A 115,343-nucleotide genomic window follows, 5' to 3' on the forward strand; every position below is an offset into this window, starting at 1 on the left:
GCTTTCATCGGCGCCGATAGTTCATGCCTCACAATTGCGGTCTTGTGCCTGTCGATACCATTTTCTTCTTTACAAATAACAGCAGAACTGCGAAATAAGCGTCCATCCACCAGCTCATACCCATGGTGACCAATTAAGTTCTCCCATGATCGTTTAAATCCAATCAGGCGGCTGTTCTCATAAAGCCCAGCATTCTCGCCTTCTTGTGTTAGGGAGATAAAATGTTCGTAATATTCACTACTCGGTAAAATCATGGTTTCTTTTCTATGTAGAATCGGTGGGTTTTCAGATTCTCCGTAGTCTGTGACTTTATGACTGAGTTTAGAAAGGTCGACGTTTAAACTCTGCTTTAAAGCAGGGTAAGAATCGGCATAGAAATCAGGGTAGTTCAGTAGGGATAGACGGAAATCTTTTTTGAATAGCTTTACGAGGTTCCAGTTGCTGTCATTTAAACTAACGGCTTTTGCGACAGCAGGGATGAATTGAGCGAGGACGTTTGGAAGAGCACTAAAGGCATCTCTATGAAGGTAAACTGCATCAGGCAGTTGTTTCCCCACTGTAATTTGTGCAACTAACTCTGCAAATAGTTCGCCGTTCATTCCTTGTCCTCTCTGATGTTTTTTCGATTATATGTCATCGAAGAAGGTCTGTGTGGCGTTACCTTTTGCACTTTTTGTATTGATGCGAACTCCATCGCTTCGAGTTTTTCGAATCAGTGCATATTTTGAATTATCAGATCCGATACTGATATGGATAGGTTTATCTTTACCATAGAAATACAGACGGTCGAACTCTAAGTTTTTACAGATAAATTGTGCCACTTCATCCATACGTTGCTCATAACCTTCAACATAAAAATCACACGCTGCACCATTACGTTTGCAAATACGATTACCACGTGAGTTGAGTTCCATTGATGCATGTTGGTCAATGTTGGGCGCCATATCACCTGGGCTATTTTTTAAAATCCACGTTAACAGAGAGTGGCTTGTATACCCGTAGGTTACCTGTATTTCTCCGAAAAATTGAGCGACAGGTTGCAACACGCTAGCGGCCAAAGATTGTAGTTCAATCTCAGAGCGTTCGTTCACAGCATTCGGTCCCGAATAAGAAGGGTGTCGAAATTGATACCAATCAACCACTTTTTCTCTCATATGCCACCCTTAATATCTTTCTTATTACTATATTTAACGAATGATAATCGCAAAATCAACTTTGATATTGGAGCCTATTTATGGTGTTCATTCTAGCCTTGATCTGCATTTTTGTACTGGGATATCTCGCTCAAACTACAGGGCTTTGCATGGTTAGAGGAGTAAAAGAAGCAGAGAAAGGATCGCCAATGTTTATTGTGGCGATTGTTTTCAGCGGTTCGCTAGTTTGGGTCTCCATGACAATTGGATGGATAGTTGAGGGCCGAACAATAGTTGATGCTTTTTGGCCTAGTTTATTTTCACTTGTCGGAGGCTTTTTATTTGGTCTAGGGGCGGCGATTAATAGTGGATGTGGAGTCTCAACAGTAAGTCGTTTAGCTCGAGGTGAGTTGGTTATGCTCGCAACGGTATTAGGGTGGTTTGTTGCATGGCTGTTTTTTGCGCCAGCTTTGCCTAATGAGCTTAAAGGTGGCGAGTTGGTAATATCCGACTTTTCAAGATATGTGTTCCTCAGTTTTCTAACTATCATCATTGTGGTCAGTTGTTGTTTTATGAATGCGACTAATCGAAGACTATGGATTTCAATGTTGGGTATAGGGTTGATGGCTGGTTGTGTTTTTTTGTATGAGCCACATTGGACACCAAGTGGATTATTAAAATCAATGGGGGGCTCATTATGGCAAGGACAACCAGAAGAGTGGCCCAGAATCGAACGTTTTATATTAGTAGCCTTACTTACGTTGGGAATGGTCAGTGCAGCTCTTGTTACTAAATCATTTGTGCTTAGGACTAGCTCTTTGACACGGATATGGAAGCACTTAATCGCAGGTGTACTTATGGGCTTAGGGGCAGTGATGGCTGGTGGAGGAAATGATACTCAGCTACTAGTCGCGATGCCGGTTCTCTCACTGGCCGGGCTATCAACGGTGGTATGTATAATCCTAGGCATTTACGTAGGAATTCTTCTCTTACGATCTAAGAATGCAAAGTCATAATAACTCCTTTTTCAAATGTTTGATTAATACCGTTATGCATGGGTAGTGTGAACAATACGATGAAGTCTGTGCTGCTTTAACTGATTGATATTTGGAACTGTTCCATCGCATATTGAGCTAGGCGCTGAGGTCATTTAGACCTTCATTAAGGGAAAGTTAAGCACTACATCTGGAAATCATCCAATAACCGAGGCATATCGTGAAGGCAGTATGTCTATAAGCATGACGTTCTGTTACAGCATACACACGCTGATACAGTTCCAGTTCGGAAGTAGAAATACCAACGCGTATTAAGTTAGGCGCTGAGGTCTTCTAGACATTCTTTAGGTGACAGATAAGCTTTACTCCTGCAACCATCCAATAACCCAAGTCATATCGTGAAGCAGACGATTACGTTCTGCGTAAGCATATGCAGTACTCTGAGATCAGTTCTAGGCCAGAAGTAGAAATACCAGAGAATATTAAGCTAGGCGCTGAAGTATTAAAGACGTTCTTTAGCTGACATATAAGCTTTACTCCAGCAACCATCCAATAACCCAAGTCATATCGTGAAGTAGACGATTACGTTCTGCGTAAGCATATGCAGCACTCAGAGATCAGTTCTAGTCCGGAAGTAGAAATACCAGAGCATATTAAGCTAGGTGTTGGCTTTAAAAATGTCGTAACAATAGGTCCTGAGTAAGAAGTTAGGGTGTTAATTTGATGAATCCCCATGTGTTAGTAAAATTAATTATCAATGAAATAGAACATCCTGAAACACCATGGAACAGCATGAATTAAAATTCACAAGTAGTTGATTTAGAATTGATTTTTCAGGGTTTACAATGTGCGAATTCATTTGGTATCGTAAATGAAAAAGCAGGATTTCATCATGAAACGTTATGTATCAAGCACAATGAAGGGTTTTAAAAAAAGTCAGCGTTCAATTCTGAGAAAGCACCATACAAGAGAGATAACAGATGATAAAAATGTCTACCCAATTTTCAGTTCTGGGAATGTATACACTTCAATAGAGCTGACTTTTTTTAATTGTGAAGCGGCAATGAAGAAAGCAAAACTAGGTGCAGGTAAGCGGCCTTGCAATATTAATTTTTCTAAGAATGCCGATGTGATCGTGGATAACGTTGTCGTACTTTCACGAGATCAAGTTATGGTTGTGCAGTCGGAATATCCATTTAGCTGGAAAGACAAAATCATCGAATGCTGTAAGGAACTCGCAAGCAGTATTAATAAGCATTTCGGGTTACTTTTGATGTCAATTGATTTTCATGTTGATGAAGGCTACTTCAGAGGTAAGGAATTTATTGAAAACTTCCATTTGCATATGACTTTTTTCAATTTTGATTTTGAAAAATTGGTGCATCCATTCCGTATGCTGGGCAAGAAAAAAATGCAAAAGCTTCAAGATATTACAGGAGAAGCTTTTGCTGCACTAGGTTTTGAACGTGGAATATCCAAGGAAATTACTGGCAGGGAGCACAAGGAGAAAGCCGAGTTCTTAGCTACTCGTGTAGAAGAATTAGAGGCTGAATGTAAACGAAAGCAGGTGGAAATGGAATTTCTTAACACTTCTTATAATGAAGCGTTGGAGCGGTTCAATACGTTGAGAGATAAAGTAAGCAAGATCGAAAGCAAGGTTATTCAAGTAGAAGAGGAGCTAGGAGAGAAATTTACTAAGAACTTAATGTTAGAGCTTGATTTGGAAAAAAAGAATAAAGAATTGAAGGTCAAAGAATCGAACTCGAAACAAGAGACTGAAAAAGTAAATCTACTTAGACTGCAACTAACGAAACTTAAAGGTGAGTTGAGCCAGGTACTAACCGATAGTGAGCAAGAGATCCGGGTACTAAATAACACTAAATCAGAGTTAATCGTTACCAATGAAAAACTAGTGCGTTGTGGTAATGAATTAACAATAGTTGAAGGTGATCTGTCAAAGTTGAGCGGTAAATTAGATGATGCAAGGCAATGTGCTAACCCTAGAGAGATAGCTTTAATGATCGAAATTGAACGTATGGATGGGGTAATTAGTGATTTGCATAATAAACTGTTCCGCTATGAGAGTTCGGTTAAATCTAAGCTAAACGAAGAGCCGGGGCTGGTGGGGCGCAACAAGGATAAGCCAAAAGAACCAGACGGTAATAAATAATACATTAGTCAGTTATTAATGTACCTTACTAGCTCTAGGATCAAGGACCTTGGGCTTGTAACTGAACAGTTACAGTCGGCACTACTTAACTCGATAGTACCCTGGAAGGAATAATACCTTATACGAGACTAAAAATGGGGTATTACCAAATTTAGCCATAAACTTGCTGGCAACTAAGAATGAATTCTGATCGGTTGCCTACCACTTTTGCTCCATAGTGTGCCAGAGCTAATTGAGCTTGTACTTGGTTGGTTTGTCACATGACTTAGTTTGAAAAACGCCGAATACGTGTAGCGTAGCTATCCCAAGGTAACCTCTAGTTTCTATGGGATAATGAGAAAAGGACAGTCTCCAGGAAACCCCCGTATTGTTTTCACTGACATTTGTTTCTGAACCAGTCTTATAAATATTGGCCTTCGCAGAACTCAATAATTTCGCCAAGAGGGCACTGTATTCAGGAGAGTACGTTACACACGTGTGTTCAAATTAATACTCAGACAGTCAAAAATCGCCACAGCCTAAACTACCTAGCGCATGACGTTACACATTTTGGGTGCAGCTGCTTCAAATTAGTGCTCCTGAGCCGTTTTGTGTTAACACAGAAACTCCTTTCAAAACACTTTTTGTCTGTTGCCAAAACAATCGAGTCTAGTGTTAAAATTTAGCTATTATTAACTGATTACGTTACGAAAAAAGAGGCTCGCCATTTTGAGAATTCTATACATCGACTTGCATGGGCTCTTGTATTCGTTTCAATATCTGCAGAAAGCCGAGTTACTTTCTTCTTTTCAGTCGCAAATGCCATTTCACACCAGAAATGCACTTTTAAATAGTGTTGCACATGACAGTGAAGGCGCAAAAAGGCTAGCAGAAGCGGCGTCAGAGGCTAGTCTTCTGCTATATCCAATCTGCGGCGGGTATACAAGGGACTTACTTGTTAAACACAATATTTTTGCTGAGTCTCAGCTCGCGCCATATATCGACTTAACACTGCGCATGAGACCAGATGATAACGATGCCGTTAGGCAATTGATTGTACATGCTTGTGCGCTTAATGCAGACCACTGGTACGTCTGTGGTGATATCACATGTGATGAGCGCTTCGAGAGCTTTCCAGGACGAACGCTAACAAGTAGATTTGAAGATGGTTTCAGTGACGAATTGATATCTAAAATTTTGGCTACTAAAGTTCTCTGACTCTATTCTGTCCCTAAACGAGTCAGTGTGTCTCTGCTGACTCGGATTTGCCCCATTCCTTCTTAGGGTAACTGCTCTTAATATCCCGTTCGATCCAAAATTGATTCAATATATCTAATGTATCATTATGTAATTATCTGGATATAGGGCTTTTATGTTTGGTTTCAGTCGTGCTAATAGTGTCATAACCATCACATTACCTACTCAGGATTTTGTCTTAATAGTGGTGACCTATGAGATCATAGCGATAGTTTTAGCTTTAGTATTTTATTTGAAAATAAATTAAGGGCAGCAACAATGACTTCTCACATTACAGTACGTTTAGCGTGGCATGACGATGGTTGGAATGGCCGAATATGTAAAGAACCACAAAAGAATATTCATTGTGTTGGCTGTCATTCTTACCCTGGCGAAATGATTCGAGAGCAGCGAGACATTGAGTGGGAAAAAAATGTTGCAGGGCAGAAATTTTCTAGTCTAGATAGAATTCCGGCTTGTATGTATAGCGGTAGCGCTTTTTCAGGTGATGTATCAAGAGCCTCTGCTGCACCTCCTTCTTTTTTTAATGATGACTCGAAACCTGTTGAATGGGATATGCCTGCGGCTACTGCTTGCACATGGCCCTATGATGTGATGTTCAATGGAGAGGGCATTAAAAAGAACGGTAAATATGATAATACACAACGTTTTATGCATGCCAAAGCGCACTTTGATAAAGTCGAGTGTGCTAAAAGTTTAGTCTTTTATTATGCGAACTATTCTAATCCATTTACCACTGAAGAAAAAAGTCAGTACGTTTTAGTGGGCATTTCGAGGGTTAAATCTATCGGCGAGCCTCGTTATTACCTCAATTGTTCCGAAGAAACGAAACAAAGATATCACAATGGTTATGTGTGGCAACGAGAAGTCACCAACAGCTATCCAGAGCAAGGCATAAGGCTACCTTATCATCTTTATAAAGATGATTTAGAAACTGCGAATAAGTTTGTTGTTGTACCTGAACAATCACAAGTGTGTAAGTATGGATCAAGGTTAGTTTCTGACGATGAAGCACTTGGTTTATTAGAGCAGTTTTTAAATTCATTGCGTGTTTTAAAAGATGATATTCAAGATACCAGTGAAAATTGGAAAGCAAGAATAATCTGGTTAGAAACACTGATATCTGAACTATGGGTAAGCCGTGGTTGTTACCCTGGTATGACAAGTGTTCTTGAGTATTTGAGTTTACACGATGTAATCGACCGATATAAAAACCTAGTACAGCAAGATAACGAGCAGGAGGCTTATCAATCTGTTTGTGACTTCTTAAGTGAAAACAGCAATAGTTTATGTGGCCAAGCTTATGATAATTTGGATGCAAGAGCAGCAAGACGCCATGCTTTACTCACTGCTGAAGGTGAGTCATTAGATTTCTTACTTACTGTTGTTGCACGACTTGCTATTACTAAAGATCAGATAAGCAACATATTAAGCGAAAAACGACAAAATTGGGGAATAACCGCTTCATTAGCGGAGTTAACAGCAAACCCATATATGTTAGCAGAGCAATACCAAGGTATCGATGAAAGCGACACTATAGGTTGGAGCCTAGTGGATAGGGCCATGGTGCCATCACCCGAGTTGCCGGTAAAACCATTATTTGAGCTGCAAGCAGAGCAAAGAATGAGATCGTTATTGCTAGAGACAATTCGCAGGAGTCAACCTCACGTATTTGTTAAAGCGGAGCAAGTGCTTGAACAAACTAATGTTAGGCTAGATTATCTACCCGAATGGAAGCGAGTTGAAGTTAAAAATAGCTATTTGAGTGTTGATAAAACTTTTTATCAGCAGGCGATTACCTATCGTGAAGAGGGCAAAGTCAGGTATCTATATGATCGCTTGTTAGCGGAAGATGAATCCTTACTGAGAGATACTTTTACAAACCTTTTAACACGCAATGAAATCAAGCTGAAAACACCTACCACTAAGCGTAATTGGATTGACCAACTTAAAGATGAATCGAGTGATCTGTTTAAAGAAGATCAATCACGTGAAAATTATATTGAAGCAATTGATTTACAAGCTGATGTTTGTATCGATGTTTTCACAAAACCGATTGCCATATTAGCAGGAGGAGCGGGGACAGGTAAAAGTACCGTTGCAACTGCTTATATTAATGGTGTAAAGCAAGCTGATGGTCAAGGTGCCGCTATTTGTGTTTTAGCGCCAACAGGTAAAGCTGCTGACAGATTAAGAATGGAGCTTCAGGACAAAGATATTACCAGTGGTGTTCATGTCTGCACTATTCACTCCCTTTTAGCGACGAACAATTGGTTAAACCCTAACATGACCACTAAGCGTGATGGTGGCCGAAGCATTGAAAGTTACAGCACCATTGTAATTGATGAATGTTCGATGATAGATACCACGTTATTTGCATCATTTGTGAGGGCGGTGAATTGGCATAGCGTAACAAGAATACTGTTAGTAGGTGATCCTGCTCAGTTGCCTCCTATTGGCTACGGTAAGGTTTATGCGGATTTTGTTTGTTACTTAACTGAAAACTACCCTAATAATATTGCTCACTTAACGGTTAACTTGCGACAAATGAATAATCGTGTGATGGATTTAGGCACTGGCATTCTAGATGTTGCTTCACTGTTTATTAATCAATCTGCTAAATCTAAAAACACCGCTTCATGTGATGTTAAGGAAGCTAAATTAGATCGCGATGAGTTATTAATAAAACTCCAAGATGGCGGAGAGGTGGCTAAAGATTTACATGTTGAATACTGGAATGAAAACCAACCGATATCAGAAAAACTGATTGATTTGGTTTCACAGAACTTTGGTAAAGAGAGTGAAGATGGGCAAGCGACATGGCAACGTGTCTTAAAAGATGATGTCGTCGCGTTTCAAATTCTATCACCTGTACGTGGTGAGGAATTTGGTACAGAAGCAATCAACTTAGCCTGTCAGAGTTTTAAGTCTGGTGATTGGGCTCAACGCGGTACGGTGGATGGGTTTCACGTATTTGATAAGGTGATTCAGGTTAGAAATAGAACTAAATCAGATCCCATCCGAGCCTGGGATTTTAATAAAAAAGAGCAAGTGGATTTACAAATATTCAATGGTGAGATTGGCACTTTACATCCTCAGCCAAAAGAGTTTAAAAGACTTAGCTGGTCCGCGTTTACTTTTAGAAAACTCTGCGCAACATTAGTTGGTAAAGACAAGATTAGTATTAATTACTTTGGGCGTGCTAAGGACTCCCCTGAAAGTAACTTAGAGCTTGCTTACGCTATATCGGTTCACAAATCTCAAGGCAGTGAGTTTAAGCACGTGTATTTTGTGATACCTAAAGGCGCAACTAACCGTCGATTAATGGAACTTATTTATACTGGTATTACACGCGCAAACCGCAAGTGTACCTTGCTTATTGAAGGAGATGTGTCCTCGCTAATTGATCATGCTCGCCCTGAAAAATCAGCACTTGAGGTGATAAATAGCTCCTTATTTGATTTTAATGCGGTACCGGATGAGTTACTTGAAGTGACTGGTTGGTATGAGTCAGGGAAAGTACATAAAGCTTTAATTGGTGAGATGCTTAGAAGTAAATCTGAAGTGATTGTTGCTGACCTTTTGTTTAAACACGACTTGCAACCTTATTATGAGAAGCCATTAAAAGGCAAAGATGGTAGTCAATATCTCCCTGACTTTACCATTCAATACCAAGGTGAAACCTATTACTGGGAGCATTTAGGGATGCTCGAAAAACCAGAGTATCTAGCCAAGTGGGAAAGTAAGAAGCAGTGGTATGTTGAAAATGGTTTTGCAGATCAACTTATAATTTCCCGTGATAGAAAAGGTGCCATTGACTCATCCGAAATAGACATGCTAATCAAAGAGAAAATTCTTGGATTTGATTTATCTGAAATGAAAAAATCATGGGATGAAATCATAGAATTATCAGATGAAGCAGTCATTATTGAGTTTGCGAAAAAAGCGATTGAAAAAGATTTAGCATTACCGGTTTGGGGTTATGAGATAAGTTTAAATGATGAAGTCGTAGGTGAGTTGGAGTTTGCTTGGTTAGATACAAAAGTTGCTATTTATACTGAGAATGGACTAAGCGAGGAAAATGCAGGTCAGCTTGAGAGTGAAGGTTGGCATACGCTTGATTTTAAAACGTTTAATGCCAAAAAGTTAGCTAACGTGATTTCTGCGATGATAGGTTAAATTTCTATGTAACGAATGAAATAAAATACTTCTTATAGCACATGAGGTTTTACACTGTGTACGGCATAGTGAGTTTGACCAAAGGTGATGAATGCACTGTGCCAGCTTTGTAGTGCAATACTTTGGATTATCGGTTTAATAAACGAGCAAACTCGCTGACACGTTTCTGTCGGATTCGATGCAAACAAAGAACAGCTTGTTGCTCTTCACTTTTTACCGAAACAAAGCGAGTTTTTGGTCTTGAAACCGCCTCGCAGATCGCTTCGCCGTCGTTCGCATTGTTCTTCTCATTTTGCCGGTATGGAATGAAAAACTTTGAAGCCATGATTTTAGGTGTGTGACCCAGATTTTTAAGTTCTCGAGACCAATGATGCGCCCCAGAGCATGCCTCCATCCCAATAGAACAAGGTGGAAGATTGGCAAATGTGTCTAAGAGTTTGTTTCTTCTAACTGTTTTGCGTAAGACGCACTTGCCATATGCATCTACGCCATGAATACTGAGTACATTCTTGGCAAGATCAACGCCAATGGTTTGAATAGTGGACATAGTAACCTCCAGTTTCTAAGCGTATTCATAGTTAACGATGGCACGCTGCGGCTCGTGTAGAGGGAGTCCATATCATTCGTTATATTTTTTTGGAGGCCTTATGGGGCAATCTGTACAACAAAGAAAGCAAAATAAAGATGACTGGTTTGACTCTGTAGTCCAGAATGCAATTCTTTTTTTAAATTCATCTTTCGAAAATCTGGAAGACTCTCCGCGAAGCTCAGTAATAGACCTCTACACGGCGATAGAGTTATTGTTTAAAGCTAGGCTTATGAAAGAGCATTGGGCTCTCATTATTACTCGTCCTGAAGACGCAAAAATCACTAGTTTCGAAAATGGTAATTTTCACTCGGTTTACTTAGAGCAATCTGAGAAAAGGTTAAAAAACATTTGTGGTGAGAAGTTTAAAAAAGAAGCTATGGATAACTTCAAAGCTTTAGGCGAGCATCGTAACCAAATTGTTCATTTTGCCCATACTGGCTTTGGTGAAAACAGAAAAACTGTGATATTTGAGCACTGGGCATCTTGGTATTATCTGTATGACTTAGTGACAAAACAGTGGTCCGAAACATTTGATAGTTATCTTAAGCACTTCGAAAGGTTTAATAAACGTATCTACCGAAACACTGACTTTTTGCAAGTGAAGTATGACGCTATAGATAAAGATATTGAGAATGAAAAAAAGAAAGGTACTGAAGTATTGACGTGTCCCTCGTGCCACTTTAATTCCGCAGTAGTGAAGAAAACAAACTATTGGGGTAAAGATTTTGAATGTCTCGTATGTGATGTAAAAGACGAAATACCGACAGAAATTAAAACGGCTATTCCCTGCGAGCATTGTAATAAGCCGGTTTCATATTTCTTATTACGTAGTAACGGGTGTAATCATTGTTCAGGTGAAATCTCAGAAAAATATGCGCTTGATGAATACGTAAAAGTTTATCACGGAGGTTATGAAGATGATGAAGATCTATACAACTGTTTACCAGTAGGGCATTGCCACAATTGTGAGTCGGAGACAGCGACTGTTGTGGTAATTGAAGGCGTTGAAGTGTGTGTTTCTTGTGGAGTACAAGGTTGGCGGATTATGCCTTGTGAGCATTGTTCAGAGTACGTGACAGGAGATAGAGATAGAATAGTGTATTTTGCTTGTCACTTATGTGAAGACGAAGTTCGAAAGGGAATTGAAGAGACTTTCGCCCAATTTGAAGCGGAATGTGGCGAATAAAATATAACAATAAATTTAAGAGTGATTCATAACGCTTGGTGCCCTCACTTCAAGGAAGTTTAGTGTTTATGGCACAATGCTCTAAGTAAGGTAGTGGCGTTGTTCATATCTTAATTTGGCGTTAGATTTTAAGTGGCAATAAATAGGATTGGAGTTGAAATTTGTTTCCTAAACATCATGATTTTAAGTTTTGTGCTAGCTATAAATTGGCAGACTCAATTAGGACTGTTGTGTTCGAGGACTATGGTGATTCACCTTTAGAAGTTGCCTCAGACTTTGATAATCAAGCACTGAAACCAGTTAAAAATAGCTTGTTACATGACTACATAGAGCACAACATAAATGAGTATTTCTATTTTTACTTGATGGATGCAGGTGGAGATGAGTACTCCAGTGAAGAGATAATACAGTGGTGTAACGAGTATGATTTAAAAGTCATGTCTCCTGAAGAGTACTACATGAGTACAGGTACACAGTGGGTAGCGGAAGAAACCGACTTATTCGAATATCATACAGAGTATTTACTTGATTTTGCTCGTGACAACTTAACACCAATGATCAAAATTGAAGTTTTTAATCTTTTGTTTTCAGATCGCTGCTTTTTAATAGAGTTCAATAAGAAAATCGCCCACGAAATAAAGGGGTTGATGTTAATCGATGAACCGGAACTTTTAAAAAAAGATGGTGTATTAAAAAGAAATACTTATTGGCCTAAGTGGTTAGAGCGTGCTCTATTTTGTCGAGAGAAAGGCTTATGTGCCATTTGCAAAACAGATCTCAGTTCTATGTATCACACGGCAGGAAAGTTATCTATAGATCACATGGTTCCTTTAAACTTAGGGGGTGTTAACGATGTGAGTAACCTTCAGCTTTTATGCCAGAAATGCAACTTGGAGAAGCTAGGGGATAAAATCATTACAACAAATTTACACCCGACCTATTGGTAAAAAAACTAACAAGGCGCTTAACATTGACCCTAAACGCGTGGCATCTTTGCTTCGCAAAAGTGTATGCCACGGTTTCGGGCACGTTAGCTTGGCGTTATGCATAGGAGAAAAAATGGAAGATTCGTGTAAGTGGGAATTCTTACTTAGTGGGGACTTAAGGTTAATCCGTTCCTTCTCTGAGCAAAGAACAAATGTATATTTTGATGTTTCTGGTGGTGTCGATCATTGGCATGATTGTATGAATGATGATTTTAGATTGTCGTCAATTTACTTTGATGAGGAAGAGTCCCCAGAAACGGTTTGGCAAGTCGGGTACGAGTTAACTTCCATATTTAATGGCATATGCTTAATCCTTGACTCTAACCATCAGCGACTAAAATTGGATGAACTACTTCACAATGGAGTATCGGTACTCAAACCTGAAAAGCAAATGCATATGGCGGTTCTCGGGCATCCTGACTCGTTGACTAACTATATGGTTAGTAGAGAGTTTGAAGCCGCTAAAAGTAAAGATATACGACTTTTTATGCTAAATCTTGCTACGGAAAGAGAAGACGTTTATCTACTATTAAAGTATTTTGACCTATACCATGACTGGGTTAATTACTACAAAATGTATGAAACGTTAGAGGCATTTTCTAAAATAACAGGAATAGAAATTAACGTAGATAATAAGCTACTCAAGGCCTTTAAAAACACCGCAAACAACTATCAGTTTTCAGGCATTCAGTCACGACATGGTTTCAAGAAAACCATAGCATCAAACAAAACTCCCTCAATGGATCTTGCTGAGGCCCATAAGTTCGTTGCTGATATAGCGATAGACTACCTAAATAAGGTTGCTAATCTAGTTGTTCATCATCCAGAGCAGAAACAATTCAGTTTACCTGAATAACGTGAGTCTATGCATAACAAGAGTTTAAGGTTTCAAGATACTTGTTCTAATAAATACCGAGCGCGTTAGACCTTAAACTCTAACGCGTTTCTGTCCAAAAACGTTTTTAAAATTGATTAATCTTTATTGTATTCATCGTAACTTGTTCACTTGTAATGCACCTGAAAAGTGATCGAACTTTAGGCTTCACATTTAGATAACTAGCGTTATAAAACCTTCTTTCAGATCAAACTCTATTGTCCTCCGTCAGCATGCTCCGTTTGAGACAACTTTCAAGCCGATCTTGCTTCTTTGCTGTGGCTAATTGCAGCAGTAAGTCCGCAGCGGTAATAAAGTGTGTTTTTTTATTCCTTTTAGTACTGCCAAACTACAAAGGCTTACTGCAAGGTGGCTCTTGCCAACCCCCAGTGACTTTGCCGCATCAGCAACACTGTAGCCTTGTTCCAGCACCATCAACACGGCTTCATCTTCAAATGCCTGCGGATAACTATTGTGTGTTTTCTTCAAACTCATAGATCTCTTAATTCATTAACATACGGTCTTAAAATTAAGTGTCCGATGGAACTAGACCAGAACACTAAGGGCTGGCGTTAAGAAATCGGATAATCATGATTATTCAAAAGGTAGGAGATAAGGTTGCTATCACAGCAACCAACCCACTAAAACCCCAAAAAGCTCGCCACCAGCAAAGTGCTCAAGCCTAGACGATGCGTTGTTGTTTCATGAACCTGAAAACGTATCAAAGTTAGACATCAATAAGCAAGCACACAGGCTACCTCAAGGATGAGGCGCAACCGCCTCATCTTAAAATTAAAAACCATAAAAACGACAAATATTACAACAACGATTTACATCACAAACACAAATTACACTGATATTAAAGTTCAATATTTTCATATTTTTAACAAAGGCGAGCTATTGCTCGATGGTGCTTTTGATACCAACTATGAAGGAGTTATGACCTTTGGTGAGTCTGTATCGGGGTGGAGAGTATATTAATGCAGATGCCTTTGAGTTTAGGCAGTATGAATGTCCTCAAATAAACACGGATGAGGAAATAGAGTATTTTTCAGAAATGGTACATTCAATGAAGCGTGTATGCACTGAGTTAAATGGTGCACCTTAAAAGGTTGTCTAAATCGAGATCGATCTTTAGACGAGATTCGCAGCATTGCGCTTAGCTACCTAATGAATGGATTAATAATCCATTCTTTCTTTTGGGTTTAGGTTAAGCACACTAACCATAAAATCACACAAAGCGGGCAGAAAAAAATGCTCACCAACCTAAGCTCAAGCATCTGAAAAATATAGCTTTACTCAGAGATTTCTAATGGTTACTATTTTAGATGTTAAAGTGAAAATTGAACACTATTATGAGAAATGTTAGAAAATTCACGATTGAAAAAATTGCACGTACATGGATACACGCAACGATAAAAAATGAGGTGAGATCAGCCACATCATCAAACAAATCATACCCCGCACGGCTGGTCAAAACTGATCTTCTTAGCGAATCTCTAATTGGTGAAGAGGTGTACTTGTACGTTGAGGATGTCTCTGTACGCAGCGATTTTGGTACAGATCTGATGTATATGGTCATTGGTGTTATCGATGATATCGATGAATACAATCGCCTTGCCAGTTTTATGCTGGATTATGCAATGTCTGACGCTAAGAGTGGAAAATTATCGACACCTGCTATGACTACAATTGTCGCCTCTTGCAGCAAGTATCCATGGTTACGCCTTGATGAAGTTGAGCTGGTAAGTAAATTCTACATCTCTAAGCCAGAATTCAACACCTTAACTAACATCGATAAATTGCTGTCCATTGAGCTGTGGAGTTTTTCTGAAATGGTCAAATGCAGGGGCTACGTTGAACAACTGAGCAAACTCTCAGACTCTAGAGTTCTACCCAATCAAAGGATTGACGAAACCATATCTATCGCTAGAGATCGAATTGGGCAATGCAAAGGGGCTAACTGCTACAGAAAAGATGATCATGATAGAGGTATAAAGCTTAGTTTAATATGCTAAGAACTTAACAAAATAGGCTTAACGCCTCATGTTTTGTAGTAACCTTAGCTATTAAGAAGCATCCTTTTACTGAACAGGGAGAGGGCATTAACTATCCCTCTCGATACTAAGACTCTATTGAAAATGTAATAGTTGGAAACCGCGACTCAATCTCATCAATAAAGCGCTGTATATGAACTAGGCTGTTGTTGTCGGTAGAAAAAAGCCACCAGCAACACTGGTGGCTTTAAAGCAAATCAATGAAGATAGGTTTGCTTTTTCTTTGATGATATTTGTTCAATAATCCACCCTGCGTCGAGCAGAGGGGCGCCCCGTCGGAAATGCAATAGAATATCAATCGCACGTTCAGATAAGTGATTAACATACCCTTCCGTTAAATGGCAATTGAGATGGGTCTCATGCTCCCAAATCTTGCTTCGGATTGATGGTAGGTATTCTCGGACCTCTTCCTCGGTTAATCGGTCGAAGCTTTCGAATGCAGTAATATCTAGGCAAATACTGGCGGTTTGAATCTCTATAGGTGTCACGTTCATCATATTCTCCAATAGCTAATTGCGTATATGTGGATCTTTCCACACTCGAGACTAGGATCACGGTTAACTAATGAAGAGCAATTTATACTCAAAGCAATGCAATCTAGTCTGGAAGTAAAAAATATGCCTTCCTATAGATTAATATTAGTAGGTAACTGCATATTCACAAATTAGTTTAACCTATAGGAGATTATAATTTGATTTTTAGGACTAAAGTGATTTGCCACTTATCTAGGATTATGGGTGAGAAGCGCTTAAAGATATCAATAGTCTCTAGGGACACTGGAATTAACCGAGGAACGATTACTAGACTTTATTACGATGAAGCTGAAAGAGTAGAGTTGGATGTGATCGGTAAGCTGTGTACCTATTTAGATGTCCCCATTGAGGAGCTCCTAGAAGTACAGACTTCTGATGAGGGTAATATTTAACTAGTCTACAAATTAGGCTTTATTGGGTATGACTGAGCTTTTGTTCTAGCCATTTATTTGGTTACAGTCGCTGCTGGCGATGTTCTTCAAGCCTATTATTCAAGACTTGCTCCCACAGTTTGAGCCCGTCCCGTTTCTCGTCTAAATACTCATAGCGGTCGTAGTGCTTACCGGATACATCGCTGATAGCGTGACCTTGAATTCTGTCACGAATCTCCTTGCTGATTTTGAATTGACCACCCAGTGTTTTAAATGTGCGTCTGAAGTCTCGACCGATGAAGTTCTCTATCTCTGTATTCCGTTTATAGGTCAATATAGCTTGAGCTAACGTATTACTGGGCATAGCTTCGGTTGGTTTGGTTTTTTTATGGAAAACAAAAGGACTATTAAATGCATTGTCTGCTTGGCATTCCTGAAGTATCCCCATCGCCGTTTCCGTGAGAGGAATTACGTGTGGCTGGTTTGTTTTAAAGACTTCAGCTCGAATCGTTAAGGTTCTATCTCTAAAGTTAATATCGCTCCATTTAGTATTCGCTAACTCGTAGGGGCGCTGTCCACCCAAGTAAAAGCAAAGTCTGATAAAACGTCGAGTAGAAGGCGCGAGTTTTAAGTCGTGGTAGCGGTTGTTCATGTCATAGAGAAGCTGAATAAGCTCTTCTATGCTGAGAAAACGATCTCCGGCTTTGTCTGCATAAGTTTGTTTAGGAATAGCAGAGATAGGATTGTACTTCAGAGAAAATTTCACATTTGAATTATTGCTGGCGGGATCGTTGTCGTTCTTTAATCCAAATTCAAAGGCGGCGTGCAAATAGGAACGAAGCTTATTACTTTTAGGGGCATAGCCTTCTTGGATAGGAATGCTGAGTGCTTCCATGAAATCACTGGGCTCAAACTCCTTCGCCCTACGTGTCTTATCTACATATGGGTAGATATTGCTGATGATTTTCTGCTTATCATCTTCATAGTTTCTTTTGCCACGTTTGCACTTGTCTAGTGTATATAGCTCGATTAATTGCTCGAATGAACCTGAACGCTGTAATTCTTGCGCTAAGTACTCTTGTTCTGACTCTTTTTCTTTCAAGTAATCAAGAGGATTTATACCTTGTGATAGTAATTCGCTATATGACTCAGCCGTTTTTCTAGCTCTAGCTAAAGTGACCCCTGGAAATCGCCCGATAGGAATAAAAACAGCTTTTGAATCTTTGAAGTAACGAAATTTGAAGGACTTTGCTCCGGTCGGTGCTACTTGAATACCTAAACGACCTTTTCCACGCTCAGCTGTTTTATCCCAGACGTAGTAGGGATTTTTCTTTGCTGGTAGGGCATTGATCTCTACAACTGTCAGCATCACTTATCTCCGGTATTGGTGGTTTAGTGAGAATTGCATGGTCACTTAATAATCGAATATTGGCGGTTTATAGTCAAGTAACTAGTCAAGTAAGGATGGAATAATATGGAATAGGGTGAAACATTATGAATCTTGACTTATGTCATGATGCTATCTATCTTGTTGTAATTGCGTTATAAATTCAGATTTTTATAGTTCGTGATGTTTCACTGTGTTCGCGACAATCATCTCTTCTAAGGATGTGGTCAGAGGTTCGAATCCTCTAGGGCGTGCCATATTCTAAAGGCCAGATAATTCAATGAATTATCTGGCCTTTTTCGTTTCTGATGCCAAAGATAAAGTAGTCAATTGATTACTACTAAATCAATTGAGTTTGACTGACATAGTAAGTAAATCTACCTCGCCTATATCTACAACGGCAAACCGTTTCCCCGACTATACTAAAGTCATCATAAATTGATGTGTTGGTGTACTCGTGAAAAGGTGCCTTGTCTTTATCAGCTTTCTGATGATTAGCGCTTGTAGCCCGCAGCGCTTGCATGAGGTATTTTCTCCCCTTATGAAGTACCTTAACGACAATAGTGATGGTGTTACGTTCAGATTAGAGGCTTCGAGAAACTATGCTTCATTTGATAAAAAGTTAGCGGATAAAAAATTCCATTTCTCTTTACCTAATCCGTTTCAGACCATCAATGCAATCGACGATGGATACCGTGTGTTTGCCAAAATGGGAGATGATCAAAATTTTCGTGGCATTATTCTTATCCGCAAGGATAGCGATATAAATACCCCCGCAGACTTAATAGGCAAGCCCGTTAGTTATCCTGCACCCACCGCGTTGGCCGCCACGATGATGCCTCAGCTTTATCTTCAACAAAATGGTGTCGAGGTGATGGAAGAGCTCGATAATCATTACGTTGGTTCACAAGAATCCTCCATTATGAACGTTTATCTAGGGACAACCGTCGCCGCTTCTACTTGGCCTCCACCGTGGAGAGCGCTGAGTAAGGAGCGTCCTGAACTCGCAGAAGAATTAACGGTGAAATGGAAAACAAAACCCTTGATTAATAATAGCTTTGTAGTGAGAACGGATATTCCCAAAGCAATGGTCGAGCGAGTTGCTGAGTTATTGGTTGGTTTGCATGAGGACAGTGAAGGACAAAAAATTTTACAGCGCATAGAGCTGTCAAAATTTGAGTTGGCGACGGACGAAACTTATCAAGTGATTCACGATTTTATAAAGACGTACGATAAGCAGGTTAAAAAGATAGAGCAATGAACATAGCTCTGAATGAAGGCAATAAGCATACTTGGTGGCAAACGGTATTTACCAAGACTGTATCTCGTCAGCTTTTCTGGGGGGTAGCGTTAACTCATGCCATTTTGATGACGATCTTTGTGATTGATTTAGTCGATAAGCAGCAGCAGTTTTTATACCAGCAAAGTAAAGAGCAATCTATTGCCTTAGTAAAAACGTTGGCGGCAAATGGGACATCATGGATCTTGGCAGACGATTACATCGGAATGGAGGAGGTGATTAACTCACAATCGCTTTTTCCAAACTTAAACTTTGCTCTATTTACAGATAACGACAATAAGGTGTTAGCTCATAGTCAAAGAGAGCATGTTGGTCTTTTCCTCGACGATGAAACAAGTGTAAGAATGTTAGAGGATTCACTCAGTACGCTCATTCTATTTGAGAGTAATAATCAGATAGATATTGCGACCGCTGTTTTTGTTAATGGAGAAAAAATCGGTTGGGCGAGAGTGAGTTTAAACCGAGAGCATATTGTTGATAACCTGCAAGTCATTAATAGGAATGGCTACTTTTATATGCTTTTAGCAGTTGCTGTAGGTAGTCTTTTTGCAATATTGCTGGCACGTGGTCTAACTAAAGCAATACGTGTTATGACTATTGCGGCAAATGAGGTTCGAGAAGGGGGTAGGGAGGTTGATTTTGATGTTCAACGCATTGATGAGCTTGGGGAGTTGGGTCAAGGGTTTAACGATACAGTCAAAGCTTTGGCTCAAAATGAAGCTGCGTTAAAGCGTCAGCAAGAAGGATTAGAAGAGACTGTTCGTGAGCGTACTTTAGAGCTGGAAGAGAGCAACTGTGAATTGTCTAACGCCAATGAACTTATTCTGGAAAACAACGAGCAAATCAAAGCGTCTTATAAAAAACTGAAAGAGATGCAGAAGCAGCTTGTTGAAACAGAAAAAATGTCTGCGCTTGCTTACCTTGTCAGGGGTATTGCACATGAAATGAATACGCCTTTGGGCATTGCTTATACGGCGAATACTTGTGTGGGGGATAAGATTGCCGAAATTGAAAACTATTTATCCTGTGATGAGGTATCAAAAGAACAGTTATTGGAGTACTTAGAAGAAGCAACGGAAGCGGTTCAATTTATTACTAAGAACATTGAACGCTCTACTTTACTCGTTGGGCGATTCAAGGAGTTAGATTCCCAGCAATATGATACCCAGCCTGAGCGATTAAACATGAAAGAGTATGTCGAAGCAGCTCAAATAAACCTCCACGTTGAAGAGCTAGAACCAGCTATAAATGTAAATGTCGATATTGCTTGTGAGCTCTTTGTGATGGGAAATGGAAAGCAACTTGAGCAGCTTTTTTATCATCTTTTTGAAAACTCAATTACTCATGCCTTCGATCAGGTAGACGACAGGAAGATCAATATCAGTGCTAATCACAAGGGAAGTAAAGTCGAGTTATTGTATCGGGACAATGGAAATGGAATGGCAGCAGAGCAAGTGGAGCAGGTATTTAATCCGTTTTATACCAGTAAGCTGGGTAAGGGCAGTAGTGGCTTAGGTATGAGTGTTGTCTATAACATAGTTAAATATGGCTTTAATGGTGAGATTACTTGCCACTCAAAACTTGGTACAGGTGTAGAGATTAAAGTAGTGTTTGATGTAAACAGCGATACTGAGCAATGAACATAGTAAATTGTGCAGGGTGTTTGTCCTAATTATGGGTAGGTCAATCTATTGATTATCGTATAGGCATCTCACTAATGTTTGAGGAGTACAATAGTCAATAGCGTGAATATAAGCATATGAAATGGTTTTTTACGTTTTGGTAACGATCTAAGTCATGGATTATTTATCGATAGGATATTAACGAAAACTAAGTCTGTTTTCTGTCAATCATTACGCTTTAGCGATTCATCTTGGGCTTGTATGGGTATATAATTTACTCGACCTAATAATTATATCATCACGAAGATAAAAATATAGCTACTGAGATATTAAGTTAAAGTGATTAAGAGAGTATGTACGTGAAGAAAATGGAAGCTCCACATGATATGAAAATAGGGGCTAGATTCAAAACAAATAGGCATGGCTATGTGACAGTAGTTGAGTATTATAATACGCATACTGTTATCGTAACGTTTGATAATACCGGAAATGTACGTTCAATCAGCGCTGCTAAATTACGAGTAGGGCAACTTACCGATCGCGATGTTGCACCAGAATCGATTATGGTTGGCGAACAGGTTGAATCAGTAAAGCATGGACTGTTAACGATTACGCAAGTGGAATCAGACAATATTGTTGTCCTTGTTAATCGTGAAAATGTAGAAATTCGCATGCTACTTCCTGCGGTGCAGAAAATGAAAGATAAAGTTGAAGATGAAGTCAGCGAATCAGTTATCACTCCGTTACCGACCTCTTTAAGCCAATTAACTAAAAGAAATAAAAAGACGAAGGATGTTAATAGCATGCTTAAAAAGATGCTTACAGACTACGGAAAGTAATAATCGTTAACCCTCTATCCGCTATTCATAAAACTCTCTCCGCTTAGATAGCTCCCCAAGGCGGTCTAATTCCCATTGTAAACAAAGTTTCATATTCTTGTTAAAAATCTAAGTTTGATCAAGATCTCAATCTGAAATTTACTCGTGATTTTAGGTGATCTTCATCACAATCCCATTCTGGGTTTGTGATTGAAGTCGCGTTTGATGGGTGGTGTTTCGCTTATTATGCTCTCACACAATAAGAGAATGAAATTTCTCAAACATTAAATCCAATTGAGACAAATATTATGAAAAAGATTCTTGTAGTTTGCGGTAACGGCCTTGGTACTTCACTAATGATGGAAATGGCAGTTAAAGAGGTGGCTAAAAAAATTGGCTTCGAAGCTGAGATTGATCATGAAGACTTATCATCAGCAGCATCAAGTACTGCGGATATTTGGGTAGCCGCAACAGACGTGGCTAACCAGTTAAAAGAATCAGGAAAAGAGAATATTATTAGCCTTAAGAATATCTTTGACAAGGCATCGATTGAAGAACAACTGAAATCTTTCATGTAGGGTTATAATTATGCAAAACTTTTTCGAGTTCATGCTTGGTTTATTAAAAGAGCCAGCAATTATGGTCGGCTTAATTGCGTTTATTGGATTGATTGCGCAGAAAGCAGATGTATCTACAATATTGAAAGGAACAATTAAAACCGTAATGGGTTTCCTTATATTAGGGTTTGGTGCGGGTGCTCTAGTTGGAGCACTAAATAACTTTTCAATTGTATTTTCTGAGGCGTTTGGGGTAAGTGGTGTTATTCCTAATAATGAGGCAATTGTCGCACTAGCCCAAGAAGCATTTGGCTATGAAATGGCCTTAATTATGTTCTTCGCGTTTATCGTTAATATTGTTTGGGCTCGTTTGACGCCACTAAAATATATTTTCTTAACTGGTCACCACACCATGTTTATGTCTATGCTGGTAGCCGTTATTTTATCTACATCAGGCATTACAGGCACCGCTCTCGTCGCCATTGGCTCAATCTTAGTTGGTACGCTAATGGTTGTGATGCCAGCTCTAGGCCAAAAGTACACTGAGAAAGTGATGGGTACCGACCAACTTGCTATCGGGCACTTCTCAACTCTTTCTTACATAGTTTCAGGTTTCGTTGGTAGTAAATTTGGCGACACGTCGAAAACAACGGAAGATATTCAAGTACCAAAGAGCTTAATGTTCTTGCGCGATACGCCAGTCGCGGTTGCAACTACAATGTCTATTTTCTTTATGCTTGCGTCTGTGATTGCGGGTGGGGAATTTGTAGAAACCGTTTCAAGTGGCCAGAACTGGGTCGTATTTACATTCATGCAGTCACTTATCTTTGCAGGTGGCGTTTATATCGTACTGCAAGGTGTAAAAATGTTGATTGCTGAAATTGTCCCTGCATTTAAGGGAATATCGGACAAACTGGTTCCTGGTGCTAAACCGGCGCTCGATTGCCCTATGGTATTCCCAGTTGCACCAAACGCGGTTCTAATCGGTTTCCTATGTTCTTTTGCCGCAGGTTTACTCGCAATGGCTGTTCAAGGCGCTCTTGGCTGGACCATCATTGTCGCAGGCGTTGTACCTCACTTCTTCGTAGGTGGAGCCGCAGGGGTTTACGGTAACGCTACTGGCGGCCTACGTGGCGCGGTGCTAGGTTCGTTTGCTCAAGGTCTGTGTATCTCTTTCTTACCAATGTTGCTACTTCCTGTACTTGGTGGTTTAGGGCTTGAAGCAACAACGTTTGCTGATTTTGACTTTGGTGTAGTTGGCTTAATTCTAGGGTGGATTGTTTCATGAGCCTATTTGATTTGATTGGTAACGAAGGTGTAGTTATCTATTCTGAGAAGGACTTAACGGTTGATGCCGCACTGGAAGTGACATGCTCTTCACTGCTTGCAAACAATAAGATTCAATCTAGTTACCTAGATGCAATCAAACAGAAGCACAAAGAGATTGGCGCTTACTATGTTCTAGCACCAAAGATTGCCATGCCTCATGCTCGCCCTGAAGATGGTGTAAATGAAGCTGCTCTGCAAGTAACGGTATTTAAAGAAGGGGTCGATTTAGAGTCGGAAGACAACGGTGATGTCTACCTCTCTATTACACTTGCTGCAATGGACTCTGACAGTCACATTAATACAATCATGGCGTTATCAGAATTATTCCAAAACGATGACGATATTGACGCCATCATCGCAGCAGATAACAAACAAGAGATCGTTGATATTCTCAAAAAATATTAGTCCCCCAATATTTTGTTCACCTTTCTCCTGAATAAGGCGATAGCTTAGGCTATCGCCTTTCTTGTTATCAAAAATAAGAGAATCTGTAGGCTTAAAATAATCCCTTCTTTTTGACTCTCTGAACATGCGCCAATCGTTCATTGAGATCAATCACGGGAAAGCTCTCTTCTTCTACTGTCTTTTTAAGGTTTTGAGTCTGACCTGAGCTTATCGATTTGGTTAATGAACTAATCAGTTGATGTTGGTCTGATGCCATTTTTTTTAGCTCAGTTAACTCTTTTGCCTGCGCGTTAACCATATCAATCAAATGATCATTTTGGCCTTTAGTCGCCATAATAATGTCTGAATCAATATTGCTGATGTTATCTACATTGCCCTTTGTAGATGATTCAGGGATGGAGGCGACGTGCTCACGGGTTAAGGCTGCTTCTTTCGCTACGCGATTACAGATCGTCGTCGCTAAAGTTTCAAATCGCTCCGCATTTAATGCGTCATGACTTTCTAGATCTTGATTTGAAAGATTATACCCGAGACCTTGTAACGTTTTTTCCAAAGTAAACCCTGTGATTTGCTGCTCTGTCAGTTGAGCACTTAAATGTTGAGACAACTCAGGGTTGAGCAAATGTAAAAACAAGCCACTTAAATATATGTTTTTATGAACGTTTTTAGCTTCATGTAGGGCGAGTCCACTATCTTCAATTGAATCAGAACATAGCTTTTTCTGTTTATCCGCAAGCTGATGGAGAACCTTACTTGCGTACAGATCTGCGGGGTTATTTAGCGGGTCGAGGTGTATTGAATAGCTTATTCGCTTTAGTCGATCAGACATTAACGACCTCTTTAACTGGCACGTCATGAGCTGAGAATTCTTGCTCTGTTAGTTCGTTTGTTGACAGTTCGTTAGTTGATAGTGAAACGGCTTCTCCATCTGCATGGTAAAGGCAAAGCTCGCGCGCAAGTGCTTCTTGTGGGTTATCGACTAAGATGACTTTATCACCCAAGGTGCCATACGCATCTTTGATTGCAGGGTAGATTAAGCTTGCGCCACCACCTACAAGATAAACCCGATTAGGGTTCTTAGAGAACTTCTTCGCTTCATGAGCCACCTGTTTACCAAGCTCTTCAATTTTGGTTTCAATTTTGCTAATGATAAGAGATATTTGGCTTTCATCGTTGACGACTTCACGCACAAAATCAAGATTATCTCTTTGTTTGATTAGCTCATTGGCTACCAGATAGCTTGAATCACTGTCAGCCGCGGCAAGGTATTTACGAGCAACATCGGTGACCATTGATACACCGATTTCATTGTTACCATAAATGGCCGACACATCATCAAATTCACCGACAATCACTCCCATATCAAGTGTAGTTCCGCCAATATCGATAACCAGTGAGCGGTTAAACTGACTGACAGATTGCATCAACAAAGTGGATAGAACAGCAGGTAGACTTTCTGGCATCACTTCGACATCGACAATATCAAAAAGCTCGCCCTTATTGAGCTCAATTTCACGCATAAGGTTGTCACGTTTACGAGCAATCTTATCTTCATTTTTTTGGCAATCTTCAGCGTCGTAATATTCTGTGATAGGTAGGGTGACAACCAGTTTTACAGGGCCGGGTTTGATGCCAGTTTGAAGTAGCGCATGATGAACAGAAAGAAGGTTCAAATCGTCATATTGATAGTCGACATGGGTAGTTTCTAGTGCTTTGTCAGACGTCATGTCGTAAGTGTATTTGGTGGCATTTATCGTGTAATTGAATACTTTTTTGTCTTTTCTTAATGCCGCACTTTTCCAACTTTTACGGAACGAGTTTGGTGAGATAACTGTGCGAATTTCACCATTTTCAATCCAGCTAATTTTTACATTGGTTGAGCCGTCATCAACAGCAAACTTTAAAGGGGTCATGAGGTTCCTACTTCTATTTTCAATAAGGATTTTTCAGCTTTAAAGGAGTAGATAAAAATCTTAAGGCAATGGCAAATCTATCAAGCAGCATTTGAAGAAGAACGACATAACATGCAAGTTTTCAATTTAATTTTTAAGTTACGGAGATGGGTGGTCGTAACGGCCTGCGGAATAAATGAGAGGAAGATTATAAATAGTAGAACTAATTTAGGCACTGTAATAAAAAGTTAATCTTAATGTGGTTGAGAAAGTTTCGGAAATTCATCATATTGTAATGACACTGTCACAGAAACTCGGAGCGTATATGGAACAACATCAAGAAATGATTCAACCTTCAAATTTCGGCGTCGTTAGCCGCACTTGCTTATTTTCACTTTTTTCAGTACTCACTATTCTTTTTGCTATTGGTTAGCAAGATAACACCGTCTAGAAATCAGATAAGGAGAAGCCTATTATGAATGCATTGTCATTATAGGTATCTTCTCTCTAAACCTAATTAATAAACGTATTTCCCTTTAGTTTTCAGATCTCATAGATGCCATTTGCGACGTTTGAGCTTGTTCGCGCTGCTTAGTCCATTCGTATATTTTCTGTTTAACGAGTAACTTATTAACCGGTTTCGTTAGAAAATCATCCATGCCAGCCGCTAAACATTTTTGCTTATCACTGACCATGGCATTTGCTGTCATCGCAAGTATGGCTATATCTTTATGATTCTCACCAGCGTCACCATCTCGAATGTGTTTTGTTGCCTCGTATCCATCCATTTCTGGCATCTGACAATCCATTAGAACTAGATCAATATCAGGGCGTTCTAATAAAATCTCTATCGCTTCTTTTCCGTGTTCAGCGATAGTCGCTTCGAGGTTAAATTGATGAAGTATTCCTTTGATGACGATTTGATTGACTCGGTTGTCTTCAACAATAAGTATTTGAAGATTTGGGTTAATCGGTAGGCTCTCTTCTTCTGCGGTCTCTAAACTAGAGAGGTAGTTGTGTGTAACTAGCGCATGATTTCGATCGAAGTTATCGGTCGCGATGACATTGAGTGCGTTGAACAGATCTGAAGTGGTCGCGGGTTTAGTAAAGTAGCCGGTAAAACCGCGTTCTCTATATTCATTTTGGTCGGCAACAGCATCCATTGAGGTCATCATGATCAACTTGATGGATTGATAATCGGGATGTGCTTTTAAAGCCTGACAAAGCTCGAGTCCATCTTTACCCGGCATTTGCATATCAAGAAATGCGATATCAAACATATTCCTGCTTGAACGCTTCGCTCCATGGCATCGATCGAGTGCTTGATCGTAACCATCTGCTTCTAAAACATGTGCTCCCCAATGTTGAAGCTGCTTTTTCAACACTTCACGGTTGATGGCGTTGTCGTCCACGACTAATATTGATAGCTGGCTTATATCCGCTTTTGGTAGCACTTGAGCTGAGCGTGAAGATTTACCGATAACAAGGTTAAAATCAAATCTGCTCCCTTTACCTATTTCACTGTGGGCGCACACGTTGCCCTCCATCAGAGTACATAATTTGCTCACAATCGCTAATCCAAGCCCAGTGCCGCCGTATTTTCGAGTCGTCGAGGCGTCTACTTGACTAAACTTATCAAATAGACTGGAAATTTGATCTTGAGGAATACCGATACCAGTATCCGAGATTGAACCATATAGACGCCATGTTGAGTCAGACTCTTCAACCAATTTTGCCTCAACAACAATCTCTCCTTCTTCTGTAAATTTGATGGCGTTGCCGAGCAGGTTAGCAAATACCTGCCTAACTCTTGTACTGTCGCCCATGACTAAACTTTCATTGACTTCAATGGTGTTTAAAATAATTTCAATACGGGGTTTATTTGCGTTAGCGGCCATTGATTCGCAAAAATCACCCAATAGGCGTCGTAAGTCAAAATGGTGTTCGTCGAGTTCAAGTTTGTCTGCTTCGATTTTGGAAAAGTCTAGAATATCGTTGATGAGGTGAAGAAGAGAAACAGCGCTTGTGTGAGCCAAATAGGCTTGATGGTGTTGCGTTGTACTGAGATCGTTATCAAGTAATAAATCCAGCATTCCGATAACTCCATTCATTGGTGTTCGGATCTCGTGACTCATCACAGCTAGGAATTCACTCTTGAGTTTTGCAGCTTGTTCAGCTTCATTTTTTGCTTTGATTAACGCGATTTCTGATCGTTTAAACTCGGTGATATCTTTAATAATACCTGAGAAAATAGTGCCTTTCTCAGTCTCAACTCTTGCGACAGATAAGGTTATTGGAAAAAGGTCACCGTTTTTTCTTTTTGCAATGAGCTCTCTTCCTGACATTCCTTTTTTATTTTTATAGTCAATAATTTTAGATTCACCCGTATGCATGTAGTGATTCATATAGCTTTGATGCTTCATAGCATGATCATCATCCATCAGCATATTAACGGGATGGTTTAACACGTCGCTCTCTTCGTAGCCAAACATGGCTTTAGCCGATTGATTGAATGTAAGCATTTTTCCTTGTCGATCGATGGTAATAATGCCGTCAGCAGCAGTATCGAGTATCGACGTTAATCGAGTACTCGTTTCCACTTCCTTTGCCATTATTTTTTCTTTTTCGGCTATCTCTTCATCAAGGCGGGACATTGATGTGGTGGTATTATCAAGTTGCTGAGCTAAGTCATTGATTGATTTTGCAATTAGGGATATTTCCGCACTACCTGAATTTGGTATTTTGTAACCTAGTCCTTCCCGAGTTAGCTTTTCTATGTGAGAGATCAAACGGGTAATCGGGTGGATGACGAGATAACGAATAGAGGCAAACATGGTCAATGCTAGGAAACAAGCACCTATCACCAGTATATAACTCATTCCGTCACGTATTGTTGTCATCTCCCTTAAGGCTTCTTTTCTATCAAATGAAATACTCAGAATGTAGGGGCTGTCATCCAGTGTGAGAATCTTTTCTGCTTCAAATATGTCAACCTCTTCAACCTCTTCTCCCACGATTAACGTATGGGTGTTAATTGTTCCACTTGTTAGTGAGATAGAGAGAATAGGGTAGTAAGCACTTTGAAGCCGCTCGATTGAGTTATTGAGTAAGTCGCGATAGCTGCTGTTCCAGTTAGTGGAGATGATAACCCAGCCGACTAAGACATTATGCTGTCTAATTGGGCTAGCGACCCATTGAGATATTTTCGGAGTGGGCTTAGTTGATTGTGATGTATCTTGTTGTTGAAGTGAGCCAAGAAATGGATCAGGGCCAGGCAAACTTATATACGAACGATCTTTCAGCAAGCTTTGAAAAACTTCATGTTGTTCGACATTTTCAAGCAGTAAGTCTTCGCCAAAAAATTTTTCTTTGGCGCTTGTTGAAGTAGAAGATGAAAACACGTAGCCATCATAATCGACGACTAACAGGTAGTTGATGTTGCTATAGGATTTAGCCGTATCATTTAGAGTTTGAGCAACGCCTCGGTTGATCCCTAAATCGAGCGCTTTTTTAATGTTTCTATTACGTGCTGTGATTTCTACGATAGATTGTAAGTTCTTATTATTCTTTTCAATGACATTGGTGACGAGTTCTAATGTTCCATTTAACTGGTTAAATGTATTCTTTTCCATTGCATTTTGAGATATTGAAAATGCGGTAAAGCCCATCCCCAGCATGACACAAAGTGTCAGGCCAACAACAATGATTGTGAGCTTTTGTATTAAATTCATGTGTTACTCGTTTTCATACCACTGGTATTTATCGGAACTGTTTTTATCTATTTCTAGCCCTAATAATGAAGCGCTCTGGCTATTGATTAAAAACGTTGGTTGTTCTTGTAGATCCGATTCGATGTGACTTGGTCTTGTTCCATTGAGTAGTATTTCAGCGGCTTTATGCCCGGACATTTTGCCTAAAACATAGAGGTCGGCTACAGGGCCAAAAGTCGAACCACTAAGAATGCCTGCTTTGTTTGAACTGAGAATAGGCACTTTGTTCTCCAGTGAAATTTTGATGAGTGCTGTTTCTCCACCATTTTGCAGTAGGGTATCTGTCGTGGTTATAAAAAGGTCAACTTGGCCGGCAACCTGATTAGCTTGCTCTGTGAGGTCGTTGATGTCTACCGCTTCAATATTCAGAGCCATGATGTTTTTTCGCTTGAGTAGGCGAATAAGGTTAGTGGTTTGGATATTAGAATTCGGTTCACCTTTTCTATGAAAAATAGCGACGGATTTGGTATTGGGTGCGAGTTCTGAAATTAACGCCACATAATGTTGAAGCGGAACGTAGTTACTGGTCCCAACCAAGTTGTTGGCTGAATATTCAAACGATTCAATTAATCCTGAATCAGCAGGGTAGGTAACAATGGAAAATACGATAGGTGTACTTTCAGGAAGAGTTTCTTTGATGATAACTGTACCAGGCGTTGTGAGTGAATAAACCAGATCAACGTTGCTCTCTTTGATCTTTTCGGCAGCTCGTTTTTGAATTGCTTTATCACTAGAAATAACCCCTTCTACGAATTCGACTTGGTTATCTATGTCTATGCCTTTTTCAGCAAGCCCATCTTTAAATCCTTGTACATTTTCAGGATAGCCTGTCCAAAGCGCCATGCCGATTTTATAGCGAGGTGAGTCGGCATTTACTGAGAGAGAAATAGTGCTCATGATGAGAGCTAAAAGGGCAAATTTCAGGGTTATAAACTTGTGGCACAGAGAAGAGCGCAAAAAATCCATTTTTCGATTGAAAAACATGGCCTAGCCTTATTATTTCTTAGTATTAATAGAGTGTAGACTCATTCATTTGAGTTGCCACTCTGTTCACCTATTTAACAGTAGCTTGGAGGCTAGTGTAGGTTTAACGAGATGTGATCGGGGTCTGTGACGCAATCAAATTTTATAAAAATATCAATAAGTGACATCTTGTCTAATCTATACACTATGTAAGATATTTGTTGAATTTAGGTAACAAAGATGAAGGCCAAAACACATATTCTAGTGGTTGACGATGATTTGGAGATTCGAGAATTACTTGATGAGTATCTGAATAAGTCAGGATTTAGTGTTTCCACGGTTGAAGATGGTGAAAGCTTACATACCTATATCGATCAAAAGGACTTCCCTGATTTGATTTTATTGGATGTCATGCTGCCGGGAGATGATGGTTTTAGTTTGTGCCAACAGCTACGTAAAATCTCGACGGTTCCGATTATTATGCTGACAGCGGTATCTGATGAAACAGATCAAATTATTGGATTAGAAATCGGCGCAGATGACTACATAGCCAAGCCGTTTAATCCAAGGCAGTTGATTGCTCGAATTAAGGCGGTTCTCAGAAGAGTTCACATTAACGAACCTGTTCAAGAAGGGGTGTCTAAAGCGATAGTGTTTGGTGATTGGGTATTGGATACCTTGGCTCACCGCATTGAAAACGGTGAAACCAATCAATCTCACGACTTATCGGGCAGTGACTTTTCATTATTGATGCTCTTTCTCAGTAGACCTAATGAAGTTTTGGACCGAGATACGATTTCAATTGCTACGAAAGGAAGGGAATCACTGCCTTTTGAGAGGGGAATCGATGTTCAATTAAGCCGCTTGAGAAATCGATTAGGTGACAGTGCAAAGTTTCCACATTACATAAAAACCATGCGTGGTAATGGGTACATATTGGCCGTGCCTGTTACTTATGAGAACTAACAGTCATGAGAGCCAATTATTCATGAATGCTAACGACTCATAAGATCGAGTAATAACATCCCACCAAAGTAAATACTAAACAAAACGAGAGTGAATTATGGGCTTAGAGCTACGTTTAAAACCAAACTCTTTGGTGGCGCGAACGTTATTGCTGACTCTACTTGCAGTGGTTATTGCGCAAGGGATTGCTACGTCAATTTGGTATGTGGAGTCGAAACAAAAAGAAATAGAGGGGATACATTCCGCCTCTTCGAGCATGGCTACTATGTTTGCTTCGACGGTGACCTTTTTCCAGTCTCTTCCTGTCAATTATCGGCACATCGTCCTTGATCAAATTCGAAATATGGGCGGGACACGTTTTTTTGTTTCGTTCAACAAAGAGAAACTGTTGGTTGAGCCAATTCCTGATACTCGATTGAAAGTTACCTCCGTCAATGCGGTTACTGAAGTGCTAGAGCAGAAGCTTAATAAGGTGTCATCGGTCTCGGTTGATTTTTCTAAGCCCGAGCATTTAAGGCTTTTGAAAAATGATATTTACTTGAGTGATCTTCCTAAGTCGTGGGCACACCATACCTTAACGTTAGGCAATATTGCCCCACCGATTTTGGTTGTTCAGATAGAGTTAGCCACTAACGAATGGCTTTATATCGCAGCACTTCTTCCTGCCCCATATGTCACCTTAGATGACACTATTTTAGGTCGAGAACAGGTCATTTTCTTAGTGCTGTCGACCATGCTGTTACTTTTGTTGACTTATCTGTTAGTGAAGAGACAGGTGAAACCTTTAAAGCGCCTCGCGAAAGCTGCGAATGAGATGAGCATGGATATCGACCAACCGCCACTTAGAGAAGAGGGCGCGAGTGAATTAGTGACGGCAACACGTGCTTTTAACCGCATGCAGAGTCGAATTCGGCATTATGTTTCAGATCGAGAGCATCTATTTTCTTCGATTTCACACGACTTGAAAACACCAATTACTCGGTTACGTTTACGAGCAGAGCTATTAGAGAGTGATGTAAAAAGAGGTAAGTTTAATAAAGACTTGGATGAATTAGAGATCATGGTAAAAGGTGCATTACAGTGTGTTCGAGATACAGACCTTCATGAAAATAACGCTCAAATTGATATCGCAGAAGTCATTCAGTCTGTCATTGAGTCGCATAATCAATATGAAGAGAAGGTTAAGTTTTACCCAATTGAACTTGTACCAATAGTGGCTAAGCCATTAGCGATCAAGAGGGTTATAACTAATATTATTGATAATGCAGTAAAGTATGGTGAGCGGGCTGAGGTTGTCACTACTCAGACCCAAGAGTGGATTAAAATCACCGTAACAGATCATGGACAAGGCATACCCAAATCGAAACTTGAAGCGGTATTTGAACCCTATTTTCGTATAGCAACAGATTCAGAAGGGCATGGTCTTGGGTTAGGAATATGTCGAAATATACTGCATGGGCATGGTGGAGATCTCATTATTAACAATACTGAAAATCGCGGATTAAAGGCTCAAATCTATATACCGCGAGGCCTTGAAGCTTAATGTAACGTAGTTGTTACATTGCGGTTACGGTTTGTTTCAGAACTATGGAAATACTTGGATAGACTCAATGGTGTTCGAGCATGAACGCTCGATGGTTTGTTTAGTTAAGCAAGGTGTTTAGCTAAGTAACGCTCTTCATGGAGCGTCGTCTAATCCAATACATGGAAGATAATAATGAAAATTAATAAAACCCTACTTACCTTATCGCTTTTATCTGCTGCCTCATTTACTCATGCTGGTGAAGTTGAAGTACTTCACTGGTGGACTGCGGGCGGAGAAGCAAAATCGGCTGCTGTTCTAAAAGAGATGCTTGAAGAGCAAGGCCATAACTGGAAAGATTTTGCGGTTGCTGGTGGCGGCGGTGAAAGTGCCATGACTGTATTAAAAACACGTGCAGTATCGGGAAACCCACCATCGGCAGCACAAATTAAAGGTCATGATATTCAGGAGTGGGGTGGTTTAGGCTTCTTAACGACTTTGGAAAAAACAGCTCAAAAAGAGCAGTGGGATTCGATTCTTCCATCTGTTGTCACCAATGTGATGAAGTGGGATGGGGAATACGTAGCTGTTCCTGTGAATGTTCACCGTGTTAACTGGCTATGGGCAAACCCTGAAGTTTTAGAAAAATCAGGCGTATCAGTTCCAACAACTTTAGATGAGTTCTTTGCTGCCGCTGAGAAAATTAAAGCAGCGGGTTATATTCCTCTTGCGCATGGTGGTCAGCCTTGGCAAGACGCCACAGTATTTGAAGCGGTCGCTTTGGAAGTACTGGGTAGCGAAGATTACAACAAGGCATTTGTTGAGCTAGATATGGATGTTCTGTCTGGTGATAAAATGACTCAAGTGTTCACTAAGTTCCAGAAAATCCGTGACTACATCGATTCAAACTCGCCGGGCCGTGATTGGAACGTAGCGACCTCAATGGTTATCAATGGTGAAGCGGCGATGCAAATCATGGGTGATTGGGCGAAAGGTGAGTTTACAGCGGCAGGTAAAGTGCCGGGTAAAGATTACATCTGTGCACCAGCACCAGGTACAAGCGGTCAGTTTACCTTCAATATCGATAGCTTCGCATTTTTTGAGCTAGGTGATAGCGCGAATCAAAAAGCGCAACAAGACTTAGCGAAAACGATTCTAACCAAAGACTTCCAAGAAGTATTCAACCTAAATAAAGGCTCGATTCCTGTTCGTTTAGATATGGATATGTCTAAGTTTGACCAATGTGCATTAGATTCAATGTCTACATTTAAAGCAAGTGCAGATACAGGCGACCTAGTGCCTAGTATGGCGCATGGTCTATCGACGACGAGTTATGCACAGGGTGCAATCTACGATGTTGTTACTAACTTCTTCAATGACCCGAAAGCAGATCCTAAAGAAGCAGCTGGCAAACTGGCTAAAGCAGTGAAAGCAGCGATCTAACGTTTATCTTCCTTACCTCAGTGATGACTAGGTATAGGTAAAGACCCCCAAGTATGGATAGGTTGTAGTGACCTATTCATACTTTCACCAAAGCAAGTTCAGTTGGCATTATTTGTCCCTATTTGAGCTCAACTCGCTTTGGTCGGTTATATAACAAGGAAACGTTATGGAGCATGTTTTGACTCAGTCAAAGAAAAAGCCAGCAGTAAAGCAAAGCTTTGCCGATAGGCTACAAAACTGGCTACCAAAGATTGTACTTGCCCCAACTATGCTCATGACCGTGGTGTGCATATATGGCTACATTTTTTGGACCGCAACTCTCTCTTTCACTAATTCTCGATTCTTACCCAGCTTCAACTTTGTTGGTTGGACACAATATGAAAAGCTATTAGAGAACGACCGTTGGATTACATCCATTACTAACTTAGGCCTCTTCGGCGGCCTGTTTATGTTGGTTGCGATCTTACTTGGTGTCGGTCTAGCCATATTTTTGGATCAGAATATTCGTAACGAAGGTGCAATTCGTACTATCTACCTTTATCCGATGGCACTGTCGTTCATCGTTACAGGTACGGCGTGGAAATGGATTCTGAACCCAGGTCTAGGTATCGAAAAAATGATGCACGATTGGGGATTCACCGGATTTCAATTTGATTGGCTCGTGAATTCGGAAATGTCTGTCTACACCTTAGTTATTGCTGCGGTTTGGCAATCGTCTGGGTTTGTAATGGCTATGTTTTTAGCGGGTTTACGTGGCATCGATTCATCTATTATTAAAGCCGCACAGATTGATGGCGCTGGGCTACCAGCGATCTACTTAAAGATTGTTCTTCCTTGCCTTCGTCCGGTATTTTTCAGTGCAATTATCATTACTTCACACATTGCGATAAAGAGCTTTGACTTGGTTACCGCGATGACAGCTGGTGGTCCGGGTTACTCTTCTGATTTACCTGCTCTGTTTATGTACGCACACTCATTTACACGTGGTCAAATTGGGTTAGGTGCTGCAAGTGCAATGATGATGCTTGCGGGAATACTTGCGATTTTAGTGCCTTATCTCTACTCCGAACTTAGGGAGAAAAAATCATGAGTAGTCAGCTAAATATGGGTCGATTGTTTATCTATTCGACACTGATTTTCTTCTGTTTGGTTTACCTAATGCCACTGTTTGTCATGGTGATTACATCATTTAAAACCTTGCCTGATATTAAAGCAGGTAACTTGATGAGTTTACCAAAGGAGTGGGTATTTGACGCATGGTATAAAGCGTGGGACAGCGCTTGTACTGGGGTGAAGTGTGAAGGTGTGAAAGGGTATTTTTGGAACTCTTTCCAAATGGTTATTCCAGCCGTTGCCATTTCAACATTGCTGGGCGCTTTTAACGGTTACGTTGTGACCAAATGGCAGTTCAGAGGATCAAATCTGTTTTTTAGCCTGTTACTGTTTGGGTGCTTTATTCCCTTTCAAGTGGTGTTACTGCCAATGGCGGCAGTACTTGGTAAGTTGGGCTTAGCCAATACCAATACAGGGCTAGTTTTCGTTCATGTGGTTTATGGCATGGCTTTCACAACCCTATTTTTCCGTAACTTTTATTTAGGTATACCGGATGAATTAGTCAAAGCGGCAAAACTGGATGGCGCAGGTTTCTTTACCATTTTCTTTAAAATTTTATTACCTCTTTCTACGCCAATAATCATGGTGACGGTGATCTGGCAGTTTACGGCAATTTGGAACGATTTCTTATTTGGGGTGGTTTATTCCGGCTCAGAAACTCAACCCATTACCGTTGCATTAAATAATTTGGTTAACACCAGTACAGGTATTAAAGAGTACAACGTTGATATGGCAGCGGCCATTATTGCGGCTCTTCCAACCTTAGTGGTTTATGTCTTAGCAGGAAAATACTTTGTTCGCGGCCTAACGGCAGGATCGGTAAAAGGATAATTATTATGGCGACACTAGAACTTAAACAGATCCGTAAAACGTACCCAAAAGCGGACCAGGAAACCTTAAAAGGGATCGACATTAGTATCGATTCAGGTGAATTTTTGATTTTGGTTGGCCCTTCGGGCTGCGGTAAATCAACATTAATGAATACCATTGCAGGGCTTGAAGGGATCAATGCGGGTGAAATCGTGATTGATGGCACCGATGTAGCGAGTGTAGAGCCAAAAGATCGCGATATCGCCATGGTTTTTCAGTCTTACGCTTTGTACCCAAATATGACGGTAAGAGGGAATATTGCATTTGGATTGAAGATTAGAAAAATGCCGCAAGTGAAAATCGATGCAGAAGTAAATCGAGTGGCTGAGATGCTGAAAATTAATGACTTGCTCGACCGAAAGCCTTCTCAACTTTCAGGTGGGCAACGTCAGCGTGTTGCAATGGGGCGAGCACTCGCGCGTCGACCAAAACTGTTTCTATTTGATGAACCGTTATCAAACCTAGATGCGAAACTTCGTGTTGAAATGCGCCATCAAATCAAACGATTACATCAAAAACTGAATACAACCATTGTATACGTTACTCATGATCAAATCGAAGCGATGACACTGGCTGACCGAATAGCCGTAATGAAAGACGGAGAGCTGCAACAGTTAGGCACACCAAAAGAGATCTACAACAAACCGAGTAATATGTTTGTGGCTGGCTTTATGGGGTCTCCTTCGATGAACTTCATTAAAACGGTGGTTGATCTTGATGCTGATGATAAACCAGTGATTCGCGTGACGGGTTCAAATAACCAAGAACATCACATTAAACTGCCGAAATCGATGCGAGAGCAAGATGGAAAGGAGGTTGTGATTGGACTAAGGCCCGAGCATATTAGCGACTCTCCAGCGGAAGACACTACCGCGTCAACGAAACTAGACCTAAAACTGGAGGTACTTGAGCCGACAGGGCCCGATACTATCGCGATGATCAAAGTTAATGATCAAGAGATAGCGTGTCGTCTTTCACCTGAGCTTGAAGTGACGGTAGGTCAGACTGCGCCACTGCACTTTGATTTGTCAAAGGCGGTGTTCTTTGATGCACAAACAGAGAATAGAATTGAATTCTAACCAATAATCTTCATTTCATTGCCAGTTGATCAGGCTGATTTTCTGGCGACCTTTCTGAAGTGCACCTTCAATTTGGGTTATGGTTTATTCCTCAATAAGCCATAGCCAAATATTCGGGGGAGTGTTCAAGTCATTTTATACTTGAATGGAGGTGCACTTTTTTTATTCAGTATCCTTGCTGAGCATGCATTCATTAATCTCTTCACATCATCGATGACCAAATAATCCTAATGATAAAACTGTAGATAGTGCTATTACTATATAGTGCGTATGAAAAATAGTACGTATGAAAGATCAGTAGAAATGAAACATCAGTACAAATGAAAAAAGAGTGCGCAGGTAAAAGAGTACATAGGTAAAACAGCGCGCTGGTAAAAAAACACACGGTTCAAATTTAGCGGGGCTAAGAGTGGAGCTTCGTTATTCGTAGATATTGTATTTAACAACAAAAAGTCACAAGGAGGGAAGGTGGTTATATTGCCAATCTTGGGACATTATTATGAGCTTGAAGATGAAGTTTGAACTTGATGGTTAAGTTTAATAATTGAGGAATAGCTTGGACTTGAAGAAAAAACACATTGTTTGCCAAGAGATGACAACTAGTTTGAAAAAAACGACTGTAGAACAAATTATTAATTATCAAAACTAGGTGAAAGCTGATACTCCTTCCCAGCTTTCGCCTTTTTTGTTTTCAAACAGCTTTTTTATATCCAAAGCCCTCATTTATCAAACGTCTCTTATGACAATGCGATGCTCATTTATCTCAATATAGCCTAAGGTCAACAGACCCCAATCAGTTGTGTGTCATTATTCGCCGATACCATGAATTTGAATGGGTCATTTTCCGCTCATTTGACTCCTGGTTTATTTGCTATTAGCACCGTTTTTTAACATCCCCTTCTCCTGAACCTATACATATCGGTAATTGTAACAAAATATCAACACTTGGCGTGGTACTTGCTCTATAGGAACTATCAGCCCATAGACGGCGCTGTTTATAACCAAGGAGAATAATAATGTTTAAACCTCTTACTCTACTGTCTGTATCTGTTCTGGCGATGACAAGTTTTAATGCTGCTGCGAATTGTGACCCAGGCGAACTCGTGATTAAGTTCAGTCACGTAACCAATACAGACAAGCACCCGAAAGGGATTGCTGCTTCACTGCTAGAAGAGCGTGTAAACACGGAAATGGATGGTAAGGCTTGCATGCAGGTGTTCCCAAACTCGACGCTGTATGATGATAATAAAGTGTTAGAAGCGATGCTAAATGGTGACGTTCAACTCGCTGCTCCATCACTGTCTAAGTTTGAAAAATTCACTAAAAAATTCCGTATCTTTGATTTGCCATTTCTATTTGAAGACGTAGAAGCGGTTGATCGTTTCCAGAACTCTGAATCTGGTGACAAGCTTAAAAATGCTATGCAGCGTCGTGGTCTTCAAGGGCTAGCATTTTGGCATAATGGTATGAAACAGATGTCTGCGAACAAACCGCTGATGGTTCCTCAGGATGCGGAAGGTCTTAAGTTCCGTGTACAAGCGTCTGACGTATTGGTTGCTCAGTTTGAACAGTTAGGTGCGAACCCACAAAAAATGTCTTTTAAAGAGGTTTACGGTGGCCTACAAACTAAAGTTATTGATGGTCAAGAGAACACTTGGTCAAATATCTATGGGAAGAAATTCTTTGAAGTACAAGATGGTGTAACCGAAACAAATCACGGTATTTTGGATTACCTTGTTGTTACGTCAAATGACTTTTGGAAAGGGTTACCTGATGATGTTCGTGATCAACTAGGTACGATTATTCAAGAAGTGACGGCTACGCGTAATGCGAAATCTTCTGAAGTTAACTTAGCGAATAAGAACAATATAATCGAAGCTGGTGGCGAAGTTCGCACGTTGACGGATACTCAGCGTCAAGAGTGGGTGACTGCCTTGAAACCTGTTTGGAATAAGTTCGAAAAAGATATTGGTTCAGATCTAATTGAAGCGGCTCTAGCTTCTAATAATTAGATTCAAGCGTCCGCAAATTTTTGCGGACGCTTTTTTAATGTCGCTATTTAGCGGCAAGTGAATGTCCTCATCTCATGGAACAGACCTTATCTCATGGAACAGACAACATTTGAAAAAATCGGCAAAGTGACCGATATCATTGAAGAGTCTTTGATTGCCTTCTTTTTAGGTTCGATGACTTTAATCACCTTTGCCAATGTCGTTTTTCGATATGTCTTTAACGGCAATATATTGTGGGCTTTAGAGCTTACGGTATTTCTTTTTGCTTGGATGGTTTTAGTCGGCGCATCCTATGGTGTTAAAAAACATTTTCATATTGGGGTGGATGTCATCATCAATATGGCACCTGATAAGTTAAGAAAGGCCTATGCGTTATTCGCAGTTGCCTGCTGTCTTACTTTCTCAGTTCTATTACTCATCGGCTCTTGGAATTATTGGTACCCATTCATCAGTGAAAGAGCTTGGTATGAAACTGACGATATTCCAATGCCGGAGATCTTACAGTTTTTATCTGATTGGTTAAATGAAGGGGAACGATACGAAAAATTACCCCGTTTCATTCCTTACATGGCTCTCCCTATCGGAATGGCACTGCTAACGTTCAGATTCATGCAGATTGCTTATCAAATCCTAACTGGAAAGTTAGATCGTATGATTGCAGGACACGAAGCTGAAGAAGAACTCGAAGCATTAAAAGCAGATGTGTTGGCGGGCAGTGATGAGGATGCTATGTCACCTTTAGGGTCAGCTTCGCGCGAAAAATCGGATTCAGATGTGAAATCAAACGGCAAGGAAGATTAGAAAATGGCCATGTTATTTCTATTTTTAATGGTAATTGCGTTCATGTTGGTCGGAGTACCCATCGCGATTTCTTTAGGTCTATCGAGCGTCCTATTTTTGTTAATGCACTCAGATGCATCACTCGCATCCGTCGCTCAAACACTGTTTAATGCGTTTGCTGGACATTACACATTACTTGCTATCCCATTCTTCATACTTGCGTCGAGCTTTATGTCTACGGGCGGTGTGGCTAAACGAATTATCCGCTTTGCTATCGCAATGGTCGGCTGGTTTCGTGGTGGGCTTGCAATGGCTTCGGTTGTTGCTTGTATGATGTTTGCAGCGTTATCGGGCTCTTCCCCTGCAACGGTTGTCGCTATTGGTAGTATCGTGATAGCTGGTATGGTTAAAAATGGCTATACCAAAGAGTTTGCTGCTGGTGTTATTTGTAATGCGGGAACGCTTGGGATTTTGATACCACCATCGATTGTTATGGTGGTATATGCCGCGGCGACCGATGTCTCTGTTGGTCGAATGTTCCTTGGTGGTGTTATCCCGGGTCTACTGGCTGGTGTTATGTTGATGATTGCCATTTACATTACTGCTCGGATTAAGAAAATACCGGCTCAACCATTTGTAGGGTGGGGTGAAACCTTCAGCGCTGCAAAAGATGCAAGCTGGGGTTTGCTACTGATTGTCATTATTCTTGGTGGTATCTACGGAGGTATTTTTACACCGACTGAAGCTGCTGCGGTTGCCGCTGTGTATGCGTTCTTCATTGCAAACTTCATCTATAAAGATATGGGGCCGTTTGCGGACAAGAACAACACTAAGCCAACGCTAGTCAAAGTGTTTGAAACGTTTGTTCATAAAGATACGAAGCATACCCTGTTTGAAGCGGGTAAGTTGACCATCATGTTGCTGTTTATCATAGCGAATGCACTGATATTGAAGCATGTATTAACTGAAGAACGTATTCCACAGATGATTACAGAATCAATGTTATCTGCTGGGCTTGGACCGATTGCCTTCTTGATTGTTGTGAACGTCCTATTGTTGATTGGTGGGCAATTCATGGAGCCATCTGGGCTACTGATTATCGTCGCGCCGCTCGTTTTTCCAATTGCTATTGCATTGGGTATTGATCCAATTCACTTGGGCATCATGATGGTGGTGAATATGGAGATAGGGATGATCACGCCGCCGGTGGGATTAAACCTATTTGTGACCGCAGGGGTTGCAAAAATGTCGATGATGAATGTGGTGAAAGCCGCACTACCGTGGGTAGGCGTCATGTTCTTGTTCTTGATCATCGTAACGTATGTGCCGTGGGTATCGACATGGTTACCAACTACCCTCATGGGGCCAGAGATCATTACCAAGTAGAAGGAGGGGTCTAGGTGCACAGAAGTTTATTATTTATATCTATATGCACCTAGATAGCCATTCTTAAATATTGTTACAGCTGTAATAGTTCGCTTTAACAAATTGCGGTGTCCAGTCAATTGAGAATGTTGTCGTGGTGCCTTTTGTAATTAGCCCATAGGTATCAACTGTTGAGATGTTCATAGAAGGAGAGAACTTCTCAATGGTGGTTACTTCGATGTAATTAGCATCGTACTTGCTTGAAGTGTTCGAAAATTTTTCTGCATTAACCACATATTGGTCATACTCTAGCTGAGATTGGTCTTCAAACAGGCCAGCTCTCGGTTTAGGCGTTTTAAAGTATTGAGTCTCGTGGACCATCTCACAATCAAGTTTGTCATCAGGAGAGAACTGGCTGTAAGTAACCTGATTTCCCTCTGGTGTTAGGTAAACATTTTGATCCATTGAGGCGCATGCTGATAGTAGAATCGCTGAGCCTAATATGGCTGTTATTTGTGTGATTTTCATTTCGATACTCTATGTTTAATAACTGCTGTTATGGGGGTAAGGTATTTCAGAGCATGAATATACCAGTTATTTTTATAGCCCCAATAAGTCATTTGGAATATCGATTATTCCTTGTATTGATGAGTTCTTACATTTCACCTCAAGGTTTGTACCATTTTTTAACTAGCTGGCAACGCAGTGCTTTGCCGTAACGTGTCTTTTTTATGAGTGATTAGGAAGATGTTGGTTTTATGGTGTCCTATAGTTACCTGTAGAAGTACATAATCACCAAGAGGTGGGAATATGGAAATGCATCAGCATTCAATCTCGGACTTATTTGAGCAATTGGGGCTTGGAAGTTCAAGTGATGAGATTGAATCATTTATTGCGGCTCACAATGGAATGACTGCGGGGCAAGTTATACACGAAGCGACGTTCTGGTCTAAGTCCCAAGCTGATTTTTTGAAAGTTGCTGTTGAGGAAGACGCAGATTGGGCTGAGGTTGTTGGTCAGCTTGATGCTTTGTTGCACCATTAGCCTTTATTAGGTCGATTATTATAATTGAAAAGCACGGTCAGTTGACGGTGCTTTTCCTTGAATTATATATTTTTTCAAATTAGTTGTCTTTGTACTCTTCCTTAACGAGCTGATAACGCTGCATTTTGTCATAGAGTGTCTTTCTTGGTAGCTCCAGTAGTGCCATCGTCTCTTTGATACTGCCATTTGTTTGCATTAAGGTTTGTTCTATCACCCCCTTCTCAAACTCATTCACTTGTTGTGTAAGAGAAGAGATTTGACTGATTTTAACGACCTCTTCACCTAGTTGCCCAAGTTGTCCTAATAAAACAAATCTCTCAGCGGCATTTCTTAGCTCTCTAACATTCCCCGGCCAATCATGACTAAGGATTTTTGCTAACTCAACGTTAGGCAGAGATGTTGCAGCTTTACCGTAGCGAGAAGCAGCAACTAAAAGAAAGTGGTGGAATAGGGTTGGAATATCTTCCTTGCGCTCTCTCAGAGGGGGTAAATCGAGTGTAACGACATTCAATCGGTAATAGAGATCTTCGCGAAACGAACCTTTCCTTGCCGCTTGTTTCAGATCGACTTTAGTGGCCGCAATAACACGAATATTCAATGCATGAAGCTTATTAGATCCAACGCGTTCGAATTGCCTCTCTTGTAATACTCTCAGAAGCTTTATTTGAGCTTGCATCGGCATTGATTCAATCTCATCAAGAAATAGGGTGCCATTTTGAGCGTGTTCTAACTTACCCACTCGATGACTATCGGCACCGGTAAACGCGCCTTTCTCATGCCCATACAATTCACTTTCAATGAGGTTCTCTGGAACAGCACCGCAATTTATTGCAACAAAGTTCTCTTCCCTTCGATCGCTTTGCTCATGTAAAGAGCGGGCTATCAATTCTTTTCCTGTCCCTGTTTCACCAAAGAGCAAAATATCGGCTTGAGTGTTTGCTACGTGACTGATGGTTTCTCTGAGCCTTTTTATTGCAGGCGTGTCGCCAATGACCCTTGGACCAAGAGTTTGGCTTGCTTTAAGCGTTCGTTTTAAGTCTTCGTTTTCTAATGTGAGATTACGTTTATCAATGGCTCTGTTTACTGTCTCGATAAGTCTCCCTGGTGAGAATGGTTTTTCAATAAAGTCGTAAGCCCCATTTTGTATTGCAGTCACGGCCATTGAGATATCACCATGACCAGTAATGAGTATCACGGGAACATCAGAATGCTGCTTTAGAATCGTCGACAGTAGGTTTTCACCAGAGATACCCGGCAAGCAAATGTCGCTAATGATGACTTTTGGCGCGCCGTCTGATTTTATGGCGAGCAAAGCATCTTCAGCTGATGCGAAAAATCGAGCATCGATCTCTTCTAGCTCAAAACTTTGCTCTATGGCGATACGAATATCGAGTTCGTCATCGATAAAATACACGTCACTCATATGAGTTCCTTACGTTTGACATTGTCTATATGGATATATCGGGAAGAGGAATCGTTATTGTGAAGCATGCCCCGCCTAGATTCGATTCGCAGTAGCTTAGATTACCTCCCATGGCTTCAATGATTTGGTGAGAAATAGACAGGCCAAGACCAAGACCATTCTTCTTAGTGGTATAAAAGGGTTCAAAGAGTTTTTGAGCCTGCTGCGCTTTAATGCCCAGTCCGTTGTCATCGATACTTATCGTCAGGCACTCTTCGTTTACATTAGTGCTCATGGTAATCGCCTTATTCGCGATACCTTCTAATGCTTGAATAGCATTGGTTAATAAGTTGACGATCACCTGCTCTAACTGAATATGGTTGATGACGACTTTGGGTAACTCAGGCGATGATTCGTTTGAAAAGTGAATCAAGTTTGATTTTATTTGAGGCGCCATCAACTCAATTGAGGCTTCAATAACAGGGCGAATTGACACCAGTGATTGCTCATTTTGATCACTCTTACGAGCAAATGAACGTAACTGGTCACTTATCTTGGCCATTCGCTCTGTTAGCGCTGATATCCGAAACAGGTTGTCATCGACTCTTTCTAGTTTTTGTTTGCTTAAAAAGCGTCGGCCATTATCAGCAAAGCTTCGTATAGCCGCGAGTGGATTATTTAGTTCGTGACTAATGCTAGCGGACATTTGCCCTAAAACGGCTAACTTAGCGGCTTGAATAAGCTCTTCTTGAGTGTGTCTAAGCACTTTTTCTGTTTTTACTCTTTCAGCGATTTCTGCGTGCAATTCAGCGGTTCGATTCATAACTTGAAATTCAAGCTTCTGCTTCGCTTCGCTTTGAAGCTGTTCAAGCTGGCGGTGTTTAAGACGTCGATTATGAATCAATAAAATGGCGAGGTAGATAACACTAAAAACCAAACCTAGAATGAGAATGAACGCAATGGAATTCCAGAATAAATTAGTTTGAGGCGTTAGGACTCGGATAGTGAGAGGCAGCTGAGGAAGAGGTCTTGATGAGTACAAATAATTGCCGAGGAAGCCGTTTTTATGCGGGCTGACTAGTTTCCCATGCCCAAGGGTTAGGCTATTTTTAAAACCCAAAGAGCGGATGTTGGTATCGAGATATTGCTGACTGTTTTTAATTCGATTACGCTGTGAATCGCTCAATGTAGTTAAGCTCTTAAACAGCCACTCTGGTTGATTTGACATGAAAACAACGTTATCGCTGTCTGTGACAATAAAGAAATTATCTTTACCACTCCAACTCTCTTCTATAAGCGATAAGTCCATCTTTACTACCGTAACACCAATGACTTCGGCTGCAACGGTAATAGGGTATGAGTAGTAATAACCTCTTAGACCAGACGTTGACCCTAATGCAAAGTATTGACTTGTCTCGCCCTCCATCGCTTCTTGAAAATAGGGACGCCATGCGAAATTGCGGCCGATAAACGATCTTGAAATATTCCAGTTACTCGAGGCGATGGTTGTACCATTGTTGTCCAGAAGGTAAGTGTCAGCGGCTTGAATGACAGAATTTACCTGTTCCAAATAACGGTTGGTGATTTCTATCTGCGCGCTGTTATTAGGTGCGAGTAGCGCATCTTGCAGTTCTTGGTCTTTGGACAGTAGTTGAGGAATATGATTGTACTTATCGAGTTTTGACGAAATGTACTCAGAAAAGCGGTCAAGCTGTGCTTGATGCGCAATGTAAATATCTTGTTGCTGTATATCCCAGACGAGTTTTACACCTATTGATGCGCATAAAGCAAAAACAGTGATAAAACTAATGTTAATGTGCCTAATTCTCAACGCGTTAATCCTTTTCCGCTGTATCGATAGAGTAATTGCAGATAAAACGACTGACTCAAAAAGATATCGAATATGAGCGATAAAACCGGAGCAAGATCTCTTTTTGAATTTTTTGCTAAAAAATTATTGAGACTCTCTTGAAAACCTCTTCATAGACCCCACTTTATTCAGAGATGGATTTCCAATGGTGGAAATTAAAGCAGTCAGTCAAGAAATTAGACTTATGCATCATCCTACGATGGTGAACGCCTCGACAGTGTGGCTATTGCCCGTTAGAATGCTGCGTCTAAAATTTTGTCCTGAGACTAATAGGAGATACCTTCGCTTGTGTTTTCGAATGTGCCGATAGTTTTTAATGGTTGCAGTCGTTGGTTATGGCAATAAGAAGATATCACTGATTAGTCCAATGCTAGAAAACTCTAGTGTTGATGCTCAATTTAATTAAGTACGGTTAATTGCCGTGAAAGATGCAGCCACTTATAGACTATCTATGTAGTTGGCTCACCTGCTCAGATTTCTGAGCCATTTTTGAGGTTTAAAAATAATGGAAGTTACTGTTGAAACGCTAGAAGGCCTAGAGCGCCGTCTAAATATTACTGTTCCTGCTGCGAACATCGAAGATGCTGTTACAGCTGAACTACGTAACATCGCTAAAAATCGTCGTTTCGATGGTTTCCGTAAAGGCAAAGTGCCTATGAAAATGGTAGCGAAAATGTACGGTCAAGCAGTACGTCAAGATGTACTTGGTGAAGTGATGCAGCGTCACTTTATCGAAGCTATCGTTAAAGAGAAAACAAACCCAGCAGGCGCACCAACATTTGCTCCAGTAGAAAACAAAGCAGGTTCTGACCTGGTTTTCACTGCAACTTTTGAAGTTTACCCAGAAGTAGAGCTTAAAGGCCTAGATAGCATCACTGTTGAAAAACCAGCAGTTGAAGTTAACGACAGCGACGTAGAAGAGATGATCGATACTCTACGTAAGCAACAAGCAACTTGGGCTGAAGTAGATGCAGCAGCTGAAGAAGGTTCTCGTGCAACAATCGACTTCGTTGGTTCTATCGACGGTGAAGAGTTTGAAGGCGGTAAAGCTGAAAACTTCCCTCTAGAAATGGGCGCAGGTCGTATGATTCCTGGTTTTGAAGACGGTATCACTGGTAAAACAGCAGGTATGGAATTTGAAATCGACGTAAACTTCCCAGAAGATTACCACGCAGAAAACCTAAAAGGTAAAGCGGCTAAGTTTGCTATCAAAGTAAACAAAGTTGAAGCACGTGAACTACCAGAAATCAACGACGAGTTCGTTTCTAAGTTCGGCGTAGCTGAAGGTGGCGTTGACGCTCTTAAGACTGAAGTTCGCAAGAATATGGAACGTGAGCTTAAGCAAGCTGTTAAAAACCGCATCAAAGAGCAAGCAATTGACGGCCTTGTTGAGCAAAACGACATCGACGTACCAGTTGCACTTATTGACCAAGAGATCGTTACTCTACGTCAACAAGCTGCTCAACGCTTTGGTGGTAACCCTGAAGCAGCTGAACAGCTTCCACGTGAATTGTTCGAAGAACAAGCTAAGCGTCGCGTAGTTGTTGGTCTTCTTCTTGGTGAAGTAATCAAGACTGAAGAGCTAAAAGCTGACGATGAGAAAGTTAAAGCAATCATCCAAGAGATGGCAACTGCTTACGAAGATCCATCTGAAGTAGTTTCTTACTACGAGCAGAACGAGCAAATGATGAACAACATGCGTAACGTAGCTCTAGAAGAGCAAGCGATCGACGCAATCATCTCTAAAGCTCAGGTTACTGAAAAAGAAGTTGGCTTTAACGAGCTAATGAACCAGCAGCAACCAGCTCAGTAAGCATAATGTAGCGTAGGTGGTTGACTTTACGTGAACTATTCTGCTAACAATGGTCCGTATGATACTTGTCATTCGGACCATTTATTTTAGGGACATAATAATATGAGCTTACAAGAACAAAATGCAATGTCACCGATTCTAAACGCTTTAGTACCAATGGTTGTTGAACAAACTTCCCGTGGCGAGCGCTCTTACGATATATATTCTCGCTTATTAAAAGAACGTATTATCTTTTTGACTGGTCAAGTTGAAGATCAAATGGCAAACCTTGTGGTTGCTCAACTTCTGTTCCTTGAATCAGAAAATCCAGATAAAGATATTTTCCTATACATCAACTCGCCAGGCGGCAGTGTTACAGCAGGTATGTCTATTTACGACACGATGCAGTACATCAAGCCAAACGTGAGTACCGTATGTATGGGGCAGGCATGTTCTATGGGCGCATTCCTACTTGCTGGTGGTGCACCAGGCAAGCGTCACGTATTACCAAACTCTCGCGTTATGATTCATCAGCCATTAGGCGGCTTCCAAGGCCAGGCTTCTGATATTCAAATTCACGCGCAAGAAATTCTAACAATTAAGCAAAAACTGAATAAACTACTTGCAGACCATACTGGCCAACCGCTAGAAGTGGTTGAAGGTGACACTGATCGTGATAACTTCATGTCAGCAGATCAAGCAGTAGAATACGGCTTAGTTGATTCAGTATTAACTCGAAATGCTGAGTGATTTAATACAAATTGTTTCACGCATTTCGAATAGATTTGATATACACTCAAACATAAAGAGTAAAGGCTAAGAGGTTAGCGAATGACAGACAAAAGCAAAGAGAGTGGTAGCAGTAAACTGCTTTACTGTTCTTTCTGTGGCAAAAGCCAGCACGAAGTTCGCAAGCTAATCGCAGGCCCTTCCGTTTACATCTGTGATGAATGTGTCGATTTATGTAATGACATTATTCGTGAAGAGATCAAGGACGTTCTTCCTAAGAAGCAATCTGAAGCGTTACCGACGCCAAAAGAGATTCGTGAACACCTTGATGACTATGTAATTGGCCAAGATTACGCGAAAAAAGTGCTAGCAGTAGCGGTATATAACCACTACAAGCGTTTACGCAACGGCGATACAACGAGTGAAGGTGTTGAACTAGGTAAGAGTAATATTCTACTTATCGGCCCAACGGGCAGTGGTAAAACACTATTAGCAGAAACTTTAGCTCGTTTCTTAGATGTGCCGTTTACAATGGCTGATGCGACAACCCTAACCGAAGCTGGTTATGTGGGCGAAGATGTAGAAAACATCATCCAAAAGCTTCTGCAAAAATGTGACTACGATGTTGCAAAAGCAGAGCGTGGAATTGTTTACATCGATGAAATTGATAAAATTTCTCGCAAAGCTGAAAACCCATCGATTACACGAGATGTATCAGGTGAAGGTGTACAGCAAGCATTACTTAAGTTGGTTGAAGGTACAGTAGCTTCAGTACCGCCTCAAGGTGGTCGTAAGCACCCACAACAAGAATTCCTACAAGTTGATACTTCAAAAATCCTATTTATCTGTGGCGGCGCATTTTCTGGCCTAGATAAAGTGATTGAGCAGCGAGTTGACACCGGTAGTGGTATTGGTTTTGGTGCAGACGTTCGTTCGAAAGACGAAACACGAACCGTTGGTGAGCTATTCAAGAAAGTTGAACCTGAAGATCTCGTGAAGTATGGTTTGATTCCAGAATTCATTGGTCGACTTCCTGTTACCACAACATTGACTGAATTAGACGAAGAAGCACTGATTCAAATTCTATGTGAACCGAAAAATGCATTAACTAAGCAGTACAGTGCATTGTTTGATTTAGAAAACGTAGAGTTAGAATTTAGAGAAGATGCACTGCGAGCTATTGCTAAAAAAGCGATGAATCGTAAGACGGGCGCTCGTGGTCTACGTTCTATTTTAGAAGGTGTTCTTCTAGAGACAATGTATGAACTACCATCGGTAAGTGATGTTAGTAAAGTTGTTATCGACGAAACCGTTATTAATGGCGAATCTGAACCATTACTGATTTACAGTAATACAGATAACCAAGCGGCTGGCGCAGATTAAGTCAACTTGAGTAGGCATTTGTTTTAAAAGGAGGTAATCAATTACCTCCTTTTTTATTTCTGTTATTGAATCCAAATTATTAGCCCCCATATACTCATAATCAGTCATACGTTTAATATGAAAGCGGAAGAGAGAATAATATGAACTTGGAACGTTCCGAGCGTATCGAGATCCCCGTCCTACCTCTACGTGATGTAGTGGTTTACCCTCATATGGTTATTCCTTTATTTGTTGGCCGTGAAAAATCAATCAGCTGCTTAGAAGCGGCGATGGACAACAATAAACAAGTACTGTTAGTTGCACAAAAACAAGCAGATACAGATGAGCCAGAACAAGAAGACTTGTTTACAGTTGGTACTGTTGCGACGATTTTGCAGCTATTGAAGCTACCAGACGGTACGGTTAAGGTTCTTGTTGAAGGTCAGCAGCGAGCGAAAATTACTGAATTTAAAGAAAATGAGTTTTTCTTAGCGGATGCAGAATTTCTAACAACGCCTGAGCTGGATGAAAAAGAGCAAGAAGTTGTAGTACGTAGTGCTATTAATCAATTTGAAGGCTTCATTAAGCTCAATAAAAAAATCCCACCAGAAGTATTAACATCTTTAAATGGCATCGAAGAAGCGGCACGTTTAGCCGACACTATTGCTGCGCATATGCCACTTAAGTTAGATGACAAACAACAAGTTCTTGAGTTATTAGATGTTATTCAACGTCTAGAGTTCTTAATGGGGCAAATGGAATCAGAAATCGACATTCTTCAAGTCGAGAAACGTATCCGTGGCCGCGTTAAAAAGCAGATGGAAAAATCTCAGCGCGAATACTATTTGAATGAGCAGATGAAAGCGATTCAAAAAGAGCTGGGTGAAACAGAAGACGGCGTAGATGAATTCGAAGTTCTAAAGCAGAAAATCGAAGATTCTAAGATGCCGCAAGAAGCCAAAGAAAAAACAGAACAAGAGCTGCAAAAGCTTAAGATGATGTCTCCGATGTCTGCTGAAGCAACTGTGGTTCGTAGCTATATTGATTGGATGGTTGGCGTTCCTTGGGCTAAGCGTTCTAAAGTGAAAAAGAACCTAGCAAAAGCAGAAGAAACACTGAACGAAGACCACTATGGTTTAGAGCGCGTTAAAGAACGTATTTTAGAGTACCTCGCCGTTCAAAACCGCATCAACAAACTGAAAGGTCCAATCCTATGTTTGGTAGGCCCTCCAGGTGTTGGTAAAACCTCATTAGGCCGCTCAATCGCAGCTGCAACAGGTCGAAAATACACTCGTATGGCACTGGGTGGCGTGCGTGACGAAGCGGAGATCCGCGGTCACCGTCGTACTTATATCGGCTCATTGCCAGGTAAACTAATCCAGAAGATGTCAAAAGTGGGCGTTAAAAACCCGTTGTTCCTTTTGGATGAAATCGACAAAATGTCATCGGACATGCGTGGTGATCCTTCGTCAGCATTGCTCGAAGTATTGGACCCAGAGCAGAACAACGCATTTAACGATCATTACCTAGAAGTTGATTACGATCTTTCAGATGTAATGTTTGTTGCTACATCGAACTCGATGAACATTCCTGGTCCACTTTTAGACCGTATGGAAGTGATTCGTCTTTCGGGTTACACCGAAGATGAAAAGCTGAACATTGCTAAGAGTCACTTACTTGATAAGCAAGTACAGCGTAACGGATTAAAGCCTCACGAGATCACGATCGAAGATTCGGCAATTATCGGCATTATTCGTTACTACACGAGAGAAGCTGGTGTTCGTAGTCTAGAGCGTGAAATTTCAAAGATTTGTCGTAAAGCCGTGAAGAATATTCTGCTGGATAAAGAGCTGAAATCTGTCGTAGTCAATATGGATAATCTTAAAGATTACCTAGGTGTTCAGCGCTGTGATTTTGGTAAAGCTGACGATAGTAATCGAGTGGGCCAAGTAACCGGTCTAGCATGGACAGAAGTTGGTGGTGATCTTCTAACTATCGAAACTGAATCGATGCCAGGTAAAGGGAAATTAGCTCAAACCGGCTCGCTAGGCGATGTCATGCAAGAATCTATTCAAGCAGCGATGACGGTTGTTAGAGCACGTGCTGAGAAATTAGGTATTAACTCCGATTTCTATGAAAAGCGTGATATTCACGTGCACGTTCCTGAAGGTGCGACACCTAAAGATGGCCCAAGTGCTGGTATTGCAATGTGCACTGCGTTAGTTTCAAGCTTGACAGGAAACCCTGTAAAAGCTGAAGTTGCGATGACGGGTGAGATTACCCTTCGTGGTGAAGTATTACCTATTGGTGGCCTAAAAGAGAAGCTGCTTGCAGCCCATCGTGGTGGCATAACTACAGTATTGATTCCTAAAGATAATGAACGTGATTTGGAAGAAATTCCGGACAACGTAATCGCTGATCTGAAGGTGATTCCGGTTCAATGGATCGATGAAGTTCTTAAAGTTGCACTTGAGCGTGACCCGTCTGGGGTCGAAATTAACGCCTAAAAGAGTGATGTGTAGCAAAAATAAGTAAAAGATTACGCTGATTAGCCTAAAAATGCTTGTCAGCGTTTTTTTTGGACGCTAACTTACCAACTAAGGCTTAAGCCAGTTGTATCAAGGCTTGGGCTAAATTCAAAAACGTAAATGGAACGATAGCTACCTACACAATAATAACAGGTAGCACAAAGGGGAATCACAGTGAATAAGACACAACTAGTAGAACAGATTGCAGAGAACGCTGACCTTTCTAAAGCATCAGCTGGCCGTGCATTAGATGCATTTATTGAAGCAGTAGGTGGTACATTGCAGTCTGGCGATCAGGTTGCTTTAGTAGGCTTTGGTACATTCAGTGTACGTACTCGTGCTGCACGTACAGGCCGTAACCCTAAAACGGGTGAAGAGATTCAAATTGCAGAAGCAAAAGTACCAGCATTCAAAGCTGGTAAAGCACTTAAAGACGCTTGTAACTAAGCATCGAACAAGTCTTTTGTAAAGTTAGCTTCTGTAAAAACAAGTACTGGCTTTATAGACCATGATATTTATGCGCATCCTACTGATGCGCATTTCTTTTTCTGGTATCATCACGCAAATAATTTTTTATGTCGAAGTTTGATGCTTCGTCTTCAGAGAGCAATTAAATTATGATGGAACGGTTTCGCGAAGGCGTGAATGGCCCTTTTGTTAAAATAGTCCTTGGACTTATCATCCTTTCATTTGTTTTTGCTGGTGTAGGTAGCTATATCATCGGTGGAAACGCAAACTCGGCGGCTACTGTTGGCAGTGCTGAAATCAGTCGTGGTGATTTCGAACAAGCTTACCAAAACGAACGCAATCGCATGCAATCTCAACTAGGCGATTACTTCGCTAGCATGCTTGCTGACCCTACTTATGTAGAGTCGTTTCGTAAATCTGTCTTAGACAGAATGGTTAATGATTTATTATTAGAGCAACACGCTGAGTCTCTAGGACTACGTGTGAGTGATGCTCAAATCAGAACAATGATTTTAGAAATGCCACAATTTCTGAATAATGGTCAATTTGATCAAGAGATTTATCAAGCAGCGCTTCGTCGTGCCGGTTTCTCGGCCGAGAGTTTTGCTCTTTATCTACGTCGTGATCTCATTCGCAACCAATTACTAACTGCATTACAAAACAGCGATTTTTCTCTTGACGGTGAAGTTAAAGCGCAAAGTGAACTTATCATGCAAAGTCGTGAAGTTCGTACTGTAACGTTACCAGTGGCTGAAATGGCGAACTCTATTGAGTTGAGTGATGCAGAGATTGAAACTTTCTACAACGAAAACTCTGTGCGCTACACGCGTCCAGAACAAGTGAAAGTAGGTTATATCGAGCTGTCTGCTGAACAACTTAAGCAAACCATTCAGGTTTCTGATCAAGATATCGAACAGTACTATCAAGATAACCTTGATAAGTACTCGACAGAAGAACAGCGTCGAGTTAGCCATATCCTAGTTCAGGGTGATGCAGAGGTTGCAGATAATATCTTAGCTGAGCTTAACTCAGGTGCAGATTTCGCGGAACTTGCTCAAAAACAATCACAAGACTTTGGCAGTGCTGAAGAGGGTGGTTCATTAGGTTGGATCGAACGTGATGTAATGGACCCTACATTTGAAGATGCTGCTTTCGCTTTAACTGAAATCGGTGATATCTCAGGTGTTGTAAAATCGAACTTTGGTTACCACATCATTAAACTTGATGAATTAAAGGATTCGATTGCTCAACCGTTCAACGAAGTTAAAGAAGAGATTGCATCGGAACTTGCGGATCAAAAAGCTGTTGATGAATTTTACGAGCTTCAAAGCGAACTTGAGAAAATTGCATTTGAGTATCCAGATTCTCTAGACGACGCAGCAGGCGCAATCGACCAGCCAATCCAAGCAACTGATTTTATCTCAGCTCAAGACGCGCCAGAAGTGTTGCGCTCTCAAGCGGTTATGCAAGCAATTTTAAGTCCTGAAGTTAAAGAAGACGGCTTGAACTCTGAAGTAATTGAAGTCGCTCCAGAGCATATCATTGTGGTTCGTGTTGACGACCTTCGTGATGAGGCTGTACTGCCACTTTCTGAAGTGTCAGAGCAAGTAAATTCTGCGCTTAAGCAAGTTAAAGGCGAACAGCTTGCAATCGAGCTGGCTGAAACAGTACTTGAGTCGTTATCAAACGGTGATGAGGCTGTCTTAGCGGAACATGATTTACAATTTGGTGAGACAGAAAATATTGATCGCCGTGCTCCATTAGCCGAAACTGTCTTTGCTATGGCGAAGCCAACTGAAGGCCAGTCTGTTTACGGGCAAGCTAAGGACTTTGAAGGCAATATCGTTATAGTGGCACTGGATAAAGTTGAAGTGAACGTGGACACTCAGTTTGTTTCGCAAGTTGACGCTCAACTAACCCAGCTAAATAATCAGCAAGACCTTTCTGGTATTCTAAGTATCTTGAGAGCAAATACTGAAATTGATTACTACATAGTTAATCAATAATCTTATGATTCAATGAATCGTGAACAATTAAATGATTAAAATGTAATTGATATTTATATTAAAACGGGTCGCTTATGCGGCCCGTTTTGTTATCTGAAATATTCACGCGTAATGCAAAATTAGATGGGTAGGCTAACGACTTTAAACCAACAGTGAGATGACCTATATGTTAATCAAATCCATTATTTTAAGCCTAATGTTGTTTATTTTACCCAGCACACATTCATTTGCCGCAGACTCATCCAAATATGAGGGCATTGAAATTACCGTTAATATCAATCAAGCGACTGCGGAAGAGTTAGCTGCGCTACTCACAGGCATAGGTATTAAAAAAGCTCAAGCAATCGTTGATTACCGAGAAGAGCTTGGAAAGTTTGAAACAGCAGAAGACCTAGTCAATGTCAAAGGTATTGGTGAGTCTATATTGGAGAAAAATAGAACTAGAATCCTACTGTAAAATACTTCTTCGCTTGTCTGATCAGGCAAGCGTCCAATTTTTATTCTATTTTATCTGTTTCTTTACGAAAACCTGAATCGAAACTAGCACCGAACTCTCATTCGCATTATAATTTTTCGCCGACAAAGCTAACACTAGACTTTTAGCGATCAACTTACGTGGAGTGAAACATGGCACTTGAAACACCAGTGATTACTGTAGATGGACCAAGTGGTGCCGGAAAAGGTACCCTTTGTATGCTATTGGCCGAAAAATTAGGTTATCAACTTCTCGACTCTGGTGCTATTTATCGAGTCCTCGCGTTAGCTGCAATTCATCATGGTTTAGATACTGAGTCGGAAGATGTTTTGGTTCCCCTTGCAACTCATTTGGATGTGCAATTTATCGCCGAAGGTGATTTAGTCAAAGTCATTTTGGAAGGTGAGGACGTATCACACGAGCTGCGTAAAGAAGAGACAGGAATGGCAGCGTCAAAAGTGGCTGCATTACCCCGAGTAAGAGAAGCATTATTGCGCCGCCAGAGAGCGTTTTCTGATGGTAACGGACTCGTTGCTGACGGGCGAGATATGGGTACCGTCGTTTTCCCCCAAGCCACAGCCAAAATTTTTCTGGATGCCAGCGCTGATGAGAGGGCGAATAGACGCCTTAAACAGTTGCAAGATAAAGGTTTAGATGTTAAATTTGGCGACCTTTTGAGCGAGATTCAAGAGCGTGACGATCGCGATCGCAACCGTGCTGTTGCTCCTTTACGTCCTGCTGTTGATGCGCTATTGCTGGATTCGACCTCGATGAATATCGATGAAGTCGTCGAAACAGCCATGAAGTTTATAGAATCTAAATTGGCTGAGTAGTCTATACTCAGTCAACTGAGAACGTCGGTCGCAAGGATGATGACTGGCGAATTTATCAACCCCATGCGGTAGGATACCCATGGACGTTTAATTAATTGAAGATTAAATAATGACTGAATCTTTTGCTCAACTCTTTGAAGAGTTTCTATCTGAAACTGAATTTAAACAAGGCAGTATCGTTAAGGGTACTGTAGTAGCTATCGAGAACGGTTACGTTCTTGTTGACGCTGGTCTTAAGTCTGAATCTGCTATCCCTGCTGAACAATTCAAGAACGCTGCTGGCGAACTTGAAGTTGAAGTTGGTGCTGAAGTAGACGTAGCTCTAGACGCTGTTGAAGATGGTTTCGGTGAAACTCAACTTTCTCGCGAGAAAGCGAAGCGTCACGAAGCTTGGATCGTTCTTGAGAAAGCTTACGAAGAAGCTGAAACTGTTGTTGGTATCATCAACGGTAAAGTTAAAGGCGGTTTCACTGTTGAACTAAACGGTATCCGTGCTTTCCTTCCTGGTTCTCTTGTAGACGTGCGTCCTATCCGTGACACTGCTCACCTAGAAAACAAAGAGCTAGAGTTCAAAGTTATTAAACTTGACCAGAAGCGTAACAACGTAGTTGTGTCTCGCCGTGCTGTTATCGAATCTGAAAACAGTGTTGAGCGTGATGAGCTTCTTGAAACTCTACAAGAAGGCAGCGAAGTTAAAGGTATCGTTAAGAACCTTACTGACTACGGTGCATTCGTTGATCTTGGCGGTGTTGACGGTCTACTACATATCACTGATATGGCGTGGAAACGTGTTAAGCACCCATCAGAGATCGTTAACGTAGGTGACGAGATCCAAGTTAAAGTTCTTAAGTTTGACCGTGAGCGTACTCGCGTATCACTAGGTCTTAAGCAACTTGGCGAAGATCCATGGGTAGCAATCGCTAAGCGTTACCCAGAAGGTCACAAGCTTTCTGGTCGTGTTACTAACCTAACTGACTACGGCTGCTTCGTTGAAATCGAAGAAGGCGTTGAAGGTCTAGTACACGTTTCTGAAATGGATTGGACTAACAAGAACATCCACCCTTCTAAAGTTGTTAATGTTGGCGACGAAGTTGAGGTTATGGTTCTTGAGATTGACGAAGAACGTCGTCGTATCTCTCTAGGTCTGAAACAGTGTAAAGCTAACCCTTGGCAGTCATTCGCTGAAGCGCAAGCTAAAGGCGATAAAGTTACTGGTAAGATCAAGTCTATTACTGACTTTGGTATCTTCATCGGTCTTGACGGCGGCATCGACGGTCTAGTACACCTATCTGACATTTCTTGGAACGCAACTGGCGAAGACGCTGTTCGCGAATACAAGAAAGGCGACGAAATCTCTGCAGTAGTTCTTGCAGTAGATGCAGAGCGTGAGCGTATTTCTCTTGGCGTTAAGCAAATGGAAAATGACCCGTTCAATGCATACGTTGCTGATAACAAGAAAGGTACTCTTGTAAACGGTAAAGTAACTGCAGTTGACGCTAAAGGCGCTACTGTTGAGCTTGAAGAAGGCGTAGAAGGTTACATCCGCGCTTCTGAAGTTTCACGCGACCGTATCGAAGATGCATCTCTAATCCTAAGCGTTGGTGACAGCGTTGAAACTAAGTTCACTGGTGTAGACCGTAAGAACCGCGTAATCAACCTATCTATCAAAGCTAAAGATGAAGCTGAAGAGCAAGAAGCAATGGCTTCACTGAACAAGTCTGAAGACGGCGGGTTCGGTAATGCTATGGCTGACGCATTTAAAGCTGCGAAAGGCGAATAATAGCTTCTCGTAAGAGAATATTAGCTATATAGCTAAGAAAGGAGCCGAAAGGCTCCTTTTTTTTTTGCTTAATTTCTCGATAGGTCTATAATTTCTAAAAAGAAAAGCGAACGAGGAAAACTATGACTAAGTCTGAACTGATTGAAAGACTCTGTTCTGAGCAAACACATTTGTCTGCAAAAGAAATAGAAGATGCTGTAAAAGATATATTAGAACATATGGCAACTACTCTAGAGAGTGGTGACAGAATAGAGATCCGTGGTTTTGGCAGCTTCTCGTTGCACTTTAGAGAGCCACGTGTTGGACGTAATCCTAAGACTGGTGATAAGGTTGAATTAGAGGGTAAATATGTGCCTCATTTCAAGCCAGGCAAAGAATTACGCGAACGCGTTAACTTATCTTAATTAGTTAATTATAAGATTGTTAAGAAACGGCTAACTGTAATGTTAGCCGTTTTTTTATCATTAGAATGTTCATAATAGCCATGGTTTGTGAGGTGATTTTCCTGCATAATCGTACCTGCTATCAATATCAGGGTAACGGATTATGAAAATTATAAAAATCATTGTAGTACTTGCTCTTTTCCTTATTGCACTTGCTTTAGGATCTCAAAACCAAGCTGTTGTTACTTTTAACTACTTGCTTGCGCAAGGAGACTTTCACCTTTCAACCTTGCTTGGTGTCGTTTTTGTTGCTGGCTTCTCTTTAGCTTGGGTCATATTTGGTAGTCTTCATTTTAAATCTCAGCTTCAAGTTCGTAAGTTAAATAAAAAGTTGAAAAAAACGACTGCTGAAAAAATGCCAATCCAACCAAAAGTATAGATGCGGTAGACTTTCCTAAATGTTAGAAATTCTCTTCTTGTTATTACCAATTGCTGCTGCCTATGGGTGGTATATGGGTAATCGTAGTGCTCAACAAGATAAACAGAAACATTCTAATCAAATGTCTCGTCAATATGTGACAGGTTTGAACCTGCTCTTGTCTGATCAGTCAGACAAAGCCGTCGATCACTTTATTGAATTGCTTCAAGTTGACGACAACACAATAGATACGCACCTAGCTCTTGGTAACCTATTTCGTTCTAGAGGAGAGGTTGATCGTGCTATTCGGATTCACCAAAATCTAATCTCTCGCTCTGGTTTAACTATCGATCAGAAAAACATTGCACTCCAACAGCTTGCCAAAGATTACATGGCTTCAGGATTCTTAGATCGAGCAGAGAAAATATTTGAACAACTTATTGAAGAGCCAGATCACAGAGAAGGCGCACTGCAACAGTTAGTCGCGATTTACCAGCAAACACGAGAGTGGGCCAAGGCGATTCATTTGGCTGGACTGTTAGTTAAACTCGGTAAACCTCGGATTAGAAGCTCAATTGCTCATTTTTGGTGTGAGCTCGCCATCCAAGAGAAGCAAGATGGCAATATTAATAAATCTATTCAGTATTACCAACGCGCATTAAGTGAAGATCCTAAGTGCGTTCGTGCAAGTATATTGTTGGGTAAGCAATTCTTAGAGTCAGAGGACTATCAGCAAACGATTGAGCACCTAGAAAACGTACTTGATCAAGACAGTGATTTTGTAGGAGAAGTCCTACCTATATTAGCTGATTGCTACTACCACCTTGGTAATGAGAGTGGTCTTGTTGAATTTTTGAGGCGTTGTATTTCCAAGAAAACAGGCGTATCTGCCGAGTTAATGCTGGCTCATCTTGTTGCTCAGCATGAGGGTACCGGTGAGGCACAGAATTTACTTACTCGCCAGCTAGTTAAGAACCCAACAATGAAGGGCTTTTACCGTTTGATGGATTATCATTTAGCGAACGCTGAAGAAGGCCCGGCTAAAAACAGCTTAAGTACACTTCAAAAGCTCGTTGGTGAGCAGCTTAAACTCAAGCCACATTATCGCTGCCGGAAATGTGGTTTCTCTACGCACTCAATGTATTGGCATTGTCCATCCTGTAAGGGGTGGGGCGTTATTAAGCCGATTAGAGGCTTAGACGGCGAATAGTTAGCTTTTTAAGTAATACTTTTAGTAAGAACCAGAACCAGTTGATAAGAACAATTTTAATACTTAGGAGATAAAATGAACGACCAAAAAGTGATCGTTGCTCTAGATTATGACAAGCAAGCAGATGCTCTAGCATTTGTGGATAGAATTGACCCAACATCTTGTCGTCTTAAAGTTGGCAAAGAAATGTTCACTTTGTTTGGACCAGACTTCGTTCGAGAACTCCATAAACGCGGTTTTTCAGTATTCCTCGATCTAAAGTTTCATGATATTCCAAATACTTGCTCGAAGGCTGTTAGAGCTGCCGCTGAACTTGGTGTTTGGATGGTCAACGTCCACGCTAGCGGCGGTGAACGAATGATGACCGCTTCACGAGAAATTCTAGAACCGTATGGAAAAGATCGCCCGATGCTTATCGGTGTTACTGTGCTAACGAGCATGGAACAAAGTGACTTGGCGGGTATTGGTTTGAATCTAGCACCCCAAGAACAAGTTATTCGTTTAGCAACACTAACGAAAAACTCAGGTCTTGATGGCGTTGTCTGCTCTGCACAAGAGGCTTCGATGTTAAAAGGTGAATTAGGACGCGAGTTTAAGCTTGTAACTCCTGGTATCCGTCCTGTAGGAGCATCTGTAGGCGATCAGAAGCGTATCATGACTCCGGTTGACGCTATTCAAGCGGGTTCTGACTATCTTGTCATTGGGCGACCAATCACTCAAGCAACGGATCCGGCGTCTGTGTTGAGCGAAATCAATAAGACACTTGTTTAAATTATATGTGAGCAAGTGTTTATATGTAAAAAAGGTCAGCTTGTGCTGACCTTTTTTGTATCTGGTGACTTATTTAAACAAGTTTGGCTATCTAATGAGGGCATCCACTGTGAAATTTGAAGTCGTCGTCTTTGCGAGTAATCAATTCAGCTTCAATTTTACCAAAATATTGAATTCTGTCTGTTATATCTTTCCCCGCAATGTTGGCAGCAAGTGTTAAATAATCTTGGTAGTGGCGAGCTTCTGAACGAAGTAGAGATACGTAAAATCGTTCCATCTCTTTATCTAAATGAGGTGCTAGTAATGCAAATCGTTCACATGAACGAGCTTCAATGTATGCACCAATAATTAATTTATCAACGAGTGCCTGAGGTTCGTAAGTGGCTACGTTTGTCAGCATTCCTTTTGCATAACGACCTGCAGGTATAGGACGATGAGCTATTTCTCTTTCTTCCATTATTTCTAATACTTGATAAAAGTGATGAAGTTCTTCTTTGATTAAGAGTACCATCTTATCGATCAAATCTTGATTGTATGGCGAGTTATCCTTTGCTGTCAGGTTTTTGGTTATCTGACTTTTCCCTTTCAAGCTTTGTGTCGATCCTTGCTTTCGATATGCAAACTCTTCAAATGGTTTGAACCAATCTAATAGTAGCTGAGCGCTAGGTTGGTCTACGGCATACTTTCGAAGAAGATACATCGCAGATTGACCTGCTTTTAATTCACAGAGCAGGTGATCAATTAAGATGATGTCTAGATTATCAGGGCGCTTGGCTTGCTCAATCCATTCTGGAGGCGTTGAACAGTGTAGAAAGTCAAGAATAGGGGCAAGTAAGGTTTGGTTATCCATAGTTCTCTATTAATTGTGTATCGCTAAAAATAAAAAAGGCCGCAACAAGCGGCCTTAGGGCAGAAATTATTGTTACCATTTTTTCTTTTGACCAAACAGTGCGTCCATATCGTCTTCTTTTTCTTTTTCTTCGATCTGTTGTAAATCTTCCGCACTTTTGTTTTGGCGCTTTTGCTCTAACTCATCAAACATAGTTTGCAGCTTGTTACGAGCTTGATTCGAGTAATCATCATTTTTCGAGCTAAGGGCATCAATGCCTTTTCTCAATAATTGAATTGCTGTGCCGGGCTGACCGCGAACAATAGCATCGTTGGCACGCTTAATAACATTTTCAATATTGATACGAACTTGAATAGATTCTAGTCTCGCATTTTCAGCGACATAAGCTTGAGTTTCGAAACGGCCTTTATTGTGCTCAGTGCGAATAGTATCTCGAAGTCTTTTAACTAGTTTAAGCATTACAATCGCTTGCTTATCGCTGCTCGGAACTTTAAATGTCGTGCTATCACCACCTTGATAATTGTCGCGAAGTTGAGTGATCTGCTGCTTCATATTCTCAAGGCGTTGCGCTAATTGTTTATTCTTTGGGTCTAGCTCATGCATATTATTTAGAGCATCAAGGATACGAGTATTAAGGCAGACAAGCAGCTCTTTACTAAAAGGCATATGGTGAGCGTTACCGATAAGATCTTCAGTAGCATCGATAACGGCGATATACCGGGCTGACTCTTGTTTCTTTGCCGTCTCTACCTTTACTTTGTATTGCAGCATGATGTTATAACCAAGCACCAACACTAATAAGACGGCTACTAGAGCGATAATTAATCCAATATTCATAAATTCCATATCTTTGTGTTAGATGGTTAGCGTTTTAGGATACACGATCCGAATAAGTTACGGCACCTATATATCAACACTTTTATTATTACTGTTTGTCATTTGATTATTAACCAAAAGTTTGAATTAGCACAGTAATATGAGGGTTAGCTTGCAAAATTACCGTTTGTTCTGAGTGACAAATGAACGAACTGAACGCATGCTCCCAATTTCTCTACCAATTGTAGCTCAATAGCGTTATAACTAATAATTATAAACTATTAGTGCCTACTAGACCGTCGGCAAGGATTTCGAGGTCATATAATGAAACTACAGCAGCTAAAATATATAGTTGAAGTTGTAAACCATAACCTAAACGTATCTGCAACAGCAGAAAGCTTGTATACCTCTCAACCCGGCATTAGTAAGCAAGTTCGTTTACTCGAAGATGAATTGGGTATTGAAATATTCGAACGTAGTGGAAAGCACTTAACTCAGGTGACTCCAGCTGGCATCGATATCATTCGTATATCTCAAGAAATCCTTTCTCGCGTTGAAAGTATTAAGGCGGTTGCCGGAGAGCATACTCATCCGGAAAAAGGCACGCTCAATATATCGACCACTCATACACAAGCTCGTTACGCACTCCCTGATGTGATTAAAGGTTTTACGTCACGATATCCTAAAGTTTCGCTGCACATGCATCAAGGAACGCCGAGTCAGATGTCTGAGGCTATAGCTAAAGGTACGGCTAACTTTGCTATCGCGACCGAAGCGCTTCATCTTTATCAAGATGCGATTATGTTGCCGTGTTATCACTGGAATCGTTCAATTGTTGTGACAAAAGATCATCCATTGGCAAACAAAAAAGACGTCACTATCCATGATTTAGCCAGTTATTCACTTGTAACGTATGTATTTGGTTTTACTGGACGTTCGGAGTTAGACACTGCGTTTAATAAAGAGGGGCTAACACCACGAGTTGTCTTTACCGCCACGGATGCTGATGTGATCAAGACTTATGTACGGATGGGGATTGGTGTTGGTGTTATCGCGAGCATGGCCATTGACAAGGAAACAGATGGCGATTTAGTGGCGATCGATGCAAGCCACATCTTTGAGGCAAGTACTACGAGTATCGGTTTCCGCCGAGGCACATTCCTACGTACATATATGTACGATTTTATGGAGAGATTCGCTCCTCATTTGACTCGCCCTGTAGTCGAGCGCGCGACATCATTAAAATCGAATGCAGAAATCGAGGAAATGTTTAGAGATATTGAACTTCCAGTCCGTTAAACCTTCCTAAAATTATGACTTCCTCTTACACTACGCTGATATGGGGGAAGTCATGCAAAATACCTTTAAAAAACTCGATCAGTTTATGCTGGATAATCAGGTGCTTTGGCGTTTTGAGCCTTTTCACGATAGTATAAACCCATCTAATCCTTGGAATGAACCCCATCCAGGGTTATCGGCCTGGTTAGAATCATTAGATCAGGGTGATATTGAACAGTTCAAATCTGATTCGCTTAGTTTATCTCAACATATTCAGCGCTTTTGTCCTGAACTTGCAGAGATTAACACCCTTATTCAGTTACCTTTTCAAGACGCTCAACCTTTGGCGTTTGACTCTCACCTGTTTAACGGCATCCCCGGGCGAAAATTAGAACAGATTACCTCAATGGGCGAGCTTTCTGTTGAGCTGCATCGGGGTGAGGAGTGGTTAGAGTGGTGCTCAGGCAAAGGATACTTAGGTCGAATTCTAGCGGCTAGCACAAAGCAGCAAGTCACAAGCTTTGAGTTTCAACATTCACTATGTGAAGCAGGCCAAAGTCAAGCTGAAGCTCTTGAGCTTCCAATGACTTTTATTCAAGGTGATGCGTTAATCGATGAACCTTTAGCCTGTATGCATGACAAGCAGCACGCGGTGGCGCTTCACGCTTGTGGTGATTTACATGTGAATCTGCTTTATAAGGCGACACAGAAATTCTTACCAGCAATGACCATTTCTCCTTGCTGTTATCATTTAATTGAATCTGATCAATATCAGCCTATGTCACTATTAGCCCAATCTTCAAAATTGGTACTGTCTAAGCAAGAGCTACGAATACCCTTGCAGGAAACAGTGACAGGCGGCGAACGTGTTAAGCGTCATCGTTTTCAAGAAATGTCGTATCGGCTTGGGTTTGATCTCATGTTGCGAGAACTTGGCATTTCAAAAGAGTACATCGCCATTCCAAGCATTAAAAAGTCTCAGCTAGCGCTAGGGTTTGAATCGTTCTGCATCTGGGCCGCTAATAAAAAGAGCTTGAATCTTCCATCCGTCAACTTTACTGAGTATCACAATAAAGGGATTGCGCGTTTTTGGCAGATGGAACGTATCAGTCTGATTCAGCAATTGTTTCGACGCCCACTGGAGTTATGGCTTGTTCTCGACAAAGCGTTATATCTGCAACAACAAGGCTACAACGTATCACTCTCTCAGTTTTGTTCAAGAGAAGTCACGCCTCGAAATATATTGCTCCACGCTTATCGTGACTAATTTGTCTTTATGTCTCTTTTTTGTTGCCTTATTGTTAAAGGCTACTTCCTTTTTTTTTAAGTAACTGGTACTAATATTGTGTGTGTATATTAAATGCACAACTACAATAATAACCAAACACAACACTCACTACTAAGTTGCTTAAATCAAGGAGTTAAGATGAAGGCACATAAAATTCTAGCCACAGCTATCATTGCCGGCGCAGCATTACTCTCATCGACCAGTCTTATGGCTAAAACAGCCAAGGTCGCAGTATCACAGATTGTTGAACACCCTGCTTTGGATGCGACTCGACAAGGATTACTTGATGGCCTTAAAGCACAAGGTTATGAAGAAGGACAAAATTTAGAGTTTGACTATAAGACCGCTCAGGGAAACCCCGCTATTGCCGTTCAAATAGCCCGTCAATTTATCGGTGAAAATCCGGATGTATTAGTTGGCATTGCAACACCTACGGCTCAAGCATTGGTTGCCGCTACTCGTAAGATTCCGGTTGTATTCACCGCGGTCACAGACCCTGTTGGCGCAAAATTAGTTAAGCAGCTTGAACAGCCAGGAAAGAACGTCACTGGGCTTTCTGATTTATCACCGGTTAGCCAACATGTTGAGCTAATCAAAGAGCTATTACCTGATGCTAAATCGATTGGTGTTGTTTATAACCCAGGCGAAGCCAATGCAGTAACACTAGTTGAGCTATTAAAAGAAAGCGCCAAAGCTCAAGGCTTTAAAGTCATTGAGGCGACGGCATTAAAAAGTGCTGATGTTATGTCAGCGACTCAAGCCATCGCAGCTAAGTCTGATGTTATCTATGCCCCGACAGATAATACCGTTGCAAGTGCAATTGAAGGTATGATTACCGCGGCGAACCAAGCGAATACACCAGTATTAGGCGGAGCTACTTCTTATGTAGATAAGGGTGCTATCGCGAGTCTTGGTTTTGATTACTATCAAGTTGGATATCAAACAGCCGATTATGTTGTTGCTATTTTGGAAGGGAAAAAACCTGGCGATTTAGATGTGAAAGTCGCTAAAGGTTCAGATTTGGTTGTGAACTCTGGTGCAGCGAAAAAGCTTGGCGTTACGATACCTCAGGCCATTCTTGACCGCGCAACAAGCGTAAAATAAGTCAGTATTGAGCCAGTAATTGGATTACTGGCTTTCTAGCAGAAAGGGAGTTGTTATGTCTGCTTTTGCGTTTTTTGGTGCTCTAGAAATAGGGCTCTTATATGGTCTTGTGGCTTTAGGGGTATACCTTACCTTTAGAGTACTAGACTTCCCCGATCTTAGTGTTGATGGCAGTTTCCCTATGGGGGCAGCCGTCGCCGCGACAGCAATAGTCGCAGGCGTTAATCCTTGGCTTGCAACTGGAATGGCAATTTTAGCTGGTGCAACAACAGGGTGGGTCACTGCTTTTCTTGCTGTACGCTGCGGTATCCTTCATTTACTAGCATCAATTCTTACCATGATCGCGGCGTTTTCTATCAATATTCGCATTATGGGTCGCCCAAATATGTCACTACTTGGTGAAGATACAATTCTTACACCATTTGAATCCTTGGGTGATGCAATGTACATCCGACCAATTGCAGTAGGGGTCTTAGTCCTTATCTCAGCATGGGGTGTGGTTCGGTTACTCAATAGTGACTTTGGATTAGGCTTACGAGCGACAGGTGTTAACTCTCGAATGGTATCAGCACAAGGTGGTAGCACATCGTTCTATACCTATTTTGGCTTGGCACTATCAAACGGATTCGTAGGGTTTGCAGGGGCGTTATTTGCACAAACGAATAGTTTTGCAGATGTTACCTCGGGTGTCGGTACTATTGTCGTTGGTTTAGCCGCTGTCATATTGGGACAAACTCTTATTCCTGGGCGTAAAATTTGGGTAGCAGTTACCGCCGTTATTGTTGGCTCTGTATTGTATCGTTTAGCGGTCGCATTCGCGTTAAGTAGTGGTATGTTCGGGCTACAAGCATCAGATTTGAATTTAGTCACAGCTGTTCTCGTCGCTGTTGCGCTTATTGCGCCCAAAATAAAAGGGAACATGAAGGCAAAAAAGTCCGTTAGACCTGCTAAGAGCCTTGTGATTGAGCAAGGTATTTCAAAGCAGGTAAAAGAATCAGGAGACGCGGTATGATTCGCTTAGAAGATATTGAAGTAACATTTAACCCTGGAACAATATTAGAAAACCAAGCATTAAGAAGCGTGTGCTTAGAAGTTCCAGAGCACCAATTCTTAACGGTGATTGGTTCTAACGGAGCTGGGAAGTCAACGTTACTTGGTGCTGTTACAGGTGAAACCCCTATGATCGGCGGAAGCGTTATCATCGATGATCTCGATGTTACACGACTCACGGTTGATCAAAGAGCGGAGCAATGTGCTCGCGTATTCCAAGATCCTCTTGCGGGAACATGTGCAGATCTGACGATCGAAGAGAACATGGCGTTAGCTTACATGCGCGGTAAAAGACGAGGTTGGAGTTTATCCCTCTCTTCAAAAAGACGTCAGCTGTTTCAAGAGCGAATTAGTATTCTTGGTCTTGGGTTAGAGGATCGCTTAAGTGATAATATTGGATTATTATCTGGCGGTCAGAGACAAGCTGTGAGTCTTGTGATGGCGACGCTATCAGATAGTAAGCTCCTTTTATTAGATGAGCATACTGCTGCGCTTGACCCGAGGATGGCCGCATTTGTCATTGATTTAACCAAAACTATTGTACATGAGTTTAATCTAACGGTGATGATGGTCACTCACTCAATGAAGGACGCTCTCGCTTGCGGTGATAGAACCGTAATGTTGCATCAAGGCGAAATTGTATTAGATGTCTCTGGTGAGCAGCGTGCTAATATGAAAGTACCAGACTTACTTGAGATGTTCTCTAAAGTACGTGGTGAAGAGCTCGCTGATGATAGCTTGCTATTAAACTAGTTAGTCTTTGAATTGAGTTGTTATCGATATTTAATGACTTGTTCTTTGGCGCTTTGCACCGTAATAGATACCCACCCATAAGTCATGCATGAGGTGGGTTTATTTTTTGAATGCAGTTATTAGGTAGTTGTTATTAATGAAGTTACAACGGCGATTTAGCCTCCGATTTGTCTTTCTTATACCACTATTAGTGTCAGTGGTACTGAGTAGTGTGGTGGTGAAAAGTCATTATGATCTCGTTAACCGTAGTATTTTGTTAGAATATGAGCGATTAAAAGAGTCCTTTTGGCGTTCGTCAAAAATTATTGCAGCACTTGATTACAGTTTTACCAACTATTATCGACATGGCGGTAAGCTATTTGTTGAACATAGCACCTTACTTGAAGATGGATTATGTAAAATTTGGCCTATCGAATCTGCATTAAGAACTAAAGGTAAATCAATCAGTATCTCAGCTGTCGATATTGACTATATGCTTGTTGGTAGCGAAGATCTTTGTGACTCCACTAGTGACGTTTACCAAAGAGCCTCTAGCCAAGTCTCCTTGGCGCCTATTCTCTCGTTTATGCATGATCTAGATAGTTATCTGATTGGTATCCATTACTCTGATAAAGAGGGATATATTGTCTCTTCGCCAGATACCATGGCGCAAGATGTAACGACAGAGTTTTTAGATACGATGAAGGTTAGACCCTACTGGAGAGAAACAGCGCAAAATCGAGGTGAAATAACAATTTCTGGTCCTATAAACTCAATCATACTTGGTAAAGAGGTGATGAGTATGACGGTTCCTGTCCATAGTGGTGATGAGTATGAAGGGCTGATTTCACTCGATATCGATATAGATTTTTTATTAAACAGTAGGGGAGAGTTAAGTAGCCCAATTCGTATTATCAACAGAGATCGAGATAGTGTATCTGACTCTGCTTATTGGGTTAGAGAGTTAGTCTTTGAAGGGGTTGTTTTTAACCACTTAATTTTTTATGACTTTGACTTAAATGAAGAGATCAAACGGTTCTTTAGTCAAGAGAAGTACAGTCTACTTATTATTCTACTGGTCTATATATTTTCGGTCTTAGTTCTTTTTTACGTCAATACGAACGCTGAGAGAAGTCATTTCAGAGACTTGGCAGCTAGAGACCCTATGACGGGGCTATTAAATCGACGAGGCTTTGAGGCTTTTCTAGCTCGCACATCGCACCAGCATACATTTGCCTTAGCGGTGTTTGATATCGATAATTTCAAATCAATAAACGATACCTATGGCCATGATGTAGGGGATGATGTTATCTGTCATATCTCTGAACAGCTTGAAAAAAATATTAGAAGTGATGATGCGGTTGCACGCTTTGGTGGTGAAGAGTTCGTGGTTTACTTGAAAGGCTACGATGAAAAGCAGTTAGTTCAAATATTAGAGCGAGTTAGAGTGGCGATCAGTGAAAAATCGACGGAAGTTATAGAGCAAGGCTTTACCGTTTCAGGTGGCGCAGAGATCATGATCCCGACGTTCAATCTTGATTTCAATCAGTTGTTTAAATTGGCTGATGAAAAACTCTATCAAGCAAAAACGTCAGGTAAAAATAAGCTTATCTATTAAACTAAGAGATTGATTCTAAACACTTGGCTTGGTACAGCTTAATATGCTCAACAATCGGCTCTGCTGTCTTGAAGGTTCGAATTTCACGGAATAAATCGTTGGCTTGAGGATATTGCTGTTTTAGGTAGGCAAACCACTGCTTGACTCGATTCGGGTAGTACATTCCCTTATCGCCTTCCATTTCATATCGTGAATAAGCCAGTAGAAGATCAACCACCTCAGCCCAAGGAAGTGGTTTATGGTTATGTTTGACTACATTACCGAGATTTGGCACGTTAAAAGCCCCGCGACAAACCATTAAAGAATCAATGCCTGTTGTTTCAATGCATTTTTGCCCATCTTCGTGATTCCAAATCTCACCGTTTGCTATCAAAGGGATAGAAGAACTCTTACGAATCTGATTAATGTAGTCCCATTTAATCTCACTCGCTTTATAGCCACCTGATTTCGTTCTAGCATGGACCGTTAATTCATCAGCTCCTGCTTTTTCAATCGCTTCTACAATACTGAAACAATCGTCTGGGTTCTCCCAACCTAAGCGGATTTTGGCTGATACGGGGATATCACTTGGTACAGCTTCACGGCATGCTTGGACTACATCATGTATTAGTTCAGGGTGCTGCAATAAAGCTGCGCCACCTCGGCTTTTATTTACTAAGCGAGCAGGGCATCCAAAGTTCAGGTCAATGCCTTTGGCACCAAGTTTTGCAGCTTGAATAGCATTTTTTGCCATCCATTTAGGGTGTTGACCAAGCAACTGGATATGAACTGGAACACCCGACTTAGTCTGTGATCCTGTTTTTAGCTCAGGGCAAAGCTTGTGAAAGACATGTTCAGGGAGCTCTTGTTCACTGACTCGCACAAATTCTGTGACACAAAGATCGTAATCATTGATATCAGTCAGAATTTCTCGCATTAAGTGGTCTAGAACGCCCTCCATAGGGCCAAGAATAACTCGCATAAAAAACGCCTCACATTTAGGAGGCGAAATTGTAGGGTTTTCGTTAGATATTGTCACTAACCATTATGACTTGTTTGACGCTTATGGTGTCGTGCTCGGGTTCTCTTCGGTGGTACGCATCTCTCCGGTTATCGGTTCATAGTAAAGGATGGGTAATTGCTCCGTTGAAGAGTAACTTGTAGTGTAATAGTAGTAGCACTCATTGCTGCCTGTATACCAACTGACTATATCGGTATGAGAAGGTAGAACATATCCCGTGCTCATTTGAGATCGAATGGTAAGGTCTGTATCGATCAACGCATCCCAAAGAGCAACACAATCGCTACCTCGTATACCCGTTGCATCTTCATAAGGAGGTTGATCCACAGAGATAGGGTAACCAACCAGTGAAGGGTAGATATCACCTTGACCATAATCGACAGTTTCTGTCGGAGCTGGTTCGCCCTCGACTAGCCATTTCGAATGATAAAAATGTGCAGCCGCTTGAAAGTCTGCGAAAGCGGTGTCCGCTCGTGCAATATGTGCATCTCGCTGATAGGACAAAAACCTAGGGGCAGCAGTGACAGCAAGAATACCTAGGATAACGATGACGACAACTAACTCGATGAGTGTAAATGCTTTGAGTTTTTTCACTATAAATGTCAGCCTAATTAGTCAAATCTGTATGTAACGAAATGTTTCTATGGAATGATGCGCCAAATTTGTTATTTTTAAAAGTTAAATAAGTTGCTGTGCGGTTTAAAGGTAGAGTTGGGAGCTCTCCGATAGAGAAGTGTGTTGGTAAGGTTTCAAGGAAAGTGAATATTAGACCTGTTTAGGGTTATAATACGTTCCTAAATTGATAAATCTGAATCGTGCAATGACATACCAACTAGTAACACTTAATGACATCGCTTGTAGTGAATCTACATTGTTTATTGAAGGCGCAATTTTAGCGTCTAACTTTGCTACAAAACCGTTGCAGCCTGAATCTTGGCTTTTTGAGGCACTAGGTGAACAAGCTAATGATTTACAACCTATTATCGTTGAACAAATTCATAAGCAATATAATCGTCTAAAGCGAAGTGAATACCAACTCAGTGAGTTGCTAGCACAGGATGATTGGCAGGATAATTTGGCCGACGTTGCGGAAGGGTTTATGAGAGTATGGCCTACGATTGAAGAGCAATGGCAGCAAGCCCAAGTTGGTGAAGGTTCTTTACGCATGCTTCAAGCTCTGCTCACCACCTTTATGTTAGCTATAGATGAAAATCAGACCCAAGAGCAGATGAAAGAAGCTGGCATTGAAACGCCGCCAAGCTTAGCTGATTTGATCGAACAACTTGATGTCATGGTCACTGAAGTTGCTCTAGCAGCAGATGAAGTGATGAATGGTGCACAGAGTCAAAGTGTAAATCCTTTTAAAGAAATTGGTCGCAATGATCTATGTCCTTGTGAAAGTGGACAAAAATTCAAGCAGTGCTGCGGAAAATAATTTGAATTTTTTGTCCCCCTCAGCGTCCTACTTTTGACGCGTTATGGTCAATACCATTAATATTTTGTGTTAATGGTAGATAAGCGGTGGAGTTTTCCCTTTTTACCGCCATATTTTACTTATCTATCTACAGATACCTATATTTCTAATGACTCTAGGTGTCTACTGGAGCTTTATCGATGAAAAAAATACTTATCTTATTGTTTATGAGTTTTTCTGTTCTTGCCTCACCTAAAGAAGAACTGAGTGCCCGTTTAGCTTTGAACGATGGATTTAGCGCAGACTTTAGTCAACAAATTGTTAGCCCTGACGGCGACATTGTTATGGAAGGTCAAGGTAGAGTTGAGATAGCGAGGCCAAGCAAATTCCGTTGGGAGACAACATACCCTGACGAAAATTCGTTAATCTCTGACGGTGAGACGCTTTGGTATTACAGCCCTTTTATCGAACAAGTGAGCTTATATTGGCAAGAGCAGGCTGTTGAGCAAACGCCTTTTGTACTGCTCACTCGAAATGTTGAAAGTGATTGGAACAACTACAGTGTTTCTCAGCAAGATGATCGCTTTACCCTAACACCGACAGCGGTTGATTCAACCCAAGGTCAATTTCAAATCGATATCAACACGAAAGGCATTGTGAAGGGCTTTAACGTCATTGAGCAAGATGGACAGAGAGGCTTATTTAGCTTTAGCAATGTGAAATTAGATCTTCCTGCTACAGAACGATTTACGTTTGTTGTTCCAGAAGGTGTAGAGGTTGATGATCAAAGGAACTAGCCATGAGTAACTTGAGCCTAGATTTTTCTGGTGATGAGGATTTTCGCCCGTTAGCTGCTCGTATGAGACCTGAAACCATTGAACAGTATATTGGGCAGCAGCACATCCTTGGCCCTGGAAAACCGCTTCGTCGCGCTCTCGAGGCAGGGCATATACACTCGATGATTCTCTGGGGGCCTCCTGGTACAGGAAAAACGACGTTAGCTGAAGTAGCCGCAAATTACGCGGATGCAGAAGTTGAACGTATTTCAGCGGTAACGTCCGGTATTAAAGATATCCGAGCTGCAGTTGAAAAGGCGAGAGAAAATCAGCAAGTCGGTAAAAGAACCATCTTATTTGTCGATGAGGTTCACCGCTTTAATAAATCTCAGCAAGATGCATTTTTGCCGCATATTGAAGATGGAACGGTAACGTTTATCGGTGCAACGACAGAGAACCCGTCGTTTGAACTGAACAATGCACTGTTGTCACGTGCGCGCGTATATAAGCTTACTTCGCTATCCAATAATGAGATTTTACAAGCGGTTCAACAAGCATTAGATGATAGCCCTAGAGGGCTTGGTGAGATCAAAGCGCAGTTCCACGACAATGTGTTAGACCGACTGGCAGAGCTGGTTAATGGTGACGCTCGAATGTCGCTAAACTATCTTGAACTGTTGTTCGATATGGCAGAAGAAGAGAAGGGTATTAAACAAGTTACCTTGCCGTTGCTGGCGGAAGTAGCTGGCGAAAAAGTCTCTCGCTTTGATAACAAAGGTGACATTTGGTACGACCTTATTTCCGCAGTTCATAAATCTATTCGCGGGTCTAACCCTGACGGTGCACTATATTGGTCTGCTCGGATGATTTCAGCTGGGTGTGACCCTCTGTATATCGCCAGACGTTTACTTGCAATCGCTTCTGAAGATATTGGTAATGCAGACCCTAGAGCAATGCAAATAGCGATTGCTGCATGGGATTGTTTTACTCGTGTTGGTCCAGCCGAAGGTGAAAGGGCGTTAGCCCAAGCGATTGTCTATCTAGCGTGTGCACCAAAGAGTAATGCTGTTTATACGGCGTGGAAGAAAGCACTGTCTGATGCTCAAGAGTATCCGGAATATGAAGTGCCACATCATTTGCGAAATGCGCCTACAAGCTTAATGAAAGATATGGGGTACGGAGCTGAGTATCGTTACGCTCATGATGAGCAAGGTGCTTATGCTGCCGGTGAGGTGTATCTACCTCCGGAAATGAGTCATATACGTTACTACCAACCGAAAAATCGTGGCTTGGAGACAAAAATTGGCGAAAAGTTAGATTACTTGGCTAATTTAGACGCAAATAGCCCACAAAAGCGCTATGAAAAGTGACCATTTTTGGATACATTTGTTCGATTAAAATTTCTTTACGTATCACTCTTTTAATAAGAGCCATTTTGATGCGTTTTTCACAACTATAAGGCATAGGATTAGCAATGCTGGATTCTAAATTACTTCGCACTGAGCTGGATGAAACAGCTGCAAAATTAGCACGTCGCGGTTTTAAACTTGACGTAGAAACAATCGGTCAACTTGAAGAGCAACGTAAATCCATTCAAGTAGAAGTTGAAAATTTACAATCCACGCGTAATTCCATCTCCAAACAAATCGGCCAAAAAATGGCGAGCGGAGATAAAGAAGGCGCTGAAGAGATCAAAAAACAGATTGGTTCTTTAGGCAGCGATCTTGAAGCTAAAAAAGCAGAGCTGGTTGTTGTTCAAAATCAACTTGAAGAGATTACATTGTCGGTTCCTAACCTTCCTGATGATGAAGTTCCAAATGGTAAAGATGAGAGCGAAAACGTTGAAATTTCACGTTGGGGCGAACCAAAATCTTACGATTTTGAAGTCAAAGATCATGTGGACCTTGGTGAGCTAAGTGGTGGGCTAGATTTCGCTAGTGCGACTAAGATTACCGGTGCTCGTTTTATCGTAATGAAAGGAAAATTTGCTCGCCTACACCGCGCAATCGCTCAGTTCATGCTTGATCTACACACTGACGATCATGATTACACTGAGATGTACGTACCGTACCTTGTTAACGCAGATAGTTTATTTGGTACAGGTCAGCTACCTAAATTTGGTAAAGATCTTTTCCATACAGAACCATTAGTAGAGAAAGTGAGTGATGAAGAGCCGCGTAAGCTTTCGTTAATTCCAACAGCAGAAGTACCAGTAACAAATATGGTTCGTGACACTATCACTGATGAAGCTGATCTTCCTCTTAAGATGACAGCTCATACACCATGTTTCCGTTCTGAAGCGGGTTCATACGGTCGTGATACTCGTGGTCTTATTCGTATGCACCAATTTGACAAAGTTGAACTTGTGCAAATTACTAAACCTGAAGATTCAATGAATGCGCTTGAAGAGTTAACGGGTCACGCTGAGAAAGTGCTTCAATTACTAGAGCTTCCTTACCGTAAAGTGATTCTTTGTACTGGCGACATGGGCTTTGGCTCTAGCAAAACTTATGACTTAGAAGTTTGGGTCCCAGCACAAAAGACTTATCGTGAAATCTCTTCTTGTTCGAACATGGGTGATTTCCAAGCTCGTCGTATGCAAGCCCGTTTCCGTCGTAAAGGTGAGAAGAAGCCTGAGCTTGTTCATACATTGAATGGCTCTGGTTTGGCTGTAGGTCGTACTATGGTTGCGATTCTTGAAAATAAACAAGAAGCAGACGGCCGTATCGCAATCCCGACAGTGCTACAGAAATACATGGGTGGCGTAACTCACATCGGTTAAGACTGATGTGTAGTAATACGACATTTGGTAATAGATAGTAAAAAGCCGACCACTACTCATAGTGATCGGCTTTTTTAGTTCAAATGATCGAGTTTATTGAGGTCGATTAGCTACAGCATTTTTTAAACTTCTTTCCGCTTCCACATGGGCAAGGGTCGTTTCGTCCGATTTTTGCAGTTGAGAGTACTTCTTCTTGCTCTACCATGACCCCATCGATGTAGTACCAAAGGTCGTCATGTTTGAGAAAACGGGATTTTTCTTGCATGCAGTACTGTTGACCTTCGTCGTTGAAGTAGGCCTTAAATGAAACAAACCCTTCATTTTCATCCTTACCGTCTTGTGTGTTAATCACCTCGAGCTTGCACCAGTCAGAGTGTATCGACTCTGTAATCGCTGCTCTAGACTCTTCAGCGAGGCAACTAGAGTGATAAGTTGCGATAACAAAATCTACCAGTTTTAGAACGTGTGCACTATAACGGGCACGCATTAGCTGTTCGGGACGTTTCGCTAGCGAATGATTTTGATGGATGGGTTTACAACATGTTTGATAACTCAACGAGCTATCACAAGGGCAAACAGACATATTAGATTCCAGAAGGCGTAATGAGCCGCTATTTTAGAGGTGACAGAAAGTGAAGTAAATCACTACAGCGAACTCGCTTTAGATGAGTACTTTTACATTTAAAAAATAGTGAACAATGTCAGCTTGCAGAGAGAAGATCAGCGGTCCATTTTACGGATTCATCATAGCTTTTTGTGATGGCATCGTTAGTCAGGTTTAATTGACCAGATAGAACAGTAACATTGTCCCAATCTGCTTTTTCGTATGCTTTCACTAGAGCTAATGTCTGCCCTAGTACACCGGACTCATGACTTAAGGCTTCCTTCACTTCTTCTTCGATTGGCATTTCACTGACAAGGTCTTCAAGGGGTTGATCGAGTAGACTGTCAAGAAGTGAAAACATCCCAGTAAGGAAAGCGTTCCCTTCACTAATATTAGTTTGATGTTGAGTATAAATAAGCTCACAAAAACGGGCTCTTTGAACCGACAGTCCGTAAAGATAATCAGGCTTGGACTCTTGTGTTGAGGCGATTGCAACTAACGAGATAAACTTCCTTAACTTTTCCGCTCCTAGGTAAACAAGCGCTTGCTTAAAGGATCCAATCTTAGTGCTGACCGTCGATGAAGAATTTACAAATGTCAGAAGCTTATAGGAGAGAGTGAGATCAGTGCTCACTAACTCTTCTATCGATTTGTAATCAATATCCTCTTTTGCCACTTCCTTACAGAGCTGAATCAGGGTCATGAAAGAGGGCTCAAGCGCCTTTCTTTGGATTATCTCAGGCTTACTAAAGAAATACCCTTGGAAATAATCAAATCCTGCGTCTTTTGCTTCCTGAAATTCTTTGTGTGTTTCTACTTTTTCAGCTAGGAATTCAATTTTTCCTTTTGGGATTTTTTGAATAAATTGTTTTGATTTCTCAATAGAGATAACTCGAATATCAAACTTGATGATGGAAACATAAGGAAGAAACTGCTTCCACTCTTTGCTGGGAACAAAATCATCGAGTGCGATTTTGTAGCCTTGTTTGGCCATCTCTTTAACCGCTTCTAACAGTTCAGAACTTGGTTGGCAGTCCTCCAGTATCTCCACAACGAGATTGTCTGCAGGAAACAATGAAGGAACTCGATTGATGAGACTCTGATACGGGAAGTTAACAAATCCTAGATTATCTCCCAGCGTCGAATAATGCGTAGATAAGAAATGATCCGACAATAAGCGGCTAGTGGCTAGGTCGGGATCAATTTCTGGAAAGCTATTATTAAGCCCATCTCTAAACAGTAATTCATAACCAATGGTCTTTTTCTCACGATCCAAGATTGGTTGACGAGCGATATAGGAATATTTCAAATTATTCTCTTGATTTGCATGTTTTTACAAAAATAGCAAATGAAACATATATATAGCACACGCTTCATTCATCTCAGCTGATTTGGCTATTGAAACGATTTTGTTTTTAAATCAAACCCATTTTCATCATAGACCAAAATTGAACCTTGGGTATACCAGTCACCCAATACAATACGAATGCCTTCACCGGATGACACGTTCAGCCTATGAATATTTGGTCTGTGCGTGTGGCCGTGGATCATGAGGTCGACACTGTACTTATCCATAACAGAAATCACTTCGTCTGGAGTGACATCCATTATATCTAGAGACTTAGTCTGCTTCTCTTCTTTTATGTCAGATTGAACCTTAGAAACAATTTTTCTTTTTAAGAAAAATGGAATACGGTTGAATACCCATTGAAGCCAAGGCTGATGGACTTTTTTACGGTATTCTAGGTATTTTACATCCAAGGTGCATAGAGTATCACCATGTAAAATAACTGCTTTACGTCCATACAGGTCGATTACGGTTTCATCGTCAAGAAGAGTCATTCCCGTTTGTTTAGCAAATCGCTTCCCAATCAGAAAATCACGATTACCTTGCGTGAAATAGCACTCGATACCTAAATCTGTTAGTCGTTTGAACTCTTGCTGAACCTGAATGGAAAAGTCAGAGTTATCATTGTCGCCAATCCAAAACTCAAACAAATCACCTAATACATAAAGAGTTTTTGCATGAATGGCTTCATTTCTCATGAAGTCGAGGAAGCATTGAGTAATGTCGGGACGAGAAGGGGATAAGTGTAGGTCTGAAATAAATAATGTAGTCATAATAAAAAAGGAGAGTACGAACCGTACCCTCCTAACTCTGTTACTCTTCGATTGTAGTACCAGTAATCAGTACTTCTTCTAGAGGTACGTCTTGGTGCATACCCATAGTGCCAGTGCTAACTTCTTTGATCTTGTTAACAACGTCCATACCTTCAACAACTTCTGCAAATACACAGTAACCCCAACCGTCCATGCTTTCAGAGCGGTGGTCTAGGAAGTTGTTGTTGTTTACGTTGATGAAAAACTGAGAGCTTGCTGAATGTGGTTCCATCGTACGAGCCATTGCCAATGTACCTACTTTGTTGCTTAGGCCATTGTTTGCTTCGTTTTTGATCGTTGCACGAGAAGGCTTTTCACGTAAGCCAGACTCCATGCCACCACCTTGAACCATGAAACCATCGATTACACGGTGGAATAGTGTGTTGTCGTAGAAACCATCACGACAGTACTGTAAAAAGTTTGCACACGTTTCTGGTGCTTTTTCTTCATTTAGTTGGACTTTAACGTCGCCGAAATTAGTATGAAGAGTGATCATGATTATACCTTTGCTCATGTTTTTTGACATTAGGTCGAGATTCTATATCAAGTCCGATCATTTTAATACGCGGATTATCATAGAAACGGCTAATGAATTCACGTTTATCATGAGATTTTGGTCGTCGTGGGATTACCTAAAAAGCTATGACTTGATATACTGAGTCACTATTTTATTTCACCTAATATTAGATAGAGATCATGTTAAAGATATATAACACACTCACGAGACAGAAAGAGGAATTCAAACCAATCAATGCCGGAAAGATAGGCATGTATGTCTGTGGGGTAACCATATACGATCTCTGTCATATTGGTCATGGTCGTACTTTTGTCTCTTTCGATGTGGTTTCACGTTACTTACGTTACTTAGGCTTTGATCTTAACTTCGTTCGTAACATTACCGACATCGACGATAAGATCATTAAGCGAGCAGCAGAAAACGGCGAGTCATGTGATTCTTTGACTGAGCGTTTAATCGCTGAAATGCACGAAGATTTTGATGCATTGAATATGAAGCGTCCAGATGTTGAACCACGTGCGACAGAGTACATCCAAGAGATTATTGAATTAGTTGAAAAGCTGATTGAACGTGGCTTTGCTTATGTTGCTAGTAATGGCGATGTGATGTTTGAAGTTAAAAAGTATGACGAATACGGCCGCCTTTCTGGTCAAGATCTTGAACAGTTACAAGCGGGCTCTCGCGTGACTATTGAAGAAGCCAGTGTAAAACGTAGCAGTATGGACTTTGTACTTTGGAAAATGTCGAAGCCGGGTGAACCAACATGGGAATCACCTTGGGGTCCTGGCCGTCCTGGTTGGCACATTGAATGTTCCGCGATGAACTCTTCTATTCTTGGTAACCACTTTGATATTCATGGTGGTGGTTCAGATTTACAATTCCCACACCATGAAAATGAAATTGCACAATCTTGCTGCGCACATGGCACTCAGTATGTGAATACTTGGATGCACAGCGGCATGGTGATGGTTGATAGAGAAAAGATGTCAAAGTCACTGGGTAACTTCTTTACTATTCGTGATGTGCTGACTCACTACGACGCAGAGACAGTTCGCTACTTCTTGATGTCAGGCCACTATCGCAGTCAGCTTAACTATAGCGAAGAGAACTTAAACCAAGCTCGCGCTTCATTAGAGCGACTATATACCTCTCTTAGAGGCCTAGACTTATCTGTTCCTGCTGCTGGTGGCGAACAGTACATTTCTCGATTCTCTGAAGCGATGAATGATGATTTCAATACGCCTGAAGCTTATTCAGTCCTGTTTGAAATGGCGCGTGATATTAACCGTATCAAAGCGGACAACATTCAAAAAGCGAGCGAGCTTGGCAGCCTAATGCGTGAACTTGCCGATGTTATCGGTATTTTGCATCAAGAGCCGGAAGCTTTTCTAAAGGGTGATTCAGCCGATAACGATGAAGTGGCTGAGATTGAAGCAATGATAAAGCTGCGTAATGACTCTAGAGCTTCAAAAGACTGGGCTAACGCAGACGTTGCAAGAGACAGGCTCAATGAAATGGGCATCGTTCTTGAAGACGGTGCAGATGGCACTACTTGGCGTCGTAAGTAATTGAAGAAAGGGCTAATTTATTAGTCCTTTCTTATTTGAATCTCTTTTTATATTTTCGATTTACACATTAGCACTGTAGGTACTTTCTGTGGCACAAATGTACTTCTATTACTCAGCAATGAATGCGGGTAAATCAACAACACTTTTACAATCATCGTTTAACTATCAAGAGCGTGGAATGACACCGGTTATTTTTACCGCTGCTCTAGATGACCGTTATGGTATTGGTAAGGTGAGTTCACGTATCGGTCTTCAATCGGAAGCTCAGCTTTTTAGACGTGAAACAAATCTTTATGAAGAAATCTCACACCTTAACGAGATTGAAAAGCGTCACTGCATTTTAGTCGATGAATGCCAGTTCTTATCAAAGGAACAAGTGTATCAACTCACTGAAGTTGTCGATAAATTGAATATACCGGTGCTTTGCTACGGTTTAAGAACCGACTTTCTAGGTGAGTTGTTTGAAGGTAGTCAATATCTTCTATCTTGGGCTGACAAGCTTGTAGAGCTTAAAACGATTTGTCACTGTGGCCGTAAAGCGAACATGGTGATCAGAACCGATGAAGCAGGTAACGCGATAGCCGAGGGTGATCAGGTCGCGATTGGTGGCAATGATCGCTACGTTTCAGCTTGCCGTCGTCACTACAAAGAAGCACTAGGCAAGTAATAAACAGCAGACAACAAAAAGCGGAGCATAGTGCTCCGCTTTTTGTTGTATTCGATTAATTCAGATTGCGCTAGGCAGTCAGAGATTAACGAGCACGGAAGACGATACGGCCTTTAGATAGGTCGTATGGAGTCATCTCTACAGTTACTTTGTCACCAGTAAGAATACGAATGTAGTTCTTACGCATTTTACCAGAGATGTGAGCTGTAACTACGTGACCGTTTTCTAGCTCAACACGGAACATTGTGTTTGGAAGAGTATCAAGGACAGTGCCTTGCATCTCAATTACGTCTTCTTTAGCCATTTAATCCTCTTTAGAAATTTGGCAATCTTAACGGGTCATACTCGCCGCTAAAATGGGAATTATGTAAAGTTGGAGCGTATTCTACCCTTGCCAACGTTGATTTACTAGCCTTTGATGACGATGAAACCGGACTTTATAGTTCATTGCTGCACATTCATCTATCTGGTAACCCAAGTAGAGCCACTGTTTGCCTTGTTCAAGGCAGTATTCTAGCTGACAGAGAACACCGAGCGTTCCTAGTGAAATAGTTACATCAGGGTCAAAAAACGTATAAAAAGCACTCGCACTATTGCTCATAACATCAGTAACGGCGATGGCAACCAGTTTATCTTCCAGATAGATATGTAAGAACTTGGTGTTTAACCATGCGCAATTTGAGAATTTTGCAAACTCCTCACACTTAGGTGGAAACATACTGCCTTTCTGATGACGAGTGTTTATGTAGTGGGAGTAAAGCTCAAACCAACTTTGATCCATCTCTTCTTTTAATTCCCAACGATAATTGTTCGCCTTATTTTTAAGGCGTCGTTGGCTCTTAGAAAGAACAAACTCTGGAACAGATACACGTAATGCATTACAAGATTGGCAGCTATCACAGTGCGGTTTATAGATGGTGTCACCACTACGGCGAAACCCATTCGCTAGTAATACCTCATAACTTGAAGGTGAGTGCATTTGTGTATCAAGCGCCACTGCCACTCGTTCGTCTCTATCTTCAAGATAACTACAGGGGTGGCTATCGGTTAAGCCGATTCTGATCTGTTGAATATCAGAGCTCATTTATGTTCCTCTAACGGAGATGCTAACCATTGGGCACTAAAGCAATTCATATTGACTTGTTGGTGTTTTAATAATAGCAATGATTCTAAAAATTCGTCACGTGGTAGTTCGCTCGCACCTAATGAGGCTAGGTGAGCATTCATCACTTGGCAGTCTATCAATTGACCACCATGCTTTTGAAAATGATGACAAAAATACCAAAGCGCAATTTTTGACGCATTATCTTTTAGGCTAAACATCGACTCACCACAAAATAATGTGCCGACCTGTATTCCATAGAGACCACCAACAAGGTGCTCTTCTTGCCAAACCTCCACAGAGTGGCAGTGACCTTGTTTTGCTAACTCAATATAAGCATTTTGCATCTCGTCATTGAGCCATGTCTCCTCAGCAGGGCGAACTTGACCACACAACCGTATAACCTGTTCAGTAGCGCGATTGATACTGACGCGATACTGCTGTTTTTTTTGAAACTTTTTGAGACTCTTTGATGGCGCGTAGGTCAACGGTTCAAATACTGCTCTTGGTGCAGGGCTCCACCATAGAATAGGTTCTCCCGGACCATACCAAGGGAAAATACCGTGCTGGTAGGCTGAATAAATTCGCTCCGCCGAGAGATCACCACCAAAAGCGAGTAATCCATTAGGCTCTGGCATCGCTTCATAAGGTGAGGGGAAATCGAATTTAGTTAGGGATAACTCGGTTAAATAGATAGCCATAAAGAGTGTTGAATATTGAAAGCAAGAGTGTTTATTAATGGTATTCACTTTTCCACCATTTGTCAGTATATGTTGGAACTTAAGCGGTATTTTCAATGTCAATAGGTTGACGAACAAAAGGTAAATTCAGAGCGTAAAATTTTTCTAACGATTCATGGATTAGCTCTGGAGTTCACTCAATATTTTAGTTAGTCTGCAAGTACGAAAAATTTTCATCACTGCTTAGCTCAAGGAAGTACCGCGGTGATACCGAGGATATGAAATTTTAATGGAAAGCCTTACGTTACAACCCATAGAAAAAGTAAATGGCGTCGTGAACTTGCCTGGTTCAAAAAGCGTCTCTAATCGTGCGTTACTACTAGCGGCTCTTGCTAAAGGTACGACACGTTTAACCAACTTGCTTGATAGTGATGATATTCGTCACATGCTAAATGCCCTGACTCAACTGGGTGTGAATTATAAATTGTCGCAAGATAAGACAGTATGTGAAGTGGTTGGTCTTGGTGAAGCGTTTAACGTAGAGCAGGCACAAGAGCTCTTCTTAGGCAATGCAGGAACGGCAATGCGTCCACTAGCGGCTGCTTTGTGTCTAGGTTCGGGTGAATTCGTATTGACGGGTGAGCCTCGTATGAAAGAGCGTCCAATTGGACATCTGGTTAACGCATTGCGCGAAGCAGGTGCGAAGATTGAATATCTTGAGAATGAAGATTACCCACCTCTGAAAATTACCGCTACAGGTCTTGAGTCGGGCACCGTTTCTATTGATGGGTCGATCTCTAGCCAGTTCCTAACGGCATTTTTAATGTCGGCGCCGTTAGCAAAAGGTGATATCACCATCAACATTGAAGGTGAGTTAGTCTCCAAACCTTACATTGATATCACACTTCATATCATGAAACAGTTTGGTGTCGACGTTGTAAACAATGACTATCAATCGTTTGTTGTTAAAACTGGTCAATCATATGTTGCACCTGGAGATTTTCTTGTTGAAGGTGATGCATCTTCTGCCTCATACTTCCTTGCCGCTGCTGCCATTAAAGGTGGTGAAATCAAAGTGACAGGAATAGGGAAAAATAGTATCCAAGGTGATGTTCAGTTTGCTGATGCACTTGAAAAAATGGGTGCAGAAATCGAATGGGGAGATGATTACGTTATCTCACGTTGCGGCGAACTGAATGCCATTGATATGGATTACAACCACATTCCTGATGCGGCGATGACCATTGCTACAACGGCGTTATTTGCTAAAGGTACAACGGCAATTCGAAACGTATACAATTGGCGCGTAAAAGAGACGGATCGTCTAGCGGCGATGGCGACCGAATTGCGTAAAGTGGGTGCTGAAGTTGAAGAAGGTGAGGATTACATTATCATCAAGCCAGCAGCAGAGCTAAAACATGCTGCAATTGATACCTACGACGATCACCGTATGGCGATGTGTTTTTCTCTAGTCGCATTGAGTGATACTGCGGTAACAATCAATGACCCTAAATGTACGTCAAAAACATTCCCTGGTTATTTCGAAAAACTGTCTGAATTGAGCGTTTAGACCAAACACCTATCGTACTGTGACGAAGAAAAGCTTGCCATATGGCAAGCTTTTTTAATCTTCAATCGTAAACTCTTTCGATAGTTGGTGAGCCAAATATTTGAACATATTAAATACGGCGGTCGTATTTTGGGTTGGCAATCCATTGGCATCCAGAAAGTAATCACCTTTGAATATTAAGACTTCGTCTTTTTCTTCTACAGATGTCGCTCTCATTCCTTCAATGTAGTCTTCATGCTCTTGAATGATTTGATTAGCAATTAGTAAAAGGTCGAACTTGGCGATAGGTTTTTTTTCACTCATAGAAAATCTTCATTTTTCACTAAATCGAAATTTTGCCTTAGTTTATGTCAGAAAAATGGAAATACAATCAGAAATGTGAAATCAGATTTTGTGATTTACGACTAAGTTTTATGTGAAGTACTAGAAACACAACGACTTGGACGTTTAGTATGTGCCAACTTATTGAGGCGTGATTCATTTCTTTCTTCGACACTTTATCGGTGAATTTGCTGAATTGTCGACCAATTGAATTTATTTTTTTAAAAAAGATATTGATCTTCTTGTAATCTCGCTCAATAGTAAAAAAAGAACAAGCATTTAAGTATGTCATGCGATAAATTTTCGCGCAGCGATTAAGGACATTTGAGTCAATATGGGTAAATCACTCGTTATAGTGGAATCACCAGCCAAGGCAAAAACTATTAATAAGTACCTTGGTAAAGATTTCATCGTTAAATCTAGCGTCGGTCATGTCCGTGATCTTCCGACTGCTGGTCAAAGCACCGGCAAAAAAGCTGCAGCTATTTCTACTAAAGGGATGAGTGTTGAAGAGAAAGCACGCATCAAGAAAGAGAAAGACCGCAAAGCTCTCATTAAAAAAATGGGCATCAACCCGTTTAAAGATTGGGAAGCAAACTACCAAGTCCTTCCCGGTAAAGAGAAGGTTGTAGCTGAACTACAAAAACTGGCTAAAGACGCAGATTATGTCTATCTCGCAACCGATTTGGATCGCGAGGGAGAAGCTATCGCATGGCACCTTCGTGAGATCATCGGTGGCGATGAAGAGCGATATAAGCGAGTTGTATTTAACGAAATCACTAAAAATGCAATCCAACAGGCATTTGAAACACCTGGTGAGTTGAATATGGATGGTGTCAATGCTCAACAAGCACGTCGTTTTATGGATCGCGTTGTTGGGTTTATGGTGTCACCACTACTTTGGAAAAAAGTAGCACGTGGTTTGTCGGCTGGCCGTGTACAGTCAGTAGCTGTGAAATTACTTGTTGAGCGTGAGCGTGAAATTAAAGCGTTTATTCCAGAAGAGTTCTGGGATATCCATGCTGATACGCTGACCAGTACAGAAACAAATTTCCGTTTACAAGTAGCTCAAAAAAATGGCGTGGCGTTTAAGCCGACCAATGAGCAAGAAACTCAAGCTGCGGTTAGCGTATTAGAAAACGCCGCTTACGAAGTATGTAAACGTGAAGATAGACCAACATCAAGCAAACCTTCAGCGCCATATATCACGTCGACACTGCAGCAAGCTGCGAGTACACGCCTAGGTTATGGTGTGAAAAAGACCATGATGCTCGCTCAAAGGCTCTATGAGGGTGGTTACATCACTTATATGCGTACTGACTCAACTAACTTGAGTTCAGAGGCTGTAGAGACGGTTAGAGAGTTTATCAACAGCGAATATGGTGAGAGCTACCTTCCTGCGAAACCGTTAGTGTACGGAAGCAAAGAAGGGGCTCAAGAGGCTCACGAAGCGATTCGTCCGTCTAGCGTTGAAGTGAAAACAGAAGATTTGCAAGGAATGGAGCCAGACGCTCAGAAAGTTTACACTCTGATCTGGAATCAATTTGTTGCGTGTCAAATGACCAAAGCCAAATACGATTCAACCACAGTAAGTGTTAAAGCTGATGAGTATACGCTGAAAGCGAAGGGCCGAATTCTAAAGTTTGACGGTTGGACACGCGTTCAGCGTCCCCTTGGTAAAAATGAAGATCAAATTCTACCTGCTGTTCAGGTAGGCGATACACTGAAGCTTGAAACTCTAGACCCTAAGCAGCACTTTACCAAGCCGCCAGCACGATTTACGGAAGCTGCATTGGTTAAAGAGCTTGAGAAGCGTGGTATTGGTCGTCCTTCAACGTATGCGTCTATTATTTCAACGATTCAAGATCGTGGTTATGTGAAAGTAGATCAGCGCCGTTTTTATGCTGAGAAAATGGGTGAAATCGTTACCGATCGTCTAGACAACAGTTTTGATGATTTAATGAACTTCGACTTCACAGCAAGAATGGAAGCTAAGCTTGACCAAGTAGCAGAAGGTCATACTGATTGGAAAGGCGTATTAGATAACTTCTTTACTGACTTTACCGGTGATCTAGAGAAAGCCGACCTTGATGAGTTAGAAGGCGGAATGAAGCCAAACAATATCGTTGAAACTGATATTGAATGTCCGACTTGTTCACGCACTATGGGTATCCGTACCGCTTCAACAGGCGTATTCTTAGGCTGTTCTGGTTACGCGTTATCCCCTAAAGAGCGTTGCAAAACAACAATCAACTTAGGTGATGAAGATGGCGTCATCAATGTTTTAGAAGAAGACGTTGAGACTGAAGCGCTTCGTGCTAAAAAACGTTGCCCTATCTGCGAAACCGCGATGGATGCGTATCTTATCGATGAAAAGCGTAAGATGCATGTGTGTGGTAACAACCCTAACTGTGATGGCTATGTTGTCGAGTTTGGTGAGTTTAAAGTCAAAGGCTATGACGGCCCGCTGGTAGAGTGTGATAAATGTTCTGCAGATATGGTGCTTAAAAACGGTCGCTTTGGCAAATACATGGACTGCACAAGCGAGACATGTAAGAACACGCGTAAGATCTTACGAAATGGCGAAGTTGCACCGCCGAAGGAAGACCCGGTTCATTTACCTGAATTACCCTGTGAAAACTCAGACGCGTACTTCGTGTTACGAGACGGTGCTTCTGGTCTGTTTATGGCCGCGAGTAACTTTCCTAAATCTCGTGAAACAAGAGCGCCATTAGTGTCTGAATTGGCTCGATTCAAAGAGAGACTGTCGCCGAAGTTCACTTATTTAGCCGACGCTCCAACGGAAGATCCGGATGGTAGGCCAACGGTTGTTCGCTTTAGCCGTAAGTCGAAAGAGAACTATGTTCGCTCTGAAATAGACGGCAAACCGTCAGGTTGGACCGGTCTTTATATTGATGGCAAATGGGAAATTACCGATAAGCGGAAAAAGCCCAAGAAAACTGAAACGAAGAAATAAAGGAAAAGCAGCTCATTGAGCTGCTTTTTTTGTTCCAGAATAGAGACAAAGGACGAGAGCTTTGCGCTATTTAATGATATTCCGCAAGATGGTTGTAACATAATGTGTCTACGATTGTTGAGTGACAATTTTACTACAGTCTAGCTATCCAAGTTTTAGTTCTGGTTTCTAAGTGAAGCCAGTGCCGAAACGAAGTAGTTACACATATTCATTATCAGCTAATTATTATTCACGAAAATTAACATTTTTTGCCTCAATAGCGTACATAGTAAATGTTATAACAATTGTGATATTCACTCGATTACTAAGTGTTTTGTCAGTTATAACTCAGTTGGCGCAAGGGCTGGTCGTACCTTAATGGCTTGTTTTATAATTGTTGCTAACTTGTTTTTGTGCTCGAAATATATGTGAGCTAGGCAAGACTGTCAGAATGTAGTTTGCGATTAGCTAACGTAATTGCATATTTAAAATTGTAATTATTTGGGAAGCAGTTAACGTATATGCGCCTGTTTGTGCAAATTGTGCGATAGACACATGCTTTACATAGGTTATGGACAATAGCGTCGCCCCCAATACTAATAAAAATGGCGCGAAAAAATAAATAATATAATAAATATGGAGAAAAAAATGGCTGGTGTTTTAGGAATGATTCTTGCGGGAGGCGAAGGTTCTCGCCTTAGACCTCTCACTGAATCTCGCAGTAAGCCTGCGGTTCCTTTTGGTGGAAGCTATCGATTAATCGATTTTGCACTGAATAACTTTGTAAATGCAGACTTGATGCGTATCTACGTATTGACTCAATTCAAATCCCAATCTCTGTTCCACCACATGAAAAAAGGTTGGAACATTAGCGGAATTACAGATCGTTTCATCGATCCGATTCCAGCTCAAATGAGAACAGGTAAACGATGGTACGAAGGTACTGCAGATGCGATCTACCAAAACCTTAGGTTTATTGAGCTTGCTGAACCAGAACATGTATGTATTTTTGGTTCGGATCATATATATAAAATGGACATTAAGCAGATGCTTGATTTCCACAAAGAAAAAGAAGCAGCACTGACTGTTTCTGCACTCCGTATGCCACTAGCTGAAGCGTCACAGTTTGGTGTTATCGAAGTTGATATTGAAGGTCGTATGGTTGGCTTTGAAGAGAAACCAACGAACCCTAAAGCTATCCCAGGTGACCCAGAGAATGCGCTAGTTTCTATGGGTAATTACATCTTTGAAGCAAACAGCCTTTACGCTGAGCTTATCGAAGATGCAGATAAAGAAGACTCTTCGCACGATTTCGGTAACGACATCATTCCAAATATGTACCCACGTGGTGACGTATTTGTTTATGACTTCAGCACCAACAAAATCACAGGCGAAAAAGAAGAAGTATATTGGCGTGATGTAGGTACGATTGATGCGTACTGGCAAGCTCATATGGACTTATTGAAGAAAGATGCTCCTTTCTCTCTATACAACCGTAAGTGGCCTCTACATACGTTCTATCCAGCACTTCCACCAGCAACGTTTACCGATTCAGACAACGGTCGAGTTCAGATCATCGATAGCTTGGTTTGTAATGGTAGCTACGTACGCGGTTCAAGAATTGAAAAATCGGTACTTGGGTTTAGAAGTAACATTGCATCAGCGTGTGACATTAGCGAAAGTATCTTGCTAGGTGACGTTAAGATCGGTGAAGGCTGTGTATTACGTCGCGTTATTGTTGATAAGAATGCAGATATCGCTCCGGGCACTCAAATTGGTGTGAACTTGCAAGAAGATAAGAAGCGCTATCACGTTTCAGAAGATGGTGTTGTAGTCATTGGAAAGAGTGCAAAAATTGGCTACTAAAAAACTTTCAATCTTATTTGTTGCTTCTGAAGTTGAAGGATTGATCAAAAGTGGTGGCTTAGCGGATGTTGCTAAGGCACTGCCCGAATCCTTGTTAAATTTGAAACAAGATGTTCGTCTCGCCATTCCTGCTTATAGTCAGATACCTGATATTGAAAAAGCAGAAGTGTTGCTTGATACTCAGCTAGAAACGTCACCGCATACTCAGTATCAAGTGGTTCAAACTGAAGTTGCAGGCGTACCTGTTTATGCTATTCGTTGTGAGAAATATTTTTCTCGCAACGAAATGTATGCAGAAAACAATCAAGCTTATGCTGATAACGCTGAACGTTTCGCATTTTTTAGTGCGGCGAGTTTAGATATGTTACCTAAACTTGGTTTTCAGCCAGACATTATTCATGCAAACGACTGGCATACAGGTCTTGTACCTTATTTTCTTAAGGTTCGTCACCAGTCTGATTCTTTTTATAGCTCGATGCGCAGCGTTATATCTATTCATAATGCCGTATTTAAAGGTGTATTTAGCTATGATGAATTGCAGGCAGTGCCGGAGTTTGGTACTAGGCATGTTCCAGAAGCCGCAGTGAGTGAAACACATATTACGATGCTTAAGGCAGGCGTAATGTGTGCTGATAAAATAAATGCAGTGAGTCCTACCTACGCAGAAGAGCTAAAAACTGAGCTCGGTAGCCATGGTATGGCGCATGAATTTAATCTACGTAAAGACGATTTAGTCGGCATCCTCAATGGTTGTGATTACTCATCTTGGAATCCTGAAACTGATGCTTATTTGCCTAAAAAATACCGTGCAACAAAGCAGAGTATGATTCGTGGTAAAAAAGCGACTCGTCAGGCTCTTCAAGAAGAAGTGGGGTTACCAGTCAAAGATGTTGCTGTCTACGGTATGGTTTGTCGCTTAACGCAACAAAAAGGTGTTCATTATTTGTTGCCTATTTTGCATGAGTTCTTGAAGCATGATGTACAGCTTGTGATTGTGGGTACCGGTGACCCTATACTCGCAAGTAAGCTTAAAGATATCGCTGCACAATTCGGTGATAAGTTTGCATTTGTTGAAGCTTATAATAATAAGCTTGCCCATTGGGTAGAAGCGGGTTCTGATTTCTTTTTAATGCCGTCAGAGTTCGAGCCTTGTGGTCTAAATCAAATCTATAGTATGGCTTATGGTACGCTTCCTATTGTTCGTGGTGTTGGCGGGCTTAAAGACAGTGTAACAGATTATGATGATGAGCCTGATAAGGGGACTGGTTTTGTCTTTACTAAGCCAACTCCAGAAGCATTGTTGATCACGTTACTTCGCACTTTACTGCTTTATGCACAAAATACCGCAGAAATTCGTAGATTGCAGCTCGATGCAATGAAGCAGAATTTCTGTTGGGAAAAAGCAGCGAAACATTACTTAGAGATGTACCGTAGCACTCGATAGTCTGCGCGAATACTTAGTTTTATTTGCTATCAGAAAGCGCCTTAGGGCGCTTTTTTTGTGGTCAGATCTGCAGCAATCTTCGCATAAATATGGTTGTTTAGGCCCAATCTTGTTACTAATTATAGCTTAGGGCGACAGCTGGTCTACCATTTCACGTACCTTTAGCGGTCGAAGAATAGTAATTGCATGGTAATGTGGTAGTCTTCTACGCTCAGGATAATAATTATTTCACTTAGGTTTTATTGAATAATGTCACAAACTTTACTTTTCCATAAGACATATGAACACCCTACGAGTAACGAGTGGGTTGTTTTTGTGCATGGTGCGGGAGGGAGCTCGTCGATATGGTTCAAACAAATCAAAGCTTATAAAGAACACTTCAATATTCTGTTGCTTGATCTGCGTGGCCACGGTAAATCCAATCACTTCATCAAAGATATTATTTCTAACCGCTACACATTTAAAGAAGTAACCTTAGATATCTTAAAAGTACTGGATCATGTGAAAATTCGTTCGGCACATTTTGTCGGAATGTCTTTAGGCACCATTATTGTTCAGAATATTGCAGAAATTGCTTCAGAACGTGTTCATAGCATGGTGTTAGGCGGAGCGGTAACTCGTCTCAACACGCGATCGCAAATACTAATTAAACTTGGTGACTTAAGTAAGCACATTATCCCTTACATGTGGCTATATCGCCTATTTGCTTATGTCGTTATGCCACAGCGTAATCAAAAAGAGTCGCGACATATGTTTGTGCGCGAAGCTAAAAAATTGTGCCAAAAAGAGTTTAAACGTTGGTTTATTCTAACGGCGGAAGTTAACCCATTAATGAGATACTTTAAGCATAGAGCAATGCCAATTCCTACTCTGTATCTAATGGGCGAGCAAGACTATATGTTTATTCAACCTGCAAAAGAGATGGTAGCGGCGCACCATGACAGTCAGCTTCTTGAAATTCCTGATTGTGGACATGTATGTAATGTCGAACGCCCTGAAGAGTTTAATCGTCACTCTATCGAGTTTATTAAAAACTGTAGTCGTTAAAGTTTAAGGCTCTTCAAATAATACACAGGCTTGCATTTTGCAGGCCTGTATTCGTTTAGATGTACTTTCACATTCACTCTTTTTCATTCACTCGGTTTAGGTCGATCGATGAGTCTATGCTTCATTGTGTTTTTTTACAGAAGAGCCCTTTAATAGACCCATGACTTTTTTAGTGATGATAGGAAAAAGACCAAGTAGGACAAAGGATAAAATAACGGGGAGTGAAACAATACCGGATAAGCTTTCAATCTTCGCAAGTTGGGTACCAGCGTTAAGATACACTGCCGTGCCCGGTAGCATGCCCAATTGACTTACAAGATAAAATCGAGCGGCTGAGATAGGCGTTAAGCCCATCAGCAAATTGATTAGAAAGAAGGGTACGACTGGAATAAGCCTTAATGTAAATAGATAGAAAGCCCCATCTTTTTTAACACCTTCATTAATTGTTGAGAGCTTATCTCCAAATTTGTTTTGTACCCATTCTTTAAGTAGAAAGCGACTGCTAAGAAATGCAAGAGTCGCCCCAATCGTGCTGGCGAAAGATACAAGCAAAAGACTGGTCCAAAAACCAAATAACGCAGCGCCTAGTAGTGTCACAACAGCTGCGCCAGGTATAGATAATGCGGTAACAACAATATAAATCCCAAAGTAACTTAATGCAGCAACTAAGAAATTAGACTCAATGAATTGTGCTAGAGACTCTTGTTGTGCTTTTGCATTATCTAACGTTAGTAGCTGCCCATAATTAAGAGTAAGGAAGATAATGACGCCGATGAGTAAGAGGCCGAGGAAAAGTTTTTTGTTCATAAATATAGAGCCGATGAGTTTTGGGTGTGCCTATTAAGAACAGCATTAAGACGTAAAAATTTCAATAACAACGAACAATTATCGGATTTAGAAACAGAAGGCAATAAAAAAGCCAACGTATTGACGTTGGCTTTAGCTGAGTAATCCGATTTAAAAGTGGGATTACCTTAATCGACCTGAAAGTTCATCTCTTCGGTTTTGAGGTACGACAGACCAGTGAGTGCCTTTAATCGCTCCCTCTAGTGCCCACAACAGCTCTAATCCCACATCTGAAGCATGTGATTGCTGAATGGCTTTATAAGCCTCTACAGCGCCTCTCTGTTCTAAAGTTGTAACCGAATCAATGCCCGCTTTCTTGAGCATTCTTTCGGTTGCAAGCCTCAGGTTTGGCAGATCCTTAAGACGGTCTGGCTTTGCTGCTGCTTGGCTCTCTTTCTCTTTCTTAGCAATATCGAGTGAATTTTTTGCTTCTGATAGAGTGGATGTCGGATTCGCTAACCAGTCATTAGGCAAAGCATAATACTTTGTAACGACGGGGTGACCGCGTTTTTTATAGACGTACGGTTCATAGCCTTGTTGTTTGAATTTTTTGACTGTATTGCTATCGGCTCTTATATGAAGCTTATCGTTTACAACAAGTGCAAACATTGTCTCTTCGATAAAAATGCCGAAGCCGCCAAACATTGAACGAGACTTTACTCGTCCAAGCTGTTCAAACAGCCTCATTGAGTCTTTTAGTACTGGTTTATCCATGCTGTATGTTCTCGGTGTATGTAAAATACGCCACCAAATCAGGTCCGAGAGATTAGCAAAACATGCAGAAACTGTGTCATTCGTAAGTAAACTTGTGTTTGCATTGTTTGCCATCGGCAACCCCGCTACCTATCAAAAACTCTGTTAAGACAGAAGATCTGGTTTAGGCCGGAGGCTTTGCGTCCCACTTTTTCAAATGGTTTGCCCTGTGCGTGACTTCTATTAAAGACGACCAATTAGGAATGAACTTCACATTTGGATTCTATTACTGTGATGTTTATTCAATAAATTTGTCTCAATAATGAGTCTAAACTATATCACAAAATACGCAAGTTTCGATAAATGACATAACTATTATTTAGTTAGATCGCGAACTGTATTACGTTCTACGATCTCTGGATGCATTTCGAACACACGTTTTTCATGATCTTTGTCTTTAATTCGCTCAAGTAAGATCTCAAAAGCATTTTTACCCACACGTCGTTTAGGTTGGTGAACAGTTGTGAGAGGAGGAGAGAAATACTCAGCCAATTCAATATTGTCGTAACCGATCACTGAAATGTCATTTGGTACATTGACGCCTTTTTGCCCTAGACGACTAATAAGGCCTAAAGCCATCGTATCGTTGAAACAAAAAACGGCAGTAGGCTTGTTATCCATAGCGACAATTTTGTCAGCGGCTAATACGGCTGTATCGCACTCAAAGTTACCTTCTAGAATCCAATCTTCATCGATTTTAAGGTTGGCTTCGGTTAAAGCGCGTTTAAATCCTGCGATACGTTCTTGGCAAGCTGCTTTTTCAAAATGGCCACTTAGGCATGCAATATCGGTATGACCTTTATCAATGAGGTATTTCGTCGCTAAATAACCGCCTTCTTCTGAATTATCGATGATCTTATCGGCTTGAGACGTTTCAGGGCCCCAATCCATAACAACCTTAGGGATGTCAGCATGACGATCAAGCATCTCTCGAAGTTCTTCAGTTAAATCTGAACACATCACTAAAATACCATCGACACGTTTTTCAGCTAGCATGCGAATATAGTCGCGTTGTTTCTCGTATATTCCACCAGTGTTACACAAGATAAGCGTATAGCCTTGACGGTAACAGTAGCTCTCAACACCATCGATCACTTCAGAAAAGAACAAATTGGTTGATTGCGTGACGAGCATACCGATGGTGCGTGTGGTATTGCACTTTAAACTACGAGCAACGGCACTTGGTGCGTAGTTTAATTCGTCTACTGCTTTATTTACTTTTTCTTGGGTGGTTTCAGCCACAAATCGAGTCTTATTTATAACGTGAGATACGGTGGTTGTTGATACGCCGGCTAAGCGAGCAACATCTTTAATTGTGGCCATAATTCCTGTCCTATTAAGTGGCGAAGTAAATAATTTGCGCTTATAAACGGGTTACATCTACAAATCGCTTGTATCTACAAACAAATCAAGTGTCCAAGTGCCTAAAACACAAAAACCGCCTGTAATAGCGGTTTATTATTCAATATAATTGTCATTATCGGTGCTAATTTTAGACGTCATACGTAGTACAAGCAACGAAAACAGACTACTTTGACGTGATCTAAAACCACAATTAGACAATATCATGGCAATTTTTTGAAACTTTGTTACTTTCTGAAGCAGATTGTTTATTCGCCAACCAAATAACGACAATCAAGCTCTAAGAAAGCGCACAATAACTCAGAAACTGATGCGTAGAAGCCGAACTCATCGAGCTTCTGACACTTCTCATTGAACTGCGGTGTCCATGTAAGAATATGTGTGCTGATAAACTGTTCTTGCTCTGCAAGTGCTTCGTCTAAATGCTTTTCTTGTTCTAACTCGTTCGAACGAATAATAAGATTACCTAAGAAATCGAGTTCAACGGCCAGATGGTCAGCAGGTTCATTAAGAGTTTCGTCAACAGTTACACCATGCTGTGCCATTAGCTCTGCCACTTCTTTTGCAGGGACGTCATTGAGAAGGCCCGATTTACCAATGTACATCGACGCATAAGGCAGCGCAGAGTCTTTGTCTGACTTTAAAAAAAGGTCACAGAAGTCAGCAGACAATTCAAGTTGTGCGTCTTCACGGTCGAGCAATCGGTTGAGTGCGTCTACGAGTCTATCGATTGAAGGCTTTAATGTTTCATTTTCACCTAACCCAGTAAGAAACGAACGGATCTGAGGGGTTTGATATTGTGCTAAATCTTGAACCGTCAGTTCTTTTGCGAACAAGCTTGATAGCCACCAATAGATCTCAGCACGTTTTTCGTTAAATGTTTTTATTTCTTGCATGTCGGTCTGCCTTTACAAAAATTCTTCTTTTAGTTTAACGAATAAAAGTGAATAGCGGTAACTACGACTGTGATAAAAATTGAGTAAATATTTAGATTTGTTAACAGAATGGCTAGGTTGTTTTGAATCAATAAACACTCATTAATTGTTCATTTCATTCTTGTAGAGCTAGAATTGTGAGTAATTATGAATAGAATGATATGAGTTTAATCATTCCAACTAATAAACAAGTGGTATAAATGACTTATCATGTACTGGTCGTTGAAGACGACGCGGTAACACGTAGCAAGCTCGTTGGTTACTTCCAAAACGAAGGCTATGCAGTTAGCGAAGCTGAAAATGGCGAAGAAATGCGTGAAGTATTACAAAAAAAGCCCATTGATTTAGTCATGCTTGATATTAACTTGCCAGGCTCTGATGGTCTTATGTTGACACGGGAGCTTCGTGGACAGTCAGATATAGGCATCATCCTTGTGACTGGGCGTACAGACAATATAGACAAGATTGTTGGCTTGGAGATGGGCGCAGATGATTATGTGACCAAGCCTTTCGAATTACGAGAGCTGTTGGTTCGTGTAAAGAATCTTCTATGGCGAATCTCAACAGCTAAAAACGCAACGTCGGTTGCCGTTAAGAAAAACGAAGACGAAAAAGTGATTCACTTTAGCGAGTGGACATTTGATATCCAACGTCGTGCGCTTAGCCGAGAGGGAGTCCCGGTCAAATTGACTAAGGCTGAATATGAGTTATTGGTTGCTCTGTCTTCCTACCCGAATCAGGTGCTAAGCCGAGAACGAATTCTAAATATGATCAGTCATCGTGTCGATGCACCCAATGATCGTACTATAGATGTGTTAATACGTCGTATGAGATCAAAGATGGAGTATGACCCTAAGAACCCACAAATCTTTGTTACCGTCCATGGTGAAGGGTACATGTTTGCTGGTGATTGATTTATAAATCGATTCTAGTGCTATTGGAGTTGGTAAATATTATAAAGCCCGAGGTAAGTGCATTACCTCGGGCTTTATAATATTTAGCTGTTATCTATAAATCGTGATATCACTATCGATAATTAGAAACGTTAAAGTTCGCTGCTTGAAGTGTCTAAAGCGTCTTCTTCATAGTTGGCGGCTTTATCTCGCAATGATTGCCAAATGGTCCCTAATGTTTCATGCCAATAACGCTCAGTCTGCTCTAAATAGCGGGCTTTAGGTGTGTACTTCTCCCAAGGCTGGTTGATGTTTTGGTGCGCTAGGTAGTTCGTCGGAGCAGGAATTGGTTTAATACCAGCTGAATGGAATTCATTTAATGAACGCTGCATGTGGCTTGCAGACGTAACAAGAATTAGTCTTTTCTGCCCAACAAATGCAGCGGCTTGACGCGCTTCTTCCCACGTATCTTGCGCAGTTTCAAGTAAGATAATGTCTGACTTTGAGACACCTAATGCGAGTGCAACTTTTGCCATCATTCTGGCATTACTAAATTCTGACCCTCCGGCGTAGCCAGAAAGAATGAGTTTCGCGCCGGGGTACATACGGGAAACACGAATACCTTCGCTAAGCCTCATCAAAGCAGTTCGACTTAACTCTGATGTCGGTGGGATTTGGTCATCAACGACATGGCCGCTACCAAGAACCATGACATAGTCAACAGACTCATCAACTGGTAAGAAAGCGGAGTAGGTACGCTCCATTGGCATAAGAAGACGGGTTGAAACGGGTTGGAAAGCGATCAGGAAAATACCACAAAGAGAGAACAATACGACAAAACATCCAGTTTTTCGCTTAGCGGTAAACATAATAAGCATCAAGCCTAAAAAACCAACGATTAGTAGCGCAGGCAAAGGCATCAATAACGAAGAAACAATCTTTTTCAGCTCAAACATACAAAAATAGTCCGAAAAAACACCACTTGATAATAAAAATAAGAGAATCCTTCTCTATTCCTACCATTCCTATGACAGAATAGCGGGACAATTTATTATGATAACCCAACTACCGTGGCGAAGGTCTGTAAATTGGACGATATTGCCCACAAATTTGTAAAAAAATCTTATGGGTTAGGTAAAAATTAGCTTCGCCAAGTCATTGTTTGGGAAGAGCTTCAAGTTTTTGCGCCTAATTTTAGGCCGTCATGGAATGATGAACTTTACGTAGATTCTCTCTGAAAAGGGGCCTCAACACGTTAAGCCTGAAAGCGTGATTTCAATCAGGCTTAAATCATCACTATCAGAATTAGTAAGAAAGAAACAATAAGCAGGAAATATATGAGTGAGATGACTCTCAATGTTGCAGAGCAGCCAATTGATGAATTGGTTGGCTGGGTGAAGCAGCACGATTTCTCATTAAACTTGTCAAATGAACGACTCGCATTTTTGATTGCGTTAGCCGTATTAAGTGACAATAGGTTTGAGGAAGAACTAGGTGAAGGTGAACTGCACGATGCTTTTACCATCGTCACTCGAATGTTTGAAAGTACCGGTGAGGCGTCTGCATTTCGTGCAAACAACGCCATTAACGAACTGGTTAAACAGCGACTGATCAGCCGCTTTACTAGTGAAGTAACGGATGGAGCAAGCATATATCGCTTATCATCGCTTGCCATCGGTATTACTGATTACTATGTCCGTCACCGAGAATTCTCCAAGTTAAAATTATCGATCCAACTTTCCATGGCAGCTGATGAAATGGCTAAAGCCTCAAAGGCAGCGCATGAAGGTGGAAATTCGGCGCATTGGAAAAAAAGTGTTTACGGAGTTTTAAAATATTCTGTTGGTGAAATCTTTGATCAAATTGATCTCAACCAACGCGTAATGGATGAACAACAACAAAGTGTAAAAATCCAAATTGCAGAGCTGTTGAATAAAGATTGGCGAGAAGCTATCAACAACTGTGAATCGTTATTATCTGAAACATCCTCAACGCTTAAAGAATTGCAAGATACTCTACAAGCCGCTGGTGATGAACTTCAAACTCAGATCCTTGATATTCAAGGTCTCATATATAACGACTCAGAGCATGAAGAAGTTGAAGAGACACTGTTTAACTTACAAACAAAGTTAGATCGAATTATCAGCTGGGGACAACAAGCAATAGATCTCTGGATTGGCTACGACCGCCATGTACACAAGTTTATTCGTACCGCTATTGATATGGATAAAAACCGTGCATTTAGCCAGCGATTACGTCAGTCAGTTTCCGACTACTTCGATATGCCTTGGTATTTGACTCATGCAGACGCAGAGCGATTAAGCGATCTTCGTGATGAAGCACTTGTACTTCGTGATGACGAAGTCACCGGTCACGTGCCACTAGAGGTGGAATACGAAGAAGTTCAACAAGTTAATGATGAGCTATCGAACCGAATTAGTTCGATGCTCAAGACACATAAAGAGCAGGGCAGCAGTATCGATTTAGGTCAGGTACTAAGAGACTATCTACTCGCTCACCCACAGACTCAACATTTTGATTTAGCTCGAATGGTTATCGATCAAGCTGTCCGTTTAGGTTACTCCGAATCCGACTACAAAGCGGTTCAACCTGATTGGCAAGCAATTAACGATTTTGGCGCAAAGGTACAAGCAAATGTCATCGACCGATATTAATGAATACATGCCAGAAAATCTGGCCAAAGCGATTTCCAATCCACTGTTTCCAGAACTCGACAGTGTATTGAGAATGGGGCGCCACATATCAAGTGAAGACCTTGATAAGCACGCACTATTAACTGATTTTGAAACAGAATTGGCGCTTTTTTATCAGCGTTATAATGTAGAACTGGTTAAAGCGCCAGAAGGCTTCTTCTACCTGCGTCCTCGCTCAACTTCTCTTATTAACCGCAGTGTATTGACTGAGCTCGATATGCTGGTGGGTAAGGTCCTGTGTTTCTTATATTTAAGCCCTGAGCGCTTAGCTCATGAGGGTATTTTTACTAATCAAGAGCTATATGAAGAGCTATTAAATCTAGCTGATGAGAGCAAGCTTATGAAGCTTGTTACTAATCGCGCGACAGGTTCTGATTTAGATCGTGAGAAGCTATTTGAAAAAGTAAGAACGTCGTTGCGTCGTCTTCGTCGCTTAGGGATGGTCATAAACGTTGGCGAGTCTGGAAAATTCCAAATCAGTGAGTCTGTTTTCCGCTTTGGCGCTGATGTACGTATTGGTGATGATGTCCGTGAAGCGCAATTAAGGCTGATTCGTGATGGTGAAGCCGTCGTACATACGCAGCAACCAAGTCAGGGCGAGTTATTGCAAGATAACGAACAATTAGAAGAGACAGAACAGCAGCACGGTGATGAACTCATCAGTGATGTAGAAAAAGTAAGTGATGTAGAGAAAAATGAAATGGAAGGTAATGCATGATTGAAAGAGGCAAGTATCAATCACTCACAATGATCAACTGGAACGGTTTTTTTGCACGTACCTTTGATATTGATGACCTGGTTACCACCTTATCGGGTGGCAATGGTGCGGGTAAATCAACGACGATGGCCGCATTTATTACCGCTCTTATTCCAGATCAAAGCTTACTCCACTTTAGAAACACGACAGAAGCGGGAAGCTCACAAGCCTCTCGTGATAAAGGCTTATACGGTAAATTACAGCCAGGCGCGTGCTACGCCGCTCTCGATGTCGTGAATTCAAAAAATCAACGTTTGTTGTTTGCTGTAAAACTTCAGCAAGTGGCTGGTCGTGATAAAAAAGTTGATATCAAACCATTTGTTATTCAAGGTCTGCCAAGTCATGTGAAACCGACCGATATCTTGATTGAGAGTGTTTCGGATAATCATGCGCGTGTTCGTCAAATCAATGAAATTAAAGACGTTACGGCTAAACATGAAGGTGCTCACTTTAAAGCGTTTAGCTCGATAGTCGATTATCACGCACAAATGTTTGAATATGGCGTTGTCCCTAAGAAACTACGCAATACCAGCGATCGTTCTAAGTTTTATCGCTTGATTGAGGCCTCTTTGTATGGAGGTATTTCAAGTGCGATAACACGTTCACTGCGTGATTACCTACTGCCACAAAATGGTGGGGTCAAAAAAGCATTCCAAGACATGGAATCAGCCTTGCGCGAAAACCGTATGACGCTTGAAGCGATTAAAACAACTCAAGCTGACCGAGACCTGTTCAAAAATCTAATCATGGAGTCCACAAATTACGTGGCTGCAGATTACATGCGTCACGCTAATGATCGTAAGACGAAGTTAGATAATACGCTAGCTTTGCGCTCTGAGTTGTTTAGCTCAAGAAGCACCTTAATCGAGCAACATGAACTACTCAATAATGTTCAACAAGAACTTGAAGCTATTGCGGACAAAGAATCAGCATTAGAGCAAGATCATCAAGGTGCATCTGACCATCTTCAATTGGTACAAACAGCCTTAAGACAACAAGAAAAAGTTGAGCGTTATCAAGGTGACTTAGAAGAGCTAAGTGAGCGCCTTGAAGAGCAGTTGATGGTTGTGGAAGAAGCACAAGAACAGTTGATGTCTGTTGAGCAGCAAACGCACTTAGCGGAAGAAGAAGTCGATAGCTTAAAAACACAACTGGCCGATTATCAGCAAGCATTGGATGTCCAGCAAACGCGCGCATTGCAGTATCAACAAGCGGTACAAGCGTTAAATAAAGCGAAACTGCTGCTCAGTGATGAAGGCTTAACTGCTGAATCTGCTCCAACAGTGTTAACTCAATTAAAGCAGCAAGAAGAGCAACAAACAACACAGTTGCTATCGGTTAAACATAAGCTTGATATCTCTTCTGCCGCTACAGAGCAATTTGAAACCGCGTTAGCATTAGTAAAATCGATTAATGGCGACATTGATCGAAAAGAGGCAGCGTCTGTTGCTCACAGTACTTTAAAGACAGCGCGTGATGCTGAACAAACTGTTCAAAACGAACAGCAATGGAGGGCTCAATTCCGCGAGGTTGAGCGTCAGGTTGAGCAACAAAAGCAACTGATCGAAACCGTTGCTAACTATCAAAAGCAATATAACGTTGAACTAGTAGATGAAGTTACGTTAGAGCAAGAGCGTGAGCATCACTCTGAACAGATTGATAGTTTGGATTTTGCAATCGAAGATATTCGAGAAAAACGTAGCGAGCAGCGCAATAAAAGACAGATTGTTACTAGCGAAATTAGCAAACTTGAAAGCATTGCGCCGCGTTGGATTGAGGCCAATGATGCACTTGAGACACTTAAAGAACAAAGTGGTGCAGAGCTGCAAGATAGCCAAGCAGTTATGCAGCATATGCAGCAAGTGTTAGAGCAAGAAAAAACACTCACCCTAGAGAAAGACAAGCTAGCTGACAGACGCGCAGAATTGGATAATGAGATTGAGCGCCTTGCTTCTCCGGGTGGTTCTAATGATCCTCGATTAAAAGGTCTTGCGGATACGCTAGGCGGGGTTCTACTCTCTGAGATTTATGACGATATAACCATTGGTGATGCGCCATATTTTAGTGCCATGTATGGTCCGGCTCGTCATGCGATTGTTGTTTCTGATCTAACTGGAATTAAAGAGAAGCTGGTTGATTTAGATGATTGTCCAGAAGATCTTTATATTATTGAAGGCGACATCGATGCGTTTGATGACAGCTCGTTCAATGCGGATGAACTGGAAGGTGCTGTTTGTGTACTTCTGAATGAACGTCAGATGCGTTATTCTCGTCTTCCTGAAATCCCACTATTTGGTCGAGCAGCACGTGATCAACGATTAGAGTTATTGCGAGAGCAACGTGAAGATGTCGTTGAAAATCATGCGAAAGCAGCGTTTGACTCTCAGAAACTGGCTCGTCTATATCAAAGCTTCAATCACTTTGTTGCCGCACATATTCAAGTGGCATTTGAAAGTGATCCTGAAAAAGAACTCAATAAATATCGTGATACGGACACTAAGATTGCTCGGTTGTTGTCTGAACTCGTTTCCAAAGAGCAGCAATCTAGCGCACAACGTCAGGCCAGTAAGCAAGCACTAACTGTTCTTGATAAGCTTGCTCCAATGATTGCGTTAATCGAAGATACCAACTTACAAATTCGTTTTGATGACTTAGAGACCAAAATCTCTAAGCTGTCACAAGCGAAGGTATTTTTGAATAACCACAGCAAAGGTGTTCAAACGTTATCCAACATTATCAACGCACTTGATAGTGACCCAGAGCAGTTTGATGCGCTGACACAAGAGTACCAATTGGCTGATCACAAACTTCAGCAGCTCAAAAAAGAGATCTTCGCGGTCTCAGATCTTGTGGAACGTAAGCACTACTTTAGTTATTCAGATTCTGTTGACTTGCTTAATAAAAGTAGTGAACTGAGCGAACAACTTAAAGCAAAACTGGTTGATGCGGAGCGAATGCGCAGTCGTCATCGCGAAGAGTACAAACAAGTTCAAGGTCAAATGAGTCAGTATCAACAGGTATTGGCTTCATTAAAAAGCTCACATCAAGCCAAGCAAGAGACAGTGCAGGAATTTAAGCAAGAGCTTAAAGAGTACGGTGTGACTGCTGACGAAGATGCGTTAGAGCGCTCTCAACGTCGTAAAGACGAACTTCACGAGCAACTGCACGTAACTCGAAATAGAAAGAGTGAGTGCGACAGAACCATCACCGCAACTGAGCTTGAAATGAAAGGCCTTGCTAAGAGACTTAGAAAGGTTCAGAAAGAGTACATCGAACTGCGTACTTTTGTTGTTGCGGCAAAAGCGGGTTGGTGCTCTGTACTTCGTTTGGCACGTGAAAACGATGTTGAACGTCGCTTACATAAACGCGAACTGGCCTATTTATCGGCAGGAGAACTGCGTTCAATGTCAGATAAGTCGTTAGGTGCGCTTCGTTTAGCGGTCGCTAATAATGATGATTTACGTGATGCGTTGCGTTTGTCTGAAGATAATGCGCACCCAGAGCGTAAAGTTCTATTCTACATTGCGGTTTATCAACATCTACGCGAGCGAATTCGTCAGGATATCATCCGTACGGATGATCCGGTTGAAGCTATCGAAGAGATGGAAGTTGAGCTGGCTCGATTAACCGAAGAGCTTACGCTACGTGAAAATCGCTTGGCGATCAGCTCTGACTCGGTTGCGAACATCATTAAGAAAACCATTCTACGTGAACAAAACCGAATTCGAATGCTCAACCAAGGTCTATCAAATATTGGATTTGGTCAAGTGAAAGGCGTACGCCTTAACGTTAAGGTTAGAGAGAGCCATGAGATTCTTCTCGCGGGTCTATCCGAACAACAGGCTGCGCATAAAGACTTGTTTGAAAGCATGCGATTTACCTTCTCAGAAGCAATGGCGAAGTTATTCCAGCGTGTAAACCCGCACATTGATATGGGGCAACGTTCGCCGCAAGTACTGGGTGAAGAGCTGCTTGACTATCGTAACTACCTTGAACTTAGCGTTGAAGTAAATCGTGGTTCGGACGGCTGGTTACAAGCGGAGTCTGGTGCGTTGTCGACAGGCGAAGCGATTGGTACGGGTCAGTCAATCTTACTGATGGTGATTCAGAGCTGGGAAGAAGAATCGCGTCGTCTTCGCAGTAAAGATATTGTTCCTTGTCGACTGCTGTTCTTGGATGAAGCGGCTCGTCTTGATACCAAATCAATCAATACCTTGTTTGAGTTGTGTGATCGTCTGGATATGCAGCTATTGATCGCCGCTCCAGAGAATATTAGCCCAGAGAAGGGGACAACCTATAAGCTTGTACGTAAGATCTTTAAAGATCATGAGCATGTACATGTTGTTGGCCTCAGAGGCTTTGGTCAAACACCCAAGCAATCACCGCTTCTCGAATCGTTAGAACAACAAGACGCAGAGTTAGTGGAAGGGTCATAAGATATTTGTAGGGTGATAAGTGCTACAAATTAAGATTCGAAACAAATAAAAATGCCTTCCAAATGGAAGGCATTTTTTATGCTGTGAGCAGCTCAACTTAGTTGTTAGTTATTATCCAGAAATAGATTTACTGAAAATACCAAACTGCTTCGCCGCGTAGGCAACGCGCTCTGCTGGTTTTGGGTATTCAGCGGGTGTCCCTAAGCTTTCAATATGCTGTAATCTTGGCAGCAAACCAGCACCGTTGGCGATCTGAATAGCCAAACCAGGTCTTGCGTTTAGCTCTAGAACCATTGGGCCTTCTTCTTGGTCTAAGACCATGTCAGTGCCCATGTATCCAAGTCCTGTCATCTCCCAAGCGCTAGAAGCGAGTGTTAGAAGCTTCTCCCAGTGAGGGACCTGAAGCTGACTCAGCTCTTGATCAGTATCTGGGTGTAGAGTAATTGGTTTATCGAATTGAACAGCTCGAACAGCTCGTCCCGTCGCGATATCAATACCAATACCTACAGCGCCTTGGTGAAGGTTCGCTTTACCATCAGAGGCAGCTGTAGAGCAGCGCATCATCGCCATTACAGGGTAGCCTTTGAATACGATGATACGTACATCAGGCACACCTTCAAAGCTATAGCCGTCAAAGCACTCATCAAACTTAATGAGGTTCTCTACCACGGCAACATCGTTTTTACCGCCGAGAGAAAATAGCCCTGCAAGCGCGTTACTGATGTGACGTTCTACATCTTCTTTTCCTACCGTATCTCCAGAAGGTTTGGTGTAAACACCATCCTTATGAGAAACGATAACTAAGATGCCTTTACCGCCACTGCCCTGTGCTGGCTTGATAACAAACCCAGGCCAGTTTAGAACCATTTTGTGGATGGTTTTAACTTCGGCTTGATGCCCAATAACACCGATCAAAGCAGGAGTTGTACACCCTGCTTGCTCTGCAATGATTTTGGTTTTTAGTTTGTCATCGACTAAAGGGTATTTAGAGCGATCATTGTAACGAGCAATATAGCTATGGTTACGTTGATTCATTCCCATAATGCCTTTGTGTCGCAACTTACCCGGAGACGTAAATTGTGAAAACATATTTAGTCCTCCGCTAGTGGTTTAAAGCGACGAAGCTCTGTCAATCGGTAACCTGTGTATGTACCAAGTAATAGAATAGCGGCTAATACAATCAGCTGTAGACCGATAAAGTTAAAGGTTAAGTGCTGAATGTAGCTGTTAGTCATTGCTAAGTAGACCAGAACGGCTGTTAATAGAGAGCCACCACCTTGTAGCAGGACTTCTTTAGGACCTTCTTCTTCCCAAAGAATCGACATACGTTCGATAGTCCATGAAAGAATGATCATTGGGAAGAAGGTAATAGACAGACCTTCGGTCAGGCCGATATTAAAGGCGATCACGGTAAAGGCTGAAATAATCATAATAACGGTGATGATTACCGCAGATATCCGAGATACGAGTAATAGATTGAGCTTCGACAGGTAGCTGCGAATCACCAAACCAGTACCCACAATCAATAGGAATCCGACAATACCAGTGACAAGCTGGGTCTGTACAAACGCAACGGCAATCAGTACAGGCATAAACGTACCAGATGTCTTCAGACCGACAATAACACGTAGGAAAACAACCAGTAGTGCACCAATTGGAATCAGCATGATGGTTTTAAACATCGCTTGCTCTTCCAGCGGTAAGCTATGAATAGATATATTTAGCAGCCCATCAGCTTGCACTTTATCGTTAGTTGCTTGCTTGGCTGAAACGTCTTGCGCAATCATCGAGAAGTGTACTTGGCTATTTTGGCCACCCACAATATCGAGTAGCGATACGTTTGATTCATCCCAAATCAAAAGATTAGCTTGAGTTTCAGGCGTGCCAGACGTTGGGTTAAAGAGTTCCCATTTATTACCATTCCACACTTGGTTCATATGCTGAATGCTTTGACGTCGACGACCATCTTCTAGCTCAATAACGCCAACCACTTTACTTGGGATTTGTGCGTAGGCGAGTAACTTATCAACCGCTTCAACTTTAGACAGTCGATTGAGAACTAAGGCTGAGTTTTGGCTTTCACTGTCGTTGAGAGTTTTGATTAACTCTCTTGTGAAGGTCACGTCATCAGCAGAGCGTTTGTTTGCTCGCTCAATCAGTGCGTTTGCAGCGGCTTCCATCGGGCCATCAAATGTTGGTTTAGTGATTTCGCCGCTCGGCTCTACATCATTAAAAACTGCTTGTGGGTCGACCAAAAATTGAGTTTTGTAGTAAATGGTTTGAGAACCACTCGCTTGGCGAATAGACCATTCAGCACGACGCCCAGAATCGGTATTAATGTAAGAAACACCATAACCAGGTGACGAAGCAGACTCGTTAATTAGAGTGTAACCAGATTGAGTTAGCGGCGCCGCTAAGGAGGCTTTTACCGGTTTATTTTGAGCCGTAAATTCAACACGGGCTTCGATATCCCAAACTTGACGGCTCTCCCCCGGTGTCCAAGGTACACCGTAAGTATCATGTCTCAATACGCTGAGTGCAATCCCTGCAACTATCAGCAGAACAACTGATAGGTAAAATGGTATTTTTGAAGTCATAAACTACCTATTATTTTTGTGTGATTTCCGTATGTATATACTTGCGGCTAATATCAACTATCGCGATGTCTCGAATGAACTCGCGTCCTAGTAAGATAGGATGACTCATTTGAGACCTGTCTGCCAAGGTAAATTGAGCTTTTTCATGGATTTTGCCAACTCTGACCCAAAGTTCTACCACGGCGCGTCTTTCAACTGTATCACTGGTCGATTGGCGAATTTTTACAAATCGGACAATAGGCAGTTCAATCCAGTTATCATCATTGAGTTCTGTTACCCCATCAGCTAGGTGAAAACGCACCCAATTTCTTCCGTTTCGTTCAAATTGCTGAATATCAATCGCATTTAGTGATGAGGTTGCGGCTCCAGTATCAATACGAGCATCAAAGGTTTGCTTGATGGCGTCAATGACAACATGTTCAATTTCACCCAATACGATGCTTTGTGTTGCAGGTACAGGTTGAACGACAAGCGGTTGAGTCTCTTCCTCTTCAGTTTCTGCTGGAGTCGATGACAATGAAATTGCCGCGTATTCAAGCTGTTCCTGCAAGGAAATAATTTCTGACTCAAGACTGTCGATATAGTCAGTCTGATTGCTAACAGATAACGCAATATTATTGAGTCTATTGGTGAGATGTGTGTTCGATTCCTCAATCGCGGAAATGGTTTCTTGGTGAAATTGTTCGCTATTGGTTTGAACACAGCCTGAAAGTAAGCCAAGGGCGAGGGCTGGGGCTAATCTTTTAAACATTGAAAACCTTAAAAAACTATTTAATCGTTATTATTTAGGTGTTTAGTATATAGGAGATAGCACTTTTGGCATTTCTCCTATATCAGCGGAAGAATATCTCATCACTTGAAATACAAGTTAGAGTATTGTCAATTATGGCTTATTTGCGATTAAAATTGCACGACGCGGTGCAGGATGTCCTTCGCGGGTTCTACTTGGGTCATTTGGGTCCAAATAATCAGGCAACGAATTGTGCTTCATCCACTCGGTAGTACGTTGCTCGCCAGTGGTTGTGGTATTTTCATCAACGATTCGAACGTTTTCAAATCCAACTTGTTCTAGCCACACTTTAAGTGCAAGTGCAGACGGGAAGAAATAGACATTTCGCATTTGCGCGTAACGATCAACAGGTACAAGTACAGTATTCTCATCGCCTTCAATAACAAGTGTTTCCAAAACGAGTTCTCCACCTGCGACAAGTTGGTCTTTTAGTTGAATTAGATGATCAAGTGGTGAACGACGATGGTAGAGAACGCCCATACTAAATACCGTATCAAACGCTTCCAGTTTAGGGAGCTGTTCAATGCCTAATGGAAGTAGATGCGTGCGTTGGTCATCCCCCATTAACTTTCTAATTGCTTCAAATTGAACCAAGAAAAGGTGAGAAGGGTCAATACCGATACATAGACGAGCTTGTTCGCCGAGCATTCGCCACATGTGATAACCATTTCCACAGCCAACATCCAGCACTGAACGGTTCTTCAGTGGTGAGATATGGGGTAAAACACGATCCCATTTCCAATCACTGCGCCATTCAGTATCAATGTGAATATCGTGGACAGTGTAGGGACCTTTACGCCACGGGTGAAACGTCATCAATAAGTTTTCTAGCTTCTTGATTTCGCCTTGAGGCAGTGCTGAGTGGTTTGATAAAGAAACAGACTCTTTTAGCTCAATATTCTCAGGTTTGCCTGATTGGATTTTTTTGAGTGCGCGCAGCCAGCGTTCGAAATCGCCGTGTTCTGCATTTTGCCAATCCGTTAGCTGCTGTGGAAGCGTATTGAGCCATGGCTGAAGACGATCATCTTTAGCAATGAGTTGATAAATGTTTGCAAAATCGAACATGCATGTGTTCCTGTAAATAAATCTGGTGTTCTATAAGTAATCAGTAAGCCTCAAAGCAATATGCTAAGGCTTAGTGATTGAACAAAATAAGGCACGAAGATGACAATAAAGTTCCATGTCGCGCCAATATAAAAGTTAAGCTCACTTGATGACGAACAGTTATTTTATGGCGAACATTGAGCCGAAGTTAAAGCATTGAAACCATACTTCGCTACTTGTAAAGCCAATGTCATCAAAGCGCTGCTTGTGGTCTGGAATTGAATCAGGACGCATTACGTTTTCAATCGCGCTGCGTTTTTGACTGATCTCTAACTCGCTATAGCCGTTCGCTCGCTTAAAGTCGTGGTGAAGATCAATTAATAGCTCGTTTGAAGTGTTATCTTCAAAAACGTATTTTTCCGATAGGATCAAAATGCCACCCGGACGCAATCCAGCATATATTTTTTCTAAGAGCGTGAGTCGGTCATTCGGTGATAGAAACTGCAGAGTAAAGTTGAGTACAACGACAGATGCGTCAATGATCTCAATATCACGAATGTCAGCCTCAATAACTTCAACGGGCGTATCTGAACGGTAAGCATTAATGTGCAATTTGCAGCGTTCAACCATCGCTGCTGAGTTATCAACCGCGATGATATGACAACCTTCTTGATTGATATGACGACGCATAGATAGTGTTGCAGCGCCCAGTGAGCACCCTAAGTCGTAGACTTTAGAGTGAGGCTTGGCAAAGCGTTCTGCTAGCATCCCAATAGCTGAGATAATATTGCTGTAACCGGGTACCGAGCGTTGAATCATGTCAGGAAAAACCTCCGCAACACGCTCATCAAAAGTAAAGTCACCCATCTTTTCAATTGGCGCTGAAAATATTGTGTCTTTGTTGCCCATAGGTTTCTCTCATGGTTGTAAGCAATAGGGATGGCATCTGTCATACCCAATAAAAGGGGGCGTATTTTACGTAATTATTGTTCTTATGTCACGAATTCATCCGCGCTCTTAATGAGCGTCAATTGACCTATAAATACCCGTACTTTTAAGTGATGACTAGAACATGGAAATCTGATGGTTTCCGCGCATAGAAGGGAAGTCAGCTAATTGGGTTAGTGATACTTTAGCGGCTAGCGCTTTGTATAAACGCACTGCAAGTTGAGGTGCTTCTACATTGTCTGGTGTATGAATCATCAAGTAGGGCTGTTTTCCTTGCTCTATCCACAACGGTAACTTGTTTAGCCAAGGTTCGAAAAAGCTCAAGTTGGCTTCCTGATCGGGATGTCCAATAAAGCGAATCATAGGGTTATTTGCTGTTGCTATAGCGTGAACAGGAACTTTGGGTTTGTTGTGGTGAGCGTCTATCACGGCTTCTGTAGTGGGAGGAGCGGAGAAAACAGGGCGACTGTCCATGATGGTTCGGTTGATGTCGTTTTCAACGAGCCAATGATTAAATCGTTTTTCTTCGTCACCTTTATTAAAAAAACTTAAATGCCGAACTTCGACGCCAAGCTTCATCTCTTTTGGGAAATAGGTGCAAAACTTTTTCAATACGTCTAAAGATTGCGGGTCAAATTGATTAGGTAACTGGATTGTCCATTGGCCAATACGAGCGTGCAGCGGGGCCATGACGTTGAGAAAGTCCTTAAGCTCAGCTTGGCAATGACGTAATTTCTGCTGGTGAGTAATCGATCTTGGCAGTTTAAATGTGAAGCGGAAATCTTCATGGGTTGAAGCGCGCCAATTTTGTACCGTACTTAGCGAAGGCGTCGCGTAAAATGTGGTGTTTCCCTCTACGCAATGAAATACAGACGCGTATTTTTCAAGTCGTTCAGCTGGCTTGGTGCCTTTTCCATAAAACTGAGATTGCCATTCTGAGTGCGACCACATAGTTAAACCAAGACGTAACGGTAAATTGTTCATGAAACCCCAAACGTTCATTCAAATTATTGGATGAAAAAGTACTGTACGAGACTTTTGCCGAATTAGGTACTTTCGAGATATAATTATCGCAATTTTTTTGGTTTTGCTGAATATTTACACGCTTGGTGTACTAAAAAGCAGCAAAGCTAGATAAAACACAATAAATTCGAGTGTGGAAGGTCGATTTTAAGCGAGTTTCCGCGTATAAATATTCCTTTGCTTTGTAGGTCGGAAATGTCCACCTTCAGCTTGGAAATTAGTAAATAATTAAGAGATTGGGAAATTCATTATGCGTACCCATTACTGTGGTAACCTGAACAAGTCCCTGGCGGGACAAACTGTAGAATTGTGCGGCTGGGTAAATCGTCGCCGTGATTTAGGCGGTCTTATCTTTATTGATATGCGTGATCGCGAAGGCGTTGTTCAGGTAGTTGTCGACCCAGATATGAAAGATGTCTTTGAAGTCGCTAGCCAACTGCGTAATGAGTTCTGTATCAAATTTACTGGTGAAGTACGTGTTCGTCCGGAAAGCCAAGTAAATAAAGATATGGCAACAGGTGAAGTTGAACTTCTAGCTAAAGGCCTAGAGATCATCAACCGTTCTGACGCACTTCCACTAGATTTCAATCAAACGAACTCTGAAGAGCAGCGTCTTAAATATCGTTATATCGATCTACGTCGCCCAGAAATGAGTGACCGTATCAAGCTTCGTGCTCGCGCTTCTAGCTTTGTTCGTCGTTTCCTAGATGAGAACTTGTTTCTCGATATCGAAACACCAGTACTAACTAAAGCAACACCTGAAGGTGCTCGTGATTACCTAGTGCCAAGCCGTGTTCATAAAGGTAGCTTCTACGCACTTCCTCAGTCACCACAGCTTTTCAAACAGCTTCTAATGATGTCTGGCTTTGATCGTTACTACCAAATCGTTAAATGTTTCCGTGATGAAGATTTACGTGCTGACCGTCAGCCTGAATTTACTCAAATCGATATCGAAACTTCTTTCATGTCAGCGCAAGAAGTGCGTAACGTAACAGAGCAGCTTGTTCACGATATGTGGAAAGAGCTTCTAGACGTAGAACTGGGTCAATTCCCAGTAATGCCTTTTGCTGAAGCAATTCGTCGTTTTGGTTCTGATAAGCCAGATCTACGTAACCCTCTAGAGCTTATAGACGTTGCAGATTTAGTGAAAGACGTTGATTTCAAAGTCTTCTCTGGCCCGGCAAACGATGAAAAAGGTCGTGTTGCCGTTATTCGTGTTCCAGGTGGCGCTAAGCTTTCTCGTAAGCAAATCGACGAATACGGTAAGTATGTTGGTATTTACGGTGCGAAAGGCCTTGCTTGGATGAAAGTAAACGATCGCGCTGCTGGTTTTGAAGGCGTTCAGTCTCCAGTTGCTAAGTTCCTTAACGAAGAAGTCGTTAACGGCTTACTAGAGCGTACTGAAGCTGAAACGGGCGACATCATTCTATTTGGTGCTGATAAAGCAAACATTGTTGCTGAAGCAATGGGTGCACTACGCGTTAAACTTGGTAACGATTTAGAACTAACAGATACATCAGCTTGGGCACCTCTTTGGGTTATTGATTTCCCAATGTTTGAAGAAGATGGCGACGGTAACTTGCACGCAATGCACCACCCATTCACATCTCCTTTAGGTGTTTCTGCTGAAGAGCTTAAAGCAAACCCAGCTGCGGCTAACTCAGACGCATACGATATGGTTATTAATGGCTATGAAGTAGGTGGTGGTTCAGTTCGTATCCACAATGCTGAAATGCAAACTGCAGTATTTGGTATTCTAGGTATCGAAGAGCAAGAGCAACAAGAGAAGTTCGGCTTCCTGCTTGACGCACTTAGATACGGTACACCACCACACGCGGGTCTTGCATTCGGTCTTGACCGTTTAGCTATGCTACTTTGCGGCACTGAGAATATCCGTGACGTTATCGCATTCCCTAAAACAACAGCAGCAGCATGTCTACTGACTAACGCGCCAAGCGTAGCGAACCCAGCTTCACTTGAAGAGCTTGCAGTAACGGTAACAGCAGCGAAGAAAGACGCTGAATAAAGACCGACGTTTAGTGAGTGAACAAAATTAAAAATGCCCCATTGAGTGGGCATTTTTTGTTTGTAGTATTAGTTGGCAGAAATGCTTAGTAGAAAGGAACATAATGACAATTATTTTAGGCATTGACCCAGGGTCACGAATCACTGGTTACGGTGTCATTTCCCAGCAAGGGCGTCATCTACAATATTTAGGCAGTGGGTGTATTCGTACTTCTGAAAAAGAGTTGCCGGGTCGCTTAAAACAGATCTATGCAGGTGTTTCTGAAATCATCACCCAGTTTCAGCCTGAAGTGTTTGCGATAGAACAGGTGTTTATGGCGAAAAACCCAGACTCAGCACTCAAACTTGGCCAAGCTCGGGGTAGTGCTATTGTTGCAGCAGTTAATGCCGACTTACCTGTATTTGAGTATTCCGCACGATCAATTAAGCAAGCGGTAGTCGGGACGGGTGGTGCAGACAAAGCACAAGTTCAACACATGGTGCAGCACATGTTGAAACTACCGGCGAAACCGCAAGCTGATGCCGCCGATGCACTCGGTGTAGCAATTTGCCATGCAAATACCAACAAAACTCTAGCGGCACTTGCCGGAAAGGCGACTGGGGCGAAAAAAGGGCGCTATCGTTAAAGCAGTTTCTTATTGTTGCTCAAAAGTGAGACATATTAAGCAGTTTCAAACTTCCAGTTTGTTGTGTAAATGTTAAATAAATATAGTGGTCGGAGGTCTAATTAGTAATTCACTAGTCAAGGATGATCTCCGATGAACCCTGCTACACTTTGGCGAAAAGCCTGCATGCCTGTAAACCCACAGTGGAACCGTAAACAAAAACGACAGGCGGACATACTGTCTCTATTCACCTTTATTGCGTTTCTTGTTGGTATATACAGCTTTATTAAATGGTCTAAGCACGGTCATGATGCCTTGATTATGACTTCAATGGCATTGATCGCTTTGGAGCTAATATCGGCTGCCACACTACGCTGGTTAAAGAATCCACTTATTGCTTTGAATATTGGGTTCACCGGTATGGCGCTACATGCACTTAATATCATTTATCAAAGTGGTGGCGTTGTTAATTCAACTCAAGCTTTTTGGGTTCCCCTGCTCATTGTTGCATTCTTCCTGTCGGGTACTCGAATTATGGCTCTGACTTGGAGTCTCGTTGTTATCTCTCTTTCGTCTGTTATGACTTATCTGCACCTTTCTGGTGTCGCATTCCCTATATTAGAGTTAAGTGAGTCTGCTCATCGAATTGAGGTTTGGTCAGGGACAGTTCTACCGTTGATTGTTATCTGTATTGCCCAATCTTTCACCGCAAAACAACGTGATGGGGCGATAGAAATTGCCGAGGCGGCCAAACAAAAGAGTGAAAGCGTTGCGGCTCAAGCGCAGACCGGATCAAATCGGTTAGCGAATGTTCTTGAGCAAGCAAGTACCAATTCGTCTGAATTACAAAATGTATCGGTAGAACTTGAATTACAGTCAAAGCAGTTAGATGGTCAGGTAAATCAACTCAATATAAATTGTGAATCGCAAGCGAGCGCTGCAGAGCAGATGAGCCAACAGGTTCACCAAATGGCGTTGGGAGTGGAAGAGTCGAGCAAATTTGTTGATGAGCTTCATTTAAGAAGCCAACAAGTTCATCAGCAGGCAGCAATGAGTTCTGAGTTGCTAGCGGCTTCAACATCGGCCATCGGGCAAATACTCAGTAGCCATGAAGAGATCACAAAAGTTGCAGATCTCATCACATCTGTGGCGGAACAAACCAATTTATTGGCACTGAATGCAGCGATTGAAGCAGCACGCGCAGGAGAGCAGGGGCGAGGCTTTGCAGTCGTTGCGGATCAAGTGCGTGAACTCTCTGCAAAAAGTAGTAATTCGGCTATCGAGATTCGTTCTCTATTAGATCGTAGCGAGAAAGAGGTGAAGCATGGTCAGGATGTCGTTACATCAAGCGCGGAGCGCATGAACGCAATCATTGATCAAGTCACTCGTATCTCTACAGACGTAAATGGATTAACCGATATAATGGCAAAACAGATGGAATCGCTCAAAGAGCTTGATGAAGCGAGCAGTGATGTGGCGAGTAGTGTTGTAAGTACAAAATCGATTTCTGAAGTTGTTGCTCAAAATGGTGACGCTTTGAATAATCAAGTTGATTCAGTTCGTCGTTTAACCCATCAGCTCGACCAAGTCGTGTCGAACATTTGATTCCAATTTGAATAAAGAACTGGATGTCTATCCAGTTCTTTATTATTCTGTCGCAAATTGTTTTCTAAAGAGATCTCACGTGATTGGACGTCTTCGCGGCTTATTGATTGAAAAGCAGCCCCCAGAATTATTAATTGAAGTAAACGGTATTGGCTATGAAGTACAAATGCCGATGAGTTGTTTTTATGAACTACCGGAGTTGGGTGAAGAAGCGATTATCTATACTC

General features: G+C 41.4%; 97 protein-coding genes, 2 pseudogenes and 1 riboswitch (2 of these 100 running past the window's edge). Of the genes and pseudogenes, 63 read left to right on the forward strand and 36 right to left on the reverse strand.

Translation table 11 applies throughout. The features are described 5' to 3' along the window. Together L4D20_RS09955 and L4D20_RS09960 are read right to left on the reverse strand one after the other, a co-directional pair. Window positions 1-599, reverse strand: the start of a protein-coding gene (locus L4D20_RS09955; protein WP_428801423.1) for a DNA phosphorothioation-associated putative methyltransferase. It extends 1,423 nt beyond the left edge of the window; 599 of the gene's 2,022 nt are visible here — the first part of the coding sequence; it begins with the start codon at window positions 597-599; the stop codon falls past the left edge of the window. 27 nt (window positions 600-626) lie between these two features. Beyond that, a complete protein-coding gene (locus L4D20_RS09960; RefSeq protein WP_428801424.1) occupies window positions 627-1,154 on the reverse strand; it encodes a hypothetical protein in 528 nt (175 codons plus the stop codon). A gap of 188 nt (window positions 1,155-1,342) precedes the next feature. Here L4D20_RS09960 and L4D20_RS09965 point away from each other — a divergent pair, with 188 nt between their 5' ends. The 4 genes from L4D20_RS09965 to L4D20_RS09980 all read left to right on the forward strand — a co-directional run bounded on the left by L4D20_RS09965 (window position 1,343) and on the right by L4D20_RS09980 (window position 9,713). Next, the gene (locus L4D20_RS09965; protein ID WP_428801732.1) at window positions 1,343-2,149 is read left to right on the forward strand and encodes a YeeE/YedE thiosulfate transporter family protein; all 807 of its coding nucleotides are present in this window, start codon (window positions 1,343-1,345) and stop codon (window positions 2,147-2,149) included. Between the two features lie 850 nt (window positions 2,150-2,999). Continuing rightward, window positions 3,000-4,298, forward strand: coding sequence for a hypothetical protein (locus L4D20_RS09970; RefSeq protein ID WP_428801425.1), 1,299 nt, complete (start codon window positions 3,000-3,002; stop codon window positions 4,296-4,298). A gap of 708 nt (window positions 4,299-5,006) precedes the next feature. Then, window positions 5,007-5,495 carry a hypothetical protein gene (locus L4D20_RS09975; protein WP_428801426.1) on the forward strand — a complete coding sequence of 163 codons (489 nt, stop codon included), beginning with the start codon at window positions 5,007-5,009 and terminating at the stop codon, window positions 5,493-5,495. Between the two features lie 297 nt (window positions 5,496-5,792). Continuing rightward, window positions 5,793-9,713 (forward strand): ATP-dependent DNA helicase, encoded by a 3,921-nt coding sequence (locus L4D20_RS09980; RefSeq protein ID WP_428801427.1) that lies wholly within the window; start codon window positions 5,793-5,795, stop codon window positions 9,711-9,713. A 130-nt stretch (window positions 9,714-9,843) separates the two neighbouring features. On the opposite strand, the pseudogene L4D20_RS09985 reads toward L4D20_RS09980, so the two are convergent. Beyond that, window positions 9,844-10,260 (reverse strand): annotated as a pseudogene (locus L4D20_RS09985) (transposase); the annotation flags it as partial. Between the two features lie 100 nt (window positions 10,261-10,360). Here L4D20_RS09985 and L4D20_RS09990 point away from each other — a divergent pair. The 3 genes from L4D20_RS09990 to L4D20_RS10000 all read left to right on the forward strand — a co-directional run bounded on the left by L4D20_RS09990 (window position 10,361) and on the right by L4D20_RS10000 (window position 13,330). Next, window positions 10,361-11,488, forward strand: a complete 1,128-nt coding sequence (locus L4D20_RS09990) for a hypothetical protein (RefSeq protein WP_428801428.1) — start codon at window positions 10,361-10,363, stop codon at window positions 11,486-11,488. Window positions 11,489-11,649: 161 nt separating this feature from the next. Beyond that, window positions 11,650-12,435: an HNH endonuclease gene (locus L4D20_RS09995; RefSeq protein ID WP_428801429.1), complete on the forward strand. Its 786-nt coding sequence runs from the start codon at window positions 11,650-11,652 to the stop codon at window positions 12,433-12,435. 112 nt (window positions 12,436-12,547) lie between these two features. Further along, window positions 12,548-13,330, forward strand: a complete 783-nt coding sequence (locus L4D20_RS10000; protein WP_428801430.1) for a hypothetical protein — start codon at window positions 12,548-12,550, stop codon at window positions 13,328-13,330. Between the two features lie 384 nt (window positions 13,331-13,714). Here L4D20_RS10000 and L4D20_RS10005 read toward each other — a convergent pair. Beyond that, window positions 13,715-13,843, reverse strand: a pseudogene (locus L4D20_RS10005) (transposase); the annotation flags it as partial. An 860-nt stretch (window positions 13,844-14,703) separates the two neighbouring features. On the opposite strand from L4D20_RS10005, the gene L4D20_RS10010 reads away from it, so the two are divergent. After that, a complete protein-coding gene (locus L4D20_RS10010; RefSeq protein WP_428801431.1) occupies window positions 14,704-15,366 on the forward strand; it encodes a hypothetical protein in 663 nt (220 codons plus the stop codon). Between the two features lie 236 nt (window positions 15,367-15,602). Here the strand turns inward: L4D20_RS10010 and L4D20_RS10015 are convergent, their stop codons facing one another. Further along, entirely contained in the window at window positions 15,603-15,902 is a 300-nt protein-coding gene (locus L4D20_RS10015) for a hypothetical protein (RefSeq protein ID WP_428801432.1), read from the reverse strand. Window positions 15,903-16,114: 212 nt separating this feature from the next. On the opposite strand from L4D20_RS10015, the gene L4D20_RS10020 reads away from it, so the two are divergent. Then, on the forward strand, window positions 16,115-16,330 hold the full coding sequence (locus L4D20_RS10020; protein ID WP_428801733.1) for a helix-turn-helix domain-containing protein: 216 nt from the start codon (window positions 16,115-16,117) through the stop codon (window positions 16,328-16,330). 61 nt (window positions 16,331-16,391) lie between these two features. Here L4D20_RS10020 and L4D20_RS10025 read toward each other — a convergent pair whose 3' ends face one another. Continuing rightward, entirely contained in the window at window positions 16,392-17,678 is a 1,287-nt protein-coding gene (locus tag L4D20_RS10025; RefSeq protein WP_428801433.1) for a tyrosine-type recombinase/integrase, read from the reverse strand. A gap of 508 nt (window positions 17,679-18,186) precedes the next feature. On the opposite strand from L4D20_RS10025, the gene L4D20_RS10030 reads away from it, so the two are divergent. From L4D20_RS10030 to L4D20_RS10055, 6 genes are all read left to right on the forward strand, one after another. Next, complete coding sequence (locus L4D20_RS10030) at window positions 18,187-18,957, forward strand: phosphate/phosphite/phosphonate ABC transporter substrate-binding protein (RefSeq protein ID WP_428801734.1); 771 nt, start codon at window positions 18,187-18,189, stop codon at window positions 18,955-18,957. Next, a complete protein-coding gene (locus L4D20_RS10035) occupies window positions 18,954-20,636 on the forward strand; it encodes a sensor histidine kinase (RefSeq protein ID WP_428801434.1) in 1,683 nt (560 codons plus the stop codon). The genes L4D20_RS10030 and L4D20_RS10035 overlap by 4 nt, the downstream gene beginning before the upstream one ends. A 350-nt stretch (window positions 20,637-20,986) precedes the next feature. Beyond that, window positions 20,987-21,457, forward strand: coding sequence for a hypothetical protein (locus L4D20_RS10040; protein ID WP_428801435.1), 471 nt, complete (start codon window positions 20,987-20,989; stop codon window positions 21,455-21,457). A 287-nt stretch (window positions 21,458-21,744) separates the two neighbouring features. Beyond that, a complete protein-coding gene (locus tag L4D20_RS10045) occupies window positions 21,745-22,014 on the forward strand; it encodes a PTS sugar transporter subunit IIB (RefSeq protein WP_428801436.1) in 270 nt (89 codons plus the stop codon). A 10-nt stretch (window positions 22,015-22,024) separates the two neighbouring features. After that, window positions 22,025-23,281: a PTS ascorbate transporter subunit IIC gene (gene ulaA, locus L4D20_RS10050; protein ID WP_428801437.1), complete on the forward strand. Its 1,257-nt coding sequence runs from the start codon at window positions 22,025-22,027 to the stop codon at window positions 23,279-23,281. Then, on the forward strand, window positions 23,278-23,727 hold the full coding sequence (locus tag L4D20_RS10055) for a PTS sugar transporter subunit IIA (RefSeq protein WP_428801438.1): 450 nt from the start codon (window positions 23,278-23,280) through the stop codon (window positions 23,725-23,727). Before ulaA ends, L4D20_RS10055 begins: the two co-directional genes overlap by 4 nt. Window positions 23,728-23,818: 91 nt before the next feature. On the opposite strand, the gene L4D20_RS10060 is transcribed toward L4D20_RS10055, so the two are convergent. The 4 genes from L4D20_RS10060 to L4D20_RS10075 form a co-directional block, all read right to left on the reverse strand. Next, window positions 23,819-24,556, reverse strand: a complete 738-nt coding sequence (locus tag L4D20_RS10060; RefSeq protein ID WP_428801439.1) for a hypothetical protein — start codon at window positions 24,554-24,556, stop codon at window positions 23,819-23,821. Next, window positions 24,549-25,640: a plasmid segregation protein ParM domain-containing protein gene (gene parM, locus L4D20_RS10065; protein WP_428801440.1), complete on the reverse strand. Its 1,092-nt coding sequence runs from the start codon at window positions 25,638-25,640 to the stop codon at window positions 24,549-24,551. Before parM ends, L4D20_RS10060 begins: the two co-directional genes overlap by 8 nt. Before the next feature lie 515 nt (window positions 25,641-26,155). Further along, window positions 26,156-29,350: a response regulator gene (locus L4D20_RS10070; protein ID WP_428801441.1), complete on the reverse strand. Its 3,195-nt coding sequence runs from the start codon at window positions 29,348-29,350 to the stop codon at window positions 26,156-26,158. Window positions 29,351-29,353: 3 nt separating this feature from the next. After that, window positions 29,354-30,286 carry an ABC transporter substrate-binding protein gene (locus tag L4D20_RS10075; protein WP_428801442.1) on the reverse strand — a complete coding sequence of 311 codons (933 nt, stop codon included), beginning with the start codon at window positions 30,284-30,286 and terminating at the stop codon, window positions 29,354-29,356. 306 nt (window positions 30,287-30,592) lie between these two features. On the opposite strand from L4D20_RS10075, the gene L4D20_RS10080 reads away from it, so the two are divergent. The 9 genes from L4D20_RS10080 to L4D20_RS10120 all read left to right on the forward strand — a co-directional run bounded on the left by L4D20_RS10080 (window position 30,593) and on the right by L4D20_RS10120 (window position 41,523). Then, window positions 30,593-31,318 (forward strand): response regulator, encoded by a 726-nt coding sequence (locus L4D20_RS10080; RefSeq protein ID WP_428801443.1) that lies wholly within the window; start codon window positions 30,593-30,595, stop codon window positions 31,316-31,318. A gap of 97 nt (window positions 31,319-31,415) precedes the next feature. After that, window positions 31,416-32,861 (forward strand): ATP-binding protein, encoded by a 1,446-nt coding sequence (locus tag L4D20_RS10085; protein ID WP_428801444.1) that lies wholly within the window; start codon window positions 31,416-31,418, stop codon window positions 32,859-32,861. 174 nt (window positions 32,862-33,035) lie between these two features. After that, window positions 33,036-34,283, forward strand: a complete 1,248-nt coding sequence (locus L4D20_RS10090; RefSeq protein WP_428801445.1) for an ABC transporter substrate-binding protein — start codon at window positions 33,036-33,038, stop codon at window positions 34,281-34,283. Between the two features lie 166 nt (window positions 34,284-34,449). Further along, window positions 34,450-35,373 carry a carbohydrate ABC transporter permease gene (locus L4D20_RS10095; protein WP_428801446.1) on the forward strand — a complete coding sequence of 308 codons (924 nt, stop codon included), beginning with the start codon at window positions 34,450-34,452 and terminating at the stop codon, window positions 35,371-35,373. Further along, window positions 35,370-36,227 carry a carbohydrate ABC transporter permease gene (locus L4D20_RS10100; protein ID WP_428801447.1) on the forward strand — a complete coding sequence of 286 codons (858 nt, stop codon included), beginning with the start codon at window positions 35,370-35,372 and terminating at the stop codon, window positions 36,225-36,227. Before L4D20_RS10095 ends, L4D20_RS10100 begins: the two co-directional genes overlap by 4 nt. Before the next feature lie 5 nt (window positions 36,228-36,232). Further along, window positions 36,233-37,345, forward strand: coding sequence for an ABC transporter ATP-binding protein (locus L4D20_RS10105; protein WP_428801448.1), 1,113 nt, complete (start codon window positions 36,233-36,235; stop codon window positions 37,343-37,345). 1,016 nt (window positions 37,346-38,361) lie between these two features. Beyond that, window positions 38,362-39,357 (forward strand): DctP family TRAP transporter solute-binding subunit, encoded by a 996-nt coding sequence (locus L4D20_RS10110; RefSeq protein ID WP_428801449.1) that lies wholly within the window; start codon window positions 38,362-38,364, stop codon window positions 39,355-39,357. 93 nt (window positions 39,358-39,450) lie between these two features. Continuing rightward, window positions 39,451-40,158: a TRAP transporter small permease gene (locus L4D20_RS10115; protein WP_428801450.1), complete on the forward strand. Its 708-nt coding sequence runs from the start codon at window positions 39,451-39,453 to the stop codon at window positions 40,156-40,158. 3 nt (window positions 40,159-40,161) lie between these two features. Next, window positions 40,162-41,523, forward strand: a complete 1,362-nt coding sequence (locus L4D20_RS10120) for a TRAP transporter large permease (RefSeq protein WP_428801451.1) — start codon at window positions 40,162-40,164, stop codon at window positions 41,521-41,523. 63 nt (window positions 41,524-41,586) lie between these two features. Here L4D20_RS10120 and L4D20_RS10125 read toward each other — a convergent pair whose 3' ends face one another. Beyond that, the gene (locus L4D20_RS10125) at window positions 41,587-42,030 is read right to left on the reverse strand and encodes a hypothetical protein (protein WP_428801452.1); all 444 of its coding nucleotides are present in this window, start codon (window positions 42,028-42,030) and stop codon (window positions 41,587-41,589) included. A gap of 282 nt (window positions 42,031-42,312) precedes the next feature. On the opposite strand from L4D20_RS10125, the gene L4D20_RS10130 reads away from it, so the two are divergent. After that, window positions 42,313-42,546, forward strand: coding sequence for a DUF2789 family protein (locus tag L4D20_RS10130; protein WP_428801453.1), 234 nt, complete (start codon window positions 42,313-42,315; stop codon window positions 42,544-42,546). A gap of 79 nt (window positions 42,547-42,625) precedes the next feature. Here the strand turns inward: L4D20_RS10130 and L4D20_RS10135 are convergent, their stop codons facing one another. After that, window positions 42,626-43,969: a sigma-54-dependent transcriptional regulator gene (locus L4D20_RS10135; protein WP_428801454.1), complete on the reverse strand. Its 1,344-nt coding sequence runs from the start codon at window positions 43,967-43,969 to the stop codon at window positions 42,626-42,628. 25 nt (window positions 43,970-43,994) lie between these two features. Next, on the reverse strand, window positions 43,995-45,779 hold the full coding sequence (locus L4D20_RS10140) for a sensor histidine kinase (protein WP_428801455.1): 1,785 nt from the start codon (window positions 45,777-45,779) through the stop codon (window positions 43,995-43,997). Between the two features lie 544 nt (window positions 45,780-46,323). Between L4D20_RS10140 and tig the strand changes: the two genes are divergently transcribed. From tig to pyrF, 13 genes are all read left to right on the forward strand, one after another. Beyond that, on the forward strand, window positions 46,324-47,631 hold the full coding sequence (gene tig, locus L4D20_RS10145; protein ID WP_428801456.1) for a trigger factor: 1,308 nt from the start codon (window positions 46,324-46,326) through the stop codon (window positions 47,629-47,631). Between the two features lie 102 nt (window positions 47,632-47,733). Next, a complete protein-coding gene (gene clpP / locus L4D20_RS10150) occupies window positions 47,734-48,360 on the forward strand; it encodes an ATP-dependent Clp endopeptidase proteolytic subunit ClpP (protein WP_428801457.1) in 627 nt (208 codons plus the stop codon). A gap of 81 nt (window positions 48,361-48,441) precedes the next feature. Further along, on the forward strand, window positions 48,442-49,722 hold the full coding sequence (gene clpX, locus L4D20_RS10155) for an ATP-dependent protease ATP-binding subunit ClpX (RefSeq protein WP_428801458.1): 1,281 nt from the start codon (window positions 48,442-48,444) through the stop codon (window positions 49,720-49,722). 140 nt (window positions 49,723-49,862) lie between these two features. Then, window positions 49,863-52,208, forward strand: coding sequence for an endopeptidase La (lon, locus tag L4D20_RS10160; RefSeq protein ID WP_428801459.1), 2,346 nt, complete (start codon window positions 49,863-49,865; stop codon window positions 52,206-52,208). Between the two features lie 195 nt (window positions 52,209-52,403). Then, window positions 52,404-52,676: an HU family DNA-binding protein gene (locus tag L4D20_RS10165; protein ID WP_102404411.1), complete on the forward strand. Its 273-nt coding sequence runs from the start codon at window positions 52,404-52,406 to the stop codon at window positions 52,674-52,676. 170 nt (window positions 52,677-52,846) lie between these two features. Further along, entirely contained in the window at window positions 52,847-54,703 is a 1,857-nt protein-coding gene (ppiD, locus tag L4D20_RS10170) for a peptidylprolyl isomerase (RefSeq protein WP_428801460.1), read from the forward strand. A 196-nt stretch (window positions 54,704-54,899) separates the two neighbouring features. Continuing rightward, window positions 54,900-55,160 (forward strand): ComEA family DNA-binding protein, encoded by a 261-nt coding sequence (locus L4D20_RS10175; protein ID WP_428801735.1) that lies wholly within the window; start codon window positions 54,900-54,902, stop codon window positions 55,158-55,160. Between the two features lie 170 nt (window positions 55,161-55,330). After that, on the forward strand, window positions 55,331-56,011 hold the full coding sequence (gene cmk / locus L4D20_RS10180) for a (d)CMP kinase (protein ID WP_428801461.1): 681 nt from the start codon (window positions 55,331-55,333) through the stop codon (window positions 56,009-56,011). A 109-nt stretch (window positions 56,012-56,120) separates the two neighbouring features. Further along, window positions 56,121-57,791, forward strand: coding sequence for a 30S ribosomal protein S1 (gene rpsA, locus L4D20_RS10185; RefSeq protein WP_428801462.1), 1,671 nt, complete (start codon window positions 56,121-56,123; stop codon window positions 57,789-57,791). A gap of 122 nt (window positions 57,792-57,913) precedes the next feature. Beyond that, a complete protein-coding gene (gene ihfB, locus L4D20_RS10190; protein WP_428801463.1) occupies window positions 57,914-58,195 on the forward strand; it encodes an integration host factor subunit beta in 282 nt (93 codons plus the stop codon). Between the two features lie 142 nt (window positions 58,196-58,337). Then, complete coding sequence (locus tag L4D20_RS10195) at window positions 58,338-58,613, forward strand: LapA family protein (RefSeq protein ID WP_428801464.1); 276 nt, start codon at window positions 58,338-58,340, stop codon at window positions 58,611-58,613. Window positions 58,614-58,632: 19 nt separating this feature from the next. Then, window positions 58,633-59,802: a lipopolysaccharide assembly protein LapB gene (gene lapB / locus L4D20_RS10200; RefSeq protein ID WP_428801465.1), complete on the forward strand. Its 1,170-nt coding sequence runs from the start codon at window positions 58,633-58,635 to the stop codon at window positions 59,800-59,802. A 75-nt stretch (window positions 59,803-59,877) separates the two neighbouring features. Beyond that, window positions 59,878-60,573, forward strand: a complete 696-nt coding sequence (pyrF, locus tag L4D20_RS10205; RefSeq protein WP_428801466.1) for an orotidine-5'-phosphate decarboxylase — start codon at window positions 59,878-59,880, stop codon at window positions 60,571-60,573. Between the two features lie 91 nt (window positions 60,574-60,664). Here pyrF and miaE read toward each other — a convergent pair whose 3' ends face one another. Beyond that, window positions 60,665-61,423, reverse strand: coding sequence for a tRNA isopentenyl-2-thiomethyl-A-37 hydroxylase MiaE (gene miaE / locus L4D20_RS10210; RefSeq protein WP_428801467.1), 759 nt, complete (start codon window positions 61,421-61,423; stop codon window positions 60,665-60,667). Window positions 61,424-61,495: 72 nt separating this feature from the next. Further along, complete coding sequence (locus tag L4D20_RS10215) at window positions 61,496-62,260, reverse strand: DNA repair protein (RefSeq protein WP_428801468.1); 765 nt, start codon at window positions 62,258-62,260, stop codon at window positions 61,496-61,498. Window positions 62,261-62,563: 303 nt separating this feature from the next. Between L4D20_RS10215 and cysB the strand changes: the two genes are divergently transcribed. From cysB to L4D20_RS10245, 6 genes are all read left to right on the forward strand, one after another. After that, window positions 62,564-63,538, forward strand: a complete 975-nt coding sequence (gene cysB, locus L4D20_RS10220; RefSeq protein ID WP_428801469.1) for an HTH-type transcriptional regulator CysB — start codon at window positions 62,564-62,566, stop codon at window positions 63,536-63,538. 52 nt (window positions 63,539-63,590) lie between these two features. Beyond that, window positions 63,591-64,784, forward strand: a complete 1,194-nt coding sequence (locus L4D20_RS10225; protein WP_428801470.1) for a methyltransferase — start codon at window positions 63,591-63,593, stop codon at window positions 64,782-64,784. 159 nt (window positions 64,785-64,943) lie between these two features. Continuing rightward, complete coding sequence (locus tag L4D20_RS10230; RefSeq protein ID WP_428801471.1) at window positions 64,944-65,909, forward strand: ABC transporter substrate-binding protein; 966 nt, start codon at window positions 64,944-64,946, stop codon at window positions 65,907-65,909. Window positions 65,910-65,964: 55 nt separating this feature from the next. After that, on the forward strand, window positions 65,965-66,921 hold the full coding sequence (locus tag L4D20_RS10235) for an ABC transporter permease (RefSeq protein ID WP_428801472.1): 957 nt from the start codon (window positions 65,965-65,967) through the stop codon (window positions 66,919-66,921). After that, entirely contained in the window at window positions 66,918-67,712 is a 795-nt protein-coding gene (locus tag L4D20_RS10240; protein ID WP_428801473.1) for an ABC transporter ATP-binding protein, read from the forward strand. Before L4D20_RS10235 ends, L4D20_RS10240 begins: the two co-directional genes overlap by 4 nt. Before the next feature lie 136 nt (window positions 67,713-67,848). Then, on the forward strand, window positions 67,849-69,309 hold the full coding sequence (locus tag L4D20_RS10245; protein ID WP_428801474.1) for a sensor domain-containing diguanylate cyclase: 1,461 nt from the start codon (window positions 67,849-67,851) through the stop codon (window positions 69,307-69,309). A gap of 1 nt (window position 69,310) precedes the next feature. Here the strand turns inward: L4D20_RS10245 and dusC are convergent, their stop codons facing one another. Both dusC and L4D20_RS10255 read right to left on the reverse strand, forming a co-directional pair. Then, on the reverse strand, window positions 69,311-70,270 hold the full coding sequence (gene dusC, locus L4D20_RS10250) for a tRNA dihydrouridine(16) synthase DusC (protein WP_428801475.1): 960 nt from the start codon (window positions 70,268-70,270) through the stop codon (window positions 69,311-69,313). Window positions 70,271-70,351: 81 nt separating this feature from the next. Further along, window positions 70,352-70,906 carry a prepilin-type N-terminal cleavage/methylation domain-containing protein gene (locus L4D20_RS10255; protein WP_428801736.1) on the reverse strand — a complete coding sequence of 185 codons (555 nt, stop codon included), beginning with the start codon at window positions 70,904-70,906 and terminating at the stop codon, window positions 70,352-70,354. A gap of 223 nt (window positions 70,907-71,129) precedes the next feature. On the opposite strand from L4D20_RS10255, the gene L4D20_RS10260 reads away from it, so the two are divergent. From L4D20_RS10260 to serS, 4 genes are all read left to right on the forward strand, one after another. Next, window positions 71,130-71,744: an SEC-C metal-binding domain-containing protein gene (locus L4D20_RS10260; RefSeq protein WP_428801476.1), complete on the forward strand. Its 615-nt coding sequence runs from the start codon at window positions 71,130-71,132 to the stop codon at window positions 71,742-71,744. 179 nt (window positions 71,745-71,923) lie between these two features. Then, window positions 71,924-72,520 (forward strand): outer membrane lipoprotein periplasmic chaperone LolA, encoded by a 597-nt coding sequence (lolA, locus tag L4D20_RS10265; protein WP_428801477.1) that lies wholly within the window; start codon window positions 71,924-71,926, stop codon window positions 72,518-72,520. 2 nt (window positions 72,521-72,522) lie between these two features. Then, the gene (locus L4D20_RS10270) at window positions 72,523-73,869 is read left to right on the forward strand and encodes a replication-associated recombination protein A (RefSeq protein ID WP_428801478.1); all 1,347 of its coding nucleotides are present in this window, start codon (window positions 72,523-72,525) and stop codon (window positions 73,867-73,869) included. Between the two features lie 104 nt (window positions 73,870-73,973). After that, window positions 73,974-75,281 carry a serine--tRNA ligase gene (serS, locus tag L4D20_RS10275; protein WP_428801479.1) on the forward strand — a complete coding sequence of 436 codons (1,308 nt, stop codon included), beginning with the start codon at window positions 73,974-73,976 and terminating at the stop codon, window positions 75,279-75,281. A gap of 106 nt (window positions 75,282-75,387) precedes the next feature. Here serS and L4D20_RS10280 read toward each other — a convergent pair whose 3' ends face one another. From L4D20_RS10280 to L4D20_RS10295, 4 genes are all read right to left on the reverse strand, one after another. Continuing rightward, window positions 75,388-75,864, reverse strand: a complete 477-nt coding sequence (locus tag L4D20_RS10280; protein ID WP_428801480.1) for a YchJ family metal-binding protein — start codon at window positions 75,862-75,864, stop codon at window positions 75,388-75,390. A 118-nt stretch (window positions 75,865-75,982) separates the two neighbouring features. Beyond that, complete coding sequence (locus L4D20_RS10285; protein WP_428801481.1) at window positions 75,983-77,194, reverse strand: EAL and HDOD domain-containing protein; 1,212 nt, start codon at window positions 77,192-77,194, stop codon at window positions 75,983-75,985. 86 nt (window positions 77,195-77,280) lie between these two features. Then, the gene (lpxH, locus tag L4D20_RS10290) at window positions 77,281-78,006 is read right to left on the reverse strand and encodes a UDP-2,3-diacylglucosamine diphosphatase (protein ID WP_428801482.1); all 726 of its coding nucleotides are present in this window, start codon (window positions 78,004-78,006) and stop codon (window positions 77,281-77,283) included. Window positions 78,007-78,046: 40 nt separating this feature from the next. Next, window positions 78,047-78,541, reverse strand: coding sequence for a peptidylprolyl isomerase (locus L4D20_RS10295; RefSeq protein WP_428801483.1), 495 nt, complete (start codon window positions 78,539-78,541; stop codon window positions 78,047-78,049). 200 nt (window positions 78,542-78,741) lie between these two features. On the opposite strand from L4D20_RS10295, the gene cysS reads away from it, so the two are divergent. Both cysS and L4D20_RS10305 read left to right on the forward strand, forming a co-directional pair. Next, window positions 78,742-80,130 carry a cysteine--tRNA ligase gene (gene cysS, locus L4D20_RS10300; protein ID WP_428801484.1) on the forward strand — a complete coding sequence of 463 codons (1,389 nt, stop codon included), beginning with the start codon at window positions 78,742-78,744 and terminating at the stop codon, window positions 80,128-80,130. 88 nt (window positions 80,131-80,218) lie between these two features. Then, window positions 80,219-80,797: a thymidine kinase gene (locus L4D20_RS10305; RefSeq protein WP_428801485.1), complete on the forward strand. Its 579-nt coding sequence runs from the start codon at window positions 80,219-80,221 to the stop codon at window positions 80,795-80,797. An 85-nt stretch (window positions 80,798-80,882) separates the two neighbouring features. On the opposite strand, the gene infA is transcribed toward L4D20_RS10305, so the two are convergent. From infA to aat, 3 genes are all read right to left on the reverse strand, one after another. Then, window positions 80,883-81,101: a translation initiation factor IF-1 gene (gene infA / locus L4D20_RS10310; RefSeq protein WP_001040192.1), complete on the reverse strand. Its 219-nt coding sequence runs from the start codon at window positions 81,099-81,101 to the stop codon at window positions 80,883-80,885. An 81-nt stretch (window positions 81,102-81,182) separates the two neighbouring features. Next, window positions 81,183-81,881, reverse strand: a complete 699-nt coding sequence (locus L4D20_RS10315) for an arginyltransferase (RefSeq protein WP_428801486.1) — start codon at window positions 81,879-81,881, stop codon at window positions 81,183-81,185. Then, window positions 81,878-82,600: a leucyl/phenylalanyl-tRNA--protein transferase gene (gene aat / locus L4D20_RS10320; RefSeq protein ID WP_428801737.1), complete on the reverse strand. Its 723-nt coding sequence runs from the start codon at window positions 82,598-82,600 to the stop codon at window positions 81,878-81,880. Before aat ends, L4D20_RS10315 begins: the two co-directional genes overlap by 4 nt. Before the next feature lie 268 nt (window positions 82,601-82,868). Between aat and aroA the strand changes: the two genes are divergently transcribed. Then, the gene (aroA, locus tag L4D20_RS10325) at window positions 82,869-84,149 is read left to right on the forward strand and encodes a 3-phosphoshikimate 1-carboxyvinyltransferase (RefSeq protein WP_428801487.1); all 1,281 of its coding nucleotides are present in this window, start codon (window positions 82,869-82,871) and stop codon (window positions 84,147-84,149) included. 54 nt (window positions 84,150-84,203) lie between these two features. Here aroA and L4D20_RS10330 read toward each other — a convergent pair whose 3' ends face one another. Beyond that, complete coding sequence (locus tag L4D20_RS10330) at window positions 84,204-84,452, reverse strand: YciN family protein (protein WP_428801488.1); 249 nt, start codon at window positions 84,450-84,452, stop codon at window positions 84,204-84,206. Window positions 84,453-84,804: 352 nt separating this feature from the next. On the opposite strand from L4D20_RS10330, the gene topA reads away from it, so the two are divergent. The 4 genes from topA to L4D20_RS10350 all read left to right on the forward strand — a co-directional run bounded on the left by topA (window position 84,805) and on the right by L4D20_RS10350 (window position 91,783). After that, complete coding sequence (gene topA / locus L4D20_RS10335; protein ID WP_428801489.1) at window positions 84,805-87,447, forward strand: type I DNA topoisomerase; 2,643 nt, start codon at window positions 84,805-84,807, stop codon at window positions 87,445-87,447. Between the two features lie 627 nt (window positions 87,448-88,074). Beyond that, window positions 88,075-89,292 (forward strand): glucose-1-phosphate adenylyltransferase, encoded by a 1,218-nt coding sequence (glgC, locus tag L4D20_RS10340; protein ID WP_428801490.1) that lies wholly within the window; start codon window positions 88,075-88,077, stop codon window positions 89,290-89,292. Then, a complete protein-coding gene (glgA, locus tag L4D20_RS10345) occupies window positions 89,282-90,736 on the forward strand; it encodes a glycogen synthase GlgA (protein WP_428801491.1) in 1,455 nt (484 codons plus the stop codon). Before glgC ends, glgA begins: the two co-directional genes overlap by 11 nt. A 249-nt stretch (window positions 90,737-90,985) precedes the next feature. Continuing rightward, window positions 90,986-91,783, forward strand: a complete 798-nt coding sequence (locus L4D20_RS10350) for an alpha/beta fold hydrolase (protein WP_428801492.1) — start codon at window positions 90,986-90,988, stop codon at window positions 91,781-91,783. Window positions 91,784-91,897: 114 nt separating this feature from the next. On the opposite strand, the gene L4D20_RS10355 is transcribed toward L4D20_RS10350, so the two are convergent. From L4D20_RS10355 to torD, 4 genes are all read right to left on the reverse strand, one after another. Then, window positions 91,898-92,590 (reverse strand): TVP38/TMEM64 family protein, encoded by a 693-nt coding sequence (locus L4D20_RS10355; protein ID WP_428801493.1) that lies wholly within the window; start codon window positions 92,588-92,590, stop codon window positions 91,898-91,900. Between the two features lie 162 nt (window positions 92,591-92,752). Beyond that, window positions 92,753-93,343, reverse strand: coding sequence for a TfoX/Sxy family DNA transformation protein (locus tag L4D20_RS10360; RefSeq protein ID WP_428801738.1), 591 nt, complete (start codon window positions 93,341-93,343; stop codon window positions 92,753-92,755). Window positions 93,344-93,455: 112 nt separating this feature from the next. Then, a riboswitch (cyclic di-GMP riboswitch) is annotated at window positions 93,456-93,559 on the reverse strand. A 138-nt stretch (window positions 93,560-93,697) separates the two neighbouring features. Next, window positions 93,698-94,705, reverse strand: coding sequence for an HTH-type transcriptional repressor PurR (gene purR, locus L4D20_RS10365; protein ID WP_428801494.1), 1,008 nt, complete (start codon window positions 94,703-94,705; stop codon window positions 93,698-93,700). Window positions 94,706-94,992: 287 nt separating this feature from the next. Continuing rightward, window positions 94,993-95,640 carry a molecular chaperone TorD gene (torD, locus tag L4D20_RS10370; RefSeq protein ID WP_428801495.1) on the reverse strand — a complete coding sequence of 216 codons (648 nt, stop codon included), beginning with the start codon at window positions 95,638-95,640 and terminating at the stop codon, window positions 94,993-94,995. Window positions 95,641-95,879: 239 nt separating this feature from the next. Here torD and torR point away from each other — a divergent pair, with 239 nt between their 5' ends. Next, a complete protein-coding gene (gene torR, locus L4D20_RS10375) occupies window positions 95,880-96,593 on the forward strand; it encodes a two-component system response regulator TorR (protein WP_428801496.1) in 714 nt (237 codons plus the stop codon). A gap of 131 nt (window positions 96,594-96,724) precedes the next feature. On the opposite strand, the gene elyC is transcribed toward torR, so the two are convergent. Continuing rightward, window positions 96,725-97,528 (reverse strand): envelope biogenesis factor ElyC, encoded by an 804-nt coding sequence (gene elyC / locus L4D20_RS10380; protein WP_428801497.1) that lies wholly within the window; start codon window positions 97,526-97,528, stop codon window positions 96,725-96,727. Between the two features lie 381 nt (window positions 97,529-97,909). On the opposite strand from elyC, the gene mukF reads away from it, so the two are divergent. From mukF to mukB, 3 genes are read left to right on the forward strand one after another with little or no spacing between them, the layout of a single operon-like run. Beyond that, the gene (gene mukF / locus L4D20_RS10385) at window positions 97,910-99,247 is read left to right on the forward strand and encodes a chromosome partition protein MukF (RefSeq protein WP_428801498.1); all 1,338 of its coding nucleotides are present in this window, start codon (window positions 97,910-97,912) and stop codon (window positions 99,245-99,247) included. Continuing rightward, a complete protein-coding gene (gene mukE / locus L4D20_RS10390; RefSeq protein ID WP_428801499.1) occupies window positions 99,228-100,004 on the forward strand; it encodes a chromosome partition protein MukE in 777 nt (258 codons plus the stop codon). The genes mukF and mukE overlap by 20 nt, the downstream gene beginning before the upstream one ends. Beyond that, window positions 100,001-104,479, forward strand: a complete 4,479-nt coding sequence (mukB, locus tag L4D20_RS10395) for a chromosome partition protein MukB (RefSeq protein WP_428801500.1) — start codon at window positions 100,001-100,003, stop codon at window positions 104,477-104,479. The genes mukE and mukB overlap by 4 nt, the downstream gene beginning before the upstream one ends. A gap of 111 nt (window positions 104,480-104,590) precedes the next feature. Here mukB and L4D20_RS10400 read toward each other — a convergent pair whose 3' ends face one another. The 6 genes from L4D20_RS10400 to L4D20_RS10425 all read right to left on the reverse strand — a co-directional run bounded on the left by L4D20_RS10400 (window position 104,591) and on the right by L4D20_RS10425 (window position 110,842). After that, window positions 104,591-105,568: an alpha-L-glutamate ligase-like protein gene (locus tag L4D20_RS10400; protein WP_428801501.1), complete on the reverse strand. Its 978-nt coding sequence runs from the start codon at window positions 105,566-105,568 to the stop codon at window positions 104,591-104,593. A 2-nt stretch (window positions 105,569-105,570) separates the two neighbouring features. Next, complete coding sequence (locus L4D20_RS10405; RefSeq protein WP_428801502.1) at window positions 105,571-107,076, reverse strand: inactive transglutaminase family protein; 1,506 nt, start codon at window positions 107,074-107,076, stop codon at window positions 105,571-105,573. A gap of 10 nt (window positions 107,077-107,086) precedes the next feature. Continuing rightward, on the reverse strand, window positions 107,087-107,827 hold the full coding sequence (locus tag L4D20_RS10410; protein WP_428801503.1) for an ATP-dependent zinc protease family protein: 741 nt from the start codon (window positions 107,825-107,827) through the stop codon (window positions 107,087-107,089). A gap of 132 nt (window positions 107,828-107,959) precedes the next feature. Next, window positions 107,960-108,931: a tRNA 5-methoxyuridine(34)/uridine 5-oxyacetic acid(34) synthase CmoB gene (gene cmoB / locus L4D20_RS10415; RefSeq protein ID WP_428801504.1), complete on the reverse strand. Its 972-nt coding sequence runs from the start codon at window positions 108,929-108,931 to the stop codon at window positions 107,960-107,962. Between the two features lie 159 nt (window positions 108,932-109,090). Continuing rightward, entirely contained in the window at window positions 109,091-109,819 is a 729-nt protein-coding gene (cmoA, locus tag L4D20_RS10420) for a carboxy-S-adenosyl-L-methionine synthase CmoA (RefSeq protein ID WP_428801505.1), read from the reverse strand. A 156-nt stretch (window positions 109,820-109,975) separates the two neighbouring features. Then, on the reverse strand, window positions 109,976-110,842 hold the full coding sequence (locus tag L4D20_RS10425) for a DUF72 domain-containing protein (protein WP_428801506.1): 867 nt from the start codon (window positions 110,840-110,842) through the stop codon (window positions 109,976-109,978). A gap of 289 nt (window positions 110,843-111,131) precedes the next feature. On the opposite strand from L4D20_RS10425, the gene aspS reads away from it, so the two are divergent. The 4 genes from aspS to ruvA form a co-directional block, all read left to right on the forward strand. Next, window positions 111,132-112,907, forward strand: a complete 1,776-nt coding sequence (gene aspS / locus L4D20_RS10430) for an aspartate--tRNA ligase (protein WP_428801507.1) — start codon at window positions 111,132-111,134, stop codon at window positions 112,905-112,907. 103 nt (window positions 112,908-113,010) lie between these two features. Beyond that, window positions 113,011-113,532: a crossover junction endodeoxyribonuclease RuvC gene (ruvC, locus tag L4D20_RS10435; protein WP_428801508.1), complete on the forward strand. Its 522-nt coding sequence runs from the start codon at window positions 113,011-113,013 to the stop codon at window positions 113,530-113,532. A gap of 132 nt (window positions 113,533-113,664) precedes the next feature. Beyond that, a complete protein-coding gene (locus L4D20_RS10440) occupies window positions 113,665-115,116 on the forward strand; it encodes a methyl-accepting chemotaxis protein (RefSeq protein ID WP_428801509.1) in 1,452 nt (483 codons plus the stop codon). Between the two features lie 79 nt (window positions 115,117-115,195). Further along, window positions 115,196-115,343, forward strand: partial view of a Holliday junction branch migration protein RuvA gene (ruvA, locus tag L4D20_RS10445; RefSeq protein ID WP_428801510.1) — the start only. It continues 470 nt past the right edge of the window; the window shows 148 of its 618 coding nt (coding positions 1-148); it begins with the start codon at window positions 115,196-115,198; the stop codon falls past the right edge of the window.

It is taken from the genome of Vibrio kyushuensis (assembly GCF_050337325.1).
GTDB lineage: Bacteria > Pseudomonadota > Gammaproteobacteria > Enterobacterales > Vibrionaceae > Vibrio > Vibrio kyushuensis.

What these genes read in the sequence shown, in the direction of transcription:
- L4D20_RS10060 (WP_428801439.1), bottom strand. Translation starts at nt 24,556, where the DNA reads ATGTCTGATCGACTAAAGCGAATAAGCTATTCAATACACCTCGACCCG.
- lolA (WP_428801477.1), top strand. Translation starts at nt 71,924, where the DNA reads ATGAAAAAAATACTTATCTTATTGTTTATGAGTTTTTCTGTTCTTGCC.
- L4D20_RS10425 (WP_428801506.1), bottom strand. Translation starts at nt 110,842, where the DNA reads ATGAACAATTTACCGTTACGTCTTGGTTTAACTATGTGGTCGCACTCA.
- rpsA (WP_428801462.1), top strand. Translation starts at nt 56,121, where the DNA reads ATGACTGAATCTTTTGCTCAACTCTTTGAAGAGTTTCTATCTGAAACT.
- L4D20_RS10130 (WP_428801453.1), top strand. Translation starts at nt 42,313, where the DNA reads ATGGAAATGCATCAGCATTCAATCTCGGACTTATTTGAGCAATTGGGG.
- mukE (WP_428801499.1), top strand. Translation starts at nt 99,228, where the DNA reads ATGTCATCGACCGATATTAATGAATACATGCCAGAAAATCTGGCCAAA.
- L4D20_RS10235 (WP_428801472.1), top strand. Translation starts at nt 65,965, where the DNA reads ATGTCTGCTTTTGCGTTTTTTGGTGCTCTAGAAATAGGGCTCTTATAT.
- L4D20_RS10075 (WP_428801442.1), bottom strand. Translation starts at nt 30,286, where the DNA reads ATGAGCACTATTTCTCTCTCAGTAAATGCCGACTCACCTCGCTATAAA.
- L4D20_RS10120 (WP_428801451.1), top strand. Translation starts at nt 40,162, where the DNA reads ATGGCCATGTTATTTCTATTTTTAATGGTAATTGCGTTCATGTTGGTC.
- aroA (WP_428801487.1), top strand. Translation starts at nt 82,869, where the DNA reads ATGGAAAGCCTTACGTTACAACCCATAGAAAAAGTAAATGGCGTCGTG.
- L4D20_RS10110 (WP_428801449.1), top strand. Translation starts at nt 38,362, where the DNA reads ATGTTTAAACCTCTTACTCTACTGTCTGTATCTGTTCTGGCGATGACA.
- elyC (WP_428801497.1), bottom strand. Translation starts at nt 97,528, where the DNA reads ATGTTTGAGCTGAAAAAGATTGTTTCTTCGTTATTGATGCCTTTGCCT.
- ruvC (WP_428801508.1), top strand. Translation starts at nt 113,011, where the DNA reads ATGACAATTATTTTAGGCATTGACCCAGGGTCACGAATCACTGGTTAC.
- L4D20_RS10115 (WP_428801450.1), top strand. Translation starts at nt 39,451, where the DNA reads ATGGAACAGACAACATTTGAAAAAATCGGCAAAGTGACCGATATCATT.
- L4D20_RS10225 (WP_428801470.1), top strand. Translation starts at nt 63,591, where the DNA reads ATGCAAAATACCTTTAAAAAACTCGATCAGTTTATGCTGGATAATCAG.
- mukF (WP_428801498.1), top strand. Translation starts at nt 97,910, where the DNA reads ATGAGTGAGATGACTCTCAATGTTGCAGAGCAGCCAATTGATGAATTG.
- L4D20_RS10015 (WP_428801432.1), bottom strand. Translation starts at nt 15,902, where the DNA reads ATGATGAACGTGACACCTATAGAGATTCAAACCGCCAGTATTTGCCTA.
- L4D20_RS10410 (WP_428801503.1), bottom strand. Translation starts at nt 107,827, where the DNA reads ATGTTTAAAAGATTAGCCCCAGCCCTCGCCCTTGGCTTACTTTCAGGC.
- L4D20_RS10125 (WP_428801452.1), bottom strand. Translation starts at nt 42,030, where the DNA reads ATGAAAATCACACAAATAACAGCCATATTAGGCTCAGCGATTCTACTA.
- cmoB (WP_428801504.1), bottom strand. Translation starts at nt 108,931, where the DNA reads ATGTTCGATTTTGCAAACATTTATCAACTCATTGCTAAAGATGATCGT.
- lapB (WP_428801465.1), top strand. Translation starts at nt 58,633, where the DNA reads ATGTTAGAAATTCTCTTCTTGTTATTACCAATTGCTGCTGCCTATGGG.
- L4D20_RS10280 (WP_428801480.1), bottom strand. Translation starts at nt 75,864, where the DNA reads ATGTCTGTTTGCCCTTGTGATAGCTCGTTGAGTTATCAAACATGTTGT.
- ulaA (WP_428801437.1), top strand. Translation starts at nt 22,025, where the DNA reads ATGCAAAACTTTTTCGAGTTCATGCTTGGTTTATTAAAAGAGCCAGCA.
- L4D20_RS10100 (WP_428801447.1), top strand. Translation starts at nt 35,370, where the DNA reads ATGAGTAGTCAGCTAAATATGGGTCGATTGTTTATCTATTCGACACTG.
- L4D20_RS10330 (WP_428801488.1), bottom strand. Translation starts at nt 84,452, where the DNA reads ATGAGTGAAAAAAAACCTATCGCCAAGTTCGACCTTTTACTAATTGCT.
- L4D20_RS10230 (WP_428801471.1), top strand. Translation starts at nt 64,944, where the DNA reads ATGAAGGCACATAAAATTCTAGCCACAGCTATCATTGCCGGCGCAGCA.
- torD (WP_428801495.1), bottom strand. Translation starts at nt 95,640, where the DNA reads ATGCAAGAAATAAAAACATTTAACGAAAAACGTGCTGAGATCTATTGG.
- L4D20_RS10105 (WP_428801448.1), top strand. Translation starts at nt 36,233, where the DNA reads ATGGCGACACTAGAACTTAAACAGATCCGTAAAACGTACCCAAAAGCG.
- cmk (WP_428801461.1), top strand. Translation starts at nt 55,331, where the DNA reads ATGGCACTTGAAACACCAGTGATTACTGTAGATGGACCAAGTGGTGCC.
- L4D20_RS10175 (WP_428801735.1), top strand. Translation starts at nt 54,900, where the DNA reads ATGTTGTTTATTTTACCCAGCACACATTCATTTGCCGCAGACTCATCC.
- L4D20_RS09990 (WP_428801428.1), top strand. Translation starts at nt 10,361, where the DNA reads ATGGGGCAATCTGTACAACAAAGAAAGCAAAATAAAGATGACTGGTTT.
- L4D20_RS10240 (WP_428801473.1), top strand. Translation starts at nt 66,918, where the DNA reads ATGATTCGCTTAGAAGATATTGAAGTAACATTTAACCCTGGAACAATA.
- L4D20_RS10270 (WP_428801478.1), top strand. Translation starts at nt 72,523, where the DNA reads ATGAGTAACTTGAGCCTAGATTTTTCTGGTGATGAGGATTTTCGCCCG.
- L4D20_RS10085 (WP_428801444.1), top strand. Translation starts at nt 31,416, where the DNA reads ATGGGCTTAGAGCTACGTTTAAAACCAAACTCTTTGGTGGCGCGAACG.
- serS (WP_428801479.1), top strand. Translation starts at nt 73,974, where the DNA reads ATGCTGGATTCTAAATTACTTCGCACTGAGCTGGATGAAACAGCTGCA.
- L4D20_RS10035 (WP_428801434.1), top strand. Translation starts at nt 18,954, where the DNA reads ATGAACATAGCTCTGAATGAAGGCAATAAGCATACTTGGTGGCAAACG.
- topA (WP_428801489.1), top strand. Translation starts at nt 84,805, where the DNA reads ATGGGTAAATCACTCGTTATAGTGGAATCACCAGCCAAGGCAAAAACT.
- ihfB (WP_428801463.1), top strand. Translation starts at nt 57,914, where the DNA reads ATGACTAAGTCTGAACTGATTGAAAGACTCTGTTCTGAGCAAACACAT.
- L4D20_RS10135 (WP_428801454.1), bottom strand. Translation starts at nt 43,969, where the DNA reads ATGAGTGACGTGTATTTTATCGATGACGAACTCGATATTCGTATCGCC.
- L4D20_RS10260 (WP_428801476.1), top strand. Translation starts at nt 71,130, where the DNA reads ATGACATACCAACTAGTAACACTTAATGACATCGCTTGTAGTGAATCT.
- glgC (WP_428801490.1), top strand. Translation starts at nt 88,075, where the DNA reads ATGGCTGGTGTTTTAGGAATGATTCTTGCGGGAGGCGAAGGTTCTCGC.
- L4D20_RS10025 (WP_428801433.1), bottom strand. Translation starts at nt 17,678, where the DNA reads ATGCTGACAGTTGTAGAGATCAATGCCCTACCAGCAAAGAAAAATCCC.
- parM (WP_428801440.1), bottom strand. Translation starts at nt 25,640, where the DNA reads ATGACCCCTTTAAAGTTTGCTGTTGATGACGGCTCAACCAATGTAAAA.
- pyrF (WP_428801466.1), top strand. Translation starts at nt 59,878, where the DNA reads ATGAACGACCAAAAAGTGATCGTTGCTCTAGATTATGACAAGCAAGCA.
- aat (WP_428801737.1), bottom strand. Translation starts at nt 82,600, where the DNA reads ATGGCTATCTATTTAACCGAGTTATCCCTAACTAAATTCGATTTCCCC.
- L4D20_RS10010 (WP_428801431.1), top strand. Translation starts at nt 14,704, where the DNA reads ATGAGAAATGTTAGAAAATTCACGATTGAAAAAATTGCACGTACATGG.
- torR (WP_428801496.1), top strand. Translation starts at nt 95,880, where the DNA reads ATGACTTATCATGTACTGGTCGTTGAAGACGACGCGGTAACACGTAGC.
- L4D20_RS09970 (WP_428801425.1), top strand. Translation starts at nt 3,000, where the DNA reads ATGAAAAAGCAGGATTTCATCATGAAACGTTATGTATCAAGCACAATG.
- L4D20_RS10195 (WP_428801464.1), top strand. Translation starts at nt 58,338, where the DNA reads ATGAAAATTATAAAAATCATTGTAGTACTTGCTCTTTTCCTTATTGCA.
- L4D20_RS10215 (WP_428801468.1), bottom strand. Translation starts at nt 62,260, where the DNA reads ATGAATATTGGATTAATTATCGCTCTAGTAGCCGTCTTATTAGTGTTG.
- lpxH (WP_428801482.1), bottom strand. Translation starts at nt 78,006, where the DNA reads ATGACTACATTATTTATTTCAGACCTACACTTATCCCCTTCTCGTCCC.
- L4D20_RS09980 (WP_428801427.1), top strand. Translation starts at nt 5,793, where the DNA reads ATGACTTCTCACATTACAGTACGTTTAGCGTGGCATGACGATGGTTGG.
- tig (WP_428801456.1), top strand. Translation starts at nt 46,324, where the DNA reads ATGGAAGTTACTGTTGAAACGCTAGAAGGCCTAGAGCGCCGTCTAAAT.
- L4D20_RS10360 (WP_428801738.1), bottom strand. Translation starts at nt 93,343, where the DNA reads ATGGATAAACCAGTACTAAAAGACTCAATGAGGCTGTTTGAACAGCTT.
- cysS (WP_428801484.1), top strand. Translation starts at nt 78,742, where the DNA reads ATGTTAAAGATATATAACACACTCACGAGACAGAAAGAGGAATTCAAA.
- L4D20_RS10070 (WP_428801441.1), bottom strand. Translation starts at nt 29,350, where the DNA reads ATGAATTTAATACAAAAGCTCACAATCATTGTTGTTGGCCTGACACTT.
- purR (WP_428801494.1), bottom strand. Translation starts at nt 94,705, where the DNA reads ATGGCCACAATTAAAGATGTTGCTCGCTTAGCCGGCGTATCAACAACC.
- L4D20_RS10080 (WP_428801443.1), top strand. Translation starts at nt 30,593, where the DNA reads ATGAAGGCCAAAACACATATTCTAGTGGTTGACGATGATTTGGAGATT.
- cmoA (WP_428801505.1), bottom strand. Translation starts at nt 109,819, where the DNA reads ATGGGCAACAAAGACACAATATTTTCAGCGCCAATTGAAAAGATGGGT.
- L4D20_RS10090 (WP_428801445.1), top strand. Translation starts at nt 33,036, where the DNA reads ATGAAAATTAATAAAACCCTACTTACCTTATCGCTTTTATCTGCTGCC.
- ppiD (WP_428801460.1), top strand. Translation starts at nt 52,847, where the DNA reads ATGATGGAACGGTTTCGCGAAGGCGTGAATGGCCCTTTTGTTAAAATA.
- clpX (WP_428801458.1), top strand. Translation starts at nt 48,442, where the DNA reads ATGACAGACAAAAGCAAAGAGAGTGGTAGCAGTAAACTGCTTTACTGT.
- L4D20_RS10055 (WP_428801438.1), top strand. Translation starts at nt 23,278, where the DNA reads ATGAGCCTATTTGATTTGATTGGTAACGAAGGTGTAGTTATCTATTCT.
- L4D20_RS10350 (WP_428801492.1), top strand. Translation starts at nt 90,986, where the DNA reads ATGTCACAAACTTTACTTTTCCATAAGACATATGAACACCCTACGAGT.
- L4D20_RS10295 (WP_428801483.1), bottom strand. Translation starts at nt 78,541, where the DNA reads ATGATCACTCTTCATACTAATTTCGGCGACGTTAAAGTCCAACTAAAT.
- cysB (WP_428801469.1), top strand. Translation starts at nt 62,564, where the DNA reads ATGAAACTACAGCAGCTAAAATATATAGTTGAAGTTGTAAACCATAAC.
- L4D20_RS10040 (WP_428801435.1), top strand. Translation starts at nt 20,987, where the DNA reads ATGGAAGCTCCACATGATATGAAAATAGGGGCTAGATTCAAAACAAAT.
- lon (WP_428801459.1), top strand. Translation starts at nt 49,863, where the DNA reads ATGAACTTGGAACGTTCCGAGCGTATCGAGATCCCCGTCCTACCTCTA.
- aspS (WP_428801507.1), top strand. Translation starts at nt 111,132, where the DNA reads ATGCGTACCCATTACTGTGGTAACCTGAACAAGTCCCTGGCGGGACAA.
- dusC (WP_428801475.1), bottom strand. Translation starts at nt 70,270, where the DNA reads ATGCGAGTTATTCTTGGCCCTATGGAGGGCGTTCTAGACCACTTAATG.
- L4D20_RS09965 (WP_428801732.1), top strand. Translation starts at nt 1,343, where the DNA reads ATGTTTATTGTGGCGATTGTTTTCAGCGGTTCGCTAGTTTGGGTCTCC.
- L4D20_RS10405 (WP_428801502.1), bottom strand. Translation starts at nt 107,076, where the DNA reads ATGACTTCAAAAATACCATTTTACCTATCAGTTGTTCTGCTGATAGTT.
- L4D20_RS10095 (WP_428801446.1), top strand. Translation starts at nt 34,450, where the DNA reads ATGGAGCATGTTTTGACTCAGTCAAAGAAAAAGCCAGCAGTAAAGCAA.
- L4D20_RS10000 (WP_428801430.1), top strand. Translation starts at nt 12,548, where the DNA reads ATGGAAGATTCGTGTAAGTGGGAATTCTTACTTAGTGGGGACTTAAGG.
- L4D20_RS10355 (WP_428801493.1), bottom strand. Translation starts at nt 92,590, where the DNA reads ATGAACAAAAAACTTTTCCTCGGCCTCTTACTCATCGGCGTCATTATC.
- L4D20_RS10245 (WP_428801474.1), top strand. Translation starts at nt 67,849, where the DNA reads ATGAAGTTACAACGGCGATTTAGCCTCCGATTTGTCTTTCTTATACCA.
- clpP (WP_428801457.1), top strand. Translation starts at nt 47,734, where the DNA reads ATGAGCTTACAAGAACAAAATGCAATGTCACCGATTCTAAACGCTTTA.
- mukB (WP_428801500.1), top strand. Translation starts at nt 100,001, where the DNA reads ATGATTGAAAGAGGCAAGTATCAATCACTCACAATGATCAACTGGAAC.
- miaE (WP_428801467.1), bottom strand. Translation starts at nt 61,423, where the DNA reads ATGGATAACCAAACCTTACTTGCCCCTATTCTTGACTTTCTACACTGT.
- L4D20_RS10315 (WP_428801486.1), bottom strand. Translation starts at nt 81,881, where the DNA reads ATGAGCTCTGATATTCAACAGATCAGAATCGGCTTAACCGATAGCCAC.
- L4D20_RS10030 (WP_428801734.1), top strand. Translation starts at nt 18,187, where the DNA reads ATGATTAGCGCTTGTAGCCCGCAGCGCTTGCATGAGGTATTTTCTCCC.
- L4D20_RS10045 (WP_428801436.1), top strand. Translation starts at nt 21,745, where the DNA reads ATGAAAAAGATTCTTGTAGTTTGCGGTAACGGCCTTGGTACTTCACTA.
- L4D20_RS10400 (WP_428801501.1), bottom strand. Translation starts at nt 105,568, where the DNA reads ATGTTTTCACAATTTACGTCTCCGGGTAAGTTGCGACACAAAGGCATT.
- infA (WP_001040192.1), bottom strand. Translation starts at nt 81,101, where the DNA reads ATGGCTAAAGAAGACGTAATTGAGATGCAAGGCACTGTCCTTGATACT.
- L4D20_RS09960 (WP_428801424.1), bottom strand. Translation starts at nt 1,154, where the DNA reads ATGAGAGAAAAAGTGGTTGATTGGTATCAATTTCGACACCCTTCTTAT.
- L4D20_RS10440 (WP_428801509.1), top strand. Translation starts at nt 113,665, where the DNA reads ATGAACCCTGCTACACTTTGGCGAAAAGCCTGCATGCCTGTAAACCCA.